This window comes from Nannocystis exedens (assembly GCF_002343915.1).
GTDB lineage: Bacteria > Myxococcota_A > Polyangia > Nannocystales > Nannocystaceae > Nannocystis > Nannocystis exedens.
This window is the reverse complement of sequence record NZ_NETK01000001.1, coordinates 8,894,439-9,009,781: the sequence shown is the minus strand read 5'-3', so window position 1 is coordinate 9,009,781 and position 115,343 is coordinate 8,894,439. Positions and strand designations below refer to the sequence as shown.

The following is a 115,343-nucleotide window of genomic DNA, read 5'->3' as shown; positions in this document are numbered from 1 at the left end:
GCGCCGCTGGTGCTCGACGGCGAGAACCTGGCCCACGTGTCGGTCGCGCTCGACGGCCGCGAGCTGTCCGCCGGCGAGTACTTTGTCACCCCGACGAGCCTGACGATCCCCGCGCCGGGCGCCGGCTTCACGCTCGCGACCGTCGTCGAGATCAAGCCCCAGGACAACCTCGAGCTGTCGGGTCTCTACCGCTCGAGCGGCAACTTCTGCACCCAGTGCGAGGCCGAGGGCTTCCGCCGGATCACCTGGTTCCTCGACCGCCCCGACGTCATGGCCCGCTACAGCGTCGTCGTCGAGGCCGACAAGGCCAAGTACCCGGTCCTGCTCGCCAACGGCAACCGCGTCGCCACCGGCGACCTCGACGGCGGCCGCCACTTCGCCCGCTGGGACGACCCGTTCCCCAAGCCGAGCTATCTGTTCGCGCTGGTGGCCGGCGACCTGCGCTGCTTCCCCGGCGAATTCCTGACCCGCTCCGGCCGCACCGTCCGCCTCGAGATCTGGGTCGAGCCCGACAACATCGACCGCTGCGCCCACGCCCTGCGCTCGTTGCAGGCGGCGATGCGCTGGGACGAGGAGAAGTTCGGCCGCGAGTACGACCTCGACATCTACATGATCGTCGCGGTGAGCGACTTCAACATGGGGGCCATGGAGAACAAGGGCCTCAACCTGTTCAACGCCAAGTACGTGCTGGCGCGGCCCGACACCGCCACCGACGACGACTACGACGGCATCGAGTCGGTCATCGCCCACGAGTACTTCCACAACTGGACCGGCAACCGCGTCACCTGCCGCGACTGGTTCCAGCTCACGCTCAAGGAGGGCCTCACCGTCTTCCGCGACCGCCTGTTCAGCGCCGACATGGGCTCGCCCGCGGTCGCGCGGATCGGCGACGTCCTGGCGCTGCGCACCAATCAGTTCGCCGAGGACAGCGGCCCGATGGCCCACCCGATCCGGCCCGAGTCGTACATCGAGATGAACAACTTCTACACCACGACGGTGTACGAGAAGGGCGCCGAGGTCATCGGCATGATGCGGACCCTGCTCGGCGAGGCCGGCTTCCGCCGCGGCATGGACCTCTACTTCGAGCGCCACGACGGCCAAGCCGTCACCTGCGACGACTTCCGCGCCGCCCTCGCCGACGCCAACGGCGTCGACCTCGAGCAGTTCGGGCGCTGGTACAGCCAGGTCGGCACGCCGGTCGTGCGCGCCCGCGGCGAGTACGACGCCGACGCGCGCAGCTACACCCTCACGCTCGAGCAGGCCCCGCCGCGCGGCCGCACGAGCGCCGAGCTGCTGCACATCCCGGTCGCCGTCGGCCTCGTCGGCCCCGACGGCCCGCTCTCGTTCAAGCTGTCCGGGGAGACAGCCGCGAGCGCCGACACCCGCGTGCTCGAGCTGCGCGAGCGCAGCCAGAGCTTCCGCTTCGACGACGTCGCGGCCGCGCCGGTGGTCTCGCTGCTGCGCGGCTTCTCGGCCCCGGTCGAGCTCGAGGTCGAGCGCAGCGACGCCGACCTCGCCCGCCTCATGGCCGCCGACCCCGACAGCTTCTCGCGCTGGGACGCCGGCCAGGAGCTCGGCCGGCGCGTGCTGCTGCGGCTCGCCGCCGACGTCGAGGCCCGCCGCCCGCTCGCGCTCGACCCCGCCTTCGTGGCCGCGTGCGCCGAGATCGTCGCCGACCCCGGCCTCGACGGCTCGCTCAAGGCCCTCGCGCTGACCCTGCCGAACGAGCGGCTGCTCGGCCAGCACCAGCCGGTCGTCGCCGTCGACGCGCTGCACGAGGCCCGCGAGTTCGCGTTCAAGGCCCTCGCCGCGGCCCTGCGCGAGCCCCTGCTCGCCATCTATCAGAGCACCGCGCCGCAGGGCCAGTACCGCATCGAGCGCGCCGAGGTCGACCGCCGCAAGCTCCGCAACCTCGCCCTCGCCTACCTGGTCGCCCTCGGCGAGCCCGAGCTGGTCGCCCTCGCGATGTCGCAATTCCACCTCGCCGACAACATGACCGACAGCGAGGCCGCGCTCGCCTGCCTCATCGAGCACGGCGGCCCCGAGCGCGACGCGGCCCTGGCCGAGTTCCACCGCCGCTGGCACAAGGACCCGCTGGTGCTCGACAAGTGGTTCGCCCTGCAGGCCGCGTCGGGCCACCCCGACACGCTCGAGCGCGTCACCGCCCTCGCCGACCACCCCGACTTCAACCTGCTCAACCCCAACCGCGCCCGCTCGCTCGTCGGCGTGTTCGGCATGCGCAACCAGCACCAGTTCCACCGCAAGGACGGCCGCGGCCACGCGCTCGTCGCCGACAAGGTGCTCGCCATCGACGCCCACAACTCCCAGCTCGCCGCCCGCCTGGTCGCGGCCTTCAACCCGTGGCGCCGCTTCGACGCCACCCGCCAGCAGAGCATGCGCACCCAGCTCGAGCGGATCGCGGGTCATTCGGGCCTGTCGAAGGCGGTCCGCGAGATCGTCGACCGCGCCCTCGCGCCGGCGTGAACACGGCTCGTCGCGGGCCGCAGTGGTTCTACGTCGACGGTTCTGACCCCTGGCAAAACGCCCCGCCTCGCCCCGGGTCCCCGATCGCCCCGATTCGGGGGCTTACGGGTCAGAGAGCCCAGGACACGCCCGAGGGGCCCCGGTCCCGCGCAGGTCGCCGCGGAACCGGCTCGGCGAGCGGGAGCTTCCGCAAAACTTCGGTTCGGCCGTCTCCGGCGGTCGTCGCGAGGTGCTCGCGTGCGCTACAGTCGCGCCGGTGCGCACCATCGAGATGCACTCGATCCAGCCCTCGGGGCCCGCCGGGATGAGACCCGCCGGTGCGGCGCGGCCGACGGAGGCGTCCGTGCCGTCGCCGGACGGCCGCACGCTGATCGTGCTCGCGGACGGCCGATGCCTCGACGCGCAAGGAGACGAGCGCCAGGGCGTCCTGTACGTCCGGGCCGCCGACACGCTCGAGACCCAGCGCGCGTCCCCCAACGTCGCGCCGCCGATCGCGGTGCACCCCTCGCGGCCGCTCGTGCTCACGGGCCGCGAGTCGGGATGGAGCCTGCCCGAGAAGGGTTCGCCGCAGACCTGGCGCGGCTCCGAGGTGCAGGTGATCGACCACGACAGCGGGCGACAGCTCGAGCGCTTCCCGTTGCAGCCACCCTTCGTATGGCTCGACGACGAGCGCTTCCTCTCGCGCTCGATGGGCTTCTACCATGGCCGGCGAGCGCTCGATCCGAGCTTCGCCGAACACCACCTCCCGATCTCGAGCCTGTTCAATGATGACGAGGCCGACGGCGTCGCGGAAGTACACGCCTTCACGGGCCGCGCCGAGCTCCGCGTGCGGTGTGGCGTCTACGGGCGCTGGAGTCGCTTGGAGCACCTCGCGGTGCGCGGCGACGTGGCAGTGTACGGCGGGTTCCTCGAGGTCGGCGCCGCGCGGTTGCCCACCTGGGAAGTTCTCTGGTCGCACCAGATGGGTACGGGCGGCCTCGGCTACCAGATGCGCGCGCTCGCCGTGAGCCCCGACGGCGGTCACGTCGCGGTGGGCGCCGGCGGCAAGGACGGTCTGCGCGATCTAACCGTGTTCGAGGTGGACGGCGGCCGCGAGGTACTCTGCCTCCCGCTCGGGCGCATGCTCGGAGGCGCTGGGCTGCTGACGACCAAGACCACCGAGGTCACCTGCCTCGCCTGGCACCCGCGAGGCTGGCTCGCGGTGGGGACGCGCGCCGGGCTGGTCGTGCACATGCACCTGTCCGGCGCGATCCAGGTCTATCGAGGCGCGGCCCGGGCGATCGAAGCGCTCGCGTTCACCCGCGACGGCGCCAGCCTGCTCGTCGCCAGCAAGGCCGCGATCGCCCGCTTCCCGCTGCTCGACGCCGAGCGCTGACGTCCCGTCGGCGTCGACACGGATGGACTGCCGAGACGATACGCCAGGCGTCCGCCGCCGATCCTCCGCCGTGAGCTCAAAGGTGCCGCTCCGGATTCCGCTGCGGGCGATGGCTCGCCACATACGGTGCCCCACGTGAAGCGGCTGACGCTGACGCCGAGAAGATAGCGAGCGCCGCGAGCAGGCAGAGATGACCCACGGTTCTCGGCGACGAGAGCGGCGTGTACATCGCCGGCTCCCGGAACTCCTCGCTCGGCAGGAAATTGAGCCGCTGGGGCGGCCCGCTCGACCTCCGCCGTGCGCCAGCACTGGACGAGGCTGTTGAAGAGAGAGACCGCGTCCTCGTGCTCGCGGGTCGCGAGGTACTCGGTATGGAATGTCATTCGGGTCTGCTCGGGCTGCTCGGTCCACTCGCCCGACGTGCCGGCACCGATTCGTGCGCCCGCGGCAGCCCGGGTGCGCGCCGAGTTCCGCGGTTGCAGGCGGGCGCGGGCCGGGCCCCGACCGCCTCGGAGGGAGCCGCGGTGTCCGGAATTGGGATCGGGCGCATCGCCTCCGAACACTCGGGGGCGCTCGCGCCGCCGTAAAGCCGCGGAATCACATGTGGCACGCTCTTCGCTGGGCAGGGGGCGTGGACATTCCCATTCAGCGGAGCCGGCTCGCCAGGTACCGCGGCTGGATCGTCGCCGCGGCGCTCGTCGGCGTGTCGCTGGCGCTGACGACGGTCGCTCTCGGCAGCCTGAGCGTCGAGCCGCCCGCCGTCGCGCAGGCGGGGCTGTGGATCGGCGCGGTCGAGCGCGGCGAGATGCTGCTCGCGGTGCAGGGCAACGGGCGGCTGGTGCCGGAGCACATCCAGTGGATCACGGCGCTGTCGGCCGCGCGGGTGGAGAAGATCCACGTGCGTCCGGGCGCGGCGGTCGAGGCCGACACGGTGGTGCTCGAGCTCGGCAACCCCGACCTCGAGCTTCAGGCGCTCGAGGGGGAGCGGCAGGTGGTCGCGGCCCGGGCGGCGCTCGCGGAGCTGCGGGCGACGCTGCGCAACGAACGGCTGACGCAGAAGTCGACGGTGGCGACGCTGAAGATCGACCACGCGAGCGCGCGCCGGCGGGCGGACGCCAACGCGCAGCTGGGCGGCGGCGGCTACCTCTCGGACGACGACCAGCGGACCGCGCGGGCGCAGCTCGAGGCGCTCGAGGTGCGGGTCGGCATCGAGGGCGAGCGGCTGGCGGCGCTGGAAGAGAACCTGCAGCGCAGGTTGTCGGCGCAGGAGGCCCAGATCGCGAGCCTCGAGACGATCGCGCGCACGCGGCGGGCCCAGGTCGAGGCGCTCAAGGTCCGCGCCGGCGTCGCCGGCGTGCTGCAGGAGCTGCCGCTCGAGCCCGGGCAGTGGGTCAACCCGGGCGGGCTGCTCGCCAAGGTCGCGCGGCCCGACCGGCTCAAGGCGCGGCTGCAGATCCCCGAGACCCTCGCCAAGGACGTCGCGCTCGGCCAGCCCGCGCGGATCGACACCCGCAACGGCGTGGTCGACGGCGTGGTCGAGCGGATCGACCCGGCCGCGTCGGGCGGCACGGTCACCGTCGACGTCGCGCTGACCGGCGCGCTGCCGAAGGGGGCCCGGCCCGACCTGCACGTCGTCGGCACCGTCGAGCTCGACCGGCTGCCCGACGTCCTGCACGTGCGCCGGCCGGCGTACGCGCAGCCCGACGCGACGCTCGGGGTGTTCCGCGTCGACGCCGACGAGCGCTACGCGACGCGCGTCAACGTCGAGTTCGGGCGCGCGTCGGCGACGACGATCGAGGTGCTCGCCGGGCTCGCCGAGGGCGACAGGGTCGTCCTTTCGGACATGTCGACGCACGACGCCAGGGACCGCCTCAAACTCGAATAGCCGCGTGAAGGGACGAGCCATGGCCGAACCACTGATCTGCTTGAAAGCGCTGACCCGAGTCTTCCACACCGACGAGGTCGAGACGCACGCGATCGCCGACATCCACTTCGGCGTCCCGCGCGGGGAGTACGTGTGCATCGCGGGGCCGTCCGGCTCGGGCAAGACGACGCTCCTGTCGATCATCGGTCTGCTCGACACCCCGACGTCGGGGACCTACCTGCTCGACAACCAGCCGGTCTCGGGCCTGTCGGGCCCCGAGCGCGCGCGCGTCCGCAACGAGCGGATCGGCTTCGTGTTCCAGAGCTTCAACCTGATCGGCGACCTCACCGTCGCGGAGAACGTCGAGCTGCCGCTGACCTACCGCCCGATGTCGTCCGCCGAGCGGCAGCGACGGGTCGCCGCCGCGCTCGAGCGGGTCGGCATGGCCCACCGCGGCCGCCACCTGCCCTCGCAGCTGTCGGGCGGCCAGCAGCAGCGCGTCGCGCTCGCGCGGGCGGTCGCAGGCGAGCCGCTGCTCCTGCTCGCCGACGAGCCGACCGGCAACCTCGACTCGAAGAACGGCGACGCCGTGATGGCGCTGCTGCGCGACCTGCACCGCGCGGGCACGACGATCCTGATGGTGACGCACAACCCCGAGTACGCGCGCCAGGCCCAGCGCACGATCCACCTGTTCGACGGCCGCGTCGTCGAGGAGACCGTCCATGAGCGCGTTGCTTAGAGACCTGCGGTTCGCCGCGCGCGTGCTCGCCAAGAGCCCGAGCTACACGTTCGTCGCCGTCTTCACGCTCGCGCTCGGCATCGGCGCGAACACGGCGATCTTCTCGACGGTCAACGCGGTGCTGCTGCGCCCGCTGCCGTACGCGCAGCCCGAGCGGCTGGTCGTGCTGACCGAGACGCAGCCGAAGTTCGAGGAGATGTCGGTCGCGTACCTCAACTACGTCGATTACCGGCAGCAGAACTCGACCTTCGTCGACATGGGGGCGTTCAACGACGCGAGCGTCAACATCACCGGCAAGGGCGAGCCGGAGCGGCTCAAGGCGCAGCAGTTCTCGCAGAGCGTGCTGCCGGTGCTCGGGGTGGAGCCGCTGCTGGGGCGCAACTTCCTCGCCGAGGAGGACCGGCCGCGCGGACCCAAGGCGGTGATCTTGACGCACGGGTTCTGGCAGCGCCGCTTCGCCGGCGACCCGGACATCGTCGGCAAGCCGATCACCCTCGACGGCGCCCCCTGGGACGTGGTGGGCGTGATGCCGCCGGACTTCCGGTTCTTCGGCACCTCCGACGTCATCATCCCGATCGGCCTGCGCGCCGACGAGCCGAACTACCAGTCGCGCGGCAGCCACCCGGGGATCACCGTCGTCGGCCGCCTCAAGCCGGACGTCACGATCGAGCAGGCGACCGCCGACCTGCGGGCGGTCGGCGACGGGCTGGCGAAGATCCACGAGCAGGTCCAGGACACCCGCGCGCGCCTGCAGGACATGCACGAGGACCTCGTCGAGGACCTCCGCGAGGGGATCCTGCTGCTGTACGGCGCGGTGATGTTCGTGCTGCTGATCACCGCGGCCAACGTCGCCAACCTGATGCTCGCGCGGGCGATGACGCGGCAGAAGGAGATGCGGATCCGCGCCGCGCTCGGGGCCGGGCGCTGGCGGCTGGTCCGCCAGCTGCTGGTCGAGAGCTCGCTGCTCGGGCTCGTCGGCGGCGCGATGGGGCTCCTGGTCGCGCTGTGGGGCGTCGACCTGCTGGCGGCCGCGCGCCCGCAGGCGATCGAGGTGCTCGGGCCGATCGAGGTCGACGCGCCGGTGCTCGCGTACACCCTCGCGGTCGCGCTCGGCACCGGCCTCTTGTTCGGGCTGGTGCCGGCGATCTACGCGTCGCGGCAGGACCTCGCCCAGGCGCTCAAGGAAGCCGACCACCGCGCGACCGCCGTCGGCGGCCACCTCCGGGTCCGCAACCTGCTGGTCGTCGTCGAGGTCGCGCTGGCGCTGGTGCTGCTGGTCGGCGCCGGCCTGTCGCTCCGCGGCTTCGCCAAGCTCGCCGACGTCGACCCGGGGTTTTCGCCCGGGGACGTGCTGACGATGGAGCTCTCGCTGCCGACGACCCGCTACAAGACCGCCGCCGAGGTGCGCCGGTTCTGGACCGAGCTCGAGCGTCGCGTCGCCGAGATCCCCGGCGTCGTGTCGGTGTCGGCGTCGTCGGGCCTGCCGTTCGCCGGCGCCTCGGAGAGCTCGTTCCTGATGGCCGGCGAGCCGCGCGTCATCGCCAACACCAAGATGGCGGTCGCGTACTTCGTCGACGCCGGCCACTTCGAGACGCTGAAGATCCCGCTGCACGCCGGGCGCACGTTCACGGCGCACGACACGGAAGAGACCCCGCTGGGGCTGGTGATCGACCAGGCGCTCGCGGACAAGTTCTTCCCCGGACAGAACCCGGTCGGCCAGCAGCTGCAAGAGGGCATGTCCGACAAGGGCATCGCCGAGATCGTCGGCGTCGTCGGCCACGTCGCCCACTACGGGCTCGACGGGCCGCAGCGGACGCAGTACCAGATGTACTACGCGTACCGGCAGCTGCCCGCGCCGATCCAGGCGAGGATCGCGTCGGGCATGACGCTGAGCGTGCGCACGCAGGGCGAACCGCTCGGGTACGCGACCCAGGTGCGGGCGGCGGTCGCGGCGGTCGACCCGGAGCAGCCGGTGTTCGCGGTGCAGACGCTCGAGCAGTACATCGCCGACTCGGTCGCCCCGCGCCGCTTCACGAGCGCGCTGCTGTCGGTGTTCGCGGCGCTGGCGCTGGTGCTGGCGGCCGTCGGTCTGTACGCGACGATGGCCCACTCGGTGGCCCAGCGGACGCACGAACTCGGGGTCCGCATGGCGCTGGGGGCCCAGCCTCGCCACGTGGTGTGGCTGGTGGTGCGACAGGGCCTGGTGCTGGTCGCCGCCGGCGCCGCGCTCGGGCTCGCCGGAGCGCTGGCGCTGACGCGGCTGATGACGTCGCTGCTGACGCAGCAGGTCAGCCCGGCCGACCCGGCGACGTACGTCGGCGTGACGCTGCTGCTCGTGGCGATCGGGCTGCTGGCGACGTATATTCCCGCGCAGCGAGCCACCCGCATCGATCCGATGGTGGCGCTCCGACAGGAATGACCCGCTCGACGCCAGACTCCGCGCCTCCCTCGCCCGCGCGGGTGCTGATCGCCGACGATCAACCCGACGTGCTCGAGGCGCTGCGCCTGCTGCTCAAGGTGCAGGGCTTCCAGCTGCAGCTCGCGCGCTCGCCCGCGGAGATCCTCGCGGCGATCGAGGGGCACGAGTTCGACGCGGTGCTGATCGACCTCAACTACACGCGCGACACGACCTCGGGCCACGAGGGGCTCGACCTGCTCGGCAAGATCGCCGCGCTCGACGCGACGCTGCCGGTGCTGGTGATGACCGCGTGGGGCAGCGTCGAGGGGGCGGTCGACGCGGTCCGCCGGGGCGCCCGCGACTACATCCAAAAGCCGTGGGACAACGCGCGGCTGCTGACGACGCTGCGCACCCAGATCGACCTCGCGCGGGCGCAGCGGCGGACCGGCAAGCTCGAGGGCGAGAACGAGCGGCTGCGCGGGCGCGCCGAGCTGCCGGAGCTGGTCGCCGGCTCGAAGGCGATGGCGCCGATCCTGCGGGTCCTCGAGCGCATCGCCCCGTCCGACGCGGCGGTGCTGATCACCGGCGAGCACGGCACCGGCAAGGAGGTCGTCGCCCGCTGGCTGCACGCGGCCTCGCGTCGCGCGGCGCGGCCGTTCGTCGCCGTCAACGCCGGGGCGCTCGGCGAGGGCGTGTTCGAGAGCGAGCTGTTCGGCCACGTCAAGGGCGCGTTCACCGACGCCAAGACCGACCGGATCGGCTGCTTCGAGCTGGCCGACGGCGGCACGCTGTTCCTCGACGAGATCGCCAACATGCCGGCGGCGCAGCAGGCCAAATTGCTGCGCGTGCTGCAGACCGGCGAGCTGCACCGCGTCGGCTCGTCGAAGCTGCGCAAGGTCGACGTCCGGGTGCTGGCCGCCACCAACGCGCCGCTCGAGCAGCTCACCGCGGGCGGCGCGTTCCGCGAAGACCTGCTGTACCGCCTCAACACCGTCGAGGTCCACCTGCCGCCGCTGCGCGAGCGCAAGGAGGACATCCTGCGGCTCGCGGAGCACTTCCTGCGGGCGAAGAGCCCGCGGTACGGCGGCAAGGTGGTCGACCTCGACGCGTCGGCCCGGCAGGCGCTGCTCGAGCACCGCTGGCCCGGCAACGTCCGCGAGCTCGAGCACGTGATCGAGCGCGCGCTGCTGCTGACCGGCGGGTCGGCGATCGGCGTCGAGGACCTCGCGCTGCGCGGCGGGTCCGCGCGAGGACCTGTCTTCGAGGACATGACCCTCGAGCAAGCCGAGCGGCACCTCATCGCGCAGGCGCTGGCGCGCTGCAACAACAACGTCAGCGAGGCGGCGCAGCGCCTCGGCCTGTCGCGCAGCGCGTTCTACCGCCGCATGGCGCGCTACGGGCTCGAGCCGTGAGGGGCCGGCGCCGGCGCGCGCTGGCCCACGAGACGCGGGTGCTGCTGCTCGCGTTCGCGGGCGGGGCCCCGGCGCTGGTCCTCGCGCTGGCGCTGCTGTTCGTCGACGATCACAGCGCCAAGGTGCGGTGGACGTGCGCGGCGCTGGTGGTCGGCGCGTGGCTGGGGGGGACGCTGGCGCTGCACGCCCGGGTGGTGCGCTCGCTGCGGGTGGTCTCGGGGCTGCTCGCGGCGCTGCGCGAGGAGGACTTCTCGATGCGCGGGCGCGTCGAGGGCGGGCGCGGCGACGACGCCCTGTCCGAGGTGATGCGCGAGATCAACGGGCTCGGGGACACGCTGCGCGAGCAGCGGCTCGGCGCGTTCGAGGCCGGGGCGCTGCTGCGGACGGTGATGGAGGAGATCGACGTCGCGGTGCTCGCCTTCGACGACGCCGGCCACCTGCGGCTGGCCAACCGCGCGGCGGAGCGGCTGCTCGGCGGCGGCGCGGGGCTGCTCGGGCGCGACGCGGCGTCGCTGGGGCTCGCCGCGTGCCTCGCGGGCGAGGCGCCGCGGACGCTGCTCACCGTGTTCCCCGGCGGCGCGGGCCCGTGGGAGCTGCGCCGCAGCCGATTCCGCCAGCGCGGCCTGCCGCACACGCTGCTGGTGTTGACCGACGTGCGCCGCGCCCTGCGGGAGGAGGAGCGGCAGGCGTGGCAGCGATTGGTGCGGGTGCTCGGGCACGAGATCAACAACTCGCTGGCGCCGATCCGCTCGATCGCCGACAACCTGCGCCAGCAACTGACGGCGGCCGCGGCGGAGCGACCGGACGACTTCGACGACGACCTCGCGCGCGGGCTCGACGTGATCACGCGGCGCTCGGAGGGGCTCGCGCGGTTCCTCGCGGCGTACGCCCGGCTGGCACGATTGCCGCGGCCCCGGCTCGGCGAGGTCGACGTCGCCGCGTGGGTCGCCCGCGTGGTCGCGCTCGAGCGGCGCGTGGCGGTGACGGTGCGGCCGGGGCCGGACGCGGTCGTCCGGGCCGACGGGGATCAGCTCGATCAGCTGCTGATCAACCTGCTGCGCAACGCCGCCGACGCGGCGCAGTCGACCGGCGCGGGCGCGGGCGTCGAGGTGTCGTGGAGCGTCGACGGCGGGGCGCTGGCGCTGTCGATCGTCGACGAAGGCCCGGGCCTCGCCGAGACCGCCAACCTGTTCGTCCCCTTCTTCACCACCAAGCCGGACGGCAGCGGGATCGGGCTGGTGCTGTCGCGCCAGATCGCCGAGGCGCACGGCGGCTCGCTGTCGCTGCTGGACCGCGGCGACGGTCGCCCCGGCTGCGAGGCGCGGGTCCGCCTCGCCGACGCCCGCACGGCGAACCGGGCCAGAGCCGGCTAGAAGCCCCCGCCGCGCTCGCGGATTCACCTCGACCGCGACGAGGACTTCGCGCCGGCCGCGTTCGTCGATGTCGCCGAGCTCGCCGTCGGCCGCGGCCGACGGCGCGGGACGCCGCGTCGTCACGAACATGACCGTTCGTACATTCCTAAAAAGACATGTCCGAAGAGTCATTCGAGACACGACACGAGCCGGTAGCCTGAGCTCGCTCCCTCGACCGGAGCGCCTGACCCGTGACACCAGCAACACGCGCGGCCAGCGCCCACTCGGTGATGCTCCAGTGAGCTTGACCCCGCCGCCGATCCGCTTGCACCTCCCTCGCGGCGACCTACCTTGCCGCGCCGTGCCCATCCATTATGTCGCCCTCGGGGACTCCGCAGGCGCGGGCTTCGGCGTGCCTGCCGGCGCGGGCTACGTCGATCGCGTGTTCACGCGGCTGCAGCGACGAGATCCGGCCGCGCAGCTGCGAAACCTCGCCCGCAACGGCGCGACCACCGAGACGCTGCTCGCCGACCAGGTCGCCGCCGCCCTCGCCGCGCGACCGACCGTCTGCTCGCTGTTCATCGGCGGCAACGACCTGTGGCGCGGCGTGACCCCCTCGCACTACGGCCGCAACCTCGAGGCGATCGCCGATCGCCTCGACCGCGCCCGCTGCCCCGTCGTGGTCGGCACGCTGCCCAACCTGGCCCATGCGCCCGCCGCGGCGCTCGCCGAGCGCTTCCTCGGGATCGCCCGCGCGCAGATCGAGGAGCGAATCGTCGCCTACAACGAGCGCGTCCGCCGGCTCGCGGTCGACCACAGCTACGCGCTGGTCGACCTGTTCGGCACGGCCCGCCTCGACGAGCACGCCGAGTACTTCGCCGCCGACGGCTTCCACCCCTCCGCCGCCGGCCATGCCGCGTGGTTCGAGACGATCTGGCCGGCCTTCGCCGCGTTGGATCCGGGGTGATCGCCAGATTCGGTTCCCCCCAGCGCCGAAAAAGTCCTGAGCGTCCACGCAGCGATTCGCGTGCCGGGTCGGCGCGTGCGTCGCGGTCGTTCGAGCGGCCCGGGCAGGGTAGCAACCCCCCTTGTCGCGTGCGGCAGAGCCCGCCGCGCCTGTTCGTGCTGCGGAGAGCAGCACGGCATGTCATCCTGTCCTGCTCTCATGTCCGCCGCCGACGATCCCGACGCAATTTGCCTCGCCCGGCAGATCCCGCTGTTCGGACACGAGGTGCCCCAATTCGACGCGTCGTTTTCGACGCTCGAGCGGATCGATCTGGCCGACGACGCGTGGGTCGACGTGGCGCGCGGATGGCTTTCGGGACATGCTCGATTGTTCGAGCTGCTTCTGCACGGCACACGCTGGCGCGCGGACGACCGGGTGATGTACGAGCGGCAGGTCGAGGTGCCGCGGCTGCACGGACGGCCGGCGGCGCGCGGGCCGGCGGCGGAGACGTTGCGGGCGGTCCGGTCGGCGCTCGACGCCCGCTACGCGACCGACTTTGAGCGGGTGACGCTCGCGCTGTACCGCGACGGCCGCGACAGCGTCGCGTTCCACGGCGACTACGTCGCACGGCGGATGCAGGAGGCCCTCGTCGCCACGGTCTCGGTCGGCGCGCCGCGGCGCTTCCTGCTGCGTCCGACCCGCGGCGGCGCATCGCTCGGGCTGACGCTCGGCTGGGGCGACTTGCTGGTGATGGGCGGCAGTTGCCAGCGCACGTATCAGCACGCGGTGCCGAAGGCCGCTCGCGCCGCCCCGCGAATCGCGATCATGTTCCGGCCGGTATGGCCCGACGACGGCAGCGACATGGCGCCTCGCGCGGACCGCTGAGCCGGGAGAAGGCGGCCGAGATCCGCCGGGCTCGCAGGCCGGCCCGACACCTCGTGCCCGGCCTTGTTCCCGGGGCTGCGCCCGTGCTACGTCCCGATGAGGACCGCCCGATGTCGCCCAAGCTCGTGGAATGTCAGGGCCAGGTGGTAAACGCGTTCATGGACAGCCTCGCCCCGGGGCTGTCCTGGCGGAAGGCGTTCATCCACGCTGAGTTCGGCGCCGAGGATGCGCTCGCCCAGAGCTTGACCGAGGCGTTCCTCGTCCTCGCGCGGCCCGATCCCGCGAGGCCCCACTCACTGCCGCTCGAGTCGGCCGTCATGCAGGCGCTCGAGCACCTGCATCGCGACTACCGCGCCGCCGGGCACGGGTTCCACCAGCTCGACCTGATCCTCGACGCCCCCGACGGCAGGTACCGCTTCGAGTTCAGCCACACCCCGTCCTTGCGCCTGTCCGGCCAGCGAGATCCCGACGCCCGTCCGCGCCTCGCTCGCCGCTACGCCGCGCTGCTCGCCGAGCTGGGCCTGCCGGCGCGGTGAAAGGCGCCGATTCGCAGGCCGAGCGGCTCGAGCGGGTTCGACGAGCCCGTCGCTGGCGTGCAGACGATCACGGGCGTTCCCACCTCGACCGCGGCAGAGCTCGCCACGATAACCTCGAGCCTGCCGGCGACGGTTCGCGCGCGCAGCGAGTCTCGTTGTGCCGCTGATCGCAGCTATCGCCCCACGTACGAGCGCTCGTGGCGATCGTCGAGGGTGAATTCGTCGCCCTCGCGCGAGTCGGCTCGCGCTCGCGGGCCGCTGCGCCCTCGACCTCCGATCGGGGACCCCGCGCTCGGGTCCTGGCCCGCTCTCGCTCGGTCGCGCTGATCCCCGCATGCATGGGTGCGGCGAGGCGACCGCTCTGCTGCGAACGTCGTTAAGCGGCCTCGATGTGTCGATTCGGCTCGTCCAGCGACGAGACCTATTTTTTAACCCATGTTTAAAATTGAGACAATCGAGGGGTTCTTTGGGTTCCAAAGGCCACATCTCAGGAAAAATTTTTAATTCGTTGTAAAAAATTCTTTTGCCTTCTACCGTGCAGCGATGGTCCGGTGACGCGTCGATCGATGAGGTCGTGCGCTGCTCCGTTCGCCCGCGACCCATGACCCGCACCCCGAGGAGGCCCTCGATGCTTCGATCGCAACGCACCGCATCACGCTGTTCCATCGCCCTCGCCACGCTCCTGCTCCCGGCGCTCGCGTGCGGCGACACCCCGCCCGCCGAGACCACCGGCACCGGCGAGGGCGCCACCACGGGCGACACCACCGGGGGCGTCGTCACCACGGACGAGGCCGTGCCGACCACCGGCGAGCCCACGAGCGGCGGCAGCAGCGGCGACGACAGCAGCAGCGACGGCGGCAGCAGCAGCGGCGGCGAGCCGGCGGGCTGCGACCCGTCGAGCCCCTATTACGTCGAGCCCTACTTCGACCCCACGCCGCCGGCGCCCGACGAGCTGCTGTGGAGCAGCCACGGCGGCTGGGCGCTGTGGGACTTCTGTCAGTGCAAGCCTGACGACACCGTGCTGCCCGAGGACCCGCGCGCCATGGTGCAGCCGGGCGTCAGCGACGGCCGGGCGGTCGCCTTCAACGCGTTCTGGAAGGACTGCCACGTCGATCCGGAGCTCGTGCAGGAGGTCGGCGCGGCCAGGACCTGCGGCGAGCTGCGCGAGCGCGCCAAGCGGGGCAGCGCCCTGCTCACGCCGAGCGCGATCGGCTCGGGGGCGCTGTTCTCGGGCACCGAGCCGCAGGACATCTCGGCCGGCTTCGGCATCGCCACCTTTCCGGCGACCCAGTACAACAAGCTCTGGCAGATCTGGGGCTTCCCGTCGCGGCCCGACAACTTCGACGAGTTGGTCTCGCAGCGCTACGGTGCGCCCTTCGGACCGACGCCGAACCCCTATCCCTTGCCCGGCGAGGATCCGAACCTCACGAACGGCGGCTCGGGCCGGCTCCCGCAGTTCTTCACCCACCTGCGCGAGCCCGACGGCACCTGGACCGGCAAGATCGGCATCACTTGCCAGGGCTGCCACTCCGGCAGCATCGGCACCCCGGAGGACGGCCCCGGGCTCGGGCTCATGCTCGGCAGCGGCAGCCCGCTCGCCGACCACAACCTCTTCCTCCGCGACATGCTCCCGCTCGGCTACCTCGCTTCGGCGGCGACGATCGCCAACCTCAACCGCACCCGCGGGGTGAACAACGCGAGCGACGTGAACCTCGCGTTCTTGTTCCCGGACGAGGAGTGGTACGACTTCCAGACCCTGTGGGGCGTGCTCACCTCCGGCTCGACCGCGGGCATGAACACGCCGTCGTGGTGGAACATGGGCCACCGGGCGCTGAAGTTCGTCGACGGGACGTTCCCGATGGACGCGCCGCGCGTCGACATGGTGTTCTACACCCCGTTCTTCGGCCTCTTCGGCGGCATCCTCGGCCAGCTCAGCGAGTCCGGTCAGGACTGGATGCGCCAGCACGGCCCCGACGCGAACGACTGGATCGTCACCCTCAAGGCGCCGAGGTACCCGTTTGCGATCGACGAGGGGCTGGCGGGCATCGGCGCCGTCTACTTCCACACGCTCGACCTGTGGGCGCCGGAGCGCGAAAACCCGATCAAAAACCCCAAGGCCGGCAACGGCTCGTGCTCGAGCTGCCACGGGGCCTACGCGCCGCGGTACTTCAACGACCCGGCGTGGCTCGCCCGGCCGGAGCTCGAGGGCGTGGCCAGCTACATCACGCCGCTCGCCGTCATCGGCACCGACCCCGTGCGGATGGAGACCAACAACGAGGCCGTGCAGGTGGCCGGCGCGAAGAATTTCTTCGGCTACCCCGAGACCGCGGGCACCGACCAGGACTGCGGCCCGCAGAACCGCGAGGACCTGCGCGGCGATCGCGAGCTCGGCTACCTCGCCCCGCCGCTCCACGGCGTGTGGGCCACCGCGCCGTACCTCCACAACGGCTCGGTGCCCAACGTCTGGGAGATCTTGAAGCCCTCGGAGCGCAAGAACATCTGGCTGCGCCTGTCGACGCCGCCGCGGCCCGACCAGGCCGGCGACGTGGTGATGGGCTACGACACCAGCCTCACCGCCTACGACGCGGAGAAGGTCGGCTGGTACTACCAGGAGATTCCGTGCCAGTCGAAGGGCCTGAACCAGCCCGACGTGTCGCCGTACATCGATTGCGTCCCCGGCAGCGACGACGACCCGCTGCTCCAATTGCTCCTCGGCACGCTGTACTCGAACTTCATCGGCGTGTGGAACATCCTCTACCCGCCGATCCTCACCGAGGAGCAGATGGAAGAGCGGAAGATCTACAACACGCACATGCACGGCCAGGGCAACGAGGGCCACGAGTTCACGTCGGTGCTGACCGACGACGAGCGGCGGGCGATCCTCGAGTACCTCAAGACGCTGTGAAGCCGCCCTCCTGCCCTCGTCCGCCAGGCCGGCCGCTGCGCTGCCGATCGCTCCCGGAGCGCCGCGTACTCGCCGATGCTCGATCGCTCGCGCATCGATCTCGGCCCGACCGCGGCGCCGCTCGTCGCCGGCGACCTCGGCCACTGCGCCCTGGCGCCCGCCGAATTGCGCGCTGGGCTCGCCGGCGCGGCGGTGCCCGAGGACTACCTGCAAGTCGCGCTCGCCCCGGACACGATCGGCGGATCGGGTTCCGGATCGGCGATCGGGCCTTCGCGCTCGGTCTCGACGATCGCCGGGTCGTCGCCCTCGCCGCCGACGACGTCGCGACCTACGTGCTCGCGCCCGACACGGTGCTCGCGCCCGATCGCCGCGCGCTGCTCGTCCGGCGCAGCGACGGATTCGCGGTCCTGGGCGCCGAAAACCGCGTCCTCGTCGAACGCGACGGCGAGTCCGACGCCGCGTGGAAGCTCCCGCGAGCTGCGTGGTCCCCCGACAGCCGCCACTCTCCGTCTGGCGTCACGACGTTCGGGCCGTGCACAAGGTATCGATGCGAGCTCCTCATCATGCCCGGCGCCGGACACAACCCCGAGCCCCGGCGCTATTATGATGACGACGTCCGGCGATACTTCGCCGACAAGCTCGGACCGCCGGGGTCGGCCGACGGCGCGGTCCCGCTGCTTGCCGAAGCCGACAGGAATCTACAGATCCGTGGGCGCGCCGGCCCCGTCGGCCCCCGCCATCAGCCCGTCTCCGGCAGGAAGCTGGGCATGCTGACCCCGCTCTCGTCGGGGTATTCGCCCCAGACCTCCTTCAAATGGGTCTCGACATTGCGCGCGCCCCAGGCATAGAGCTGCTCGACCATGCGGCGCTTGTCCATCGGCACCACGAGCAGCGCCGAGGTGCCGCGGAAACGATTCAGCTCGCGGCGGACGAGCGCGAGCGCGACCGCCTCGCTGCGCGCGACGCAAGGACCCAGCATCTGCAGCGCGGGGTGCTTCACCGAGATCATGAAGCCGTCGATGCCGCGCCGGTCGTTCTCGTAGACGCTCGCGTGGAGCGCGTCGCGCGGATCGAGGCACGCGTAGCGGTAATCGATCTCGCGGCGGATGCCGCTGAGCTCCATCTCGATCTCCCCCATGGCGGCGACGTCCTCCAGCCGGGCGTCGCGCACGTGTTCCTCGCCCGGCACGCCCGCGAGCGCTCCCTGGGCCGGCACGGCGACCACCATGTCGTGGTAGACGGCGCGGGGGATGAAGCCGGCTCGGTTGTAGAGCGAGAGGGAGTCCATGTTGATCGCGCTGCTCACGAGCCGGCACGAGCGGTAGCCCCTCTCCCTGGTGAAATCGAGGATGTGGCTGACGAGGCGGCGCCCGACGCCCTGGCCGCCGTAGTTGGGGTGCACGCTCATGATGCCGAGCGAGACATGGTGTTCGCGGGGGTGGTAGAAGCAGGCGCCCATCATCCGGCCGGTGCGGCCGTCGAAGGCCGCGACGCTGCAGCCCGGCGTGAGGTCGTTGTAGATGTCGTAGAAGACGCCGGCCTCCTGCGGGTGGCAGCCGAAATAGTCCCGACCCCAGCCGTGTCGCCAGTACCAGTGGTTGAAGGCCGAGTAGACCAGGTCGGCGTATTCGGCCCGGTCGGCGTCCTGCAAGGGGCGCAGGTGGATCTCCGTCGTCATGCTTCGTTCCTCGTCACGATGCGCGGGAAATGCCGCCGAGCACCGCCGCGGCGCTGTCGCAGCGGGCAATATGCCTCGAGGCCGCTACCCGAAGGAAGGTCGGAGAGGCCCTTGAACACACCTCGGAGGCGCGCATTTCGAGCCCGCATCGAGGCGCACGTCTCCGTTTGCAGAGGGGAATATGTAGAAACGAGAAAAGGAGAGGCTCTGTCCCTCTCCACTACCAGGTTATACCAGACACGGGGGCTTGCGACAAGCCCCGCGTCATGCCGCAGAGTCCTCGGCCATGACGAAGACGAAGCATGAGGTGATCGCTGGAGGAAGACCGACCTATGTGCTGGGTCTGCAGGAGGTCGATCGAACGCAGGCCGAGGTGGTCGGAGGAAAGGGCGCGAACCTGGGGGAGCTGTCCAGGCTCGCGGGGATTCGCGTGCCCGCCGGCTTTTGCGTGACGACCGAAGCGTTCCGGCGAATCATGGCAGAAGCGCCGTCGAGCGGCGGGTTGCTCGATCGGCTGTCGTCGCTCGCGGCGGAGGACCGGGACGGGCTCCGGGCGCTCAGCGGCGAGCTGCGCCGAATCATCGAAGCGACGGCGCTCCCTGAAGACCTGCAAGCGGCGCTCACCCGGGTTCTTTCCCGGCTCGGGGCGGACGATGCCTATGCCGTACGGTCCAGCGCGACGGCGGAGGATCTGCCGGGGGCATCCTTCGCCGGCCAGCAGGATACGTATCTGAACGTCCGCGGGACGCAGGCGATCCTGAGCCACGTCCGCCGCTGCTGGGCCTCGCTCTACACCGAGCGGGCGGTGGCCTACCGGATCGAGCACGGCTTCGATCACCGCAAGGTCCACATGGCGGTGGTGGTGCAGAAGATGGTCTTCCCGCAGGCGGCGGGGATCCTCTTCACGGCCGATCCGGTGACGTCGAATCGGAAGGTGACGTCGATCGAGGCCGTCTTCGGCCTGGGGGAGGCGCTGGTCGCCGGCCTGGCGCGCGCCGATCACTACCGGGTGCGGGACGGCCGGGTCATCGAAAGCGCGATCGCCACCAAGGCGCTGGCCACGTGCGCCCTGGCCCAGGGCGGTACCGAAGAACGGGCGATCGAGCCCGAACGGCAGCGCGGGCAGGTGTTGACGGACGCGCAGATCCTGCAGCTCGAGCGCCTGGGCCGGCAGATCGAGGCGCATTTCGGCCACCCCCAGGACATCGAATGGTGCCTGGTCGAGGACGAGTTCCACGTCGTCCAGAGCCGGCCGATCACGACCCTTTACCCCGTCCCCGAAGCGAGTGATCGAGGCAATCACGTCTACGTCTCCGTCGGTCATCAACAGATGATGACCGACCCGATGAAGCCCCTGGGGCTGTCCTTGTTTCGGTTGACCTCCGGCGGACACATGCACGCAGCGGGCGGCAGGTTGTTCGTCGATCCGACGAAGCAGCTCGCCTCGCCGGCCAGCCGCGACGCCCTCCTGGATGGCCTGGGCCGCTCCGATCCGCTGATCAAGGACGCCCTCGTCACCATCCTCGAGCGGGGAGACTTCATCCAGCCGTTGCCCGCGGAGCCGACGGCCTCGCGTCCCGGTCCAGGCACGCGAGGCATGGCGGGCCTCGACGCGCAGGTCGAGGACGATCCGGCGATCGTCGCGGAGCTGATCGAGCGCAGCCAGGCCGCGCTCGCGGAGCTGAAGCGCGACATCGTCACCAAGTCCGGGACGGCCTTGTTCGACTTCATCCTGGAGGACATCCAGCGATTGAGGGAGTCCGTGTTCGATCCACGGAACATGGGCGTGGTCGTCGCGGGCATGAACGCTTCAGCGTGGATCAACGAGAAGATGCTGGCGTGGCTGGGCGAGAAGAACGTCGCGGATACGCTCTCTCAATCCGTGCCGAACAACATCACGTCGGAGATGGGCCTGGAGCTGTTGCATGTCGCCGACGTGATCCGCCCCTATCCGCAGGTGGTCGCCTACTTGCAGCGGGTGAACCATGACGGCTTCCTGGATGCGCTGGTCGAGCTCGACGGCGGGCAGGAGGCGCGGGACGCCATTTTCGCCTACCTCGACAAATACGGCATGCGATGCCCCGGGGAGATCGACATCACGAGAGCCCGCTGGAGCGAGAAGCCGGCCGCCCTGGTCCCCTTGATCCTGGCCAACATCAAGAACTTCGAACCTCACGCCGGCGCGCGGAAGTTCGAGCAGGGGCGGCAGGAGGCCTCGCAACGAGCGCAAGCGTTGTTGGACCGGTTGAGGCGGCTGCCGGATGGGGAGCAGAAGGCCGGCGAGGCCCGGCGGATGATCGACCGGCTGCGCAACTTCATCGGTTATCGCGAGTATCCGAAGTACAGCATCGTCAACCGCTACTTCGTCTACAAGCAGGCCTTGCTGCGAGAAGCCGAGCGGCTCGTGCAGGCCGGCGTGATCCACGACGCCGAAGACATCTACTACCTCACCTTCGACGAGCTGCGCGAGGTCGTGCGCACGCATCGGCTGGACGACCAGCTCGTCCGCACACGGAAGGTCGAGCACGAGCGCGACAAGAAGCTGACGCCGCCGCGCGTCATCACGTCCGACGGGGAGATCGTGACGGGTGCGTACAAACGCGCCGATCTCCCCGCCGGGGCCATCGTCGGCCTGCCGGTCTCCTCCGGCGTCGTCGAGGGCCGAGCCCGCGTCGTCCTGGACATGGCCGAGGCCGATCTCGAGCCGGGGGACATCCTGGTCACCGCCTTCACCGACCCGAGCTGGACGCCCCTGTTCGTGTCCATCAAGGGCCTGGTGACCGAGGTGGGCGGCCTGATGACCCATGGCGCGGTGATCGCCCGGGAGTACGGCTTGCCGGCCGTCGTCGGCGTGGAACATGCGACCAGGCGGATCCGGGATGGGCAACGCATCCGCCTGCACGGGACGGACGGGTATGTCGAAATCCTGACATGAGGTTCACGGCGGCGCGCTCGAGCGTCGGGACTTCGCCGCCGACCTCTCGCGCGGCCAAACCGCGGAGGTCGGCGTCGACCCCGGCCGTTGCTGCGCGCCGCGAGGACCCCTCACCCGTGGACCTTCAGCCGCCTCGCGCGCGCGATGCACTCTGGAGCGCCCCCATCCGAGGAGAGACCCATGCGTGAATTCAACTCACTCGTATATGCCCTCGCGCTCGCTGCGTGCGGTGGCGGCAGCGACGACGACGACGACAGCAACAACGGTCAGGTCAGCGACGAGCTCGCGGGCTACTGCCTCGCCACCTTCACGGCGGACCACGAGCTCCTCAACCCTCTCGGCGACGTCGCGCTCCGCGTCGAGACGGGGCAGCGCTACCTGCTCACCGGTCTCCCGGACTCGCCGGCCATCGTGTACCAGCACAGGGACGGCGCGTTCGACCTCGAACTCGACGTGGGCACCGCGCCCATCGACGCGCCGTGCCTCGCCGACGGCGCGGCGCTGACCTCGGAGTACGTGGCCTTCGCCCAGCTCGACGTGTACTCGGACCAGGCCCTGCAGAACCGGGTATGCACGATCGAGAAGTTCATGGCCGGCGGCCCGGTCGGCTACGGCTACGTCGCAAACAACGTCTACGAGGTCCTCCTGGACGGCGGGTTCTGCGACGGCCTCGAGACGGGCTTCGTGCCGGCGACGACGGTCATGGTCGGCGACATGGGCCACGTCGGCGTGCCCATCCTGCAGCTCTTCCAGCTCCAGGAGTGAGCCCGGGCTCGCCAGATGGAGGTCGTGCTCGACGACGAGACCGTCGTGCCGATCGCCCGCATGACCGCGCCCACGAAGGTCGAGTGACCGCCGACGAACGTCCACGAACGCAGTCGTCGATGCGGCGCGCGATAACGATGGTGCCGGCGCCGAACGGCCGCGTCGGTGTCTGCACGCGAGCGTGACGGGATCCGCGGCCCGCCGCACTACCGCCGCATGTCGACGATTGGGACCACGGAGCCGTGGCCGGAGAACCTCGACGCCTGGCTGAAGGCGACCACGCAGTCGATCGCGCGCTCGCGCGCGACCCTGACGCTCGCGTGTGTCGTCGGCATCCTCGTCATCATCGCCACCTTCAACCTCTATTTCACCTGGCTGCGGGACATCCTCGACCGCTCGTTCGATCTCCACGACCCCCGTCAGCGGGCGATGTTCGACAACGCGATGCGGGTGCGCTTCTTTGACACCGCGGTGATGAACGTCCCCTTCCTCGGCGTTCGGGTCTTCAGCGGCGACATCAACCTCGTCGGCGCCATCGCGGTCAACGTGATGATCGCGTGGATGGCGAACGCCTTCCGCAAGTCCAATCATTCGCTGGGGCGCTTGCTCCAACGCGCCGGGTTCCACTACCAGGACGGCAGGCCGAAGATCGGGGCCGGCCGCGACCTCTCGGCCCCGTCGACGTACTTGTTTCACGTCCTCTCGTCCGAGTACCTCTTCATCAACGCGCAGACGGACGACGTCGCCAGCCGCCTGATGAGCTCGAGCGCGTCGTCCCGCCGGTCGGGGTTTCAGGTCGAGAAGCTCCTGATCTGGATCCCCGCCTTCTCGCTCATGTTCGCGTTCGCGGCCGACCTGATCTCGATGTTCTTCAAGAGCGTGCTCGTCCCCACCACCACACAGTCCGTCCGCGACGCCACCAGCGACCAGCTCTGGCTGGTCCGCATCGTCGCCATCCCGCTCCTGGGCCTGATCTACGCGACCATCAAGACGTCGCAGACCGCCGCCTATCAGCGGGACAGCCAGGAACTGTTCGATCACCTGAGCGAGGCCGTCGAGCCGCACTGGCAAGCCGAGGTGCGCAGGGCGAGCTGCGCATCCGACCCTCCGCCGGGGCCGCCGGCCCACGCAGCCTGAAGTTCCACGGGCCGCCGGGCGCTCGCCAGCGAACTCCCGCGCCGCGGCGGCCATCTCGCCGGCGGCGAGATCCAGGGCGGCGAGGTCCTCACCTCGCCGTCGATGGGGTTTCGGATCGAACCCTCGGCGATGCACGGCTCCGCGGACGCCAGCGCGGCGCCTCGGACGGGCCGCGCGCGCAGGCGTCGCTCGGGCTTCGCCGAGGGACGCACCCGAGGTCAGTGGGTCGAGGAGTAGTTCGTGCGGTAGTGAATCAGGCGGAGCTCGCTCGCCGAGGCCGTCGGGACCAGGGCGACGACGTCGTCTTCGCTGGAGCGGCCGTCGATGGCGGTCGCGGCGACGCCGCCCTCGTCGCGGGTGCCGACGCGACGGAGTGCGCCGGCCGGATCGACGTGGAACGAGATCATCGTAAGGGCGCCGGTGGAGAGGCGCGCGGCGACGACCGCGTCCTTCAGATCGACGCGCGCGGACGACAGCCCTGCGAGGTAGGTGCCGTCGACGCTGGCGACGCTGTCGACCTGCTCGACCCGCCCGATCTGGCCGGTGCTGCTGATCTCCCACGATTGCACGCGCAGGGTCCCGCCGGTGGTCACCGACGAGACGACGATGAAGTCGCGCCCGCCGCTGCCGGTGACGGTGACGTCGACGTCCTGGACGGTGAAGGCGGTGTCGAACTCGCGCTCGAGCACGAGCTCCGTGTCGACCAGATCGACCGGGGTCCCGGTCGACCCGATCTGCCAGCTGCGCAGCCGCACGAGGTCGTCGTTGCCGCGCTCGACCGTCACCACGCCCTTGAAGACGGTCGGCTCGCCGGACAGGCGCCCGCTGGTGATGGCGGCGACGTCGAGATCCTTGATGACATCGGGCGACTCGTCGCTGTTCGGCTGGCGGGTCAGGCTGATCGTCTCGCCGACCACGCTCGTCGCGTAATTGATCACCGAGATCTTGCCCTGGCTGTTCTTGATCGCGGCGACGACCCCGTCGTGGACCGGCGAGCGGGTCAGCTTGACGAGCGACATCCCGGGGGTGGTCTCGGTGCGCGTGGTGCCCCGCACGACGTCGCCGTCGGTCTGGACGAAGTACGGGACGAGGGTCAGCCGGGTGTCCTGGTCGCGGATCGCCGCGACCGCGTGCCGGCCGCTGCCGATCCGCGCGAGGTCCAGCTCGGTGGCGGAGAACGATTCGTCGCCGACGCCGAGGTCGAAGGCGTCGTTGGTGTCGATGTTGAAGCCGACGACCTCGAGCTTGCCCGCCGCGTTGCGGAACGCCGCGACGCCGCCGCCCGGGGTCAGGGCGAGCGCCGGCCGGGTGCCCTCCTCGATGTCGAGGCTGTCCATGCGCGGGCCCTGCGGATCGCCCCACATCAAATACTTGGTGCCGTCGAACAGCGGCGACGCGGCGTCGAGCGGGTCCCAGCCGGCGGCGCTGGAGGACACCGTGCCGGTGTAATCCTGCGACCAGGCCTCCGCGAATTCATAGACGACGTCCTTGCTGCACATCGCGCCCTGGCCGTCCTCCTGGTACTCGCTGATGCTGAAGTGCACGTGCGGCTCGTCGGTGCCGCCGCTGTTGCCGAAGCGGCCGATGAGGTCGCCGGCGAGCACCGTCGGGAACGGGATACCCTTCAGGTCGAGGCGCAGATCGAGGCGAACGCCGGCCCAGAGGTCGTCCGGATCGGGGATCGCACACGCCCGGAACGAAGCGGGCACCGTGACCGGAGGGAGCGGGTCGGTGGCGGGAAGCGGGCAGAGGTGCTCCGGGATGGTGTCCGCGCCGAGGTGCGCGATGTAGAAGAGGTGATCGTCGAAGGTGCGGATGATGAGAAAGTTGCCGCCGCTGGCACAATCCCCGCCGGGGAGGCCGACACACTCGGGCGGGGCGGTGCCGTCGAGGCTCTCCTCGGGGATCCGCCGCTCGCAGGCGATGACCTCGCCGTCGACCGGCGAGTAGAACGGCATCCGCCAGCCGACGTAATCGTCGTACTCGCCGAGCGGATCGATCTCCGGCAGGGTCTTCGAGCGCGTCCACTTGCCGGCGGTCGCGTCGTAGCGGATCGGGTGCATGTCGACGGCGCACTCGTCGCCCGGACAATTGTAACCGACGTGCCCCCCGGTCCGCAGAAACGCGCCCTGCGGGAGCGAGTCGCCGCGCCACGGAGCCTTCAATACGTAGGCGTCGGCGGAGAACGGTGCGCCGGCGACCAGCGCGAGCGCGAGGGCCCCGAAGGCTCGCGGGGACGCGCGATGCGGGGCGACGATGCATGGATGGAGGAGAGCCGCAGGACGCGGCGAGCGAATCGCAGTCATGGCCCCGGTAGTGACGGGGCGGTCCGCGAGGTTCACGGCGAAATCGAGGGACCCGGGGGCCCGCGGGTCGGCGTTCGCCGGCTACGAGGCGCCGCGACTCCGCCGCCGGCGCTCGCGCAGCCGCATGCCCGCGGCGGCGACGATCACCAGCGCGAGGGCGATCGGCGGCTCCGGGACGGGCACGCTCGCCGAGTACCAGCCGGTCCCGCGGTGAACGGCCGCATCGCTCGGCGCCACGTCCGCCGTGACGAGCAGGTTGATGAGCGCGAGGCGCACCATGGCGACGAGCCTACTACGCCGCGCCTCGGCCCGCGAGGCCGCCGGCCTGGCGTGCGCCCGACGCCGTGCGCGACGGACGGCGCGAGGGCGACCCGTCGCGGCGCCCTGCGGCGGCCCGGTCGACCGTGGCTCCCCGGCCGTGCCGGGGCCGCGCGCGTCGAGGGACGCCCGTGGACTCAGGCGAGCGGCGCGCCCGCGGCGATCTGGTAGAGTCCGCCGATGACCGATCCTTATCGTTTGTTCTTGAGCACGATCCTCCTCGCGCTCGGCTCCGCCTGCGCCGTGGAGGGCGAGGCCTGCATGGCAGTCGACCCGTCCGTCGAGGTGTGCCCGGCCCCCGAGGACGTCGACCGCGACAAGCTGCGGGGCGGCTGCGGCTCGAAGGTCCGGCGGATCCTCGGCGAGGGCGAGCGCGTCGAAAACATCTCCGAGGTGGCCGAGGAGGAGAAGGATTGGGTCCCGGGCTGCTGCTATCCGGTCAAGGAGACCAAGCCCGACTGCGTCTACGGGCGCCCGGTGCGGGTCGAGGGCGAGCCGGTGCTGGCGGCCACGGCGGCGGACGATCGCTGGGCCGCGGCGCTGGCGGTGACGGGGTCGGCGCTGCCGCCCGCGGTGCGCGAGGAGCTGGTGGTGCGGTGGACACGGGCCGCGCTCGACGAGCACGCCTCGGTCGCGGCGTTCAGCCGGGTCGCGCTCGACCTGATGCGCCACGGCGCGCCGCCCGAGCTGATCGAGCAGGCCCACGCCGCGGCGCTCGACGAGGTGAGGCACGCGCGCCACGGCTTCGCCATCGCTTCGGCGATCGGCGGGCGACCGATCGGCCCCGGCGCCTTCCCGCTCGGGCCGAGCGTGCCGCTGGCCCCGGACCTCGCGGCGGTCGCGGTCGAGGCGGCGCTCGACGGTTGCATCGGCGAGACGGTGGCGTCGCTGCTGGCGTGGGAGGCGGCGGCGGTGTGCGAGGAGCCGGCGATCCGCGAGGTCCTGCGCGGGATCGCGGAGGACGAGCAGCGCCACGCGCTCCTCGGCTGGCGCACCGTCGCCTGGGCGATCCGGCACGGGGGGCTGCCGTGCGCACGGCCGTGGCCGAGGTGTTCGCGGCGGCCGCTCGCGAGGGCGTGGCGGTGCCGCTGCCGGGTACGCTCGACGACGCGACGGTGCTCGCGCGGGTGGGGCTGCTCGACCGCGCGACGTCGCAGCGGCACGCGGCCCGCACGCTCCATCAGGTGATCCTGCCGGCGGCGCGAGACCTGCTCGCTTACGGCGCCGCGCAGCCCCGCGCCGACCAGGCGGACGCGGCGGCGCTGCACTCGGCGTAGGTGTTTCAAGGGACATGTCGCCCAGGACATGTCCTCGGAGGCGAGCCTGGCGGGCTCGCTCGCCCGCGGGACGGCGCGGCCCCGCCGCGCGGCTTGCTCCTCGCATATGTTTTCATGGACATGTCGGATAGGACATGTCCTCTCTCCCATCGTCACTGGGCCGCCGGCCCTGCGACGAACGGGTCGCCCGCCCCTGCTCTCCTTCGAGCTGCGGCGCGGTCGTCACGTACCGCGGCCGCTCGGTCGCCGCGCGCGAGGTCCTCGAACCTGGCTCGGGGCGCGCAGCGCCGTCGGTCCATGGGTCAATGACCCATCGGGCATGTCTTTTTCGACATGGTTTCAAAGTCATGTCCTTCAAAACATGCGTCCCTCTCCCGCGCGCCCGTCACGGCGCGACCGCTCCCACGGCTACGAAGGTCGCCGCCGCGGTCTCCTGCAGCGCCGCCGCCCGCTCGGGGTCCGGCGGCGTGCGAGCCAGCAGCGCCCGCGCGAGCAGCGCCTGCGCCTCGGCGAGCCACAGCGGCGCCAGCAGGTCGGGCCGATCGCCGGCGCCCGCGAGCCCGGAGACGGCGCGCCCGAGCGCCTCCGCGGCCTCGTCGGGGCGGTTCAGCAGCAGCAGCGCCCGGCCGCGGAGCAGCTCGAGCTCGGCCACGGCGCGGGCGATCCACGCCGCCTCGCGCAGGCCGTCGGTCCACGTCCGCGCCCGCGCCACCTCGACCAGCGCGGCCTCGGGGCGGCCGGTGTGGACCGCGACGAATGCCCGCGCCCTGGCCTGCTGATGCGCCTCCTGCCCGGCCGCGTCGGCCTCCGGCGCGCACGCCGGCACTCGCTCGGCGCTGGCGAGCGCCGCGGCCCGGTCGCCGCGGTACATCTGCAGATAAGCCAGGTGCTGGAAGCAGGTCCCGCAGGTCGTCGACGCGCCGCCGGCCACCGCCAGGAACTCCGGGCACGCCTCGGTCAGCGTGGCGACGGCCTGGCCCAGCTCCGGCTCGAAGCGGGCGTACATCGCCCGCTGGTCGAGCGCGACCGGGTGGCGCGGCCCGAGGCGGGCGGCCAGCAGCTCGTTGGCGCGGGTCAGGGCGGCGTGGCGCTCCTCGCCCCCGGCGGTCACCATCACGACGTTGAACATCGCGTTGGTCAGCTCGATAAAGTCGGCGTGCGGCGCCGCCAGCAGCTCCTCGACCGCGCGCCGTATCGACGCCGCCGCGCCCTCGCGGTCGCGCGCCAGCAGTTGCACCACGCCGATGTTGTTGCTCGCCAGCCCCCGGGCGGCGTGCGGCTCGGGGGCGCGCGCGGCCATGGCGAGGGCCAGCGGCGCCAGGCGCAGCGCCTCCGCGGTGCGGCCGCTCTGGACCCCGTCGACGTAGAGCAGGCGGGCGATCGCCTCGGCGGCCAGGTCGTCGCGCCGCGCCTCGACCGCCCGCGTCAGCGCCTCGACCAGCGCCGGCCGGGCCGCGTCCCAGCGCGAACGGGCGAACAGGACCCGGACCTGGGCCAGCAGCGCCTCGGCGAGCAGCGGCTCGAAGCCCACGGCGCGAGCCCGCCGGACAGCCTGGTCGGCCCGGGTCAGCGCCCCGTCGAGGTCGCCCGCGTCGAGGCGCACGCGAGCCTCGATGAGCTCCGCGCCGAGCGCCGCGACCGGGCCCGCCAGGGAGGGGTCGTCGGGCACCTGCGCCTCGCCGAGCACCACCGCCGGCTGAGCGCAGGCGGGGATCGGCGGCAGGCGGGCCACGAGCTGGGCGGCGTCGATCCCGGGCTCGCCCGTCAACAGGCGCGCCGCCGCGGCCAGCGTCTCGCGCCGGCGGTCGAGGCAGCCCATGCGCGCGTCGAGCAGCGCGCTCGACTGCTCGCCGCGGCGATGATCGAGGCAGGCCTCGCGGTGCCCGTCCAGCCACGCGCCGGCGTAGGCGTCGAGGCCCGCGAGCACCCGCGTCGAGACGTCGGACCCCGCCCCGGCCAGCGCGGCGCCGACGGCCGCGCGGCGCTCCGGGTTCCACGTCCCCGCCAGCGCCTCGGGGCCGCCGCTGCACGGCTCGGGGCCGCTCGTCAGCGCCGCGACGAGGCCCGCCAGCAAACCGGCCCCGCCCAGCCCAGCCAGCCAGCGCCGCCGCCGTTGCCCGCGGTCGACCGCCAGCGCGGCGAGCAGCGCCTGCATGTTCGGGTAGCGGCGCTCGGGGTCGTGGGCCAGCCCGCGCGCGAGGATCCGCGTCAGCTCGCCGGGCACGCCGGCGCCGCGAGCCGGCCGCAACTGCCCCGCCTGCATCGCCGCAGTGATCGCCGCCGGGCTGTCGCCCGCGAACGGGCGCTGGCCGTGCAGCGCCTCCCACAGCGCCACGCAAAAGCTGAATTGATCGCTGCGCGCGTCGGCCGTGCCGCCGCGGTGCTGCTCGGGCGACATGTACGCCGGCGTCCCGAGCAGCGCCCCGGTCATGGTCAGCGATCGTGACAGCGTCCCGCGATCGGGCTCGCTCGCGGCCGGACCCTCCGGCTCGTCGTGCTGGCGCACCAGGCCGAAGTCGGCCACCCGCGCCCGCCCGTCGGCGCCGACCAGCACGTTGTCGGGCTTGAAGTCGCGGTGCACGAAGCCGGCCTCGTGCGCCGCCGCCAGCCCGCGCCCGGCGTCGAGGAACACCCGCAGCACCTCCGCCGGGCTCCGCGGCTGCGCCAGCCAGGTCCGCAGGTCGACGCCGCGGACCAGCTCCATGGCGATGAAGATCCGACCGTCGATCGCCCCGGTGTCGTGGATCTGCACCACGTTGGGGTGCGACAGCCGGGCCAGCGCGTGAGCCTCGCGCAGCAGGCGGCCGGGGCTGGCGGCGTGGCCTTCGGCGCGCAGCAGCTTGAGCGCGACCTTGCGATCGAGATCGGGATCGTAGGCCGTGTACACCACCCCCATGCCGCCGGCGCCGAGCTGCCCCAGCACGTGATAGCGGCCGAGCCGCGCCGGCAGCGAGCCCGCGGCGGCGCTGCGCCCGGGCGCCGGGTCGGCCGTCACCTCGTCGCTGTTCGACGCCGGCGAGCCGGTCGCCGAAACGACGCTGTCGTCGCCGCTCATGCGCGCATCACAAAGGCTTCCACGTCACCCACTCGTGCGCCATGTTCGCCCAGTCGACGTTGCTGCAGAGGGGGATGCCGGGGCACTCGGCCTCGACATCTGCAAGATTCCCCTTGCGCGGCGTCGTGAGGCAGATCGCGCCGTCCTGGTTCCACACCGCCTCGATACCTTCGATCTCGTTAGGGTCATTCGGGTCCGTCTTGGGCAGGACGGTCCCGGCGGTGTTCGCCCAGAGGACGCTCGTGTTCTGCTCCGTGAAGCTGAAGCCGCCGCCGCAGTAATCGGCGGTGATCATCTTCAGCGTCGCGTCCTGCTGGTCCTGCGTGGCCGGGGCGCCGGTCTGGGCGAAGTTCACGTTCTGCTCGTAGCCGAGGGCCTTGGCCTTGAAGGCCGCTTGGTCTTTGCAGGCGAAGGTCACCCAGTCGGAATCGAACTGGACGCGCTTGAGGACCCGGTCGTAGGTCGCGCCGGCGATGATCGTCAGAACCGGATTCGTCGGTTCGTCCCAGTACGTCGGGCACACGTTCTTGGTGGTGACGATGCCGCTGTTGTCGACGAACGCGATCGCGTAGGTGTTGAAGGGCCGACCGCTGTTGTCCAACGCCGGTTCGGCGGCGTTGTACGCGACGATCTGGCCGAAAACCGGATCGCCGTCCTTCTCGAGCACGAGAAACCAGTCGATGAGATCGGCGCCGTGGTAGAGGATGGCATCGTTCTCGTCGAGGACGACCAGCTCGTCGCGACCGGCGATCACCAGCGGGTGGAGGACCTGGGTAACCGGGTCGCGCAGGCCGACCAGGCTCACCCCGGCGGAGTTCGGTTGGCCGGACAGCGACAGCTCCGGGAACGGCGCGTCGTCGATCTGCGGCGAGTTGGAGCCGCACGTCTCGCAGGTGGTGCGGAACTCCAGCTCGTCGCCCTCGGGCTCGGGCGCGCAGGCGGGGGTCACGGCGGACAGGGCGGCGAAGAGGGGCAGGAAGCGGGCGACAGGAGATGTCATGACCGTGGTAACTCCAAGCAGGTTAAGCGGCGGTCAGTGTGCCCGACCGCGGGGCTGTGTGAGCGCTCCCTCAGCAACGGGCGTGCCGTGAATTTTCCCAACAATCGCGGGGCCTGGGCGCGAAATCACAAAGATTTTCTCGGCTTGCCCCGGTGCCGCCGCATGGGACACCATCGACCCGCCCCATGGGCCCGCGCAAGTTCGAAAAGACGCCGTTCGAGCAGCGCTCCGCCGAGGAGACCGCGTCCACCGAACGCTCCGCGCGGATCTGCGCGGCTCCGCGGACCGCCCGGCTCGTCCTCGTCCACCCGCGCGGCCTCGGCGAGCCGCAGGCGCTCGGTGAGGCCCCCGTGGTGCTCGGCCGCCAGCGCGACGCCGGCCAGCTCGTCGCGGCCCACAAGACCGTGTCGCGCCGGCACGCCACGTTCTGCTGGGACCCCGCGGCCGGCTGCCACACCGTCGCCGACCTCGGCAGCCGCAACGGCACCTGGGTCGACGGCCGCTCCGTCCACGCCCTCCCGGTCTACCTCGAGGACCAGGCCGTGCTGCGCTTCGGCGACGTGCTGGCGGTGTACGAGCGGCGCGACACCGACCTGCGCGACGCCCCCCAGGTCTCGACCGACGCCGTCCCGGGCGACTCGCTGGCGGCCCGCAAGCTGCGGCTGGCGATCGGCCGCGCCGGGCCCGACCTCGCGCCCGCGCTGATCCTCGGCGAGACTGGCGTCGGCAAGGAGCGGATCGCCGGCGAGCTGCACCGCCTCAGCGGCCGCCGCGGTCCGCTGGTCGCCGTCAACTGCGCCGCCCTCAGCCCGCAGCTCGTCGAGAGCCAGCTGTTCGGCCACACCCGCGGCGCCTTTACCGGCGCGACCACCGAGCAACCCGGCATGTTCCGCGCCGCCGCCGGCGGCACCCTCTTCCTCGACGAGCTCGGCGAGCTGCCCCTCGACCTCCAGCCCAAGCTGCTCCGCGCCGTCGAGCTCGGCGAGGTCGTGGCCGTCGGCAGCACCCAGAGCCACCGCGTCGACGTGCGCCTGATCGCCGCCACCAACCGCTCGCTGGTCGACGACGTCGAGCAGGGCAAGTTCCGCCGCGACCTGTACGCCCGCCTCGCGCTGTGGGAGATCCACGCGCCGCCGCTGCGGGCCCGCCGGGCCGACCTGCTCGCGTGGGTCGATCGCCTGCACCGCGCCTGGCACGCCCCGCGCAGCCGCGGCGAGCCGCCGCCGATCGAGCTCCCGGTCGCCCTCGCCGAGGCCCTGCTGCTGCAGCCGTGGCCCGACAACCTGCGCGGCCTGCAGCGGTTCGTGCACGCCTACGGCGCCGCCGACGGCGACGTCGACCCCGAGGCCTGGCCCGCGCGTCTCCTGTCCTTCGGGGCAGGTCCCCCGGCCGCCGCCCCGCGCCCGCCGCGGTCGCGCCCGCCGCTCCGGCCGGCGACACCCCGCCGGCCCGCACCGTCCCGCGAGCCCCGCGTCCGCGCCCGAGCCGCGAGGCGCTGCTCGCCACCCTCGAGGCCAACGGCTGGAGCATCCGCGCGACCGCGAAGCACTACGAGTGCGAGCGCAAGCAGATCACCCGCTGGCTCGGGATGTACGCGATCGCCGTGCCCGGACGCGACGCCGAGGAGTAGGCCGAACGGCCGCGGGGACCGCCTGACCGATGGGACAGGCCCTCCGCGGCTGGGGCGATATCGGCGCCCTCAATCATGGCAATCGTCGGACGCCGCGATCGCGTCGACCAGGCGTTCGGCGGCCGAGAATTGCAGCACATGCACCGTATCGGGCCCGAGCACCGGCACGAAGCACCGTGACGAGTCGTCGCCCGTCAGGTGGCGATACAGCGTCTCGCTCTCGCCGAGCTGCACGTAGATGTCTTCCTCGTAGGCGATCGCGCGCAGGCGGGTGCCCTTCTCGAACAGACCGGCGGCCGCCGACGGGCGCGCGGTGAACGGCCCGGTCCCGTTGAGCTGGTGGATCGCGCGCAGCGGCTCGCCCAGCGCGTTGAAGCCGCCCGCTTCGATCTGCGCCGGCGTCAGCGCGCCGGGGACGACGTTGTCGTTGCGATCCGTGAAATAAAACGCCGGCCACAGCGCGACCGGGATCTCGAACAGCTCGCCGAGGCCGGGCTCGTCGACGGCGAACGCCTCGATCAGCCCCGAGAGGTCGCCGCTGTCGCCGAGCAGCCACGGCACCTCCGCCGGCAGGTCGGACGCGACGAGGATCGCGTCGCGGATCCCGTAGCGCTCGCGCAGGCTCGTGCAGTCGTCCACGAGCCGCTGTTGCAGCATTTGTACGAGCGTACCGCCCATGCTGTGGCCGAGGATCGTCCGCGGACGGATCCCGCGCGCGTTCAGGCGGTCGAGCACTCGCTCGAGCGCGGTGACGTAGTCGAACAGATCGAGCTCGCCGAACAGCGCCCCCTCCGGGGTCCCGCTGTTGCCGCGCACCGGCATGTCGGCCGCCAGCACGCAGGCCCCCTCGCCGAGCGCCTCGGCGTACGGGCGCCACGACGCCGCCGCGAACACGCCGCCGTGGACGGCGAACTGGCACGACTTCGACGCGCTCGCCGCGTCGAGCTCGCCGTACAGATTGACGAACAGGTCGACCGTCACGCCCGGTCGCAGCTCGATGTCCGTGAGCATGAAGCCGGGCGTACCGTCCTCGCCGACGTCGAGCACGAGCCCCGAATGGCCCTTGCGCGCCTCGACGTCGGGCTCTTCGAGCGCCTCCGAGCAACCGTTGTGCGCGATCAGCAGCGCTGCGAAGCACCAACTGGATTTGACGAGCCTCATCGTCTGCCATGATACCCGAGCGCGGCGCCGTCGCGCTGCGTCGGCGCCCCGCGCAATCTACGCGGGATCCTGCATGCGATCGCCCCCGATTCTCCGGGGACCCGACGAACGCGTCGGCCCGGGGCCCCCGGGCTTCGTCACGCGCTCGCGTTCGGCGGACGATCGCCCCGAGTCACCGCTTCCGCGGCAATGCATGCATCCGCGCCCTTCGACTGCAGCCACCCATGCACGCCGCACGAAACCCCGACGTGCGCCGCCGCGACCGCCGGCGACGCGGGCGACCGCGGCGAGAACCCGATCGAGCGGTCGAGCGGTCTGCGCAATCACACGACCACGACCTCTCCTCGACGCCCCGCGCGAGCAGGACTCGAGGTCCGACGATTGCGACGACTCCCCCGTGAAGCCCCGCCGGCGCCGCCGCGCAGCCGGTCGCCTGCGCCCACGGCCCCGTCCGCCCCACCGTCGCGCTCGGTGCGACCCGTCAGATCGGCCAGCCGCCGTGCTACCTGGGGTGCATGAGCGAAAAACCGACGACCCCGCACCCCGGTGTCCCCTCGCAGCTGTTCGTGGAGGCCTATCAGGGCACCCCGCCGTGGGACGTGGGCGCGCCTCAGGCCGCCTTCGTCGCCCTGGCCGACGCCGGGCTCATCCGCGGCGACGTGCTCGACGTCGGCTGCGGGCCCGGCGACAACGCCCTGTTCTGCGCCGAGCGCGGGCACGCCGTCTGGGGCGTCGACCTCGTGCCCGAGGCCATCGCGCGCGCCCAGGCCAAGGCGCAGGCGCGCGGGCTCGACGTCCGCTTCCTCGTCCACGACGCGCTGAACCTCGCCGCGCTGGGCCGGCGATTCGACACCCTGCTCGACTCGGGCCTGTTCCACGTGTTCGGCGACCGCGACCGCGTGCTCTACGTGCGCTCGCTGGCCGACGCGATCCACCCCGGCGGCCGCTTGCACATCCTCTGCTTCAGCGACGAGGAGACCGGCGACCAGGGCCCGCGGCGGATCACCCAGGCCGAGCTGCGCGAGGCCTTCCGGGACGGCTGGACCGTCCGGGAGATCCGGCCGGCCCGCTTCGCCAGCCACATCCATCCCGGCGGCGCGCGGGCCTGGTGCGCCACGATCGAGCGCACCGGCGCGTGACGGCGCGAATGCGGCGCGCGGGCGGTCGCAGTGGGGTCGCGCGGACACAGGCCATTGTCCGCCCGTCGATCGCGGCCCGGCGCCCTCGCGCTCGGCGGCGCCGACGCGGGAATGCGGGCCGTCGACCCGGCGCGAACTCGGTTTCATGCGCGGACGCGGCGACCGGCCCCGACGGCCGCCTGGGGGATTCTCGTGGCCGAACGCGTGCCCGGCCCGCGAGTCGCGGAAAACCGCACGCTGCCCGCAATGCGGCTGCGGTGATTCACGCTGGTCGTCCGCGCCGCGGGGTGTATGGTCCCGTCGCATGCAAGCCCGCTCGCTCGCCGTCACGCTCTGTACCCTCGCGCTCGGCCTCGCCTCGACCACCGCGCAGGCCTCCAACTACCCGCCGGACTACGACGTCTGCGGCCTCACCGAGACCCTCTACGCGGGGCCCTTCAAGGTGATCCGCGACTTCGTCGACCCGTGGGACGAGCACTACAAGCTCACCATCGTCTACGACGGCTACCTGCGCGACGAGTACGCCGACGACCAGATCAACTTCTATGTCTCGCTCAACGGCAACGACGAGCTCCTCGAGGCCCTGCCGGGCGCCTACGACGACGCCTACGTGCTGCTCGACTCCGGCCCGCGCGCCTGTCACTGGTGCGGCAACGGCTGGAACCCGCCCGGCTCCTGCGAGGGCGTCACCTTCGACCCCTACCAGAGCGGCAAGTGGGTGTGCAGCCAGCCGAGCGCCGTCGAGGAGCACCTGTTCTTCTGGGCCTTCGACGACTTCGGCAACCTCAACGCCTGGGACATCGAGCTCGCGGCCGAGGCCGGCGGCGAGTGGGACAGCGACTACGGCAACAACTACGCCGTGCGCTTCGAGCCGCGCGGGTGCTGGTGATCGGGCGGCTCGCGCGGCGCGGCGGCAATGACGTGACGCGCCGGTCGCCCCGACTGTGGTGATTGCCGCGAGCGAGAGGGCAACGACGCTCGCCAGTCCGACCGCTCGCCCGGCCCCTCATCGGGGACCGGTGGCAGACTCCCGCCCGCAGGCGGCGCCGACGCGCGTGACTGGCGGCGTCGACGCCGGCTCGCCGACGTCTGCAGGCCGATCTCGCCGGGCTCCTGCGCCGGTGCTCTCTTCGCCTGTCCCCAAGGCCATGTACTTCGCGAGGCGGGCGCAGCGCCGGCGTGCGCGGATGATCTCTCCCGAAGCTCCGATCGCGTCGAGCAGGCGCCGGCGGCCGCCCCGTGCCGATTACACCTGAAGGGCGTCGGTACGACAGGGTGCGACGCTCCGAGGAGAGACACCGCGATGATTCGCACCATCGGGCGAATCGTGGGAGTTCTCGCCCCGCGTCTCACCCCCACAAGGTCGGGTAGCCCCGTCGACCGCGCCTCTGTCATCCTCCGCCTGCCGATGACAGCCACCACGGACGCCGATCTGCTCCTCTTCAACGGACGAATCACGACCATGGACCCGCGGGCGCCGGAGGCCTCGGCGGCGGCGATCCGCGACGGGCGATTCGTCGCCGTCGGCGACGACGCCGACGTCCTGGCGCGCGCCGGCGCGAGCGCGCGGAAGATCGACCTGCGCGGCCGGCGGGCGATCCCCGGCCTCATCGATTCGCACCTGCACCTGATCCGCGGCGGCCTGACCTACAACAGCGAATTGCGGTGGGACGGCGTCGCCTCGCTGGCCGAGGCGCTGCGGCGGCTGCGGGCGCAGGCCCAGATCACTCCGCCGCCGCAGTGGGTCCGCGTCGTCGGTGGTTGGTCGGAGTTCCAGTTCGCCGAGCGGCGCATGCCGACCCTCGACGAGCTCAACGCCGCCGCGCCCGACACCCCGGTGTTCGTGCTCCACCTCTATTCGCAGGCGCTGCTCAACCGCGCCGCGCTGCGGGCCGTCGGCTACACGCGCGACACGCCGGATCCGCCCGGCGGCGTCATCCAGCGCGACCGCCACGGCGAGCCCACCGGCCTTCTGGTCGCCAAGCCGAACGCCTGGATCCTCTACGCCACCCTCGCCAAGGGCCCGCGGCTCTCGCCCGACGAGCAGCGCAACAGCACCCGTCACTTCATGCGCGAGCTCAACCGGCTCGGCATCACCGGGGCGATCGACGCCGGCGGCGGCTTCCAGCAGTACCCCGAGCATTACCAGATCATCGAGGAGCTCGCGGCCGCCAAACAGTTGACCGTGCGGCTGGCCTACAACCTGTTCACCCAGCGCCCCGGCCAGGAGCTCGACGACTTCCGCCAGTGGTCGCAGACCGTCAGCCCCGGCCGCGGCGACGAGTTCTACCGCCTCAACGGCGCCGGCGAGATGCTCGTCTACTCGGCCGCCGACTTCGAGGACTTCCTCGAGCCGCGGCCCGACCTGCCGCCGCAGATGGAGGCGCAGCTCGAGGCCGTCGTCGAGCACCTGGTCGCGCACCGCTGGCCGTTCCGCCTGCACGCCACCTACGACGAGTCGATCACCCGCATGCTCGACGTGTTCGAGGCCGTGAACAGGAGGGTCCCGTTCGCCGGCCTGCGGTGGTTCTTCGACCACGCCGAGACCGTCTCGGCGCGCAACATCGACCGGATCGCCGGGCTCGGCGGCGGCATCGCCATCCAGCACCGCATGGCCTACCAGGGCGAGCACTTCCTCCACCGCTACGGCCCCGAGGCCGCCGGCGACGCCCCGCCCGTGCGACGCATGCTGGCCGCCGGGATCCCCGTCGGCGGCGGCACCGATGCCACCCGCGTCGCCAGCTACAACCCGTGGGTCGGCCTCGGCTGGCTCGTCTCCGGCCGCAGCGTCGGCGGCACCGAGCTGCTCGGCCCCGGCGCCCGCCTGTCGCGCGAGCAGGCGCTGCGCCTCTACACCGCCGGCAACGGGTGGTTCTCCGGCGAGGACGGCCAGCGCGGCCTCGTCGCCGAGGGCCGCCTCGGCGACCTCGCGGTGCTGTCGGACGACTACTTCGCGGTGCCGGAGGCGGAGATCCGCGACCTCACCTCGGTGCTCACGGTGGTCGGCGGCGACGTCGTCCACGCCAGCGGCGACTTCGGCGGCCTCGCCCCGCCTCCGCTCCCGTTCAGCCCCGAATGGGCCCCGCCCGCGCGGTACGGCGGCTACGACCCCGGCGTAGTCGCCCGCGCCCTGCGCCACCGCGCCCACCACCCTCACCACCACGTCGGCCTCGCCTGCCCCTGCGCGGTGTTCTAGCGCCATGCACCTGTCCTCCCGGACATGCCAGGCGCCGCGCCGCGCCTGGCCCGGCCGGCGCGCGCCCACGGCCCCGGCCGCCGCCCTCGCCGTCGCCCTCGGCGGCCCCGGCCTCGCGCGCGCCGAGCCGGCCCCGGCCGGCGGTCCGGACGGACATGTCCCCGGGGACATGAATACAAGCGCAGCTCGGGCGCGACATGTCTCCAAGGACAGCGGCTCCGCTGCGCCGGCGGGCGGCGCGCCTCGACCTGTCCCCCAGGCCAGCCCGCAGTCACATGCCCCCAAGGCCATGTCCCTCAAGCCAGCATCCCCGGCCCAGGCGGCCGGCGCCAGCGAGGCCGCCGCGCTGGCCGGGCGCGGCGCGGGTCCGCCGGCGGCCCCGCCGCCGTACCGCCTGCTGCGCGCCGACGAGGACTACCGTTACCTCCGCGACCCTTCCCGCCGGGTCGACTTCCTGGATGTCCTCAAGTACATCCCGCTCGGCCCGCGCAAGCGGGTCGCGCTCGGCTTCGGCGGCGAGACCCGCCAGCGCCTCGACGGCTTCCGCCACCTCGACTGGGGGGCCGGCCCGCCGCGCTCGCTGTCGTGGCTGCAGCGCTACATGCTGCACGCCGAGCTGCGCGCCCCGTACTTCCGCGCCTTCGCGCAGATCAAGAGCGCCCTCGAGACCGGCCGCCCCGGCGGCCCGCGGGACATCGACCGCGACGACCTCGACTTCCACCAGGCCTTCGCCGACCTCGACGTCGAGCGCCCGGGCCTGCGCGTCATCCTCCGCGCCGGCCGCCACGAGCTCGCGTTCGGCTCCGGCCGCCTGGTCTCGCCGCGCGAGGGCCCCAACGTCCGCCGCAGCTTCGACGGCGTCGCGCTGATCGTCGCCGCCCGCCGCGTCCGCGCCCACCTGTTCGTCACCCGCCCGGTCGCGACCCGCCCCGGCGTGTTCGACGACGGCTGGGAGCGCGGCCGGTGGTTCGCCGGCGCCCACGCCACCGTGCCCTCGCCGCTGCCCGGCGGCCAGGTCGACGTCTACGCGCTCTACCTCGACCGCCCCGACGCCGAGTACCAGCGCGGGCGGGCGCACGAGCGCCGCCTGTCTCTGGGGACACGTTGGTTCGGCGCCGCCGGCCGGCTCGACTACAACGTCGAGGCCGTGCTGCAGGCCGGCAAGTTCGGCGCCGCCCCGCTGCTGGCGTGGACCGTCGCCAGCGACACCGGCGTCGCCCTGCCGCTGCCGTGGGACCCGCGGCTCGGCGTGCGGCTCGACGTCGCCTCCGGCGATCGCGGCGGCCAGCGGCCGATGGGCACCTTTTCGGCGCTGTTCCCCAAGGGCTCCTACTTCGGCGAGGACGCGCTGATCGGCCCCGCCAACTTCTACGACGTCCACCCGATGCTGACGCTCGCCCCGACAGGGCGCCTGAGCCTCACCCTCGACTGGGTGTGCCTGTGGCGCTACAGCCGGGCCGACGGCATCTACAACGTCCCCGGCGAGCCGCTGCTCGAGACCCTCGGCGCCGCGCGCTTCATCGGCCACCGCGCCGGCGTCACCCTCGAGGCCGAGCTCGGGCGTCACATCGGCTTCGTCGTCACCGCCGGCCGGTTCTTCCGCGGCCCCGTCCTCGCCCAGGCCGGGCGCACGCGCGGCGTCGACTTCATCGCCACCTGGCTGACCCTCAAGTTCTGATCCGTCCCTGCGCACTCTCTTCATTTCAATCCAACCACCCAAGGACTCGACAGACCCATGCCCACCGCCACCGCCACCCCCGCCAAGTCGCTGCTCACCCCCGGCGATCACACCCTGATCCTCATCGACCACCAGTCGCAGATGGCGTTCGCCACCCGCTCGATCGACGCCATCCTCCTGCGCAACAACGCCGCCATGGCGGCCCGCGCGGCCCGGATCTTCAACGTCGCCACGATCCTCACCACCGTGGCCGAGAAGACCTTCTCCGGCCCGATCTTCGCCGAGATCCGCGCCGCCCAGCCGGAGCTCGACCTCATCGATCGCACGACGATGAACTGCTGGGAGGACCAGAACGTCATCGACCGCGTCAACAAGCTCGGCAAGTCGCGCCTCGTCATCGCCGGCCTGTGGACCTCGGTGTGCATCGTCGGCCCGGTGCTGTCGGCCATCGAGCAGGGCTTCGAGGTCTACGTGATCACCGACGCCTGCGGCGACGTGTCCGACGAGGCCCACGAGCGCGCCGTCACCCGCATGGTCCAGGCCGGCGCCCGCCCGCTGACCACCCTGCAGTACCTGCTCGAGCTGCAGCGCGACTGGGCCCGCGGCGAGACCTACGGCGCCACCACCGGCCTCGCCTCCGAGCTCGGCGGCGCCTACGGCCTCGGGATCATCTACGCCAAGACCATGTTCAACGCCTCCGAGGGCGGCCACTAGGAGCCCATGAAGCTCTACCTGCTCTCGCTCGGCGTCGGCGTCCTGGTCGGCGTCCTCTACAGCGTGCTGAACGTGCGCTCCCCGGCGCCGCCGATCGTGGCGCTGCTCGGGCTGTTCGGCATGCTCCTCGGCGAGCAGGTCGGGCCGGTCGCGCGGCGGCTCCTCGCCGGGGAGCCGCTCAGCGCGGCATGGTTCTCCCGCGAGTGCGCGCCCAAGATCACCGGCGTGCCCGCGCCCGAGGCCGACCATGGCGACCCCGCCCCCCGCTGATCCACCCCCGGCGTCCCCCGCCGCTCCCGCTTCGGCCTGGGCGCCGCTGCGCCACCGCGTGTTCCGCTCGCTGTGGCTCGGCGCGCTCGGCTCGAACATCGCTCTTTGGGTGCAGAACGCCGTCGGCAGCTGGGACATGACGTCCCTCGCCACCGCGCCGGTCTACGTCGCCCTGCTGCAGACCATGTCCGGCGCGCCGGTGCTGCTCGTCGGCCTGCCGGCGGCCGCCTTCGCCGATCTGTTCGATCGCCGGCGGCTGCTCGTCGGCTTCGCCGCGTGGATGGCCGCGGTCTCGCTCGCGCTCGCGGTCCTGTCGTTCACCGGCGCGCTCGGCCCCGTCGCCCTGCTCGCCCTCACCTTCGCCCTCGGCCTCGGCGCCGCGCTGTCGGCCCCGCTGTGGCAGTCGGTGCTGCCGTCGCAGGTCGCGGCCGGCGAGCTCGCCTCCGCGGTCACGCTCGGGGGCGTCGCCGTCAACATCGCCCGCGCCGTCGGCCCGGCGATCGGCGGCGTCGGCGTGGCCCTCGCCGGCAGCGGCGCGGTCTATGCATTCAACGCCTGCGTCTTCGTCCTCGTCGTCGTCCAGGTGGTGCGCTGGCGACCGGCGCGACGGCCTCCGCCGCAGACCCCCGAGCGGGTCGTCGGGGCGATCGTCGCCGGCCTTCGCTTCGCCGTCCACGCGCCGGTGCTGCGGGCCGTCATCGCCCGCGCCGCCGCGTTCATCGTCTGCGGCAGCGCGCTGTGGGCCCTGCTGCCGGTGATCGCCCGCCGCGAGCTGCACATGGGCCCCCTGCGCTTCGGCGCCCTGCTCGGCTGCGTCGGCGCCGGCGCCCTGCTCGGCGCCGCCGTGATGCCGTGGCTGCGCGCCCGCTGGGGCCCCGATCGGCTGACCGTGGCCGCGACCCTCGTCTACGCCGCCACCATGCTGGTGCTCGGCCACGTGCGCAGCGAGGCGCTGCTCTACCTCGCCATGCTCGCCACCGGCGTCGCCTGGATCAGCATCATGTCGAGCCTCAACGTCGCCGCCGCCTCGGCCGCCCCCGGGTGGGTCCACGCGCGCGCGCTCGGCTTCTATTTATTGGTGTTCCAGGGCGGCCTGGCGCTCGGCAGCCTCGCCTGGGGCACGCTCGCCGGCCCGCTCGGCTCGGCCCACACCCTGACCGTCGCGGCCGCGGGCGTCGCTCTCGGCGCGCTCGGGGCCGTGCGCTGGCACCTCGGCGACGCGCGCCGCGAGGCCGTCGCGCCGTGGGCTGCCTGGCCCGAGCCCATGGTCCTCGGCACCGACCTCGATCACCGCGCCGGCCCGGTCCTGATCGTCCGCCGCCACCGCGTCGCCGCGCCCCACCGCGCCGAGTTTCTGCAGCTCTGCCGCGAGCTCGAGAACCTGCGCCGGCGCGACGGCGCCAGCGACTGGTCGATCTACGAGGACCTCGCCGCTCGCGACGTCTTCGTCGAGACCTTCGCGCTCGGCTCGTGGTCCGAACACCTGCGCCAGCACGCCCGCGCCGTGGTCGCCGACCAGGCCCTGCTGACCCGGCTCGCCGCCCTGAGCGAGGACGCCGGCGTGGTCCACCTCGTCGACGCGCGCGCCCTCGCGGCCGCCCGGGCCCGCGGCGCCCACCTCGAACCGCCTCACCTCGAGCCCGGCGTGACGTCCTCGCATTCGCCGTGACTCCCGCCGAACCACGCCCGAGCCTCCTCATCACCGCGTCGCTCTCCTCCCTCGCCATCGCCCTCACCGCCCCCTCGCGCGGGGTCCCATCATTCATCCCCTCGTTCCATTCCCTGCCCGCATTCGACGCCTCGGGCGATTCCCTCGCCCTCGCGTCGGCCTCGCCCCTGTGGAGCTCCCGTGACCGCCGACGAATCGACCGCACCGATGGCAGCGCGCGCCCGCGACCTCGGCCTCCTGGCGCTCCGCCTCGGCGCTGCTGCCCTGATCTGGACCTTTCACATGCGGCCCAAGCTGCTGCACTTCGACGACGAGCTGCGCGAGTTCCCCGACCCGCTCGGGATCGGCTCGGCGCCCAGCTTCGTCCTCGCGCTCGCGGCCGAGGGGCTGTGCAGCTCGCTCGTCGCGCTCGGCCTGCTGACCCGCCTCGCCGCCGTGCCGATCGTCTTCACCATGCTCATGGTCCTGATGATGGCCGCGCGCGGCTTCGCCGGCGCCGACGTCCAGTCCGCCCTCCTCTACGCATTGCCGTACACCGCGCTCGCCCTCACCGGCGCCGGCCGCTATTCGCTCGACCACCGGCTCCGCCGCCGCTACCGCCGGCTGCTCGCCCGCCTCGTCACGCCCTGACCCGCGCTTCGCCGCGCAGGCACGAGGCTCTCGCCGGTTCACTGTCATGATGCGGGGGGCCCGCCCGATCGGAGTCGGGCGGATTTCGCACCGCAAAATCAGCGCTCCTTGCGCGCCCTCCAGCGCTTTCTCCGCCGAGCTCACTTCCCAGCGGCGCGCCTTGCGCCGCGCGCGAACAAAGTGCTTCGAGCGCGCGGAGTCCCGGTCCCCGCTTGCGCCCGATCCCGGCTGTGCTGGGCCCGGCGGCCGACCGTGGCGCGGATCCCGGAAACGTCGATCGGGTGATCGCAAGTCGCGCACGCCCGCTTCGGCGGGGAGCAGGAGGATGTCATGCTGCCATGCCGATGGGCGCCCGTGCACTCGGGGTGGCTCGTCTGCGCCGCCGCCTGATTCGATTCATGAACGCGATTGCGAGAATTGGCGCTACCAGCACGATCGATGCGGCCGGCCCCGGAATGTGAACCGTGAGGTCTTCACCCCGTTTTCACCGCCACGCTCTGGCTGAGCACGCTGCGACGCAGCGAGGGTCTGCGGTGGATCGTGATGAGAGCCGCCGGCACCGCCTCGCGGCCGCCGTTCGACGCCGTCCTCGATCGAGTTCCAGCCGCTGCACGAACGCGTCGTCGAGGCGTTCCGCGGCGGCTGAGCGTCGGCCGGTCGCCTGCGACCCGCGGGCCCGGGCGCTCGCCTCTTCTTATTGCCACCTGTCGCCGGGGACAGGCGCTGCGGCCGTCCCCACGGCTCAGCCCGCCAGCAGCTCGGCGACCAGCATCACCGCGAAGCCGGCCAGGAAGATGTAGAACAGCACCTGCGCCAGATGGACCGCGACCACCGTGATGCCGCCGAAGCCGATCAGCGCGGCCACCAGCGAGATGAACAGGAAGATGAGCGCCCAGCGAAGCATGTCCGGATCCTCGTGAGCCCCTTATTTACGGATCTCCGACCCGCGCAACCGCGCCCTCGCGGCCCGCGGCGGACGCCCGTACTTCCGCGTCCAGGACTTGTTTGAAGGGCTCCTGGAGGCTATTTCCGCGGATCCGTGCGGCCATGTCCGCGCACGGCGCGCGACGCCCCTTCTGACATTGCCCCGCCGACGGCGGGCCCCTCGTCGCCGGCGGGACGGGCCCCTGCGATCGCCGTGGAAGGAGTGTCCAGGGTTCGTCCGACGTCGGCGCGAGCTCCTTGCCGGGCGTAGCTCTCGCTGGGCGCTTCGGACCCCAAACCCTCCGGGAAAAAAGTTTCGCCGGCTGCATTGACATCCGTCCGGGCCCCGATCACGTCTCCCTCGAGACGACCGAGCGCCCGGGAAACAAGGTTCTCCCCGGGGCGAAGGCAAGATCCGCGGCACGGCCTCGATGCGCCGGCGAGCCGCTCGGACCACGCGTACGGCGGCGAATACCGCCCGGATATGGAAGGAGCTGACACCATGCTGCGAGAAATCGATACCCGTGACTCGAACGGCGCTCTGGTGAATGATTCATCGCACCGGCCACTCACCACTTACTTCCGCGACCTCGCGGACGCCGAGGTGATGACGCGCGAGGAGGAGACCGCCGCGGCGATCAAGCTCGTGCACCTGCGTCGCGGCATGTGGACCGCGATCCTCGACTATCCGCCGTACGCCGAGCCGATCGGCGCCTTCCTGCGCGAGCGGCTGTCCGACGAGGTCTGCCCGCACGCCGCGCTCACCGCCTACGAGAAGGCCGCGCGGACCCTCCGCGACCGCGACCTGCGCAAGCACCACGACGCCTTCCACGCCGCCCGCGACCGCGTCGCCGCCGTCCTGCTCGAGGCCGACGTCGACACCGAGCTGGCCGACCTGATCGCCGCCGACCTCGTCGCGCTCGAGGGCAACCGCCGCGCGCCGACCTGCCTCGCCGTCCATCCCCCGCGCCGCGGCAGCGTCCCGTTCGCCCGCTACGTCGCCGCCGTGCGCAGCAAGCAGGCCGCCTTCGTCGCCGCCCGCAACGCCTTCGTGCGCGCCAACCTGCGCCTCGTCGTCGCCCTCGCGCGCCGGTTCTACCGCGGCAGCGTGCCCTTGCCCGACCTGATCCAGGAGGGCAACCTCGGCCTGCTCAAGGCCGTGGCCCGCTTCGACCCCGCCCGCGGCTGCCGCTTCTCGACCTACGCCGCCTGGTGGATCCGCCACGCCATCACCCGCTCGATCGCCGACAAGTCGCGCTGCGTCCGCCTGCCCGTCCACATGATCGAGGCCTGCCAGAAGGTCGCCCGCGCCCGCCGCGACTTCGAGCTCGCCGAGGGCCGCGAGCCCACCGACGAGGAGCTGGCCGCCGTCAGCGGCGTCAGCCGCGAGCGGATCGCCCGCATGGGCTGGTCGCTGATGGAGACCCCGCTGAGCCTCGCCTCGCCGGCCTCGCGCGACAGCGAGGGCACCCTCGCCGACACCGTGGCCGACCCCGACTTCGTCCCGCCGTCCGACCTCCTCGACCGCGAGCTGCTGCAGTCGCAGCTCGCCGAGGTGTTCGCCCAGCTCACCCCGCTCGAGGCCGACATCCTGCGCAAGCGCGTCGGCCTCGACGGCGAGGCCGAGATGACCCTCAAGGACATCGGCGCCGGCTACTCGCTGTCGCGCGAGCGGATCCGTCAGCTCCAGGAGGGCGCGCTCGCCAAGCTGCGCGCCGAGTTCTCGCGTCGCAGGCTCATGTGACGCGCGCGGTCGGTGGCGCCGCGGCCCCTTCTTTCGCTCGCCCGCCGCGACGCGGGCCGAGCCCCCCGCTCGCCCGCGAAACGATACCCCGTCGCCCGTCACCGACCGATCTGTCTTCCACCCCCAAGCCGCTCCGCGCGGCGGACCTGTCCCGCAGGGCATGTCCGCCGCGCGGCCTCCTTTCTCGCGCCGGCTCGCCGACGCCGCCCTCGCGGCGCCCGCGCGCAGCAGGTCACCGATCGCCTCCAGCGCGCCGGACCGACGGACCGGTCGACCACGACCCACCGGCGCGCCGCGACGAGTCGTGATCGCCCCGGATGTCCGTCCTGCCCGGGGACAGGTCGACCACAGCCGGCTGCGTGCCGCGACGAGCAGCGATCGCGCCATCCTCCGACATGCCCGATGGGACAGGTCGACCGCAGCCCGCCGCGACAGGTCACGACCCTGTCGTGCAGCCAGCATGCCCCATGGGACAGGTCGTCTGGAGCGTTGGAGCGACGAGCCGTGCTCGCCGCGCGCTCCCGGCATGCCCCATGGGACAGGTCGACTGCAGCCGAGCGATGGAGCGACGAGCCGTGCTCGCCGCGCGCTCCCGGCATGCCCCATGGGACAGGTCGACTGCAGCCGAGCGATGGAGCGACGAGCCGTGCTCGCCGTACGACATGCCCCATGGGACAGGTCGGCGACATGCCCGATGGAACAGGTCGCTGGCGTCACGCCGCCTGGCGGATGTGCTCCGGCCACAGCTCGCGCAGCTCCTGCGGGAGCGTGCGGAGGAGCGAAAAAGTCTCCCCGAAGTCGATGTTGCGGCTCATCACCGCCAGCACCGCCCGCACGCCCTCCTCGAGATCGTGGAGCGGTCGCACCTGGTAGCGCGCGGCCACCAGCCGCAGGAACTCCTGCCTGTCGCGGATCCGCAGCGGCACGTCGGTCGGGCGCCAGCCGTCGTAGAACAGGCCGCGGATCAGCACCGGCAGCTGCGCGGCGAGCTGGACCGCGTCCTCGACCGGGAGCCGGTCGCGCAGCGACCGCAGCGTGGCGCACAGCAGGTGGTACGCCTGTTGCGCGTCGATGGCCGGGATCGCGGCCATGATCTCGCGGATCCACGTGCGCGTGGTTTGCAGGGTCTCTTGGAACAGATCATCGATTGCCGAGCTCATACGACCTCGATCGCCGCGATGCGGCCCGACGATCGTAGTGCGCGTCCCCGGGGGTGCACCGCCGACAAGCCGCTTCGGCGAACCCAGCAAGCCCCGCCCCCGCGGAGGACGGCCCCCGTCCGCGAGCCCCTCGACCGACGCCAGCCGCACACCGGCGAGCGCCGCGGGCGGCGCCTGGATCCCCGCCGCGTCCCTGCCTGCGAGCGCCTCCGCGGCGCCGTCGAGCCGCGCGCGCTGCACCCGCGACGCGCTCGCGGGGGCCCGCCCGGGGCGCCTCGGCGAGGGCTGCCGCGTCCGCTACACTGCGCCGCCCATGCGCTTCCCCTTCCACGTCAGCGCCCTCGACCCGGGCTCACGGGCTCGCCGCGGCGCGCTCGACACCCCGCACGGCCGGATCGAGACCCCGGTGTTCATGGCCGTCGGCACGCGGGCGTCGGTCACGGGTCTGACGCCCGCGGAGCTGCACGAGGTCGGCGCGGAGGTCGTCCTCGGCAACACCTATCATTTGATGCTGCGCCCGGGCCCCGACCTGTTCCGCAGGGTCGGCGGGATCCACCGATTCATGGGCTGGAACGGGCCGATGCTGACGGACTCGGGCGGCTACCAGATCTTCTCGCTGTCCGCCGATCGCGTGATCAGCGAGCGCGGCGCGAGGTTCCGCAGCTACACCAATCAGCAGTTTCACATGCTCTCGCCCGAGGCGTCGATCGCCATGCAGGAGGCGATCGGCGCCGACATCATGATGGTGCTCGACGTCTGCGTCGACGCCCGCTCCGACGAGGCGACCACCCGCGCCGCCATGCAGCGGACCCACCGCTGGGCCCTGCGCAGCCTGGCCGCCCGCACGGGCACCCCGCAGGCGCTGTTCGCCATCATGCAGGGCGGCATCTTCCCCGGCCTGCGGCGCGAGTCGGCGGCTTTCCTCACCGACCACCCGTTCGACGGCTTCGCCATCGGCGGGCTCGCGGTCGGCGACACCCGGGCCGAGCGCGAGGACATCACGCACATGGCCGCCGACCTGCTGCCCGCCGATCGCCCGCGCTATCTCATGGGCGTCGGCACCCCGCCCGATCTGCTGCACGCCATCCTCGCCGGCGTCGACATGTTCGACTGCATCCTGCCGACCAGCCTCGCCTGGCAAGGCACCGCGTTCACCTCGACCGGGCGGGTCAAGCTGATGCGGGCGAGCACCAGGGACGACGACCGCCCGCTCGACGCCGCCTGCGCCTGCAGCACTTGCAAGCTCTACACGCGGGCCTACCTGCACCACCTGTTCCGCTGCGGCGAGCCGCTCGGCCCGCGCCTGGTGTCCCTGCACAACCTCCATCACTATCACGCGCTGATGGCCGAGGCCCGCGCCGCCATCGCGGCCGGCCGCTTCGCGACCTACGCGCGCGACAAGCTCGAGGCGATCGATCGCTACGAGCACAGCGATCGCCGGATCGGGGCGACCGCGTGAGCGAAGCGTGCGACCGGCTCGCGGCGCTCGATCGCTGCGCGCACGGCGAGCGCCGGATCGGGGCGACCGCGTGAGCGACGTCTGCGAGGTGGTCACGACGACCGGCGGCGCCCCGGCGATCCTCGACCGGCGCGTCGGCGAGGTCATGCACCCCGGGGTCGGGCCCGCCGTCGAGGCCGCGCGGCTCTACTGTGAACCGGCGCGGCTGGCCGCGCGGCTGCAGCGGAGCGAGCCGCTGGTCCTGCTCGACGTCGGCCTCGGCGCCGGCTCCAACGCGATCGCGGCGTGGCGGCTGTCCGAGGCGCGGACCGCAGGGCCGCGGCTGACGATCGTCAGCTTCGAGCGCAGCCTCGACGCCCTCGCGCTCGCGCTGCAGCCCGAGCACGCCGCCGGCTTCGGGCTCGACGGCGCCGCCGGAGCCGCCGCCCACGCGCTGCGGACCGCGGGGATCCACGAGGCCGCGCGGACGACCTGGCGCCTGATCCTGGGCGAGCTGCCGGGCTCGCTCGCGGACGGGCCTGCGGCCGACGTCGTGTTCTGGGATCCGTTCTCGCCGCGGGCCAACCCCGAGCTGTGGTCGGTCGCCGCGTTCACGGCCCTGCGCCGCCGCTGTCGCGCCCGGGCCACGGTGCACACTTACAGCGGCGCGACCGCGGTCCGCTCGGCGCTGCTGCTGGCCGGGTTCTTCGTCGGCGTCGGCGAGCCGACCGGCGCGCACAAGACTGCCACCTGCGCGGCGGTCGATCCGGCGGACCTCGAGCGACCGCTCGATCGCCGCTGGCTCGCGCGGCTCGGTCGCTCGACCGCGGGCTTCGCCGCCGACGCCCCGGCCGACGCATATACCTGCGTCGCCGGTCACCCCCAATTCGCGTAGCCCGCGGCTGCGGCGCTTGCAGCCGCGCGCGCGTGCGCGGAGCCGCTCGCGCGCTCTCCGTGCGACATGAGCCGCGGGCGCGGGTCCTCCGGGCAGGAGAGCCATGCCCCGCGAGCCATCGAACCCGCGCCACGCGCGATTCGCCTCCGGAGGCGGCCACGCCGCCGCTCCGCCGCGACCCGCGGTGTGTCTGCTCGTTCGGACATGCCTGAATCGACATGCTCCTGTGGACATGCTCGGGAGAACATGTCCAAAGCTTCCCTCACCCCGACCGCCGCCGCCCGGGCCCGCCCGGCGCCTCGCCGGGCTCGCGCAGCAGCGTCGGCAGCGTGATGTCGAGCCGGCTGTCGATCAGCCGCATGATGCTGTCGAGCTCGGCCGCGGCCACGTGCAGCCGGCGGCCCAGCGCGCGGCGGGTCTGCTCGAGCACCGCGCGGCGGGCCCCTTCGACCCACCGCGCCGTCGTCGAGCGGTGCACCTTGTAGAAATCGGCCAGGCGGTCGATGCTGAGCCCGTCGAGCGCGTGCTGGCGCAGGAGCACGCGCTCGCGGTCGGTCAGCGCCGCCACGGCCTCGCGGAACGCCAGCTTGAACGCCTCGCGGTAGCGCTGCTTGAGGTGTTCGACCTCGGGGCCGGCGTCGGCGGGCATGAGCGCCGCGATCGCCTCGTCGTCGCCGGGCACCTCGCGCTGCGGGCGGCCGAGCAGGCGCAGCGTCTCGCGCGTGGCGACCACGCGGATCCACGCGCGCAGGCTGCCGCGACCCGAGTACTCGGCGATCCGCGCGTGCGACTCCTCGGGCGCCGACGGCCGCGGCATCAGCAGGCGCTCGCGCACGATCTGCTGCAGCTCCGTCTGCTGCGACGTCGTCGCTCCGCGGCGGCCGGCCGCGCGCTCGACGATCGGCACGAGCAGGCGGTCGAACTGGGCCAGCGCCCGCGGGTCGCCGTCGACGCAGGCGCACGCGAGGTACAGGTCGCCCGTGCACAGCTCGGCGAGCGCCGCCTCGACGGGCCTGTCCGCGGCCAGGCGGGGCGCCAGCGCGGCGACGAACCGCACCGCGGGCAGCGACACCCCCGGCCACGCCCGCGCGGCCGCGGCGACCGCGTCGGCCAGCGCGCGGCCGAGGCCCGGCGTGACCGCCAGCTCGGGCCTCGCGGCGGCGAACGCCTTCGTCAGCGCGGCAGCCACCGCGTCGCGCTCGCGCGCATCGGTGTCCTCGCGCCCGGTGACCATCTCGCCGGTGATATCGTGCCCCGGTCGGGCGAGCAACGATGCCGTCTTCACCGCTGAGCGCATGCCTGGGCACGGAGACGCTGCTCGAGCTCGTCGAGGGCCGCGCCGACGCGGCCACGCACGCGCGCGTGGAGGCTCACGCCTCGCGCTGCGAGGCCTGCCGCCGGCTGCTCTCGGAGCTCGCCAGCGACGCCACCGAGGCGCCGACGCCCGACGCCGGCGCGCCGACGCGCACGCCCGGGCCCGACGACGAGGACCCCGCGAGCGAGCTCGACCTGCCGCTGCAGCCGGGGGCTCGCCTCGGCCGCTACGTCGTCATGTCGCAGCTCGGCGCCGGCGGCATGGGGGTCGTGTACGCCGCCCACGACCCCGAGCTGGGCCGGCCGGTCGCGCTCAAGCTGCTGCGCCCGCGCCCGACCGGCCCGCGCCGCGAGCTCGAGGATCGCCTGCGCCGCGAGGCCCAGGCGATGGCCCGCCTGTCGCACCCCAACGTCGCCGCGATCCACGACGTCGGCCGGATCGGCGACCGGATCTTCATCGCCATGGAGCTGATCCGCGGCCAGACCCTGGCGGCCTGGCTGCGCGCCGCGCCGCGGTCGCGACGGGACATCCTCGCGCGCTTCTCGCTCGCCGGGCGCGGCCTCGCGGCCGCCCACGCGGCCGGGCTGGTGCACCGCGACTTCAAGCCCGAGAACGTGCTCGTCAGCGACGACGGCCAGGTCCGCGTGGTCGACTTCGGCCTCGCGCGCGCCAGCGGCGACGAGCGGCTCGCGACCACCGCCCCGTCGACCGACGGCGGCGAGCGCCTCGCCGATCTCACCGCGACCGGGGTCGTGCTCGGCACGCCGATCTACATGGCCCCCGAGCAGCACGAGGGTCGCCCAGCCGAGGCCCGCTCGGATCAGTTCAGCTTCTGCGTCGCCCTCTACACCGCGCTCTACGGCGAGCGCCCGTTCGCCGGCGACACCGTCGAGTCGCTGGCGACCGCGGTGCGCGACGGCCGGCTGGCGCAGCCGCCCCGCGGGGCTCGCGTGCCGCGGCACCTGCGGCGGGCCCTGCTGCGCGGCCTCTCGGTCGCGCCCGCCGATCGCTTCCCGAGCATGGACGCGCTGCTGGCCGCCCTCGCGCGCGAGCCCGGGCGTCGGCTCGGCGCGGCGGCGCTGCTCGTGGGCGCCGGCGCGCTGGCGGCCGGCCTCGCCTACGCCGCCGCGGCCGAGCCCGCGCTGTGCCGCGGCGCCGCGCGGCACCTCGAGGGCGTGTGGGACGGCGAGCGCCGCGAGCAGGTGACGCACGCGCTGACCCGGGCGGGGGCCCCGCCGGCCGCGATCGCCGAGCTCGTGGGCGACCTCGACGGCTACGCCGCCCGCTGGGTGGCGATGCGCACCGAGACCTGCGCGGCGACCTGGCTGCACGGCGAGCAGACCGAGGAGCTGCTCGGCCTGCGCACCTCGTGCCTCGACGCCCGCCTGCGCGAGCTGCAGGCGCTCGGCGATCGCCTGCTCGCCGCCGATCGCCAGGCCGCCGAGCAGGCCGTGCGCGCCGCCCATCGCCTCTCGGACCTCGAGGGCTGCGCCGACGTCGAGGCCCTCACCGCCCCGGTGCGCCCGCCCGCCGACCCGCAGACGCGCCGGCAGGTCGAGGCGCTGCGGGCCCGCCTGGCCGAGCTCAAGGCGCTCTGGGACGCCGGCCAGTACCGCGACGGCCTGACGCGCGCCCGCGCCCTGACCCCGGAGGCGCGCGCGCTCGGCTACCGCCCGCTCCTGGCCGAGGCGCTGCACCTCGAGGGCATCCTCGCCGACGAGGTCGGCGAGTTCGACGCCGCGGCGCGCTCGCTCACCGCCGCGATCTGGGCCGCCGAGGCCAGCCGCCACGACGTCGTCACGGCCAACGCGCTGACCGACCTGATGTGGATCCGCGCGATCGAGCAGGCGGAGTACGACGAGCTGCCCGCGCTCGAGGGCCGGCTGACCGCCGCGCTCGAGCGGCTCGGCCGCCCGCGCGCGCGCGAGGCCACCTTCCTGTCGATGCGCGGCCGCGTCGCGCTCGAGCGCGGCGACCTCGACGCGGCCGACGCCGACCTGCAGCAGGCCCTGGCGATCCGCGAGCGCCGCTTCGGCCCCGACGACCTGCGCACCCTCGAGATCGTGTTCTTCCTCGCCGGCGTCGCCCTCCAGCGCAGCGACGGCGAGGCCGCCCTGCCCCTGCTCGAGCGCGTCCTGGCCGGGCAGCGGCGGGTCTACGGCGACGATCACCCCGAGGTCGCCTTCACCGTCGAGACCCTCGGCGCGGCGCTCTACGCCCTGCACCGCTACGACGAGGCCGAAGCGGCCTACGAGCGGGCCCTCGCGACCTACCAGCGCGCGCTCGGCCCGGACCACCACCGGATCGCCACCGTGCTGCACAACCTCGGCCAGGTCCACGCCTGGCAGGGCCGCGAGCAGGACGAGATCGATCGCATGCGCCAGGCCGCGAGCCTCAGCGAGCGCGAGCTCGGGCCCCACCACCCGCACACCGGCGACGTCCTGGCCGGCCTGGCGTCGGCGCTGTCGCGGGCCGGCCGGCACGGCGAGGCCGAGGCGACCTACCGCCGGGCGCTCGCGGCCCTGCGCGCCAGCGTCGGCCCCGATCACTACTGGATCGGCGACGCCCTGTTCGGCCTCGGCGAGCTCGAGGTCGAGCTCGGCCGCTACGAGGACGCCCGGCGATCGATCACGCAGAGCCTGGCGATCTCCCGCAAGGCCCGCGGCGACGACTACGGCGGCGCCGACGAGCTGCGCGTGCTCGGCGACATCGAGTACCGCCTCGGCCGGCCCGAGCGCTCGGCGGAGCTGCTCGAGCAGGCGGTGGCGGTGCAGGACCCGGGCGCCGACCCGGGCCTCGTCGCCTGGACCCGCGGGCTCTTGGCCCGCGCCCTCTACGACGCCGGCCGCGACCGCCCCCGCGCCCGCGCCCTCCTCGACGAGGCCTGGCGCCACATCCGCGCCGACGATCGGATGGAGGAAGAGCGCGCGACCCTCGATGCGTGGATGAAGGCTCGCGGCCTCCGCCCGCCGCCGTGACGGCCCGGCCCGCCTCCGCCCCTTCCGACATGTTCGTAAGGACATGGCCTCGAAGGCATTCGCCAGAGGACGACCTCCTTTGTAGGCTGCCCGCGCGCCCGGCGCATCACGCATGATATTCGGTCGCACCGCTCGCATTCGGCGGACTTTCCGGAAGCGCCCTCGCTGCGGCGACCCCGCTCCGCACCGCGATCGACAAATTCCGCTTCGATTCGGCGATCGCGCGTCGCCGCGGCCCGCGAATCGCTCATTCATCACACCGAGACCGGGGGTTTGCGGACGCCCTCGCCCGCCGCGCACGCGTCGCCGCAGGTCGCCGCTGCGGAGGCTCTGCCGATGTGATTTGCCTGCAGTCGCGAATCATGCAATCACAGGAGCGCGCCCGGCCCCCGCGGCGCGCGCGACGCCACTGCGGTGGCGGCATCGCTGACAAATGCTCACACCATCGCGGCCCTGCGCTTTCGTCATGCCCACGTTCGCGAGCGAAGCGCGCGCGACGCCACGGACGATTCACGGCCCGGTACACCGATGATTCGCGTAGGATGCCGCGCGGAGAAGCGTAGCGATGAATCGACGAGTGTGGAGCCGATTGGGGCTGGTGGCCGCGGCATTGGCCGTGGCGTGCGGGGACAGCAGCGCGACCTCGAGCGCGACGAACGCGTCGACCACCGAGGCGACGACGGAGGCGGGGACGACCACGGGGGCGCCGGCGACGACCGAGGCCGCGACGACGACCACGGGGACGCCGACGACCGGCGCGTCGGCGACGGGCACGACGACCGACGCGACGACCGACGCGGCGACGTCCGAGCCGACCACCGGGGCGGTCGCCGAGTGCGGCGACGGCAAGGTCGACCCCGGCGAGGAGTGCGACGACGGGCGCGGCAACGGCATCGACCAGGCCTGCACCGACGAGTGCAAGCAGGCGACCTGCGGCGACGGCCTCGTCGGCCCGGGCGAGGAGTGCGACAACGGGGCCGACAACGCCGCCATGAACGCCTGCAAGGCCGACTGCACGGCCAACGTGTGCGGCGACGGGGCCGTCGGCCCGGGCGAGGGCTGCGACGACGGCAACCAGACCGACGACGACGAGTGCACCAACGCGTGCAAGCTGGCGAGCTGCGGCGACGGGATCGTCGCGCCGACCGAGCAGTGTGACGACGGCAACCAGGACGACAGCGACGGCTGCACCAACAACTGCACCAACGCCGGCTGCGGCGACGGCTTCGTCCAGGCGGTCGCCGGCGAGGAGTGCGACGCCGGCGCGGCCAACGGCGTCAACGCCGACTGCACCGACGAGTGCAAGAACGCCGCCTGCGGCGACGGCAAGGTCCACGACACCGGCTCCGGCACCGAGCAGTGCGACGAGGGCGCCAACAACCTGCCCAACAGCACCTGCAACCCGAGCTGCCAGCTCAACGTCTGCGGCGACGGCGACAAGGGCCCGATGGAGGGCTGCGACGACGGCAACGCGATGGGCGGCGACGGCTGCAGCGCGAGCTGCCAGACCGAGGGCTGCGGCAACGCGGTCGTCGACGAGGGCGAGGTCTGCGACGACGGCCAGAACGGCGACCAGGACGACGGGTGCACCGACCTGTGCGCCCTGCCGGCCTGCGGCGACGGCTTCGAGCAGCCGGGCGCCGGCGAGGGCTGCGACCTCGGCAACGGCAACAGCAACAACGGCGCCTGCACCCTCGCCTGCGAGGACGCGGCCTGCGGCGATGACTTCATCCACGTCGGCGTCGAGCAGTGCGACGACGGCCCGCTCAACGGCAACGACAAGGCGTGCAAGGCCGACTGCACCACCCAGGTGTGCGGCGACGGCTTCGTCGGCCCCAGCGAGACCTGCGACGACGGCAACATGAACAACAACGACGCCTGCACCAACGTGTGCAAGGCCGCGACCTGCGGCGACGGCTTCGCCCAGCCCGGCGAGCAGTGCGACGACGGGGCGAACAACAGCAACACCGGCGCCTGCACCAACGCCTGCAAGACCGCCGTCTGCGGCGACGGCTTCGTCCACGCCGGCGTCGAGCAGTGCGACGACGCCAACGCCAGCAACACCGACGCCTGCACCAGCGCGTGCAAGAACGCCGCCTGCGGCGACGGCTTCGTCCAGGCCGGCGAGCAGTGCGACGACGGCAACCTCGCCAACAACGACGGCTGCTCCGCCGCCTGCCAGAACGAGGTCCTGGCCCAGAAGTGCCAGACCGGCAACGACCCGTTCACCAACGCCCCGTGGGTCGTGTGCGAGGCCAACGCCAGCAGCGCGTGGATCTCCGCCAACAACACCGGCACCTACACCCCGCTGACGATCTGCCAGCAGCTCGGCTACTCGCAGGTCGGCCAGTACGGCGGCACCTGCGGCAACATCTGCGGCTACTGCGAGGGCGCGACGTCGTGCGGCAGCCCCGGCAAGAAGACGTTCGACATGTCCGGCAAGAGCTGCGGCGCCGACAAGCTGTGCTTCACGGTCATGTGGACGTGCCTGAAGTGACCTCGCTGGATGGCCTTCAGGACATATCCTGAAGGCCATCATTCGGGCGCGGGCGGTCGATCGTCGAGCCCGCCCGCGCGCCCGCTGCCGTCGTGCGAGCGCTCTCCTGGCTTCGGCTGCGGTGACTCCGCGGCGAGCGGTCTCGACGGCGAGACCGGCGGCACGAGCGAGCCGGAACCGCAGGTCGAGCTCGACGCCTGGGGCTGCCTCGGAGAGTGCGTCAAGGACGTCGACCCGACTACCGATCGTTTCGTCGAGATCGATCGCGCTGTACGTCGCCTTCGACAAGGCCAGCCTCCTCGATCCGGAGGTCCGTGCCTTCGACGGGATCGAGATGCGCAAGGTCGGCGCCCTCACCCTGACCCTCGCCGACGTCGCCGGCGGCGGCCAACCCTACACCCCGCGAACCGTCGCGCGCGAGACCGTGTGGCGCCACCACGCCGGTCAGCCGGTCTACGAGCTCGTCGACGCCGACGGCGCGGTCCACGTCATGCAGTCGTACAGCGACCAAAGAGTCGACCAGGACGAGGCCGCGCTCGCCGAGCTCGGCGACGTGCTCGCGCCGCCCGACGGCTGGAGCTTCCGCGTACGCGTGCCGGCCCAGGACCTCCTCATGGAGGCGGTCGACGGCCTCGCCGTCGTCGTCCAGGACGAGCGCGCCAACACCTACCAGCGCGCGCAGCCGTGACCGCGGCCCAGCACGGCCCGGATCGCCGGGCCTCGGGCCTGTGGCGCCCGCGTCGTCCGACCTGGCCCTCGAGACATTCGCCGGCGCCGACGACCACTGCCACGCCGCCTGTCCATCCGGACATCCACCGGCGCGGCGCCCACGTCGCTCGACCTGTCCCTCGAGACATCCCACGACAGCCAGCCCCCTCTCCTGTCCCTGCGGACATCCGCCTTCCTCGAGACATCCGCCGGCAGCCCGCGTCCCGGGGTGCCTCTCCGGCCATCAGCCCCGCCCCCGCGCCGCACCTGTCCCCTGCGCCAGGTGCTTGCGCACGTGGGCCTCGAGCGCCGCCACCTCCGCGATCACCGGCGCCCGCTTGCGCTTGATCAAATGCACCTGCAGCCGCGGCAGGTCGACCACCGGCACCGCCACCGTCCCGGGCGGCGTCGGGATGTACGAGTTGACCACGGTGAGCCCGAGGCCGAGCGACGCGTAGTGCGTCATCAGCTCCCAGCCGTCGACCTCGACCGCCACGTGCAGGTCGCCGCCGAGCGCCGCGGCCAGGGTCGCCCGGTGCGTGCGGCCGGCGGGGGGCAGGATCAGCGGCCGCCCGGCCAGCGCCCGCGCGCGGATCTGTCGCCGCTGGGCCAGCGGGTCGTGCTCCGGCACGATCGCCACCTGCCCGACCTCGAGCACGCGCGTGCCGTCGAGCTCCGGGTCGGCCTCGAGCAGCGACGTGAGCCCGAGGTGGGCCCGCCCGCTGCGGACCGCCTCGACCGTCGCCGGCCGGTCCTCCGTCCGCAGCGACAGCGGCCCTGACCACCCGCGCAGCGCGTGGGCCAGCACGTACAGCTGCAGCGCCCGGCCCGCGCTGACGACCGGCACCGTCGCCACCTTGCCGGTCGCGCGCGCCGCGAAGCGGTCGACCGCGCCGAGCACCTCGCGCGCCAGCACCTCCACCTCCTGCCCGCGCGGCGTCAGCCGCAGCGTCCGGCCCTCGAAGCGGTAGAGCGGCCCCGCCCACCCCGCGAGCTGTTTGACCTGGGTGTGCAGCGCCGGCTGCGACAGGTGCAGGCGCGCCGCCGCGGCCGTGAAGCCGCCGGTCTCGACCACGGCGAGGAAGGCGCGGAGCCAGTCGAGGCGGACCTCCGAGGTATCCATTTCTTGAATATACCCTCCAAAACGAATCGTGTACATGGATGCTACGGCGATGCACTCTCCCGGCGTACCGAACAGGAGAGTTATAAAATTATGCATCGAATCGGCATCGACATCGGCCGCGTCATCATCGGCCCGGTCATCGGCGGGCGCGCGGACACCAGCTTCCTCGGCTGCGGCCAGGAGGAGGCCATGCGCACCCCGCCGGCCCCCGGCGCCTTCGCCGGGGTCGCCGACCTGGTCGCGCGCACCGGCGGCAACGCCTGGCTGGTATCCAAGTGCGGCCCCGGCGTGCAGGCCAAGACGCGGGCCTGGCTGGCGCACCACCGCTTCTGGGACCAGACCGGCATGGATCCGTCGCACCTGCGCTTCTGCCTCGCGCGCCCCGACAAGGCCGTCCACGCGCGCAAGCTCCGGCTCACCGTCATGATCGACGACCGCCTCGACGTGCTCGAGCACCTGCGCGGGCTCGTCGAGCACAAGCTGCTGTTCGGCGAGCAGAAGCGACCCGCCCCGCCGTGGACCACCCACGTCCTCGACTGGGCCGCCGTGCGCGAGTGGGCCGCCCGCCAGTGGGCCTCCGCGGCCTGACCCGCGAGCCCGCCCGCGCCTGTGCGGCGGCGCGCGCTCGCGGCCGCGCGACGACGAGACAGCGCGTCGCGTGGCCGCGAGCCCCGCGCGAGCCCCGAGGCGCGCCCCGAAAAAATTTTCTCCGTCGTGACGGAAGCCGTCCCGGACGGGCACGAGCCGCGTCGGAGGTAGTTCCCATGACTTACACCGCCCCCCCCGCGCTCCTCGCCCTGTCCGCGCTGACCCTGTCCGCCTGCGTCCCCTCGATCGTCGTGGGCGACAGCCCGCAGGACGAGACCACCGATTCGACCACGCCGGGCTCGACCACCGCGCCGGACCTCCCCACGGGCGACCCGACCGACGGCGGCACCGCCAGCGACGGCCTCACCGACGGCACCGGCGGCGAGCCGGCCCCCGGCGTGTGCGGCGACGGCATCGCCGACCCCGGCGAGGCCTGCGACGACGGCAACGACGAGCCCCACGACGGCTGCGACGCCGCCTGCACCCGCACCGGGGCGATCGTGTGGACCGTCGAGCGCCCCGGCGACCTCGTCGGCTTCGCCGTGGCCGCCGACGGCACGAGCTACGCCAGCGGCTACGACCCCGAGTCCTTCCTCGCCGCCTTCGCCCCCGATGGCGGCGAACTGTGGAAGATCGGCGCCCAGGGCGCCGGCCCGCTGGCCGTGGACGCCGGCGGGCGGATCTACGTCCAGTCCCAGTTCGACGGTGTCCTCGCCTTCGCCCCCGACGCCTCGGCGCTGTGGCACGTCGTTCCGGACGGCGAGCCCTTCCCGCTGGGCATCGACGCCGGCAGCGACGGGCTCTACATCGCCAACTACGAGACCGGCGCCCAGGAGCGGGCAGTCGTGCGCCGCCTCGACCTCGCCACCGGCCAGCTCGTGTGGGAGGCCCTCACGCCCGAAGGCGAGGACGTCGAGGCCCATGACCTCGCCGTCGTCGGCGACCGGATCTTCGTCCTCGGCCTGGCGACGAGCGACGACGAGGGCCTGCGGCCGGTGCTCGCCGCGTTCGACACCGCCGGCGCCCTGCTCGAGTTCGAGCTCGACGACCCGGTCGACTCGCGGCGCTGGCACGCGCTCGACGGCCTCGGCGACGGCGACCTCGTGTTCGCCGGGCAGACCAAGGACCTCCAGCCCGTGGTCCGCCGCCTGCATTCCGACCAGAGCGAAGCGTGGTTCAGCCCCGTCGTCGGCATCCACCTCATGCGACCCGAGCGGGTGATCGCCGGCCCCGGCGAGCGCATCGCCCTCGTCGGCAGCGACGACGGCCACGAGGGCCTCGGCGCCGTCAGCCTCCACGACGGCGACGGCGCCCTGCTGTGGTCGTCGAAGTTCGACGACCCGCAGGACGGCGTGAACGAACAGCCCGTCGGGGTCGGCTTCGGCCCCGGGCTGCTCGTCGCGGGCGGCAGCATCTGGACCGTGCAGGCCAACAACAACATCACCACCACCTGGTGGATCCGCGGCTTCGCCCTCGATTGAGACAGCGCCGATCGTCTCGCCGACGCCGCCCGCGAGCAGCGTCGACACCGCCGATTGTTGATATGTCCGAAGAGACAGCCCTCGCCGGCGTCACCGGCCTCGGCCCTCGCCCTCCGCCTTCGCCAGGCGCTCGTGCCCCGGATCGAGCCCGGCCTTGATGCGCTGCCACGCGCGCGTCAGCCGGGCGATCAGGGGTTCGCTCTCGTCCGCCTCCTGGGCCCGCCCCAGCACCTCCTCGATCGGGCTGCCCGGATCGACGGCGATGTCGTCGGGCAGCAGCTTGCCGAGCAGATCGCCGCGCCCCGCCCCCTCCTCCCGCGGATGACGGCGGAGGCGGCTGCGCCCGCCCGCGACCAGCGCGTCGAGGCGACGGACCAGCCCGGTGAGCGGCGCGAACAGCCGCCGCGCCTCCTCGCCCGCGAGCCCCGAGTGCTCGGCCAGCAACCCGACGCGCGCGCGGCGGATCGACGGCGACGCCGCGTCCGCTTCCCACGCCAGCCCGAGCTCGGTGTCGAGGCCCATGCTGCGATTGGTGGTGTTGGCCGAGGTCACCAGCAAGAACCTGTCGTCGACGACGAACAGCTTCGAGTGGATGTACACCTGCGCCGCCGGCGTCGAGCCGGTCGCCGGCGCCACCGAGCAATACGTGCCGAAGCGATGGCCCCCCCGGACCGCCGCCGCCGCCAGCGCGTCGAGCAGGTGGTCTTGACGGATCCCGATCGCCACCCGCTCCTTCAGCGCATGCGTCCGCTGCGGCAGCATGAACACCACGTCGAGCCGCGGCCCCCGGGCGAAGCGCCGCAGCAGCGCCAGGAACACTGCTTCGGACGACAGGTACTGGTTCTCGACGTAGATGCAGCGGCGCGCCGCCGCGATCGCGGCGAGCAGGAGGTTGCGATGCTCGTGGACCGCGTCCGTCGGGCCCTCGCTCGCGCCGGGGATCGTCCGGGCCAGGCCGACGCGGGGGACCCGGATCGGGACCGACGCGGGCAGCGCGACCCGCCGCCGCGGCGGCCGTCCCAGCGCCGGCGGCGCCCCGCAGACCCGCTGCCAGCGCGCGCAGAACCACTCGGTGAGCGCGTCGACGGCCGGGCCGTCGACGTGGGCCTGCACGTCGTGATACGGCGGATACTCGCCCGTCAACGAGTCGGCGCGGAGCTCGTTGGCGACGTCGTGCCGGCGATCGTCCCAGCGGTGACAGCAGACATCGATGCTGCCGACGAACGCGACCGTGCGATCGACGACGACGAACTTCTGATGGTGACTGGCGCCGAGCGGGTGCACGTCGTCGGCGCAGAGCTGCACCCGCGGGTGGTTGCGCAGCTTGAACAGGGCCAGCGGCTCGCGCTCGAGCGAGAACAGCAGCGAATGATCCCAGGCGAGGATGTACACCTGCAGGCCCGGCCGCGCCTCGCACAGCGCGTTGAGGAACGCCAGGAACTCGACCGGATGGCGAGCGCCCGCCGCGTCGGCCCCGCGCAGCAAGGCCACGCGCGTGTCGAACTGCCAGCCGGCGAACAGGACGTGCTCCCGGGCCCCGGCCGCGGCGTGGTACAGCGCGCGGTAGTAATCGCGGCCGTCGACCAGGAGCCCCCCGCGCGTCGCCCGGAACACCGCCGCGCAGGTGTCGTTCGGCCGGAGGATCCGGCGGCTCATCCGCCCTGCCCCTCCGCCGTCGCCGCGACCTCGACGAGCGCCTCGACCTCGGGCGCCGCGCGGTAGGCGAAGGCCGCCGCGATCGGCAGGTGATCCGACGCGCGACGGGCCAACGCGGTAGCGATCGCCCTTGCCTCGGTGACCTCGAGGTGGCCGCGATAGAGGACGTGATCGAGCTGCAGGATCGGCAGGCGCGCCGGCCAGGTGAGCACGCGGCGGGCCGCCCGGGGCAGGTGCGCCACGAGCCGCCGATAACACCCCCCGTACGGCGTGCAGTTCAGATCGCCGACGACCACGAGGTCGCGCTGGCCGAACGCCTCGACGAGCGCGCGCGCCTGCGCCGAGCGCTCCGACCCGCGGAGGGACAAATGCGTGTTGACGAGCTCCACCTCGCCTGGCCCAAAGGCCAGACGAGTCGACAGCGCCGAGCGCGGCTCGGAGCGCGGGCGGCCGTCGCCGGGCAGCAAGAGGTGGCGCGCGCCGACGATCGGCAGGCGCGACAGCGTGGCGATGCCGTAGAACTCCTCCGCCCCGTGGGTGATGCACGGGGCGAAGCGAAGCTGCGTGAGGTTCAGGCGCCGCGCCAGCGCTTCGGCCTGGTCTTCGCCGCCGCTGCGGGCGCGGCCGACGTCGACCTCCTGCAGGGCGACGACATCCGGCGCGGCCGAGGCGATGACCTCGGCGATCCGGCCGAGGTCGACCTTGCGGTCCGCGCCGCGCCCGTGGCGGATGTTGTAGGTCATCACGCGGAGCGCGGGCGAGGCGGACACGGCCTCCCATTGTGACCGATCCGCCGCCGCGGGGCGCCTCCCGTGTGTACTGTCGGCAGACGCAGCGCCTGCTCGGGGTGCGCGAGCGCGTCGCGCCGACGTCCGGGCGCGACGGCGGTGATGGCGCGCAATCACATGTCCTCCTGGACATGCTCCTCCGGACCTGTTCCTTCGTACCTCTCTCACCCGCGGCGCGAGCAGACACCGACGATCAGGCCAGCAGCGCCGCCGCCTCGTCGAGCGCGCGCACGCCGGCCGCGACCGCCGCGTCGCCGCCGACCCAGCGGAGGAACTCCGCCAAATCGTACGACTGATGCAGCCGCGGCAACAGCGGTGCGCGCGGGTCGGTCGCCGCCCGCCCGATCGCCGCCGCGAACACGGCCGCCGCCTCGGCCGCCGCCACCACCTCGCGCGCCGCCCACAGCTCGTCGAACCACAGCCCCTCGCGCAGCCCCTCCGGCGTCGTCGCGCGCTCGAGGGCCAGCCGCGCGATCGCCCGCGCCTCGCGCTCCGTCGCCCGCTGCGTCGCCAGCAGCAAGAGCATCTCGATCTGCTCGCGCCCGCTCGCCCGCTCGCGCACCCGCGAGGCCCACAGCTCCAGCGGGCCGACCGCGTGCCAGCAGTCGACCAGCACCTGCAGCGCCGCGCTGCGCAGCAGCGACTCCTGCACCGCGCACGCGCGGTCGAGGCAGCCGCGCAGCAGCGCCTCGGGCGGGGCAGCCTCCGGCGGCTCCAGCACCTGCGTCAACCCGACGATGAAGCGCAGGAACAGCGAATCATCGGACCACGTGTCGCCCGCGGGCAGCGACCACCCCTCCCCGCGCGCCACGCGGTGCCCGAAGACCTGTCCGTGCGCGTCGGCGCGGACCACCGCGTCGGCGATCGCCGGCAGCAGCCGCTCCGCCTCGTCGACGCGGCCGAGCGCGGCCAGCCGCACGAACAGACAGGCGCGGGCGTGGCTCAGCTGGTGCCGCCAATCGGCGGTGGCCATGCGCTCGCTCACCGCGATCGCGCGCCGCAGCTGCGCCTCGTCCATCCACGGCGCGAGGCGAGCGAACGGCCCGGGGTCGTTGCCCGGATCGATCGGCGCCAGCGCGATCGCGGCGAACGCCTCGATGGCCCGATCGATCACCGCGGCCCGGCCCTCCGGCGCCGACGCCTCGGCCAGCTCGGACAGCCGCCAGGCGAAGAACGGATCGCCCGGGTCGATCGACCCCGGCTCCTCGTCCGCCGGCGCCTCGTCGACCTCGATCGCATCCCCCGCGAGTCGGCGCCGCAGCTCGATCGCGTGCGCCCCCGGTCGATACGGCCGCCGCTCGCGCATCCACTGGAGCACCAGCGCCCCGCGCAGCATGCGACCCATCGCCGGCGCCGGCTCCGACCCCGCCGTCAGCAAGGCCGCGCGCGCAGCCGCCACGTCGCGGCGAAACCACTCGACGATCGCCGTCGCGAGCTCGTCGCGCTCCGGTCGCTGGCAGAGGCATCGCCACTGCTCGCGCAACGCCGCCATTTCGTCCGCGTCGCCTGTCACGCTCATCACCATCGTCGATCGCCGGCCGCGACCACGCAAGCGCCGTCGACCCGCTCCGCACGAGAACACGTTTCTCACCGGACAGGACGTTCGACCGGTCTGCGCGGACGCCCCTCGTCCTCTGCGCGAGCGAACACGTCCTCGCGTGCCGGCCTCGCCGCGTCCACCTCGACCTCGCCCCGAGAACAGGTTCTCGTCGCCGCGACCTTTCGTCCGCCGAGGCCGCACGAGAACACGTTCTCGTCGACCTGCGCGATCGCTTCCCGTCACGTCCACCGCATCGCCGGCGCACATCCTCACCGTGCCATCGCCGCGAACGATCGTCCGCCTCGACCTCGGCGCGACGCGCAATTGCGGTGAGGCCGACTCGTCCCTTCACCTCGCCGCGAACGATCGTCCGCCTCGTCCGTGGCGACGGCCCTCGTCCTCGGCGGGCAGGTCCATCACGAGCCCGCGAAGAACTCGTGCGCGTCGACGTACTTGACCCCGAGCGAACGTGCGAAGTCGCGGTCGCTGTCCATGTCGCCGACCATGATGATCCCCTCGCGCGCCAGGCCGTGGCGCTGGATCAGCGACACGCCGAGGCCGGGCAGCGGCTTGCGGCAGAAGCAGCCGGCCGGGAAGGCCGGGTGCGGGCAATACATCACCTCCGCCACCGGCAGGTCGAGCAGCGCGATCGTCCGCGCGAACGCGGCCTCGACCGCGTCCTTGCTGACCGTCCCCGACGCCACCCCGCTCTGGTTGGACACGAAGAACAGCTTGTAGCCCTCGTCGACGAAGCGGCGCAGCACCTCGCGGCGGCCCGGCAGCAGCTCGACGTCCTCGGGGTCGCGCGGGAAGATCTCGCCGCTCTTCGTCTTGCGCAGCGTGCCGTCGACGTCGAGCAGCAGCCCCTTGCCCGTGAATTGCGGGTCGACGCGGCGGACGAACGGCACCTCCTCGACCACGCCGAAGCCCTCGTCGACGTGGGGCGCCTCGAAGCTCGCGGCCCACTTCGCCATCGCCGCCGGCGGCGGCAGGTTCGGGTCGTCCTTCCCCAGCTCCTTCAATTCGTCGGGCCCGAGCAGCTTGCCGTAGCGCTCGAGGATCCGCAGCACCACGTTCGTGTAGGCCTCGTCGATCGGCGTGGCCATGAATCGGCAGCGCACCGGCACCCCGTGCGCGTGCGCCATCCGGATCACCGGGAACCGCGACACCCGGGTCGCGTACGTGTTGTCGAGCACCACCCGGCGCTGCCCCGCCGCCAGCAGCTCGCCCAGCTTCGGCACCAGCCCGTCGAGGTCGCCGCCGAGCAGGTCGCGGTTGAGCCGCGCGTAGCCGCGTTCGAGGTAGCGGGCCACCTCCGACGATTTGCCCGCCCCCTGCACCCCCATCATGATCACCACCTCCGGCTCGTCGCCGGGGCCCTCGCCGGCCGTCAGGGCGCGCAGCCCCGCGGGCACCACCGGCGGCGCCGTCGCGGCCAGCGCCTCGGGCGTCGGCGCGAACGAGATCTTGCTCTCGAGATCGGCGCGGTCGCGGGCGTCGAACGGCACCTTCAGCGCGCGCAGGCTCGACTCGACGCTCGCGCGCTTCGTCGCCCCGAACAGCGGCACCACCGGCGGCCCGAGGTCGAGCAGGGCGGCCAGCGCCGCCTCGTGCGGCGTGATGTGGTGGCGGGCCGCGATCGGCTTGACCGCCCGGTTCTTCAGCAGGTTGGCCGTCTTCGCGTGCCCGCCGAGCGGCCGGTGGGCCAGGAACGGTATGCCCATTTGCCGCGCCAGTGCCACCAATCCGTCGACCCCGCTGCCGCGGTCGATCACGCTGAGCTCGTTCTGGATCGCCTGCACCTTGAAGTGCCGCTCGGCCTGGCGCACCTCCGCGATCGACGTGTTCGACAGCCCGAGGTGCTCGATCTTCCCCTCCTTCTGCAGCTCCGCCAGCGCCGACAGGCTCTCCTCGAGCGGCGTCTTCGGGTCGTTCGCGTGCAGCAGCAGCAGGAAGATCCGCTCGACCCCGAGCGCCTTGAGGCTGCCCTCGACCATCTTGCGCAGGTGCTCGCGGCGGCCGTTCGGCACCCACTTGCCCTTCGGCCGGGCCAGGCCCGCCTTGGTGACCACGCGGACCTGCTCGCGCGGGCCGTTCCAGCCGGCAAGCGCCTTGCGCACCAGCTGCTCGCCGTAGTGCAGGTCGCTGTCGCCGAGCGCGTACGAGTCGGCGGTGTCGAGCAAGCGGATGCCCTGATCGAGCGCGAAGCGGATGACCTCGATCGCCTCCGCCTCGCCCGGCCGACCTTCCGTCGACAGCCGGAGGAGGCCGAGCCCGAGCGGGACTTCGAGGGTACCGAGGACGCCATGGAGGGGGGTCGGGGTGCTCACGGGATCTCTGGCATAGCCCCGAGGGCGGGCCGGGATCAACCGCGGCTCCGTGAATTGTGCATACAAGCGGCGGCCGCCACCGCCGCCGCCGACGCCGCGGGCCCGCATCGTGAAGCCCGCCGGACTTGCCTCACGGCGGCGCGCCGATCGTACACACCACGCGGGTCGCCGCGTCCCCCCGCCGATCGACCGCGAGGCTCCCGACGTCGCCGTCGTCGGACGCCGCGTCGCGCCCGGCCCTCGTGTCGCACGGACAGCCGCCGCGCCGGGTCCTCGTGCGCGAGTGACCGCGCCGACGAACACGGCTCGACCGTCGCCGTCGTCGGGCGCCGCATCGCGCCGGCGTTCGTCCCCTCTCCATCGATCAGCCTGTCCGCCTCGCTCTCGGTGCACCTCGCCGCGACGGCGGGCCGGGCTCGTCCCCGCCCGTGGGCGCGACTCCGACCGCCGGGCTGCGCCGGCCTGCGGCCCGAACACACATGGCTCGAAGTTCAGGTGTCTTCGCGGGCCGGCGATGCGCGATCAAATCGCGACCGGCCCCGGACTCATTTTCACCGGCGACGCGTTCAAGTCGACCCCCACGCTCGCGCCTCGCCCGGCGGTCGCGGCGTGGGTCGTTCGTATCCAACCAGTCGATCGGAGTCAAAAACAGATGGGGAACCCGAAGAACCTCGGGGCTCGTCGCGCGTACACGTGCGCGCTTGCGACGGCCCTGCACCTGCTCGCCACCGGCTGTGACGGCGGCGTGGAAGTCTCGATCAATATTACCAGCCCCTCGCCCGAACCACCTTGCGGCGACGGCGAGCTCGACCCCGGCGAGGAATGCGACGACGGGGCCGAGAACGGCGACGACGCCGCGTGCAAGCTCGATTGCACCCTCCATGTCTGCGGCGACGGCCACGTCGGCCCCGGCGAGGCCTGCGACGACGGCAACGACGTCGACGACGACGCGTGCAGCAACAGCTGCGTGGTCGGCCCGGCCTGCGGCGACGGCGTCGTCCAGCCCGGCGAGGCCTGCGACGACGGCAACGACGTCGACGACGACGCGTGCAGCAACGCCTGCGTCCTCGCCAGCTGCGGCGACGGCCTCGTGCAGATCGGCGAGGCCTGCGACGACGGCAACGCCGTCGACACCGATCTGTGCACCGCCGCCTGCCTCCCCGCCGCCTGCGGCGACGATCACCTCCAGCCCGGCGAGGCGTGCGACGACGGGGCCGCCAACGGCCCGAACGCCGCCTGTCGCCCCGATTGCACCCTGGCCGTCTGCGGCGACGGCGACATCGGCCCCGACGAGGCCTGCGACAACGGCCCGAGCAACGCCGACAACGCCGCCTGCAAGCTCGACTGCACCCTCAACTTCTGCGGCGACGGCCTCGTCGGCCCGATGGAGGGCTGCGACGACGGCAACGACGTCGACGACGACGCCTGCACCAACGCTTGCACCGTCCCGCCGTGCGGCGACGGCATCGTCCAGGCCAGCGAGGCCTGCGACGACGGCGACATCGACAACACCGACGCCTGCACCGACGCCTGCACGCTCGCGGCCTGCGGCGACGGCTTCATCCAGGCCGGCGAGGCCTGCGACGACGGCCCCGACAACAGCGACGGCGGCGACTGTACCCTCGCCTGCGCCCTCGCCACTTGCGGCGACGGCCTCGTCCACGATCAGGGCAGCGGCGCCGAGGAGTGCGACGACGGCCTCGCCAACGGCCCCGGCCACGCCTGCCTCGCCGACTGCACCCTCGGCGTCTGCGGCGACGGCGACCTCGGCCCGGGCGAGGCCTGCGACGACGGCAACCTCGCCGGCGGCGACGGCTGCGGCCCGATGTGTACCCACGAGGCGTGCGGCAACGCGATCGTCGACGCCGCCGAACAGTGCGACGACGGCCAGGACGGCGATCCGGACGACGAATGCACCGACGCGTGCATGCTGCCGACCTGCGGCGACGGCGTCGTCCAGGCCAGCAAGGGCGAGGAGTGCGACGAGGGGCCCGGCAACAGCGACGGCGGGGCCTGCACGAGCCAGTGCAAGCTCGCGACCTGCGGCGACGGCTTCGTCCAGCTCGCGGTCGAGCAGTGCGACGACGGGGCCGGCAACGCCGACACCCACGCCTGCAAGCTCGATTGCACCCAGGCCTATTGCGGCGACGGCTTCGTCGGCCCCGGCGAGGCCTGCGACGACGCCGACGCGATCGACAACGACACCTGCAACAACGCCTGCAAGCTGCAGACCTGCGGCGACGGGCTCAAGCAGAACACCGAGCCGTGCGACCTCGGGCCGCTCAACAGCAACACCGGCGAATGCACGCTCGCCTGCACCGTCGCCGCGTGCGGCGACGGCTTCGTGCACGAGGGCGTCGAGCCGTGCGACGACGGCAACGCCAGCGACACCGACGCCTGCCTCCCCGGCTGCGTGCCGGCCACCTGCGGCGACGGCATCGTCCACGCCGGCGTCGAGGCCTGCGACGACGGCAACAACGTCGACGGCGACCTTTGCAACGCCGACTGCACGCGGCCCAAGCGGGTGTTCGTCACCAGCACCCTCTACAACGGCGGCCTCGGCAACCACCTCGGCGCCAAGAGCAAGTGCCAGACGCGCGCCGCCGCGGCCGGCCTGAGCGGCACCTGGGACGCCTGGATCAGCGCGTCCGGCAGCAGCCCGGCGCTCCGCTTCGTCAAGTCGACGACGCACTACGCTCGCCTCGACGGCCAGGAGATCGCCCAGTCCTGGGCCGACCTGACCGACGGCAGCCTCGACGCGCCGATCGACCGCGATGAATTCGGCGCCCTCGTGCCGCAGGCCAGCGTGTGGACCGGCACCTCGGCCAGCGGCACCGCCCTGACCGATCATTGCAACAGTTGGTCGAGCACCTCGGTCGGCTCCAAGGGCTACGAGGGTCGCAACGACGTCACCGACTTCAACTGGACCGCCCGCTCGCTCGCCCTGAGCGCGAACTGCTCGATCTTGCAGCGGCTGTACTGCTTCGAGCAATGACCGCGCCGCGCCCTCGACATCCTCCGGAGATTTCACCGTCATGACCATGAAGATCCGACCCATTCATCCCCTGCGCGCGGGCCTCTTCGCGGCCGGGCTGCAGCTTCTGGCCCCGGGCTGCGACAGCGCCCTCGACGTCGCCGTCGACATCAACGTCTCCACCGCCGGCAGCGCCTGCGGCGACGATCATATCGACCCCGGCGAGCAATGCGACGACGGCCCGGCCAACGGCCCCGGCCAGGCGTGCCGCGCCGACTGCCAGCTCAACGTCTGCGGCGACGGCGACGTCGGCCCCGGCGAGCAATGCGACGACGGGGAAGACAACGGCCCCGACGCCCCCTGCACCGCCCAATGTCAGCCCAGCGCCTGCGGCGACGGCTTCGTCGGCCCCGGCGAGCAATGCGACGACGGCAACGCGATCGACACCGACCTGTGCACCTCCGCCTGTGTCCCCGCCGCCTGCGGCGACGGCCACCACCAGCCCGCCCTCGGCGAGCAGTGCGACGACGGCCCCGCCAACGGCCCGAACGCCGCCTGTCGCGGCAATTGCACGACCAACGTCTGCGGCGACGGCGACATCGGCCCGGGCGAGGCGTGCGACAACGGCCCGAGCAACGCCGACGACGCCGCGTGCAAGCTCGACTGCACCCTGGGCGTGTGCGGCGACGGCCACGTCGGCCCGATGGAGGGCTGCGACGACGGCAACATGATCGACCTCGACGCGTGCAGCAACACCTGCGTCGCCGCGACCTGCGGCGACGGCCTGGTCCAGGCCACCGAGGCCTGCGACGACGGCAACGCGATCGACACCGATCTTTGCACCACCGCCTGCACCGCCGCGGCCTGCGGCGACGGCCACGTCCAGCCCGGCGAGGCCTGCGACGACGGCCCGGACAACAATGACGGCAGCGACTGCACCCTCGCCTGCGCGCTCGCGACCTGCGGCGACGGCCTGCTGCACGATCAGGGCAGCGGCGGCGAGCAATGCGACGAGGGCCTCGCCAACGGCCCCGGTCAGGCCTGCCTCCTCGATTGCACCCTGAACGTCTGCGGCGACTTCGACCTCGGCCCCGGCGAGGCCTGCGACGACGGCAACCTCGCCGCCGGCGACGGCTGCAGCCCGGTGTGCGCGCTCGAGGGCTGCGGCAACGGGGTCGTCGATCCGGGCGAGCCGTGCGACGACGGGGCCGACGGCGATCCGGACGACGGCTGCACCGATCAATGCACGATCCCCACGTGCGGCGACGGCCTCGTGCAGGCCAGCCTCGGCGAGCAGTGCGACGCCGGCGCGGGCAACAGCGACGCGGGCGCCTGCACCCTCGCGTGCGAGCACGCCGTGTGCGGCGACGGCCACGTGTGGGCCGAGGTCGAGCAGTGCGACCAGGGCGCGGGCAACGGCGACGACAAGCCGTGCAAGCTCGACTGCACCGGGGCCGTCTGCGGCGACGGCGTGGTCGGCCCGGGCGAGGCCTGCGACGACGGCGACGAGGACGACGACGACGAGTGCACCAGCGCCTGCAAGGCCATGACCTGCGGCGACGGCGTCGTGCAGGTCGGCGAGCAGTGCGACGACGGCCCGGCCAACGACAACGCCGGCGCCTGCACCCTCACCTGCCTGCAAGCCAGCTGCGGCGACGGCTTCGTCCAGGCCGGCGAGGCCTGCGACGACGGCGACGACGACGACGGCGACGCCTGCCGGAACGACTGCCAGGCGGCCGCCTGCGGCGACGGCGTGGTGTGGGCCGGCCACGAGCAGTGCGACGACGCCGACGACGACGACGCCGACGCGTGCAAGTCCGACTGCACCCTGCCGAGGCGCGTGTTCGTCACCGCGGTCGCCTACAGCGGCAACCTGGGCGGGATCGCCGGCGCCAAGGCCAAGTGCCAGGCCCGCGCCGACGCGGCCGACCTCGGCGGCACCTGGGACGCGTGGATCAGCGTCTTCAACAGCACCCCGGTGACGCGCTTCGTCCACGCGCCCGGCGGCTATCGCCGCCTCGACGGCGTGGTGGTCGCCGACAACTGGGCCGACCTGATCGACGGCACCCTCGCCGCCCCGATCGGCGTCAACGAGTTCGGCGGCATCGCCGGCGCCGAGGGGGTGTGGACCGGCACCCTGCAGACCGGCGCGGCGACCGGCTCCCGTTGCAACGCCTGGACCACGAGCTCGACCACCTGGACCGGCGACGAGGGTCGGACCGACGTCGTCGGCGCCGGCTGGACCTACAACGCGACGGCGACCCTGTGCAACCAGCTGCGCCGCCTGTACTGCTTCGAACAATGACCCGCGCGACCCCGAATCACAGGAGAATCGACATGCACAACCAGCTCTCTCGTACTCATGGCATTCGCGCGGGCCTGCTCACCGGCGCGCTGCTGCTCGTCGCCGCCGGCTGCGACGCCGACGTCGGCGTCAACCTCGACGTCGAGCCCCCGAACCTCACCGGCGGCGGCGGCGGCAACCTGAGCGTGTGCGGCGACGGCCAGCTCGGCTACGGCGAGGAGTGCGACCACGGCGTGGCCAACGGCCCCGGCAACGTGTGCCGCACCAACTGCCTGCTCAACGTCTGCGGCGACTACGAGGTCGGCGCGGGCGAGGAGTGCGACCTCGGCCCCGCCAACGGCGACGACAAGGCCTGCACCTCGCACTGTCTGCTCGCGGTCTGCGGCGACGGCCTGCTCGGCCCGGGCGAGGCGTGCGACGACGGCAACGACGTCGACGGCGACGCCTGCACCAACGTCTGCACCTCCCCGACCTGCGGCGACGGCGTCGCCCAGGCGCTCGAGGCCTGCGACGACGGCAACGCCGTCGACGACGACGCCTGCAGCAACGCCTGCGTGGCGGCCGTCTGCGGCGACGACCTCCTCCAGCCCGGCGCCGGCGAGGAGTGCGACGACGGCCCCGCCAACGGCCCGAGCGCCGCCTGTCGCGCCAATTGCCTGCTCAACGTCTGCGGCGACGGCGACCTCGGCCCCGGCGAGCAGTGCGACAACGGCCCGAACAACGCCGATCACGCCGCCTGCAAGCTCGACTGCACGGTGGGCGTGTGCGGCGACGGCCACGCCGGCCCGATGGAGGGCTGCGACGACGGCAACGCCGTCGACGACGACGGGTGCACCAACGCGTGCACCGTCCCGACCTGCGGCGACGGCATCGTCCAGGCCACCGAGGCCTGCGACGACGGCAACACGTCCAACACGGACAGCTGCACCAACGCCTGCACCGTCAAGGCCTGCGGCGACGGCTTCCTGCAGGCGGGCGAGCAGTGCGACAAGGGCGCGGCGAACAGCGACGGCGGGTCCTGCACGCTCGCCTGCAAGTGGGCCTTTTGCGGCGACGGCCTGATCTACAACCAGGGCAGCGGCACCGAGCAGTGCGACAACGGCCCGAACAACGGCGCGCAGAAGGCCTGTCTTTACAATTGCAAGCTCAACGTCTGCGGCGACGGCGACCGCGGCCCCGGCGAGGCCTGCGACGACGGCAACCTCGTCGCCGGCGACGGCTGCAACCCGCTGTGTGTGCTCGAGGAGTGCGGCAACGGCGTCGTCGACCAGGGCGAGCAGTGCGACGACGGCACCGATCACGACCAGGACGACGGCTGCACCGACCTGTGCCGCTTCCCGGCCTGCGGCGACGGCTTCACCCAGCCCAGCCTCGGCGAGGAGTGCGACACCGGCAACCTCAACAGCGACAGCGGCGCCTGCACGCTGAGCTGCAAGCACGCCACCTGCGGGGACGGCCACCTGTGGCTCACGGTCGAGCAGTGCGACGGCGGCGAGGACAACGGCGAGGACCAGCCCTGCAAGCCCGACTGCACCGGCGCCATCTGCGGCGACGGTTACGTCTCGCCCGGCGAGCCCTGCGACGACGACAACCTCGTCAACGAGGACGGCTGCACCAACGCCTGCAAGCTGCCGACCTGCGGCGACGGCTTCCTCCACCCCGGCGAGCAGTGCGACGAGGGCGAGGGCAACGACAACGGCGGCACTTGCACCCTCGCGTGCATGCTGCCGACCTGCGGCGACGGCTTCGTCCAGGCCGGCGAGGCGTGCGACGACGGCGACCTCGTGCAGACCGACGAGTGCCTCAACAACTGCCAGCTCCCGGTCTGCGGCGACGGCTACACGTGGACGGGTCACGAGCAGTGCGACGACGGCAACGCCGTCGAGGGCGACGGCTGCCACGCGTGCGCGACCGCCCGGCGGGTGTTCGTCACCAGCACCACGTACACCGGCAACCTCGGCGGCCTCGCCGGCGCCGCGGCGAAGTGCCAGGAGCGCGCCGTCGCGGCCGGCCTCGGCGGCACCTGGGACGTGTGGCTCAGCACCGACGACAGCACCCCGCTGACGCGCTTCGTCCCGTCCCAGGCCGGCTACAAGCGGCGGGACAACGTCACGCTCGTCAACACCTTCGTCGACCTGACCGACGGCACGCTCGACACCACCCTCAGCGTGAACGAGTTCGCCGCCGCCGTCGCCGACTCGGGCGCGTGGACCGGCGCCCTCGCCACCGGCACGACCAGCACGATCAATTGCGCCAACTGGACGAGCACCAGCAACGCCGCCAGCGGCACGATCGGCCGCACCGCCGCGACCAACAGCACGTGGAGCGACTACAGCACCTACCCGTGCAACCTGACCCGTCGCCTCTACTGCTTCGAGATCTAGCAATCCATCCACCATCGATACGTCCGGGCAGGACGGCTCCGGCGCCCGGATCGCGCCGGAGCCGTCCTGCATCGCCGCGCTCGCCCTCGCAGGCACGCCGCCGGCCGGAGGTCGGTGGAGAGCGCTGTCGGCGCGTGGGCGCACGGATGGCCGGGCTCGCGGTGACCAGAAAGCGTGCCCCGGCCCTGTTCGGAGCCCGTGTAAGCGAGATCAAACAGCGATGTCTCGCACCGGACGAATCGGGCGACGACGCTATATTTTTTCACGCTTTCGACAGACTCCAGAGAACGAGGAACTCACGCCCATGTTCATCAAATCCTTGATCTTTCTGTCCCTCGCCGGCATCCTCGCCCTGTTCCAGTCCCCCACCGGCCCGCTCGGCATCAGCGGTGACCAATGTGTGCTCCTGGCCCCGAATGCCACTCGCCATTTCGCCGATTCCTTCCAGGAAGTCATCGTGGGCCCGGGCGTGGTGAATCTGATATGCAAGGCCACGGACATCCCGAACGACACGGGGAAGGGGGTCCACCTCGAGCCCAACGGCTTCGACATTCAGTGCGTGACGAGCCTGGGAGTCGCGGACGACTGGTTCGTTACGGTGAGCGCGTCCGGAGAAGCGACGCTGGTGTGCCGCTTCCGCCCGCAGCCGCCCGAGTGAGCCCGGTCGACGAATACGCCGCTGGCGGGGCCCGCGGATGCTTCACGCGGCGCTGCCCGGGGGCCGCAGCGGCCGGGTAACGCCCGATGGGCTCTGTTCGCTCGGCGTCCGAGCGGGACGAGAGCGACGCGCTGGCGAGCGCTGGGCAGCGAGCAGGGCCGCCGTGCACACTCGGCTCGTGCACCAGCGAACGCCACGTGCGGGGGCGATCCCGTCCTTCCTCGTGACAGCCGCGCTCGGCTTCGCCGGCTGCGCGAGGCCCAGCGCGAGACCTCCCGCGAATGAGCCCCCGCCACGCCCGCGGCCTCTCCGGCCCCGCCGGCCGCGTCGAGTCCGACCCCGCCGAGCGCCGCACCCACGGGCCCCTGCTACTGCTTCGGGTGGGTCCACCTCGATCAGAACGGCCAGTCCTGCGCCGAAACATTGGCCGAGTGCCGCACGAAGCTGGCCAGCTTCTCGCGAGAGACGACGCCGTGCACGCAGGAAGCGAGAGCGCGCTGCAACAGCTATTCGTGCAGGAGCGTGGGCGCCGAATGCTTCGCGACCGACGCCGCCGCGCGATCAGCCGACGTCCGGCGCTGCCTCGACGGCCCCCGCAGTTCGTCGCGCCGCGCCGACCACCGTGCCCATCCACCCATGGGTGAACGTCTCTCGAGCCCGTGGCCAGAGGCCCGCCCGGAGGCGCCCGGGCCTCTTGCTCGCGTGAAGCGCCCCGTCCGGCTCACTTCGAGGCTCGGGTCGGCCGCGCGGGCCTCGACAATGCGGATTCGAAGATCGCGCAAGCCGGCCCATCCCACGTGCAGAGAGGGCTCGATCCAGTCGCAGAGCATCACGGCCGAGCTCGCCGGGCTCGACGAACCGCCGCGGGCCGGACGTCGACGCGCCGCGTCGTGACGCTCGGCTGCGCGAGGGAACGACGCGTGTGGCGGCCCGAAACGGTCGAGCCGTCCGGCTCGCCACATTCCTGCGCATCGAACCGGCGTCGCGGTCCGGGCCGCGAGCGCTCCGAGTCGCCGCCGTCGAGCGCCCTCACGCCCCATGCTCGGCGAGGAAGCGCTCGACCTCGGCGCGGGCGGCCTCGCCGTCGCGGCGGCCCATGTCGAAGGCCTGCCGGACCCGCGCCGGGCTCGTGTAGTCCCACTTGTGGATCGGCACCGGCGCCGAGGGCGCGAGGTAGCGGACGTTGCCGGCCGTCGCTGCCGGCGGGTGCGGGCGATTGAGCAGCACCAGCACCGCGCCGGCCCGCGCGGACGCGCCGAGGGCCCGCACCGGCGCCGCGTCCACCAGGCAGCCGTCGAAGTACATGCGGCCCGGGGCGCGCAGGATCGGCGTCACCGGCGGGCTCGCCGACGATCGCAGCACTCGCTCGGCCAGGTCCTCGACGCTGCTCGCCTCCTGCGCCGTGTCGACCTCCGCCGCGAGCCCGCGGTGGGGGACCTCCGGGCCGTGGAGCAGGCCGCGGCGGCGTCGCGCGGCGTAGGCCCACCAGGCGCTCGCCACCGTCGGCACCACGAGCCACCCCGGCTCGACGCAGGCCTGGAGGATCCGGACGCGCGGCCCCTCGGCCAGCCGCTGCAGGCTCGCGGCGCCCAGCAGCTCGAGCAGCGTCGCCCGGTACATCGCCTCCTGCGGGAACGCCGGGCGTCCGAGGAAGAGCCGCTCGGGATACACGTTGCGCGGGTTGACGGCCGTGCGGGCGCAGAACGCCGCGACCAGCGCTTCTTCCTGGCCCAGGGCGGCCGCCAGCGCCATCGCGGCGCCCGCCGACACGCCCGCGACCTCGACCGTCGTGGCCAGCCCCGCGAGCGACGTGTACGCCCCGAGCGCCCAGAAGGTCCGGCAGCCGCCGCCGGCGAACACGACCGACATCTCGCTCATGCGGCGCAGGTAACATCGGCGGCGGATCGGGGTCAAGCGCACTCGAGGGCTCCGCGGGCGGAGCTCCGCGTCGACCCCGAACAATGCCCGGACCATGCGCGCCGGCCGAGGCAATGACGAGAGCGCGGACGGGACCGCTCCCGTCCGCGCTCTCGTCCTCGCTCGCCGCGTCACTGGCGGTAGACGGTCACGAACGGGTCCCACGAGATCTGCTCGACCTTGTCGCCGTTCTTGTAGATCCCGATGTAGAAGGTGTAGGCGACCTTGGGGCTCACGTTCTGGTCGCGATTGGCGAGCTGCGTGAGGCACTGGATGAACGGGCGATCGATGCCCTCGACGGCGATCGTCGCCGGCGTGTTGTTGGCCAGATTGCCGGTGCTCTTGTAGAAGGGCGCGTCGCCGCCGCCGTTGCTCGTCCCCCACTCGGTGAGGTAGGTACCGGCCTGGTCCCACAAATAGTACGCCTCGATGATCGTGTGATAGACGCCGGCGTCGCCGGGGGCGGTGGTCTGCAGCGGGACCGCGCGCCAGCGCAGCTCCGTGCCGACCGGGACCTTGACCGCCAGCTCGTTCGAGCCCTCGCTGCTGTCGTCGAGGATCGAGGGGTCGCAATACATCTCGATCCGCTATGACGTGGGCAGGCTGCGATCGGTGTTGACGATGATGAGAATGTCCTGGGCCATGACGGGTGGCCTCTTTGGATTGGGTGGTGGGAGCGTCCCGCCGCTCGGGCCTCGAAGCGGCCGACCAGCGCGGCTCTCACCGGGAAAGAGCGGCGACCCCGATGCCTCGATCCAAAAAGCTTCGAGAGCTTTTCCGCCGACGACCGGCGCGGCATTGCGCCCGACCGGAGGTCAGCGGTCTTCGCTCGACCCGCCCAGCTCGTGCCCGCAGCGCGCCGCCCAGTCCTCCAGGCGCGTCAGCGTGCTCTCGAGCACCTCGCGCGAGCGGGCCAGCCGATCCATCGCCGCCTGCAGCGCGTAGCGGGCCCGCTGCAAGCGGCTGCGCACCGTCGCGGCCGGCACCCCGAGCACCTCGGCGATCCGATCGGTCTTGAGATCCTCCCAGTAATGCAGCTCGAGCACCACCTGGTAATTGACCGGGATCGATCGCAGCGCCTCGAGCAGGAGCCGCTGCTCCTGCGTGCGGGCGATGACCGAGACCGCGCCCGGCTCGAGCTGCTCGACCGACACCTCGTCGAGGTCGACCTCGGGCGTGGCGCGCGAACGCCGGCCGTAGTGGCGGCACAGCGTGTGGTAGGCGATCCGCAGCAGATACGCGCGGAACCGGCTGGCGTCGGTCACTCGCTCGCGGCTGGCGACGCTGGCGACGAACGTCTCCTGCATGAGATCGGCGATGTACTGCGGGCCGACCTTGTTGCGGAAGTACCGCTTGAGCAGCCGATAGTGGCGGGCGAACAGGTGCTCGCCCGCCGCGGCGTCGCCCGCCCGCCACGCCTCGAGCAGGTCGGCGTCGGACGGCGCGTCGGCGGGCGGCGGAGGAGACGAGGTCATGGGCGCGACGGAGCCGCGATGATAGGCGAGCGCCGCCGCCGTGTCACTGCGCGCTCGGGGGGCACGTCGTCAGCGGCTTGAACTTGGGCGATTTGCTCGGGGTCTCGAGCGGCTTCGGCCACCCGTCGTCCTGTTTCGGCGGCTCGGTGAAACTGACCTGGACGGTGTACTCCTGGCCGAGGTTGTCGGTGGTGAACTCGACCCAGTCGGAGCCGTAGTTGGGGCCGGGCGGCGAGACGGACACGACGGTGACGGTGCCGCGCACGGTCCCCGACACCGGCGGGGTGAAGGTGATGCGGATCGCCGCTGCGGCGTGGACTCGCACGGGGTAGACGACGCCGGCGCTCTCGTCGAGGGTCGTGACGTCGAGGGTCTTGTTGGCGGTGATGCATTGCGGCATGAGGGCCTCGTGGGTTCGCGATCGGTGGTTGTGGTGGAGGTCGCTCGCGGACGAGCGGAGTGGTGGCGACGCGAGGTCGGGTCTCGTGGCTCGGGGGCGGGTGATTGCGGAGGAGGTCGCTGGGGACGCGGTGAGGTCGAGCCGAGGTGCCTCTCAGCGCGCGACGAGGGCTCGCTCGCTCGCGCTGGCGCCCATGCTGTCGAGCAGGACGGCGAGCATCGCCTCGCCGCCGGCGACGGCGCGCGCGTGGGCTCGCGCGCGCCCCAGGGTCGCGGCGGCCCGGCGACTGGCCGGCTCGCGCCGCACCGCCAAGAGCCCCGAGACCAGCGCGAAGGTGACGCGGTCGAGCTCGCCGGCCGGCGCCTCGGCGAACTCGGCCAGGCGCGCGGCGGCCCGGGCGTACTCGCCCGCGACCAGCTCCGCGGCCGCCAGCCCCAGCCGGGCGTCGGTGCTGTCCTCGCTGGCCGCCCCCGCCGCGCCGTCGATCGCGGCGCGGCCCGCCTCGAGCTCCGTGCGGGCCTCGGCGACCTCGCCCGCGGCCAGCAGCGCCCAGCCCAGCGCCACCCGGAACGACGCCGTATAGGGGTCGTCGGCGCCGTGGGCCGCGGCGTAGCCGGCCACCGCGCGGCGAAAACCGGCGATCGCCGGGCCCGGCCGGCCGAGGAAGTAGTGGCCCGTGGCGAGCAGCGCCGCGACCTCGGCGTGCTCGAGGCGCGCGGGTTCCAGCGCCGCGCCGAACACCGCCTCCGCGCGCTCGGCCAGCGCCACCGCGCGCTCGAACCGCCCGGCGTCGAGCTCGAGCTGCGCCAGCACGAACGCGGCCCGCCCGGCGTCGAGCGAGCTCGCCTCGGCGGTGCCGGCCCAGATCGCCACGGCGCGGCGCAGCAGCTCGCCGGCGAGCGCCTCGTGGTCCGCCCCGGCCCCCGCCGACCCGCGGAGGGCCTGGGCCAGGTTGTACGCCGCCCGGGCGACCTCGGGGTGCCGCGGCCCGAACGCCCGCTCGCGCTGCCCGAGGGCCCGCTCGAAGGCTTCGCGCGCCGCCGCGGGCTCGCCTCGCTCGAGCAGCGCCGTGCCGAGGCTCGAGGCCGCGTGCGCGGCGTACAGCAGGTCGCCCTGGTCCGTCAGCGCCGCCTCGGCGGCCCGCAGCTGCTCCACCGCGCCGTCGAACTCGCGCGCCAGCAGCGACAGGTCGCCGCGGATGGCGTCGAGGCGCGCCGCCGTGCCCGCGTCGAGCCCCACGCGGGCGCTCGCCGCGTCCGCGCGGCGCAGCCACCGGCGACCGGCCGCGAGGTCGGGCGCCTCGGTCGCGGCGACCATGGCCATGTGGCGCCAGCTGCTCGCGACCACCCGGTCGTGGTGCGCCGCCTCGGCCGCGTCCACGGCCTGCTCGAGCCGCTCCAGCCCCTCCTGGCTGCGGCCCCGGGCCACCGCGATCCGCCCCAGCACGAGCCCGACCTCGGCCACCAGCGGGCCGTGGCCGAGCGCCTGCGCCCGGGCCTCCAGCGGCACCGCGCCGGCCCACGCCGCCTCGGTCCGCCCCGTGTGCAGATCGGCCTCGGCGCGGGCCAGCTGCTCGCGCACCTGCTGCACCTCCCCGGCCAGCGCCGCCGGCGGCTCGGGCGGGCCGCCTTGCCGGGCCTCGCGCTCACACGCCTGCGGGTCGCCGAGGTGCAGCACCGCCTCGGGCGCCGCCCGCAGCACCGCCGGCTCGCCGCCGAGCAGCGCGGCGACCATCGCTTGCGCCGCGCCGCGGTGACGCTCGAGGCAGCGGCCGAGGCGGTCGAGCACCACCGGATCTCCGCCGGTCCGCGCCCGGCACAGCGCGCCGCGGGCCGCCGACCAGCGCGCGCGCCAGCGGTCGAGGCCCGCCACCACCGGCGCCTCGCTGTCGACCAGCCACGCCATGTCCTCGGCCGCGCCCGCGCGAGCGAAGCGCTCCCCGAGCTGCGCGCGCTGGTCGGCCCCCCAGGTGTCGTCGAGCTCGCGCGCCACCGCGGCGCAATCGTCGACCACCGGCGCCGCGCCCCACCACGCCACCGAGGTTCCGCTGAGCAGGCCCACCGCGAGCGCCGCCACGCCCGAGCGCGCCACCAGCCGCCGCCGCCGGCCCCTGGCCAGCCCCGCCTCGATCGCCGCCAGCAGCGCGTCGACGTCGGCCCAGCGCCGCGTGGGCTCGACCTGCAGGCCGCGGCGGAGGATCGGCCACAGCCAGCCCGCCACCGCCCCGCGCGGCGGCTCGGCGGGCACCCAGTCGACGTGGCCGTGCAGCACGTCGGCGAGCGTCCGCCGCGTGAACGGCCGGCAGCCCCACAGCCCCTCGTAGATCGACACGCACAGCGCGAACTGGTCCGCGCGCGCGTCGGCGTGGCCGCGGAATTGCTCGGGCGGCATGTAGGCCGGCGTGCCCGCGATCTCGCTGGTGCGGTCCTGCGTCGGCGCCCAGCCGGACCAGGACTCGCCGGCCCCCGCGCTCGTCGGCTCGCCGCGACCCGCGTCGCCGAGCTCGAGCGCGGCGAGCCCGAAGTCGACGACCGCCACCCGGCCGTCGGCGGCCCGCAGGATGTTGTCGGGCTTGAAGTCGCGGTGGATCACCCCGGCCCGATGGGCGGCCGCCAGTCCCCGCCCGGCGTCGAGGTACGCGGCGAGCACCTGCTCCCAGCGCGGGCCCGTCCGGAGCCAGTCGCGCAGGTTCCCGCCCTCGATCCGCTCCATCGCCAGGTACGTGCGGCCGTCGTGCTCGCCGACCTCGTACACGTGCACGACGTTGGGGTGAGCCAGCCGCGCCAGCGCCCGCGCCTCGACCCGCAGCCGCGCGGTCGAGCGGGGATCGGCGAGGTGGGCGTGGACCAGCTTGATCGCGATCGGCCGGTCGAGCTCGTCGTCGACCGCGAGGTGCACCTCGCCCATGGCCCCGGCCCCGAGGCGGTGCAGCAGGCGATAGCGGCCGATCCGGGGCGTCGCTCCGCGTGCGAACAGGCGCGACCGCAGCTCGGCGAACAGCCGCTGGTCGTCGACGCCGCTGAACGCGAGCCCCTCGGTCGGCGCCTCGGGCCGTGGACCGCCGGCGCTGAACGGCGTGGACGCGGCGTCGCTCGAGCCGATCGGCCCCGACGACGAACCGCCACGGTCGTATCGCGCGCTCTGCCGCCTCACGTCGCCCCTGCCCCCGCGCAAACCGCTCCATTCCTAGTCCGCCGCCGGCGCGATCGTCAAGCCGTGTCGAGCCATTCGGCGGGTGAGCGCTCGCGCGAGCGGGCGCCCACCATCCGCCCGCCCACGCCGCCCGGGAGCGACGCATCTATTTAATCAGAAAAGCTCGCGCTGCTGCCAATGGCCTTGAGGGCTCGTCGCCGCAGCCCGGCCGTATTCGCCCCCCACGAATGCTCGGCGCGCGGACGCGCTTGACCTGGATCGCGCAGGGAATCTCCGCGCCCCGAACCGCCCCGCAGCGGGTGGATCGCCGCTCTCTGACCGCCGGCCACCGCAAGAGCCCGCGAGGTCGCGCGAATCGTCGTAACCCGAGCTTCGAGCGCAGCACGAGCACGATCGACGACTCGACGGCGCCGCCCCGTAAATCGCCTCCGCTCATTCTCGCGACAGCCCCGCGAATGCCCATTCCCCCCGGGAAAGCTCGGGCAAGCCAGGCCGGCGCCCGTGCGCTTGTCGCCGCCGAGACGACCGTGCTCTCAGGTTCTTCTGACAGCATGTCCGTCACGTCTTGATCCTCTGCGACTGGATCAAGGCTCTGCAGGATACGGCTGAGCCAGCTTGCGCGAAAGCGCTCATGTGCTCTTGCAGAGCATGCCCACGCCGATCTCTGTCGACCTTCGGATCCGCATTGTTGAGGCCCGCGTACAGGACGGGCAGACCTACGAGCAACTCGCCGAGCGCTTCCACGTGGGACGGGCGACCGTCGATCGAGTGCTGCGCCTCCAGCGAGAGACCGGTTCGGTCGAGCCCAAGCCGCACGGGGGCGGAGTGGAGCGGCGGATCACGGCCCGGGAGCAAGATTTGATCGTGGAGCTGGTGCGGGCGCGGCCTGACGCGACGCTCGCCGAGTTGTGCTTCGCGCTGCAAGTACGGGCCGGGGTCCAGGTCAGTCGTTCCACCATGTGCCGCGAGCTTCAGGAGCTCGGCTTCACGAGGAAAAAAAATCGCTGGTTCCCCGAGAGCAGTGCACGGCCGCAGTCGTGGCGATGCGCGACGCCTTCGTCGCGCAGATGCAGTCCTGCGACCCCGAGCGCCTGATCTTCCTGGACGAGTCCGGCTCGCACATCTCGATGACCCGCGCTCGAGCGTGGGCACCGCGAGGAAAGCGTGCCCATGGCGTCGTGCCACGGAATCGCGGCCGTGTGACGACGATGCTCGGCGCGCTGTCGATCGACGGCATCGAGGCGATGATGACCGTCGAGGGCGGCACGACGGCCAAGGTCTTCCTCGAGTTCATCGACAAGCATCTGGCGCCGAAGCTCCGTCCGGGCGACATCGTGGTGATGGACAACCTCGGTGCCCATCACGCGACAGGCGTCCGTGAGCGCATCGAGGCGCGCGGCGCGACGGTCGTCTACCAGCCGCCGTACTCGCCCGACCTCAATCCCATCGAGCTCGCCTGGTCGAAGATCAAGACCGCCCTTCGCGGCCTCGGGGCCCGAACCGGCCCACTCCTCAAGGCCGCGATTTCCGCCGTTGCGGCTCTCGTCACCCCAACCGATGCGGCCGGTTGGTTCAAACACTGCGGCGTCAGCACGCCTCAAGGCGTATGAAACCTGCTGTGAGAGGGATCGTGCCGGCGCGGGCAGAGCCCGCCGGTCGAGCAGCGCGGCGGGCGGCCGAGTGCGTCCTTGCTCTGTTCGAAGGGACATGCCCCTTCGGTCAGCCGGAGCGCCGCGAAGATCTTGCTGGAGTCGTCGCCGAGATCGGCGAGCAGGCGGGTGCGGTGCAGCGGCGTGACCAGGTTGCTGACCACGAAGCGCAGGTCCGTCTCGCGGGCCTCGGCGAGCGGACAGATCTGCACGTGGACCACCGCGTCGGAGGCGAAGCGCGACGCGTTGTCGATCAGGTTGTACATCACGCGATCGAGCGCGGCGAACTCCATGCAGCACTCGGACACCGCCCCGTTGAACTCGCAGGCCAGCTCGATCCGCACCCGGCCGGAGTCCGCCGCTCCGTAGGGGATGCCCGCCCACTTCTCGACCCAAAGCGACGTGTCGTGCTCGATCGGCGCCAGGTCGGTCGCGTAGCCCGAGGGGTCGAGGTCGGGCAGCGCGTTGCGCATGAGCTTCAGGTGGTCGCGGACCAGGAAGAACACGCGCTCGACGTCCTCGACCTCGGCCTCGTCGGCCTCGCACAGGTCGAGGTGCATCAGCAGTCCGCTGAGGCTGCCGCCGCGGACGTCGTGATAGACCTTGCGCCCCGCCGTCGGCGTGTCCATGGCGACCAGCGCCGCCCCGAGGCCGCGGATCTGCTCGCACAACCCGCGACAACCCTGCCGCGCGAGCTCCGCCCGCGACAGCGCGATGCCGGCCTTTGGGTCGTCGAGGCGCCGCACGAGCGCGTGCGACGTGAGCAGGAAATCGTAGATCCGCCGCACCACCGGCGCGTCGCCGGGGGCCAGGTCGCGGACCGAGGCGACCACGGTGTCTCCGACGTAGCGGCGCGGTCGCGGACGAATATTGGCTGGCGATGCGAGTGCGAGCAGTTCGGAGCGCGTGAGCGGTGTAGCAGATTCCATGACGCGAGGCGCGTGGTGCCCTCAATGCGGTGTACTTGCAAGTCGGCCGACGAGCCGCCGTTCCGTCGCAGGCATGACCGCGCTCCCGTACGAGGTTTGTCTCCGCTCCGTCCAACGTGCGGTCGAAACCGCGCCGGCGCTGCCCACGGTCGAGTCTGCTGGTGGCGAACCACGAACTCGACCGCCGCGACGAACATTTCCGGCAGCGTCGCCGTCGTCGAGCGTTCATTCGCTGCATTCCTCATACCGCCACGCTCGCGCCCCTCTCACGAATCACCCCGAGGTCCGCGACCGCGACATCCACCGGTTCCTCGAGCTCGCAATGCATCGACTCGTGGCCGTCATTCGACGCAGGCTCGATCTCTCGCAGCGCAACGACGTCGGGGGCGACCATGGCGAATCGCGAATCACGTCAGCCGCCCGCCCCCGGGCCGCAGTATCGGCGCACGAGGCCGAGCAGCAGGTCGAAATCGATGGGCTTGCGGACGAACGCGGCGATCCCCGGGGGCGCGACCTTCGGGTGCGCGGCCGACAGGACGACCACCGGCAGCGCGAGGATGCGATCCTCGTCACGCAGGGCGTCGACGACGTCCCAATCGCCGAGGACCGGCATCATCAGGTCGACCAGGATCAGGCAAGGATCGCGGTCGGAGTGGCGCAAGAAGGTGAGGGCCTCCTCGCCGCTCCTGGCCTCCTCGACGATGTATCCCTCGCGACGCAGGAGCACGGCCGTGATTCCCCGAATTTCGCTTTGGTCTTCGATGATGAGAATCGTAGGCATTGTCGAGGGAAACCTAGCAGACGATTGGCGGTGCGCATGGCGGGCGATCATCACAGAGCGCATTCGCCGCGCCAGCTCGGTGGATCAGCGACCTCAGCAGCAGCGGGGCATCAGCCCGGGCGTACAGTCGCCCGCGCCGCTCCGGCGCCCTGCGCGAGGCCCGCCAGGGCTCCCGAGCGGCCTCGGGATGCCCCTCGCTGGCACTTCGAGCCAGCCGCGGAGGACATGCTATATCTCGGCGCGGTTGATGAGCAACATCGGGTCAGATCTTCGCTCCGACGCACGTGCCCGCCTCGCAGCGATCGTCGAGGACGCCTACGACGCGATCCTCAGCAAGTCCCTGGACGGCACGATCCTGTCGTGGAACCGCGGCGCCGAGCGGCTGTTCGGCTACCTCGCGCACGAGGTCGTCGGCCGGCCGATCACCTTGCTCGTGCCCCCGGAGCGCGTCGACGAGGAGGCCCAGGTGACGGCGCGAATCGGCGCGGGCGATCCGCTCCCGCCGTTCGACACCGAGCGCCGGCGCAAGGACGGCCTGCTCGTCGCCGTGGTCCTCGGCGTCTCGCCCCTGCGCGATGAGCACGGCCGGATCGTCGGCACCTCGATCATCGCCCGCGAGCGCAATGACGACACTCGCCGGGAATATGACAGCGCCGCCCCGTTCAACCCCCTGCGCGACGCCAACCCGACCATGGCCGCCCTCCTCGCCGCGCTCGAGGACGAGCTGCGCAACCGGCTCCACGTCGTCACCATCTCGGCGCACCTGCTGGCCCGCAGCTCCCACGGCGATCCCGCCGCCGACACCGCCCGCGAGCTCCTGGCCCGCCAGGCGAGCGAGCTCCCGCGGCTGATCGCCCTGTTCACCGACACCGCCGCCGGGCTCGACGCGCCCGCCCGGGAGCCCAAGGACGAGCGCAAGGACTCGCCCGACAAGGGCCTCTCGGACGCCGTCTCGCTGGTCTGACCCGCCCCCGGCCCCACCTGCCCCGTGGAACATGGTCGCAAGGTCAGGCCGCCTGCGCCGCCGGGCGATGGCGGGTCGCCTGGAACGAGGCCCGCTCCGCCATGACGGCCGTGAACGCGGCGAGGCGAGGACGGCCCGCGCGCCAGTCGCGATCCGGCCAGCGGAAATCAGAGTAGCCGGGCAGCAGCGCCGCGCAGAACTCCCCGAAGTCCGGCGCCCCGGCGTCGAGGGTCTCGCCCTCGAGCGAGTCGAGCGCCGCCTCGATCGCGTGGACGAAGCGGGCGTGCAGCGGCTCCGGCTCGCCCCGCCGCTCGCCCGCGAACAGCCGCCCCGCCGCGGCGCAGGCGTCCGCAGCGAGGGCTCGCAATCGCAGCGCGCGCCAGCGCCGCTCGCCCTCTGCGGGGATCAGCCGGCCGACCGGCGCACGCGTCGAGGTAGTCGCAGATCACCGCTGTCGTAGAGCGGCTCGCCGCCGTCGCGGACCAGCGTCGGCACCTTGGCGAGCGGATTTATCGCCCGCAGGCGGTCATCCGTCCACGGATCGGTCTCGATCATGGTGATTCGCTGCCACAGGCCGACCTCGTGCGCGACGATGCGGACCTTGCGAGCGAACGGAGAGGTCGACGCGAAGAAGAGCTGCACTCGCCCAGGGTGGAAGGGCGCCGCGCTCGCCGCAACCTGCCGGCAAGCCCATGACAGGCCATTGCTGCGCTCGCGCCGGGCGGCGCGCCGGCGCCGAGGGCGAACCGCGAGCGATCGACGCGACCGGGCGGACCCGGCGCGGCCGCAAGACGCCCTCGAGCAGCGCTTTTGACCGAAGCGGCCGTCCACGCTTCCAGCGCTGCGAGCGCCGTGGTACTGCACAAACATGCAGTACACGAGCATCCCCCACCCGCCTCTGCAGGCGGCCGAGGTGGCGACTCGGATCATTCACGAATGGGCGACGGCCGGCCTCCTGCCCGGTCGCGCGCGCCGAGCCGACGCGGCCCCCTCACGACATTCGCCCGCGACCGCGGCCTCTCAGCCGATCGTGCTCGACAGCTACAACCTGGAGGAGGCCGAGCGCCGGCTGTGCGAGCAGGCGCTCGCGACCGCGGGCTCCCTCGTCCACGCAGCGGCCGCGCTCGGCATCACGCGGCATTCGCTGAAGCGCCGGATCGTCAAGCTCGGCATCGTCTGGCCGCGCGATCGATCGGCGTCGTGAGCCCGGCCAGGGTCGCCTCTTTGGCCCGCGAATTCGTCGCTTCGCGCGAGCGCGCCCGTTCATGGCTGGACCGGCGCCGTGGACGACGTGCCCCACCTTCGCCGCCCGGCCCCCGGCGCGCCGCGGCGGATGCATCGAGCGGCGCGAACGCCGAGCTTCGGCCGACCGGGCTCAGGCTGCCGTTTCGGCAGGGCACGCCGCAAATGGCGGCACGCGCGACGTGCAGACGCTCCCCGAACGGAACGAGGTCCCGCGCGGCCGGGCGCCCACGGGCGCCCACGGGCGCCCGCGCGGCCGATAATTCCTCAATAGGCAGTATCGACGCCGTGCGCCCCTCCGGGGGATTCGGTTACCATGCGGCGGTATGCAAGTATCTCGGACGGTCGCCTTGCTCGACGTGCCATTTCGGATGCTGAGCCCCGTCCCACTGGCGCCGTATCGGCTCCGCGCGCGGCTGCGGGCCGCCGGCCTCGCCGCGCGGGTGATGGATCTGAAGCCCGTGCTGGTCGCCAAGATCGGGCGCGGCGCCTATCGCGAGCTGAGCGAGAACCTCGAGGTCGGCAAGTTCGGCGAGTGGCTGTTCTCGGCCCACGCGTCCGACGACCGCGTCGAGCCCGACGACGACGAGCTCCTCGACCGGTTCGCCGACGACCTCGCTCCGCTGCGGGTCGTCGGCGATCCGCGTCGCTGGCTGCGGCGGATCCGCGACGAAGTCGTCCCCGAATTTTTGCGCGACGCCTGCGCCCACGTCGAGGCCGCGGGGGTCCCCGCGGCGGTCGGGTTCGCCTGCGAATCGTTCCAGACCAACGCCGCCCTCGCGCTCGGACGCCGCCTCAAGCGCCGTCACCCGCGCCTCAAGCTGGTCCTCGGCGGCATTGGCGTCCACGACGAATGGACCGCCGACTCGTTCCAGCTCGCGCCCTGGGTCGACGCCGTCGCGCCCGCCGGCACCGACGAGCTGCTCGTCCCGCTGTTCAAGGCGCTCGTCGCCGGCTGAGCTACCGGCGGAAGGTCTTGCGAGCCCTCGCCGGATCCACCGGCGCCCTCGCAGCGGCGAATCGGCGCGTCACCCCCCGCAGTCCTTCTCGCCCTCGATGCAACTCTCCTCGTCGGGACCCGGCGCCAGCTGCAGGCAGCTGAACTGGTCGCCGGGCGCGGGCATCGCCAGGCACTCCGAGAACACCGCGGGGCTCTGCATGGTCACGAGGGTGACGCGGTCGACGACCCACTCGCACAGGTCGATCACCCCGCCGTGGGTGTAGAGGGCGGTCCCGTCGCCGAACATCTGGTAGTGCCCGTGTTCATCGATCTGCCCGTCGCCGGTCTGATAGGACCAGCGGAGGGTCCCGACCTTGCGGTCGCGCAGCGCCTCCAGCGCGCAGCGCAGGTTCGCCGCGAGCTCCCCCTCGTCCTCTTCCGGCTCGTCCGAATCGACATACACCACGGTCTCGCACAACGGGGCCGCGCACGGATCGCCCTCGCCGCATTCGCAGCGACCGACCGACGCCCCGGTCTCCGACTCGCTCGCGGTCGTCGCCGCCGATCCGGTCGTCGTCGCGTCCTCGGTCGGCTGCGTCGCCGTGGTCGCGGTCCCCGTCGTCTCGCTCCCGTCGGTCTCGCCGTCGCTCTTTTCGCTGCAGCCGGGCATGAGAGACAGGGCGCAAGCAAGACCGCAGAGGACGCGAGCAATCGGCATGCCCGGGGTCAAGCAAGCGCCGGGCCAACCCCGGCCCCTCCGGCGGCCGATGCGGCGCCTCCGACCGCGCGCACGCGCCCGAGCGACCGGGTGCCCGGCGCTCTGAAAACATGTCCTCGCAAACATGCCCCTTTCAACATGTCTTTTAAAAATGCTCGGCACGCGTCGGCTGACAGCTCGGTCGTGAGCGTGACAGCGCTGTCGCGCTTGACCGTGCCCGCGGAGGTTGGTAGCCCCTTTCCATGTCGTCTCCTGGCTTGCGCATTTCTGCCCTCCTCGTCTCCGTGCTCGGCGTCGTCCCGGCCGCGGCCGCCTCGATCCCCGTCACCACCAGCGAGACCGACTCCGACACGTTCCCGGAGACCGGCGGCGAGCCGCCGCAGAACATCGCCATCGTCGAGCCCGCCAACGGCACCGTGTTCACCGGCACCCCGGACGCCACCTTCCAGATCATCATCGAGTTCGAGAACTTCGACGGCGCCGACATCCACCTCGACAGCAGGGTCCGCGAGGGCGGCGACGGCCCGTGGACCACGGTCAAGGAGGACATGTGCGCCGCAGGGCCTTCGCCGTGCATGCTCGAGCTGACCCTGCCGCCCGACGAGTACATGCTGCTCGCCTGGGCCGAGGGGCCCGGCGGCGGCAGCGAGAGCGCCGCCGCGATCATCGAGGTCGTCGAGGGCCAGGCGACCGACACCGACACCAGCGGCGCCGTCACCGAGGGCGAGACCGGCGACACCGGCAGCACCCCGACCAGCTCGGCGACCGGCGACGGCCCCGGCACCGACTCGACCGGCAGCACGACCGGCGACGAAGCGTCCGCCTCCGGCGGCGACCCTGCCGATGGCGACAAGGGCTGCGCCTGCTCCACCGGCGCGAGCGGCCCCGACCTCCTCGGCCTCGCTCTCGGGCTCCTGCTCGTCCCCGGCCTCCGCCGCCGGCGCTGAGCGGCCGACGACAGACCTGTCCTGGAGGACAGGTGCGCAGCCGTCCTCGCCCGCGGAGCGGGTACGATGTCGGGCGGAGCCCTCGACGGCGACATCGTCGCCGCCGAGGGGCCCTGACCGATCCGCGCGCCTACTTGCGCGCCGCGTCCACGGTCGCCGCCTTGCGCAGCGTCCGCACCTTCTCGAACGTCGCCACGCTCGCGGCGAGCAGCTTCGCCGTCTTCGCCAGCGCTGTCTTCGTCGTCGACCGCTCGGCCGCGGCCGCGACGCTGGTGAGCACCTCCGTGTTCGCCAGCGACTGCTCGGCCAGCAGGAACGCGACGTCGAGGAGCATGCACTCGCGCCCCTCGGCGTCGACCGAGCCCGCGAGCAGCGGCGCCTGGGCCAGCGACGCCACCAGGTGTCCGGCCGCGCGGCTCACCGGGCTGACGTAGAGCGCCGGCAGCTTGAGCTGCGTCAGCAGCGACTCGAGCGCCCCCGTCCGCTCCGCGTGGAGCTGCGCCAGCTTCTCGTAGACCTTGCGCCGCTTGGGCCGCTCGGTCTGCTCCGCCGCCGCCAGCGCGACGCGGGCGGAGTGGCGTTCGTGCATCGCCAGCGCGCTGACGAGGTCGGCGACGAACAGGCCGTCGAGTCCGGCCTGCTTGCCGATCGCCTTCAGCTGCGCCAGCGGCACCGTCTGTGCCGGCTCGAGCACCGTCATGCCCTCGGGCCGACTGACGCCGCCCTTGTCCTTCGTGACCGTCAAGGTTGCCATGGGTCCTCCTATTCCTCCGCCTCGGTGGCGACGTCCTGGGTATCGGCGTGGGGGCGCGAGCGCAGCGCCGGGATCGGGTGCGGGCCTTCGGTGGTCAGGCGGAAGTCGTCGCCGAACTCGGCCACGTGGCGCTCGATGACCTCCTCGCTCGGCACCTTGATCCCGCCGTTGACCGCCGCCTGGTACTTGAAGTAGCGCGCGTCCGCCGGGAGCGCCGTCAGCGGGACGAAGTCGAGCCCCACCGAGGTGAGGCTGATCTCCGTCGCCAGCACCTTGCGGATGTACTGCTTGTTCTCCTCGAAGCGCGTCGGCTCGGGCAGCTCCGCCGGCAGCAGCTCCGCCGGATCGGTGCCCTCGTGGCGGCGCAGCATCTCGCCGGCCACCCGGACGTGCTCGATCTCCATCGCCAGGTGCAGCTCCCACAGCTTGCGGATCCGCGGGTCCACCTCGTCGTTCATGAACGACCAGTACATGTAGCACTCGTTGTAGTGGTGGAACAGCTCGCGCTCGAACCACGAGTCGAGCGGGTCGAGCAGCGACTCGTAGTGCGTCACGTGCTGCTCCTCGATCTCCGCGATCTCGAGGTAGAGCCCGCGGGCCAGCTTCGGCACGTAGGTCGGCCCGACGTTCATGTAGAAATTCATCGTCTGCTGCTCGGCCGCCAGGATCGTCATCGAGTGCAGCCGCGACAGCGGGTCGACGGTGTGGGTCTCGAAGTGGCGCCGCACCTCGTCGTACGGGTGGCGGTGCTCGGCGATCGTCGGCCGGCCCGGCATCACCTCGGTCAGGTTGCCGACGATCTCGTGGACGCGCCCTGGGCCCTCGATCAGGTCGATGAGGTTGGCGTAGCGGTACAGGTGATCGAAGTCCTCGAGCAAGCCGAAGTTCAGCACCTGTCGCAGGTACGGGTTCGGCTCGGTGCGGGCCAGATAGGCAGTGAGGTCGACCGCGACCTGCTCGTAGGCCAGGGTGGTCTCTAGCACGCTCTGGTCCCCGGGCAGCAGCCAGTTGACCGCCTTCTGCTGCTGTTGGTCGACCCGGCGCACCAGCGCGAGCTGGCGCTTGACCGCCCAGTTGTCGGTGTGGCGGGCGAACTGGTGGGAGTAGAGGGCGGACTCGATCTCGATGCCGTTCATCACGATCACGCGCGTTCGGGTGTACGGATGCACCTCGCGCTTGTCGAACGGCTGGACGTTGAGCTCCGACCAATTGCGGATCTGCTTCTCGAGCGGGATCCCTTTCTCGGCGAGCGGATTGAAACCCATGGAGGCTCTCCTTCATCCCCGTTGTTGATGCGCTGTTTCGCACCGCGCGTTCGTTGGGGAGCGTTCGATCCGGTAACACCGGCCTTCGGCGCCGCCACTCGTTCGCCCTCCGCCCCGCTGCGACGCGCTCCGGATCGTCGCGCCGTGCTCGCCGTACGCTGTAGTCATTTGTGCGGAGTGCCCGCTCGGCGCTATCGTGGCAGCATGCGTCTCGAAATCGAGCGTGTGCGCCGATTCGCCCCGAGCACGTGCCGCCGACTCGCGCGCCGCGGGCCGCCGACTCGCGCGCCACGGGCCGCGCGGACGGACCCGCCCGCGATCGCCGTCGAGGTCTTTCGCTGCCGCGCGCCACGGGCCGCGCGGACGGACCGGGAAGGGCCCGGGACTCGCCGCTCCGCGTCCACGACGGTCACGCGCCGGCGCCCGTCGCTCCGGACGTCCCCCCCGGCTCCACCGAACATTCGCCGTCCGGGGCGCAGCGGGCCCTGCCGGCCCGGGCGACGGCCGCGCGGCGGGGCGACCCGGCGGGCGCGAGGCTGGCGGCCGGGCGCCGCGCCCGCGCCCGCGGCCCGGGTCGCGAGGGTTCGCGGAGGTCGCGACTCGCGTCGGCGTGCCCGGCGGTCCCGGGCCGTCTCGCGCGATTGCTGGCACCCCCCATGCGTGAATCGCCGCGACCGCTGCCCCCCGTCATCGCGCGCCCCGATCCCCGGGGCCATCTTCGTGTCCGGCCCCCGATTTGCCGGCGTCCTTCGAGCGGGGGTCGGCGGACGCGTCAGACGTCGGCGGCCACGAATCGAACGACCACGTCATTCATCGATGCCGCGATCCCACCGGCGAAGCGCCGCGTAAAATGTCATGATCATCACCGGCCGTGCCGCGTCCGTGGCGCCCTGGGAACTTCCCTGGAGCTCGCTCTGCGGGACTTTTTTCTACACGGCTTCGCTTGTCAGCGAGCGAAGCTGGCCCATGCTCGGCGGGACCGAGTACCCGACCGAGCAAGAGCCCGGCGGCCGCAGCGGGCGGCCGTCCGGAGGGCACCTGCGCGAATCGTCGCAGTGCTCCGCATGACACGCACAGTGAAGTCGACGAGCGTAACGTGCCGCGTCCATCGCCGATCACCTCCGACCTCTCGCCGACGGGCCGCGGCTACCCGCGCCCGCTGCTGCGCCGCGCCGACGACAGCTGGGTCAGCCTCGACGGCACGTGGGAGTTCGCGCTCGATCGCATCGGGCAATGGCGGCACCCCGCGGAGGTCGGCTGGCAAGGCTCGATCGAGGTCCCGTTCGCCCCCGAGACCGAGCGCAGCGGCGTCGGCGAGCGCGGCTACTTCATCGCCTGCTGGTATCGGCGCCACCTGCTCCTCCCGCCCGCGTCGCCGCGCGAGCGGCTGTTCGTCCGCTTCGGCGCGGTCGACTACGCCACCACCGTGTGGATCGACGGCGCCCACGTGGCCACCCACGAGGGCGGCTACACCCCGTTCTCGGTCGAGGTCACGCACATGGGGGGCGGCGACAAGCCGATCGAGCTGGTCGTGCGCGCCGTCGACGACCCGCACGACCTCGCCAAGCCGCGCGGCAAGCAGGACTGGCAGGAGCAGCCGCACTCGATCTGGTACCACCGCACCTCCGGCATCTGGCAGAGCGTGTGGCTCGAGCGCGTCCCGCACGTCCACATCGCCCACCTGCGCTGGACCTCGAACCTCCACCGGTGGGAGATCGGCTTCTCGTCGCAGATCGCCGGCCTCGTGCCGGCGACGCTGAGCCTGCGGCTGCGGCTCTTCAGCGGCCAGCGCCTGCTCGTCGAGGATCAGTACCAATGCACCCACAGCGAGCTGCACCGCCGGATCCCGCTCTCCGATCCCGGCATCGACGACGCGCGCAACGAGCTGCTGTGGTGCCCCGGCTCGCCCAACCTGCTCGACGCCGAGATCGAGCTCGTCGACGACCACGGCGTCGTCGTCGACGCCGTGCGCAGCTACACCGCCCTGCGCACGATCTCGGTCCACCGCGACCAGATCCTGCTCAACGGCCGGCCGATCCGCCTGCGCATGGTCCTCGACCAGGGCTACTGGCCCGAGACCGGCATCACCGCCCCGGACGACGCCGCGCTGCGGCGGGACGTCGAGCTCGTCCTCGCCATGGGCTTCAACGCCGTGCGCAAGCACCAGAAGATCGAGGATCCGCGCTACCTCTACTGGGCCGACCGCCTCGGCCTTTTGGTCTGGGAGGAGATGCCGAGCGCGTATCGCTTCACCGGTCGCTCGGTGCAGGCGCTGATCCAGGAGTGGATCCAGGTGCTGGCGCGCGACGCCAGCCACCCCTGCATCGCCGCGTGGGTGCCGTTCAACGAGTCGTGGGGCGTGCCGAATTTGCCCGACAACCCGTCCGAGCGCCACTACGTCACCGCGCTGTATCACCTGACCCGGACCCTCGACCCCAACCGGCCGGTCGTCGGCAACGACGGGTGGGAGAGCGTGGCCACCGACATCATCGGCATCCACGACTACGAGGTCGACCCGGAGCGGATGCTCGTCCGCTACCAGGCGCCGAACGTGCGCAGCAACCTCTACGAGCGCGAGCGCTTCGGCGGCCGCGAGCTCGTGATCGGCAACTTCCAGACCATCGACCACCCCGTCGTCCTGTCGGAGTTCGGCGGGATCGCCTTCTCGGACGACCGCCGCAGCACCTGGGGCTACAGCCGCTCGAACGACGCCGCCGAGCTCGCGCGCCGCCTGCACGCATTGTTCGCGGTCGTGCGCGCCCAGGACATCCTCGCCGGCTATTGTTATACGCAGTTCGCCGACACCTATCAGGAGGCCAACGGCCTCCTGTACGCCGACCGCACGCCCAAGCTCCCGCTCGAGCAGATCGCCGCGCTCAACGGGCTCGGGCCGCCGACCCCGCACGACGACCACGGCCAGCACGGGCAGGAGGTGTAGCGTGTTCAAGCGCAGCCTCGTCAAGCCCGACGGTCGCATGCTCCACCTCTACGGCCGCACCTCGCCGCCGCCGGAGTGCGACGTCGACGGGCCGCGCGGCGGTCACGGCGGCTCGCACATGCGCTGGCACCCGCTGCGCTCCGAATGGGTGGTGTACGCGACCCACCGCCAGACCCGCACCTTCTTGCCGCCGCCCGAGTACAACCCTCTGCTGCCGTCGAGCGACCCGAATCAGCCGACCGAGGTGCCCGGCTGCGCCTGGGACGTCGCGGTGTTCGACAACCTGTACCCCTCGCTGTCGGCCGACGCGGGCCCGCCGCCGCGCGAGATCGTCGACACCACCGCCGGCGTCGGCGCCTGCGAGGTCGTGGTGTTCTCGCGCGACCCGCAGCAATCGCTGGGGAGGCTGCCGCTGGCGCAGATCGAGCTGATCTTCGACGTCTGGGCCGATCGCACCGCCGAGCTCGGCCAGCGCGCCGAGATCGCCTACGTGTTCCCGTTCGAGAACCGCGGCGTCGAGGTCGGCGTCACCTTGCACCACCCGCACGGCCAGATCTACGCCTACCCGTTCGTGCCGCCGATCCCGGCCCGCGAGCTCGCGCAGACCCGGCAGTACCACGCGCTCCACGGCAGGACCCTCGCGCTCGAGCTGCTCGAGGCCGAGCTCGCGGCCGACCAGCGGATCCTCTACAGCGGCCCGCGGGCGGTCGCCCTCGTGCCCGTGTGCGCCCGCTACGCCTACGAGGTGTGGGTCACGCCGCGCGTGCCGTGCCCCTCCTTCCTCGCGCTCGACGCCGAGGTCCGGGCCGACCTCGCGCGCGCGCTCAAGACGACGCTGCTCAAGTACGACGGCCTGTGGGGCCGACCCTTCCCCTACGTGATGGCCTGCTACCAGGCCCCGTGCGACGGCGACCTGCACCCGGAGACCCAGCTGCGCATCGAGTTCTACCCGCCCTATCGCATGCCCGGCCGGCTCAAGTACCTCGCCGGCACCGAGCTCGGCGGCGGGGTGTTCACCGCCGAGACCCTGCCCGAACACAAGGCCGCCGAGCTGCGAGCCGTCGAGGTGACGCTCGATGACGGATAGCGACGTCTTCGCCGCGCTGTTCGGCCACAGCAGCGACGTGTGTGCCAGCGCGCCGGGTCGCGTCAATTTGATCGGCGACCACACCGACTACAACGGCGGCTACGTCTTGCCGACCGCGCTGCCGCAGCGCACCCGCGTGCAGCTGAGGCGCCGCGCCGACCGGACCGTGCGGGCCGCCAGCGCCCAGCGGCCCGGCGTGGTCGGCTACGAGCTCGGCAGCGAGCGCAAGACCGGCGGCTGGCTCGACTACGTGCAGGGCATCACCGCCGTGCTCGCGGGCGAGGGGCGAGCGCTGGCCGGCTTCGAGCTCCACGTCGACTCGGACGTGCCGGTCGGGAGCGGCCTGTCGTCGAGCGCCGCCCTCGAGGTCGCCCTGCTGCGCGGCCTGCGGAAGCTGTTCTCGCTGGCGTTCGACGACGACGTCCTCGCCGCGCTCGCCCACCGCGCCGAGACCGAGTTCGTCGGCGCCCCGGTGGGCATCATGGATCAGCTGGTCTGCAGCCGCGGCGACGAGGGCTCGGCCCTGTTCATCGACACGCGCTCGCTGGTCGTCGAATCGATCGCCCTGCCGCAGGACCTCGGCCTCGTCGTCATCGACTCCGGCGTCGCCCACGATCACAGCACCGGCAATTACAGGACCCGGCGGGCCGAATGCGAGCAGGCCGCGGGGCTGCTCGGCGTGGCGCAGCTCCGCGACGTCGAGCCCGACGACCCGCGGATCGACGGCCTGCCCGAGCCGCTGGCGCGGCGCACCCGCCACGTCGTCCACGAGAACCAGCGGGTGCTCGCCGCCGTGCGCGCATTGACGGCCGGCGAGCTGCCCGCGCTCGGGCGGCTCTTCGACGAGTCGCACCGGTCGATGCGCGACGACTTCGAGGTCTCGCTGCCGGCGATCGACCTCCTGGTGGCCCTCGCCCGCCGTCATCCCGAGGTCCTCGGCGCGCGCCTCACCGGCGGGGGCTTCGGCGGCGCCGTCGTCATCCTCACCTGGCAGGCCCACACCGCCGCGGTCGCGCTCGACGTCGTCGCCGCCTACTCCGGGATCTTGCCGCGCGAGCCGATGGTCATCCTTCCATGGTTGCACGCACAACAAAACCAACCCATGAATCTCGAATCATGAGCGCTCTCGAGCACGACCGGACCGCGCCGCGCCGCGCCGTCGACCCTCCGCGGGCCCTGGCGGACTTCGATCTCGTGTGTCTGTCGCACCTCCGCTGGGACTTCGTCTACCAGCGCCCGCAGCACCTCCTGTCGCGCTGCGCCCGGGCGCGGCGGGTGTTCTTCGTCGAGGAGCCGGTCCGGGGCGACGCCCTGCCGCGGCTCGAGTGCAGCCGCCGCGACTGCGGCGTGACCGTCGTGGTCCCCCACCTGCCGCCCGACCTCGACGAAGACGAGACCGAGATGGTCCTGCGCTGCCTCGTCGACGACCTGATCGGCAGCCAGCGGCTCGGCAATTACGTGCTCTGGTACTACACGCCGATGGCGCTCGGCTTCACGCGCCACCTTCAGCCCGCCGCCACCGTGTACGATTGCATGGACGAGCTGTCGGGCTTCTGGGGCGCCCCCCGGGCCCTGGGCGAGCGCGAGCGCGACCTGCTGCGCAGCGCCGACCTCGTGTTCACCGGCGGCCGCAGCCTCTACGAGGCCAAGCGGGCGCTGCGGCCGAGCGCGCACCTGTTCCCCAGCAGCATCGACGCCCCGCACTTCCGCCAGGCCCGCGCCGTGCAGCCCGAGCCGTGCGACCAGGCGGAGCTCGGCCGGCCGCGGCTCGGCTACTTCGGCGTCATCGACGAGCGGCTCGACCTCGAGCTGCTGGCGGCCGCCGCCGAGCTGCGGCCGGGCTTCACGTTCGTCATGGTCGGCCCGGTGGCGAAGATCGATCGGGCCGCGCTGCCGCACCGGCCCAACATCCATTACCTCGGGCAGAAGCCCTACGCCGAGCTGCCGGCCTACATCGCCGGCTGGGACGTCGCGCTCATGCCGTTCGCCCGCAACGACTCGACGCGCTTCATCAGTCCGACCAAGACGCCGGAGTACCTGGCCTCGGGGCGGCCCGTCGTCTCGACCTCGATCCGCGACGTCGTCGAGCCCTACGGCCGCGAGGGCCTGGTCGCCATCGCCGACACGCCGGCCGAATTCGTCGCCGCCGTCGACCGCGCGCTCGAGCAGTCGCGGCGCGCGGAGTGGCTGCAGCGGGTCGACGCGTTCCTCGCCCGCGGCTCGTGGGATCACACCTGGGCGCAGATGGAGTCGCTGATCGCCGCCGCCGTGCGCGCCAACCGGGCGGGCGGCATATCGAAGGTGGGCCCATGTTCGACTACCTGATCGTCGGCGCGGGCTTCGCCGGCTGCGTGCTCGCCGAGCGGCTGGCGGCCGGCGCCGGCAAGCGGGTGCTGCTCGTCGACCGGCGCCCGCACATCGGCGGCAACGCCTACGATCATTACGACGACGCCGGCGTGCTCGTGCACAAGTACGGCCCGCACATCTTCCACACCAACTCGCGCGAGGTGTTCGACTACCTCGGTCGATTCACCGCCTGGCGGCCCTACGAGCACCGGGTGCTGGCCAGCGTCGACGGCCAGCTGTTGCCGATCCCGATCAACCTCGACACCGTCAATCGCCTGTACGGCCTCAGCCTGACCTCGCTCGAGCTCGAGCAGTTCTTCGCCGAGCGCGCCGAGCACGTCGAGGCGGTGCGCACCTCCGAGGACGTGATCGTCAGCCGGGTCGGCCGCGACCTCTACACCAAGTTCTTCCGCAACTACACGCGCAAGCAGTGGGGCCTCGACCCCGGCGAGCTCGACGCCTCGGTCACCGCGCGCGTGCCGATCCGCCTGAGCCGCGACGACCGCTACTTCGGCGACACCTACCAGGCCATGCCCCGCCACGGGTACACCCGCATGTTCGAGCGCATGCTGGCCCACCCCGGCATCAAGGTGCTGCTCAACGCCGACTACCGCGACGTCGCCGGCGAGGTCGCCTTCCGCGAGATGATCTACACCGGCCCGGTCGACGAGTTCTTCGACCACCGGTTCGGCAAGCTGCCCTACCGATCGCTGCGGTTTCACCACGAGACCCACGACAAGCCGGTGTTCCAGCCCGCCCCCGTCGTCAACTACCCCAACGAGCAGCCGTACACGCGGATCACCGAGTTCAAGTACCTCACGGGGCAAGACCACGCCAAGACCAGCGTCGTCTACGAGTACCCGTGCGACGACGGCGACCCGTACTACCCGGTCCCGCGGCCCGAGAACGCGGAGCTGTACCGCCGCTACAAGGCCCTCGCCGACGCCACCCCGGGCGTCCACTTCGCCGGCCGGCTCGGCACCTACCGCTATTACAACATGGATCAGGTAGTGGCCCAGGCGCTGACGCTCTACGCCCGGCTGCGCGAGTGACGAGGACGCCATGGACCCCACGCCCACCTCGGCCCCCCTGGAATTGTGGGGCGGCGTCGAATGCACCGTCAACCGCGTCGGCGACCGCTTCCACGACCAGCTCGTCGCCAGCGGCCACCACCGCCGCCACGCCGACATCGACGCGATCGCCGGCCTCGGCGTCCGCGTCGTCCGCTACCCCGTATTATGGGAGCGGACCGAGCGTTAACCCGGTTACCTCGATTTCACCTGGTCCGACCGCCGCCTGGCGATGCTGTCCGCGTGGGGCCTGACCCCGATCGTCGGCCTGCTCCACCACGGCAGCGGCCCGCCGCACACCCACCTGCTCGACCCCGACTTCCCCCGCCTGCTGGCCCGCTTCGCCCGCGCGGTGGCCCGCCGCTACCCGTGGGTCGAGTATTACACCCCGGTTAACGAGCCGCTGACCACCGCCCGCTTCAGCGGGCTCTACGGCCACTGGTACCCGCATCACCGCAACGACGCCTCGTTCTGCCGGGCGCTCGTGAATCAGTGCCTGGCGACTCAATGGGCGATGCGGGAGATCCGGCGCGTCAACCCGCGCGCCCGCCTGGTCCACACCGAGGACCTGGGCGCGACGCTGGCCACCCCCGCGCTGCTCTACCAGGCCGAATTCGAGAACGAGCGCCGGTTCCTCTCGCACGACCTGCTGTGCGGTCGGGTCGACCGCGGCCACCCGCTCTACACGTATCTGCGCGCGTTCGGGATCGACGACGGCGAGCTGGCGCTCCTGCGCGACCTGCCCCCGCCCGACCTGCTCGGCGCCAATCACTACATCACCAGCGTCCGCTTCCTCGACGACCGCCTCGAGCATTACCCTCACATCATCGCCGGCGGCAACGGCCGCCACCGCTACGTCGACGTCGAGGCCGTGCGCGTGTGCGACGACGGCATGCTGTGGCCGTACGAGCTGCTCCACGAGCTCGGCGCCCGCTACCGGCTCCCCATCGCCGTCACCGAGGCCCACCTCGCCTGCGACGTCGACGAGCAGATCCGCTGGTTCGACGAGCTGTGGCGGGCCGCCGAGCGCTGCCGGGCCGCCGGGATCGACGTCCGCGCGGTCACGGCGTGGTCCCTGTTCGGCGCCTACGACTGGCACTGTCTAGTGACCCGAGAGACAGGTCAATACGAGCCCGGCGCCTTCGACGTGCGCGACGGGACCCCGCGCCCCACCGAGCTCGCGCGCTACCTCGCCGGCCTCGCCGCCGGGCCCGCCGGCGACCACCCGGCCCTGGGCGCGCCCGGCTGGTGGCGCCTGCCGTCGCGTCTGCACTACCCGCCGCCGTGGGCGCGACGCCACCCCAGCGGCCCCTGCTTCCAACACCCCGGCGCGGCCGCGCCGCGAGGAGCCTGAACGATGCGTGTACTCGTCACCGGCGGCGCCGGCTACATCGGCAGCGTGGTCGTCGAGGAGCTCCTCGCCGCCAACCACGAGGTCGCCGTGATCGACAACCTGAGCAAGGGCCACGCCGACGCGGTCCCGGCCGGGGTCGAGCTGGTCCGCGCCGACCTGCGCGACACCGAGCTGCTGCGCCGCCTGCTCCGCGACGCCCGCATCGAGGCCGTGGTCCACATGGCCGCCGATTCGCTGGTCGGCGAATCGGTGCAGAGCCCGGCCAAGTACTACGACAACAACGTGGTCGCCGGGCTCGGCCTGCTCGACGCCATGGTCGCGGCCGGCGTGCACCGCCTGGTGTTCTCGTCGACCGCCGCCGTCTACGGCGAGCCCGAGACCCAGCCGATCGACGAGACCGCGCCGACGCGGCCGACGAACCCCTACGGCGAGACCAAGCTCGCGCTCGAGCGGGCGCTCGCCTGGTACGAGCGCGCCTACGGCCTGCGCTCCGCCTCGCTGCGCTACTTCAACGCCGCCGGGGCCAGCGCCCGCTGCGGCGAGAGCCACGACCCCGAGACCCACCTCATCCCCTTGGTGCTGCAGGTCGCTCTCGGCCGCTCGCCGTACGTCACCGTCTACGGCGACGATTACCCGACCCCCGACGGCACCTGCGTCCGCGACTACATCCACGTCGTCGACCTCGCCCGCGCCCACGTCCTCGCGCTCTCGGGCCTCGACCGCGGCAGCCGCATCTACAACCTCGGCTGCGGCGGCGCCGGCTACACCGTGCGCCAGGTCGTCGACACCGCCCGCCTGGTGACGGGCGCGCCGATCCCCGTGCGGCTCGGCGCCCGCCGGGCCGGCGATCCGGCGGTCCTGGTCGCCAGCTCGGCGCGGATCCAGCAAGAGCTCGGGTGGCAGCCGCGCCTCGGTACCTTGACGACGATCGTCGAATCGGCGTGGGCGTGGCTGCGCCTCCACCCGGACGGCTACGCCCATTGAATCGTCGGACTCCGGCGCCGTTCGCCGCGCGCGCGCGGTCGCAGCCGCGACTCGATCCATCGCCGCCGATCGTCGAATCGGCGCGAGCGTGGCTGCGCCTCCACCCGGACGGCCACGTTCATTGAATCGTCGGACTCCGGCGCCGTTCGCCGCGCGCCCGCGCCGGCCCGCGATCATCCGGACCGGCCCGACGAACCTCGGCGCATGAGAAAGAACTCCGCGCGTCCCCGGCGGCGCTCCAGACACGAACGGGAGCCCGCTGTCTGCGGCCTCACGAGCCCGCCCGCGCTGGTCCTGTCCGTGTTGTTGTCCTTCGAATCGCTCCTGTGCGAGCCGGAGGACCGCGCCGGCTCCTTCGCCTGCGCTCCCCCGGCCGCGCGCCGCGGCTGGCGATTTATGGACGAGGCGCGGATGGCCCCCGGCCAGGGCGTGGACCTGGTGGTGCACCTCGGCGAGCACCGGCTCGAGCGCGGCAAGCTCGCCGAGGCGACCGAGCTATACACACCCTGCAGCAGCGCGCGCCGGACGACCCGCGCGCCTGCGAATGGCAAGAGGCCGCCGTCCGCGGCGTGGCGCAGCTCGGCGACCGCGCCCGGCAGCTCGCCGAGCTCGAGCGCCTCCAGGCCCCCCTGGTCCACCCCCTGACCGCGCCCGGCCGGACGCGAAGCACCTCGCTCGCTGCACCGCGCTCACGCGCAAGCCCAGCCTCGAACTCGCGTTCGCCCTGCACCGCGAATTCTACCGCACGCGCGCGCGGACGCCCGCCGATGCGGTCGACCGCCTCTACGCCGCCTTCGTGGCCCTCTTCCCCGCCGACCCCGAGGCCCCGCAGGTCCGCCACGCGCGCGGAGGCGGCGTGGCTGCGCGCGGACCTCGAGCGGCGAGCCCCGCAGCGGTGGACGCCGCCGAGCGCTACGACGAAGCGATCGCCGGCCAGCTCACCCCGACGCTGCGCGACGACGCCGTGGCCTCGCGCGACCTCGCCCGCGAATACGCGGCCCGCCGCGGGCATTGGCCCGACTCGCCCGGCGTCGGCGACCGGCGATGCCCGCCTCCGCCGATTGCGAGCAGCGCGATCCCACGAATGTACCAGGGCGCCTCGCTACCCGAGCCCACGTTTCCAACCCGGCCTGCTGCCGGCGCGGGGCCCGACACACGTCCCAGGGTGAGGAATTGCGAGCAGTCGAGATCCCACGATTGTCGCGCCGGGCGCCTCGCGACCCGAGCCCATGTTTTCCAACCCGGCCTGGCCTGATACACGTTCCAAGGGGAGGAGTGGCAGCCCAGGGAATCTGGACAATCCTCGCGTCCGCCTCGGGCCACGAGCGGGCGTCATCTCCTCGATGCTGCCCGCTGCACCGCTTCCAGCGGCCCGCAGCGGCCCTCCTGGCCCGCGAAAGCAGCCTCCGCTGCGCCGGCGGGGGCGAGTGCCAAGATATCCGCGACGCACCGACACGCAATCTCGGCACCGAGCGGAGCGGCCGCCGGCGCGGGGCTCGCTCGAGGCTTGACCCGGGCCGAGAATTTTGAGTAGGGTCGTGACATTATTGAGAGCGCCGCGCCGCGACGGCGGCGGAGCGCGCCTCGGCGCGAGACGAGCGGGAATGTCCACATTCGGTCCATATACGATCGTCGAATCGATGCATGAGGACGCCGAGACCGCGCTGTATCGCGGGTTTCGCAGCGAAGACCGCGCCCCGGTGATCCTGCGGCTGCCGCGGCGCTCGCCGCCGACGGCGCGGGACCTCGCCCGGCTGCAGCACGAGTACTCGCTCCTCCGCGACCTCGCGGTGCCCGGCGTCGTCCCGGCGCACGCGCTCGAGCGCCACGGCGACCACCTCGCGCTCGTGCTCGCCTCGCCGCCGGGCGAGCCGCTCGACGCGGTCCTCCGGGGCGGCTGCCTGCCCTTGCGCGAGGCGCTGGCGATCGCCGCCGCGGTCGCCGACATCCTCGTCGGCGTCCACGCCAGCGGCATCATCCACAAGCACATCAAGCCGGCCAACATCGTCGTCCGGCGCGAGCCGCTGACGGTCCACCTGCTCGGCTTCGGCCTGGCCACGCGGCTGTCGGTCGAGGCGCAGCGGCCCACCAGCCTCGACGCGCTCGAGGGCACCCTCGCCTATATGTCGCCCGAGCAGACCGGGCGCATGAATCGGCCGCTCGATCTCCGCACCGACTTCTACTCGCTCGGCGCCACGCTCTACCACCTGCTCACCGGCGCCCCGCCGTTCCCCGGCGACGACCCGCTCGAGCTCGTGCACAGCCACATCGCCCGCCTGCCCGCGCCGCCGCGGCAGCTCGTCGACGTGCCCGAGGTCGTCTCGGCCCTGGTGATGCGGCTGCTGACCAAGGCGCCCGAGGAGCGCTACCAGAGCGCCAGCGGGCTGTCCGCCGACCTGCACGAGTGCCTGCGCCGGCTCGACGCCGACGGCGGCATCGCCGACTTCCCGCTCGCGCGCCACGAGGCGACCGCCGCGCTGCGCCTGCCGCAGCGGCTCTACGGCCGCGACGACGAGCTGCGGGCCCTGCTGGAGGCGTTCGCGCGGGTGCGCGGCGGCGGCACCGAGCTGCTGCTGGTCGCCGGTTACTCCGGCATCGGCAAGAGCGCGCTCGTCCACGAGCTGCACAAGACGATCGCCCGCGACGGCGGCGTCTTCGTCGCCGGCAAGTTCGACCAGCTGGCGCGCAACGCCCCCTACGCCCCGTTCGTGCAGGCCTTCCGCGACCTGCTGCGCCACGCCCTCGGCGAGGGCGGCGATCGTCTGGCCCGCGTCCGCGACGACATCCTGCGGGCCGCCGACGGCCACGCGCAGGTGCTGGTCGACCTGATCCCCGAGCTCGCGCACGTGCTCGGGCCGCAGCCGCCCGCGCCCGAGCTCGGGCCCACCGAGGCGCTCAACCGCTTCAACCGGCTGGTCGACGGGTTCGTGCAGACCTTCGCCGGCGAGGCCGGCCCGCTCGTGCTGTTCCTCGACGACCTGCAGTGGGCCGACCTCGCCTCGCTCAAGCTGCTGCAGACCTGCTTGACCTCGCCCTCGCCGCGGCGGCTGCTGGTCGTCGGGGCCTACCGCGACAACGAGGTCGGCCCCGCCCACCCGCTGACCGCCGCCGTCGACGAGCTGCGCGGCAAGGGCCTCGCCGTCCACCGCCTCGAGCTCGGCCCGCTCACCCCGCAGCACCTCGGCGAGCTGCTCGCGGACGTGCTCGGCGGCACCGTCGAGCACGCCATGCCGCTCGCGCGGGTCGTGGGGCGCAAGACCGACGGCAACCCTTTCTTCGTCGGCCTGTTCCTGCGCGGCCTCTATCAGGACGGCCTCTTGCGCCCCGGCGCCGGCGACGGCGCCTTCACCTGGGACCTCGCCGCGATCGAGGCGCGCGAGGTCACCGCCAACGTCGTCGAGTTCATGGGCCAGCGCCTGCGCCGCTGCGGCGAGGCGACCCAGCGCGCGCTGCGGCTCGCCGCCTGCATCGGCCACAAGTTCACGCTCGCCGCGCTCGCCACCATCTGCGGCGAGCCGTTGGAGGCGACCGCGGCCGCGCTGTGGGAGGCGCTCGAAGAGGGCCTCGTCCTGCCCGACAGCAACGACTACCGCTTCGTCCACCACGTCGCGCCCGCGCCGTCGGGCGCGCCGGACGGCGCGCTCGACCTGTCCTACCACTTCTCGCACGATCGCGTGCAGCAGGCCGCGTACGCGCTCGTCCCGGCGGACCAGCGGGCCGACACGCACCTGCAGATCGGCCGGCTGCTGCTGGCGCGGCTCGGCGCCGACGCGCGGCCCGACGAGCTGTTCGACGTCGTCGATCACCTCGACCGCGGCCGCGAACGCATGGTCGACCCGGCCGAGCGGCGGCGGGTCTCGGCGCTCGACCTCGCCGTCGCCCGGCACGCCAAGAAGTCGACCGCCTACGCGGCCGCGGTCCAGTACCTGCGCGCCGGCATCGCCCTGCTGGCCGACGGCGCGTGGGACCACGACTACGCCCACGCGTACGCGCTGCACTGCGAGCTCGCCGAGTGCGAGTCGCTGTCGGGCGCCTACGAGCGGGCCGGGCAGCTGTTCGACCTGATCCACGCCCGCGCGCGCGGCGACGTCGATCGCGCCAACGTCTACATCCTGCAGATGCGCCTCTACCAGGTCGCCGGCCGCTACGACGCCGGCGTCGACCTCGGCGTGCGGGGCCTCGCCCTGTTCGGCGTCGAGCTGCCCGACGGCGACGCCGCCCTGCAGGCCGCGATGAGCGACGAGGCCACCGCGATCGCCGGCAACCTCGCCGGGCGCCCGATCCCCTCGCTGCTCGACGCGCCGCTGATGACCGACCCGGTCCACCGCGCGATCCTCTCGCTGATGGTCGGCATCATGCCGTGCGCGTACATCGGCCGGCCGAAGGTGTTCCCGTACTTCGCGCTCAAGGCCGTCAACTTCTCGCTGCGCCACGGCAACGCCGAGGACTCCTGCTTCGCCTACAGCGTGTACGGCTTCATGCTCGTCGCCGTGTTCGCCGACGCCGCCGCCGGCTACGCCTTCTCGGAGATGTCGATCCAGCTCAACGAGCGCCTCGGCGACACCAAGCTGCGCGGCACCCTGCTCCACTTGCACGGCGACCACATCAACTTCTGGCGCCGCCCGCTGCGCACCGACTTCCCGATCCTCGAGCAGGCCTTCCACGCCTGCGTGTCGGCCGGCGACCTCGTGTACGCCTCCTTCCTGGCCTTCGAGACAGTCTGGCAGCACATCGAGGTCGGCACCCCGCTGAGCGAGGCCCGCCGCGCGGCCGAGCGGTTCGCCGCCTTCGCGCGCGCCAGCAACAACGAGCCCGTCTATCAGACCATCCGCCTGCAGCAGCAGTTCCTCGACAGCCTGGCCGGCCGCGTCCGCCCCGGCACCTTGCTCGACAGCGACGACTTCGACGCCCGCGAGTGCCTCGACGCCCTGACCGGCGCCAGCTTCGGCTGCGGCATCGCCTTCCATCACATCATCCGCCTGATCCTGCTGTACACCTACGGTCGCCACGACGAGGCGCTGGCCGCCGCCGCCGCCGCGCGCGAGGTCCTCGGCGCGGTGATGGCGATGCCGATCGAGGCGACCTTCCACCTCTACGAGGCGCTGGCCGTGTGCGCGCGCGCCCGCGACGTCGATCCGGCCCAGGCGCTGGGCGACCGCGACCTGCTGCGCGACAGCCTCTACAAGCTCGGGCGCTGGGCCGACGACTGCCCCGAGAACTTCGAGCACAAGTACCTGCTCGTGCGCGCCGAGGAGGCGCGCGTCGGCGGCCGGGCGCTCGAGGCCGAGGAGCTGTACGACCAGGCGATCGCCTCCGCCCGGCGGAACGGCTTCACTCAGTACGAGGCGCTGGCCAACGCCCTGTGCGGCGAGTTCTACCGCGAGCGCCAGCGCCACTTCATCGCCCCGGTGTACATGCGCGCCGCCCACGACGGGTTCGTGCAGTGGGGCGCCCCTGCCAAGGCCGCGCTGATCGCCCGCGAGTTCCCGCAGGCGGCCGCCGCGCCGCTGACTCCGCCCGTCCTCGCGTCCGAGGACGGCGCCGCGGTCGACGGCGGGGCCGCGCTCGACCTGGCGACGGTCGTGCGGCTCGGGCAGGCGCTGGTCGGCGAGATCGAGCTCGACAAGCTGCTCGACCGCCTGGTCCGCATCGTCATGCAGAACGCCGGCGGCACGCGCGTGTACCTCGTGCTCGACCGCGACGGCGCGCTCGAGCTCGCGGCCGTCGCCGCGGCCGACAGCGACGTCGTCGAGGTCGTCCCCGGCACCCCGCTGGCCGCCCGCCCCGACGTCCCGGCCACGCTCGTCCATTACGTCGCCCGCACCCGCGAGGCCGTGGTCCTCGGCGACGTCGCCCGCGACGTCCGCTTCGCCGCCGACCCGGCCCTCGCCGCGCGCCAGGTCAAGTCGGTGCTGTGCCTCGCGCTCGCGCACCGCCGGCGCACCAGCGGCATCCTCGTCGTCGAGAACGACCTGATCCGCGACGCCTTCAGCCGCGGCCGCGTCGAGCTGCTGCAGGTGCTGTGCGCCCAGGCGGTGACGGCCGTCGAGAACGCCCTGCTCTACCGCCACGTCGTCGCCGCCAACGAGCGCCTCGAGGCCGACGTCGCCCAGCGCACCGCCGACCTGCGGGCCGCCAACGAGCGGCTGTCGGCCGAGCTCGGCGAGCGCGAGCGGGCCGAGCAGGCCCGCGCCGCCATGCAGGAGGAGATGATCCGCATGCAGCAGGCGATGCTCGCCGAGCTGTCGACGCCGATGATCCCGATCACCGACGCGATCGTCGTCATGCCCCTCATCGGCACCCTCGACACCACCCGCTGCGAGCACCTCTTGCACACCGCCCTCCAGGGCGCCGAGGCCGGGCGCATGCGCGTCGTCATCTTCGACGTCACCGGCATGAAGGGCATCGACACCGGCGGCGCGATCGCGCTGCTCCAGGCTGCATCGGCGCTGCGCCTGCTCGGCGCGCGCACCGTCCTGACCGGCGTCAACCCGGCGACCGCCTCGCTGTTCGTCGACCTCGGCATCGACCTGCGCGGCATCGCCACCCACGGCACCCTGCAGGACGGCATCGCCTTCGCCATGCAGCTGCTCGCCGGTAAGCGCCGCGGTCCTGCGATTCGCTAGCGCCGCCGTGCAGCCGCAAAACCCCGCTCGGCGCGGCCGTCCCCGTCCGCACGCGGCCGCGAGATCCTGCTCGGCGCGGGCCGAATCGACCTCTCCGCCCGCGGCCGCGAATCGTACGAGCGCGTGCAACCGCCCGCGCGCGACCGGGGTCTCACTCGCATCGCCCCGCCGCGCCTCGCCCTCGCGCTGCTCGCCGTGTTCGCCTGCACCCCGCCGCCGGCGACCTGGCGGTCGGCGCCGTCGCTGCTCCACCCGCGAGCCGCCCACGCCGTCGTCGCCACCGACGACGCCATCTACGCCCTCGCCGGCACCGGCCGCGACGGCGCCCCCGTCGCGGAGGTCGAGCGCTTCGACGGCGAGCGCTGGACGGTCGACGCCGCGCTCCCCGGCCCCGGGCCTCAACGCTCCGGCGGCGGTCGCCCTCGACGGACGGATCCACCTGATCGGCGGCTTCGACACCACCACCAACATCCCGCGCGCCGACGTCGACCTCTACGACCCGCGCACCCGCACCTGGAGCGCCGGCGTGCCCTTGCCCGCCCCGCGAGGGGGTCACGCCGCCGTCGTCCTCGACGGCCGGATCCACGTCCTCGGCGGCGGCAACGCGCGCTCGACCCTCGCCGACCACGACGTCTACGACCCGGCCAGCCGCACCTGGTCCGCGCGCGCCCCCTTGCCGCGCGCCGAGGGCAGCCCGGCCGCCGTCGTCCTCGACGGCAAGCTGCTCGCCATCGGCGGCCGCAGCGGCGACCAGGACTTCGGCGCCGTCGACATCTTCGATCCGGCCGCCGACGCCTGGACCGTCGGCCCTCCCGTCGAGCCGCGCGGCACCGCCGGCGCCGCCGTCTTCTGCGGCGCGATCCACCTGTTCGGCGGCGAGTCGCAGGCGCGCCGCCAGGTCCTGGCCGACGTTTTGCGCCTCGACCCGCACGCCGGCTGGCAGCCCCTCGCGCCCCTGCCCACCGCCCGCAACTTCGCCCGCGCCGTCGTCTTCCGCGGCGCCGTCCACGTCGTCGGCGGCAGCCTCGACGCCCAGGTCAGCCACGCCCCCGCCGGCAGCGCCGTCGTCGAAGCCCTCGCTTGCCCCATTCGTGGCACATGACCTTGTGAACATGCTCCATCGAGCATGTCCATACAGCCATCCGTCCCCTCGACCATCCCTTCGACGGAGGACTCGCGTCAGCGCCGGCGCTCGAGGCGCAGCACCTCGATCACCGCCCGCAGCGCCGGCGTCACGTGCCGGCGGCTCGGCCAGTACAAAAAGCTCCCGGGGAACACCGGGCACCAGTCGGCGAGCACGGGCACCAGCGCGCCGGCGGCCACGTGCGTGGCCACGTGGCTGGCGAGCACGTAGGCCAGGCCGACCCCGGCGAGCGCCGCCTCAACCATCAGCCGCGGCTCGTTGGTGATCATCGCCGACTCCATCGCCACCACCAGCTTGCGGCCGTCCTGCTCGAGCTCCCACTTGAAGAGCGGGCCGGACGAGTGGCGGAAATTGATCGCGCGGTGCAGGCGGAGCTCCTGCGGCGTCGTCGGCGGCGGGTGCCGCGTCAGGTACGCGGGCGACGCCACGATCGCCGTGCGCTCGTCCGGACCGATCCGGACCGACACCATGTCCTTGTCGAGCAGGTCGCCGAGGCGCACGCCCGCGTCGAAGCGCTCGGCCACGATGTCGGCCCGCGCGTCGTCGGCCACGATCTCGAGCACCACCCGCGGGAACCGCCGCGCCAACTCCGGCAGGCGCGGCGCGAGCAGCCGCAGCGCCGCGTCGCGGTGGACCGTCAGGCGGACCAGCCCGGCCGGCTCGTCGCGCAGCTCGGCCAGCCCGTCGAGCGCCGCCGCCACCCCGTCCATCGCCGGCACCAGCGTCGCCAGCAGCCGCTCGCCTGCGGCCGTGGGCGCCACGCTGCGGGTCGTGCGATGCAGCAGGCGCAGGCCGAGCCGCTCCTCGAGCCCCGTCATCGCGTGGCTGATCGCCGACGTCGACAGGCCGAGCTTCGCCGCCGCCTTCGTGAAGCTGCGCGCCTCGGCGACCGCCACGAACACCGCCAGGTCCGGCCAGTCCTCGCGCCTCATTGTTGAACCTCGCTCATCGGCCCTTCCTGCCCGGCCTCTCTACTCGACCGCCGCCGCCCTGCCTAGCCTCTCGCGCCGAGGAGCCCCATGCCCGAAGTCCGAGCCTACGCCGCGCAGTCGCCGACCAGCGGCCTCGCGCCGACCACCATCGTCCGCCGCGAACCTCGCCCCGACGACGTCGTCATCGACGTCGCGTATTGCGGGATCTGCCACACCGACCTGTCCCAGTCGCGGGACGAGTGGGGCGGCGCCGAGTACCCGATGGTGCCCGGCCACGAGATCACCGGCATCGTCCGCGCCGTCGGCCGCGACGTCACCGACCTCGCCGTCGGCGACCGCGTCGGCGTCGGTTGCTTCGTCGACGGCGGCTGCTCGAAGGGCCTCTGCGACCGCGAGCACGAGCACTGGGACCTCGCCGACCTCGTCCCCACCTACAACGGCCGCGACCACGACGGCGTCCCGACCTACGGCGGCTACTCGCAGTCGATCGTCGTCCGGCGCCCCTACGTGCTCGAGCTCCCCGACGCCCTCCCGCTCGACGCCGCCGCCCCGCTGCTGTGCGCCGGCATCGCCCTCTACGGCCCGCTCGTGCACTGGCAGGCCGGGCCGGGCCGCAAGGTCGCCATCGTCGGCCTCGGCGGCCTCGGCCACCTCGGCGTCAAGCTCGCGCGCGCGTTCGGGGCCGAGGTCACCGTCTTGAGCCGCACCGGCGCCAAGCGAGCCGACGCCCTCGCGCTCGGCGCCCACGACTACCACCCCACCTCGGACCCCGACACCTTCGTCCGTCTGGCCGGCCGCTTCGACCTCGTGATCGTCACCGTCGGCGCCGCCCTCGACTGGAACGCCTACCTCCGGCTGTTGCGACCGGACCGCGCCCTCGTGCTCGTCGGCATGCCCGACGCCCCCGGCAGCGTCAGCGGCGCCGAGCTATTGGTCCAGCGCAAGTCGATCGCCGGCTCGGCCATCGGCAGCATCCCCGAGACCCGGCGCATGCTCGAGTTCTGCGCCCGCCACGGCATCGTCGCCGACATCGAGACCATCCCGATCCAGGACGTCGCCGCCGCCTACGCCCGCATCGACCGCAGCGACGTCCGCTACCGCTTCGTCATCGACATGCGCTCGCTGGACCGCGAGCCGGCGCCGTGAATCTACACTCCATACAATGTCCGAACGGACATGCCCCTGCAAGCATGTCCGTTCGGACCTCTCCTGCGAGGCGGACGCACGGCCCGCCCGCGCTCAGGGCGTGTACGCGACCTCAAGCTTGCCGGACAGGGCCACCGCCGCGTCGAGGACGCCGTCCTTGACGTCGAAGTTCTCGACCTCGAGGTCGGTCAGCTCGGTGTCCACTTGCAGGCGGCCCGCCAGCGCCGTCCCGAGCGCCTTCGCCACCGCGTCGCTGAGGGCGGCCGCCTTGGTGTCGAGCTTCCAGCGCGCCTTGTCGGCCACCAGCTGACGGAGCGACGCGTAGTGCTGCGCCGACAGCTTCTTCAGCTGCTCGTTGTCGGAGTCGACCGTGTAGTCGAAGTCCTGGATCGACAGCTCGCGCGCCCGCGAATTCCACGTCAGCTCGCCCTGCAGCTTGAGCTCGCCGCGGATCGCCCCGCCGACGCCGACCGCGACGGTCAGGCGGCGCGAGTTCCTCGCCGCCGACTCGTCGACCAGCTTCACGTAGGTCACCACGATCTCGGGCGAGCCGCGGCCGCCGAACGACAGGTTGCCGAGCCGCTTCGTCAGCTCCTCGTTGAGCTGGCCGAGCGGCAGGCGCAGGCGCGACTTCACGGCGAAGCCCGGCCCGTCGGTCACCGGCTCGAGCTTCGGCAGCGGCGTCGGCTTGACCGCCGGCTTGTCGCCGAGCTGCACCACCAGCTGCCCGGCGAGCCCGAGGTCGACGCGGAGGTCTTTGCCGTCCATGCGCGGCTGCGACACCCCGATCGATGTCGGCTTGGCCACCAGCCACGCCGGGGTCGAGCAGATCGCCCCGGCCTCGGTCGGGCAGCGGCCCTGCCCGAGCTGCTGCAGCGACTGCGGCTGCTGCAGCGCCGTCCACAGCGTCTGCGCCTGCTTCTTCAGGTTGAGCTGCTTCTCGAACTGCGCGTCGGCCTGGTCGAGGGCCTGCTGGATCTTCGGCACCAGCTGCTTCTGCAGGTTCTTGTTGACCATCGGCGCGACGGTCTCCTTGCTGATGCACACCTTCGCCAGCGCCTTGACGCACACCTGCCCGCTCGGCGCCGGCCCGAAGTCGATGTCGTCGAGCTTGGCGTCGGCGGTGACGCGGAAGTCGTCCTCGATCTTGAAGTCGGCGTGGAACTTGGCCGCGACCTTCTGCGGCTCGGCCTTCGTGCCCCACGTCTCGCCCTTCGTGATCCAGATGACCCGCTTGCCGATCTTCGTCGACGCGCGCACATCGGCCGCGTAGCGCACGCTCGCGGTCACGTCCAGCCGGCCGTCGTCGAACTTGGCCTTGATCGGGTCGCGCCAGACCGTGTAGCGGACCTCGATCTTGGTCGCCGACTTCGGGTCGCTGACCACCTGCCAGTCCTGCGTGATGGTCTTCTGGATCAGGCTGTCGACCTTCTTCACCGACTCGTCGAAGTCGACGCGCAGCGGCACGACCATCTGCGTCCCCTCGCGCACGCTCGGCGGCGGCGGCTCTTCCGGCCTCGGGGCTGGCCGCGGAGCCGGCGGCTTCGGCTGCGGCTTCGGCTTGGCCGGCTTGCCGGCGCCCGACGGCGGCTTGGCGGGCTTCGGCGTCGGCTTCTTGGTCGGGGTCTGGCTCGCCGGCTTCGGCTTCGGCTTCTTCGCGGGCTTGGGCTTGCCCGCCGCCCCCCTCGGCGGCGAACTCGGCCCTGAATACGGCACTCGAACGATGGTGCAGCTGCAGAGGAACGCGAGCAGCGTCGCGAAGGTGAGCTTGGGTGTCGGGAGCATCGCCGTCCTCAGACTCCGAAATCCCGGCGCGCTTCACCTCGCGCGCTCGCGGGCCTCGGGCCGGCCGAGCATCGCCGGCAGGGCCCCGCCAGGGAAGCCGCCCCCGCTCCCGCGCGCCATCGCCCTCGCCCGCCCCCGCGCTCGCGCGCCCGTGCGCCGGCATTGCCTCGGAAGGGCTCCTGGCGCCCGAAATTCTCGATCAGGCGCTCGCGCATCCTCCGCCGACTCTCGCCTGCCCGAGGAGGACATCCCGAGCGGCACCCGGCACGAGCGCTCGAGCCCGGCTCGGCCCGGCGACCTGAGCGTGCTCACGCCGCGCCGATCCGGCGGAGCGCGAGGTCGCGGCGACGCGATCCGCCCGCGCCACGCACGACCGCCCCGTCCTTGGCGCCCTCACCTGTCTCTTCCATCACGCCATCGCGGCGCCGGCGATCTGTCTCCGCGACCATGTCGCACCGGCAGCCTCGTCCCGCGCACCGAGCCCCGCGTCCCACGGCGCCGGCTCGAGCGCGACGTCGCCGTGGATCGCCGTCATGCCCGACGTCCACCACGCCGAGGCCGTCTGCGTCGCGCAGCATCCCACCACCGGCTGCGTGGCCCTCGTTCGCGCGCGAGCGTCGGCTCGGCGGCATTCGCAGCAAACACCGCGAATCCTTCGATCCTGTCACTCGCCCGCAATCGCAGCACTCGCGATCGCGCCGCCGTTCGGCGCCTGCGCTTCGCCGCTGCGACCGGCCATTCGCCTCGCGCTCGAGCTCGCTGCATGTGCATCGATGTCCCACGCGCGTGTTTTGCGCTCACGCGATTGTCTACACGCGCGCCTGCGCGGCAATGCGCCGACCCGCGCCCGGACTATCGCCGTTATCTCGGCCTCTCACCGCGATACGGCCGCTCGCGCCCGATCCCCGCTCGCTTTTCGCGTGGCCGATGCCCCCGGCCGGGTCAGGGAAAAAACATGCGTACCAAGCACAAAAACCTCGCCTGGATCGCGCTCACCCTTGCCTTCGGCTTCGCTTGCGATCACGATTCGCTCGACTCCCGCAAGGCGGACGCGTCCGAGCTCATCCCCTGCGCCGGCCCCGTCGGTCTGCTGTGCCCCGAAGGGCTCGTCTGCCGCGACGACGGCGCCGATGACTGCGCTCCTGATCAGGGCGACAACGATTGCCCCGGGCATTGTCAGCCGGCCGATCCGGTCGCCTGCGGCGGCCTCGCCGGCTTCGACTGCCCCGGAGACCAGCCCTGCGTCGACGACCCCAGCGACAGCTGCGACCCCGACGCCGGCGGCGCCGACTGCCTCGGCATCTGCCTGATGCCGCCGATCGCCCACTGCGGCGGGCCGAACGGCGGTGAATGTCCCATGGGACAGGTGTGTATCGACGACCCGAACGACGACTGCGATCCGACCCACAGCGGCGTCGACTGCATCGGCGTGTGCGAGGAGCTGCAGATCCTCTCCTCGCCCCCCGAAGAGGCCAGCCGCTGAGGGCGACGGCCACCCCGGATCGCGGTCGCGGCCTCGTCGGCCGTCGACCGCGATTCATGGCAGCGCCTCAGCTGCTCGAGCCCGAGCCCGAACCCGAGCTCGTGATCGCGTCGGCGACCGAGTCGGCGATCCGGTGCGGACCGATCTCCTCGAGCATCTCGTCGAACTTCACCAAGAAGTCGGCCATGTCCGGCAGGCCGTGGTTGGTGAGGACGACGATGAACAGGTCCTCGGACGGATCGATGATCAGGAACGTGCCCGCGCCGCCGGTCTTGAACACGCCGGAGAGCGCGCTGCCGCCGACCGACCAGACGCCGTCGTTCAGCTCGAAGCCGTAGGCCTTGTCGGCGGACAGCAGGTCCTCCCACCACGCC

At 72.7% G+C, this 115,343-nt stretch carries 86 protein-coding genes and 1 pseudogene (2 of these 87 cut by a window edge); 55 read left to right on the top strand and 32 right to left on the bottom strand.

Annotation, left to right across the window (positions count from 1 at the left end):
- From pepN to roxB, 11 genes are all read left to right on the top strand, one after another.
- Positions 1–2,484: the 3' portion of an aminopeptidase N gene (pepN, locus tag NAEX_RS35290; protein ID WP_096331872.1), read on the top strand. Its footprint begins 162 nt before the window's first position; the window shows 2,484 of its 2,646 coding nt (coding positions 163–2,646); its start codon lies beyond the left edge, outside the window; its stop codon occupies positions 2,482–2,484.
- A gap of 256 nt (positions 2,485–2,740) precedes the next feature.
- Positions 2,741–3,859, top strand: a complete 1,119-nt coding sequence (locus NAEX_RS35285) for a hypothetical protein (protein ID WP_096331871.1) — start codon at positions 2,741–2,743, stop codon at positions 3,857–3,859.
- A 631-nt stretch (positions 3,860–4,490) separates the two neighbouring features.
- The gene (locus tag NAEX_RS35280; RefSeq protein WP_096331870.1) at positions 4,491–5,744 is read left to right on the top strand and encodes an efflux RND transporter periplasmic adaptor subunit; all 1,254 of its coding nucleotides are present in this window, start codon (positions 4,491–4,493) and stop codon (positions 5,742–5,744) included.
- Positions 5,745–5,763: 19 nt separating this feature from the next.
- A complete protein-coding gene (locus NAEX_RS35275; protein WP_096331869.1) occupies positions 5,764–6,462 on the top strand; it encodes an ABC transporter ATP-binding protein in 699 nt (232 codons plus the stop codon).
- Entirely contained in the window at positions 6,446–8,881 is a 2,436-nt protein-coding gene (locus NAEX_RS35270) for an ABC transporter permease (protein ID WP_096331868.1), read from the top strand. The genes NAEX_RS35275 and NAEX_RS35270 overlap by 17 nt, the downstream gene beginning before the upstream one ends.
- The gene (locus tag NAEX_RS35265) at positions 8,878–10,272 is read left to right on the top strand and encodes a sigma-54-dependent transcriptional regulator (protein ID WP_096331867.1); all 1,395 of its coding nucleotides are present in this window, start codon (positions 8,878–8,880) and stop codon (positions 10,270–10,272) included. Before NAEX_RS35270 ends, NAEX_RS35265 begins: the two co-directional genes overlap by 4 nt.
- Positions 10,269–11,645, top strand: a complete 1,377-nt coding sequence (locus tag NAEX_RS35260) for a sensor histidine kinase (RefSeq protein WP_245913869.1) — start codon at positions 10,269–10,271, stop codon at positions 11,643–11,645. The genes NAEX_RS35265 and NAEX_RS35260 overlap by 4 nt, the downstream gene beginning before the upstream one ends.
- 340 nt (positions 11,646–11,985) lie before the next feature.
- Positions 11,986–12,591, top strand: coding sequence for an SGNH/GDSL hydrolase family protein (locus tag NAEX_RS35255; protein ID WP_170136268.1), 606 nt, complete (start codon positions 11,986–11,988; stop codon positions 12,589–12,591).
- Between the two features lie 198 nt (positions 12,592–12,789).
- Positions 12,790–13,455, top strand: coding sequence for an alpha-ketoglutarate-dependent dioxygenase AlkB (locus NAEX_RS35250; protein WP_096331865.1), 666 nt, complete (start codon positions 12,790–12,792; stop codon positions 13,453–13,455).
- Positions 13,456–13,565: 110 nt separating this feature from the next.
- Positions 13,566–13,991, top strand: coding sequence for a hypothetical protein (locus NAEX_RS35245; protein WP_096331864.1), 426 nt, complete (start codon positions 13,566–13,568; stop codon positions 13,989–13,991).
- A gap of 628 nt (positions 13,992–14,619) precedes the next feature.
- Positions 14,620–16,896, top strand: coding sequence for a rubber dioxygenase RoxB (gene roxB, locus NAEX_RS35240; protein ID WP_096331863.1), 2,277 nt, complete (start codon positions 14,620–14,622; stop codon positions 16,894–16,896).
- 203 nt (positions 16,897–17,099) lie between these two features.
- Here roxB and NAEX_RS35235 read toward each other — a convergent pair whose 3' ends face one another.
- Both NAEX_RS35235 and NAEX_RS35230 read right to left on the bottom strand, forming a co-directional pair.
- Complete coding sequence (locus tag NAEX_RS35235) at positions 17,100–17,477, bottom strand: hypothetical protein (protein ID WP_143141248.1); 378 nt, start codon at positions 17,475–17,477, stop codon at positions 17,100–17,102.
- A 158-nt stretch (positions 17,478–17,635) separates the two neighbouring features.
- Positions 17,636–18,574, bottom strand: a complete 939-nt coding sequence (locus tag NAEX_RS35230; protein ID WP_096331861.1) for a GNAT family N-acetyltransferase — start codon at positions 18,572–18,574, stop codon at positions 17,636–17,638.
- A 286-nt stretch (positions 18,575–18,860) separates the two neighbouring features.
- On the opposite strand from NAEX_RS35230, the gene rph reads away from it, so the two are divergent.
- The 3 genes from rph to NAEX_RS35215 all read left to right on the top strand — a co-directional run bounded on the left by rph (position 18,861) and on the right by NAEX_RS35215 (position 23,411).
- On the top strand, positions 18,861–21,509 hold the full coding sequence (gene rph, locus NAEX_RS35225; RefSeq protein ID WP_096331860.1) for a rifamycin-inactivating phosphotransferase: 2,649 nt from the start codon (positions 18,861–18,863) through the stop codon (positions 21,507–21,509).
- A 180-nt stretch (positions 21,510–21,689) separates the two neighbouring features.
- Positions 21,690–22,274 carry a hypothetical protein gene (locus NAEX_RS35220; protein ID WP_096331859.1) on the top strand — a complete coding sequence of 195 codons (585 nt, stop codon included), beginning with the start codon at positions 21,690–21,692 and terminating at the stop codon, positions 22,272–22,274.
- A 216-nt stretch (positions 22,275–22,490) separates the two neighbouring features.
- A complete protein-coding gene (locus tag NAEX_RS35215; protein WP_096331858.1) occupies positions 22,491–23,411 on the top strand; it encodes a hypothetical protein in 921 nt (306 codons plus the stop codon).
- Between the two features lie 218 nt (positions 23,412–23,629).
- Here the strand turns inward: NAEX_RS35215 and NAEX_RS35210 are convergent, their stop codons facing one another.
- Positions 23,630–25,717, bottom strand: a complete 2,088-nt coding sequence (locus tag NAEX_RS35210) for a M23 family metallopeptidase (RefSeq protein ID WP_143141249.1) — start codon at positions 25,715–25,717, stop codon at positions 23,630–23,632.
- An 81-nt stretch (positions 25,718–25,798) separates the two neighbouring features.
- Positions 25,799–25,996 carry a hypothetical protein gene (locus NAEX_RS35205; RefSeq protein WP_096331856.1) on the bottom strand — a complete coding sequence of 66 codons (198 nt, stop codon included), beginning with the start codon at positions 25,994–25,996 and terminating at the stop codon, positions 25,799–25,801.
- Between the two features lie 219 nt (positions 25,997–26,215).
- On the opposite strand from NAEX_RS35205, the gene NAEX_RS35200 reads away from it, so the two are divergent.
- Entirely contained in the window at positions 26,216–27,223 is a 1,008-nt protein-coding gene (locus NAEX_RS35200) for a ferritin-like domain-containing protein (protein ID WP_143825689.1), read from the top strand.
- Between the two features lie 474 nt (positions 27,224–27,697).
- On the opposite strand, the gene NAEX_RS35195 is transcribed toward NAEX_RS35200, so the two are convergent.
- Positions 27,698–30,367 (bottom strand): serine/threonine-protein kinase, encoded by a 2,670-nt coding sequence (locus tag NAEX_RS35195; protein ID WP_096331854.1) that lies wholly within the window; start codon positions 30,365–30,367, stop codon positions 27,698–27,700.
- Positions 30,368–30,374: 7 nt separating this feature from the next.
- Positions 30,375–31,367 carry an ADYC domain-containing protein gene (locus NAEX_RS35190; RefSeq protein ID WP_143141251.1) on the bottom strand — a complete coding sequence of 331 codons (993 nt, stop codon included), beginning with the start codon at positions 31,365–31,367 and terminating at the stop codon, positions 30,375–30,377.
- Positions 31,368–31,552: 185 nt separating this feature from the next.
- Here NAEX_RS35190 and NAEX_RS53305 point away from each other — a divergent pair.
- A pseudogene (locus NAEX_RS53305) lies at positions 31,553–32,494 on the top strand (sigma 54-interacting transcriptional regulator); the annotation flags it as partial.
- A gap of 572 nt (positions 32,495–33,066) precedes the next feature.
- Here NAEX_RS53305 and NAEX_RS53300 read toward each other — a convergent pair.
- Positions 33,067–34,158: an alpha/beta fold hydrolase gene (locus NAEX_RS53300; RefSeq protein WP_096331851.1), complete on the bottom strand. Its 1,092-nt coding sequence runs from the start codon at positions 34,156–34,158 to the stop codon at positions 33,067–33,069.
- Between the two features lie 515 nt (positions 34,159–34,673).
- Between NAEX_RS53300 and NAEX_RS35175 the strand changes: the two genes are divergently transcribed.
- From NAEX_RS35175 to NAEX_RS35140, 8 genes are all read left to right on the top strand, one after another.
- On the top strand, positions 34,674–35,297 hold the full coding sequence (locus tag NAEX_RS35175) for a class I SAM-dependent methyltransferase (RefSeq protein WP_096331850.1): 624 nt from the start codon (positions 34,674–34,676) through the stop codon (positions 35,295–35,297).
- A gap of 304 nt (positions 35,298–35,601) precedes the next feature.
- A complete protein-coding gene (locus NAEX_RS35170) occupies positions 35,602–36,186 on the top strand; it encodes a hypothetical protein (protein WP_096331849.1) in 585 nt (194 codons plus the stop codon).
- Positions 36,187–36,705: 519 nt separating this feature from the next.
- On the top strand, positions 36,706–38,493 hold the full coding sequence (locus NAEX_RS35165; protein WP_096331848.1) for an amidohydrolase: 1,788 nt from the start codon (positions 36,706–36,708) through the stop codon (positions 38,491–38,493).
- Positions 38,494–38,497: 4 nt separating this feature from the next.
- Positions 38,498–40,171 (top strand): alginate export family protein, encoded by a 1,674-nt coding sequence (locus tag NAEX_RS35160; protein WP_096331847.1) that lies wholly within the window; start codon positions 38,498–38,500, stop codon positions 40,169–40,171.
- A 57-nt stretch (positions 40,172–40,228) separates the two neighbouring features.
- The gene (locus NAEX_RS35155) at positions 40,229–40,885 is read left to right on the top strand and encodes a hydrolase (RefSeq protein WP_096331846.1); all 657 of its coding nucleotides are present in this window, start codon (positions 40,229–40,231) and stop codon (positions 40,883–40,885) included.
- Between the two features lie 6 nt (positions 40,886–40,891).
- The gene (locus NAEX_RS35150) at positions 40,892–41,155 is read left to right on the top strand and encodes a DUF1427 family protein (protein WP_096331845.1); all 264 of its coding nucleotides are present in this window, start codon (positions 40,892–40,894) and stop codon (positions 41,153–41,155) included.
- The gene (locus NAEX_RS35145; RefSeq protein ID WP_096331844.1) at positions 41,133–42,824 is read left to right on the top strand and encodes an MFS transporter; all 1,692 of its coding nucleotides are present in this window, start codon (positions 41,133–41,135) and stop codon (positions 42,822–42,824) included. The genes NAEX_RS35150 and NAEX_RS35145 overlap by 23 nt, the downstream gene beginning before the upstream one ends.
- A 207-nt stretch (positions 42,825–43,031) precedes the next feature.
- Positions 43,032–43,454: a DoxX family protein gene (locus NAEX_RS35140; RefSeq protein ID WP_143141252.1), complete on the top strand. Its 423-nt coding sequence runs from the start codon at positions 43,032–43,034 to the stop codon at positions 43,452–43,454.
- Positions 43,455–44,196: 742 nt separating this feature from the next.
- Here NAEX_RS35140 and NAEX_RS35135 read toward each other — a convergent pair.
- On the bottom strand, positions 44,197–44,358 hold the full coding sequence (locus NAEX_RS35135) for a DUF1328 domain-containing protein (protein ID WP_096331842.1): 162 nt from the start codon (positions 44,356–44,358) through the stop codon (positions 44,197–44,199).
- 522 nt (positions 44,359–44,880) lie between these two features.
- Between NAEX_RS35135 and NAEX_RS35130 the strand changes: the two genes are divergently transcribed.
- The gene (locus NAEX_RS35130) at positions 44,881–46,122 is read left to right on the top strand and encodes a sigma-70 family RNA polymerase sigma factor (protein ID WP_170136267.1); all 1,242 of its coding nucleotides are present in this window, start codon (positions 44,881–44,883) and stop codon (positions 46,120–46,122) included.
- A gap of 713 nt (positions 46,123–46,835) precedes the next feature.
- Here NAEX_RS35130 and NAEX_RS35125 read toward each other — a convergent pair.
- A complete protein-coding gene (locus NAEX_RS35125) occupies positions 46,836–47,282 on the bottom strand; it encodes a DUF2267 domain-containing protein (RefSeq protein ID WP_096331840.1) in 447 nt (148 codons plus the stop codon).
- A 313-nt stretch (positions 47,283–47,595) separates the two neighbouring features.
- Between NAEX_RS35125 and tgt the strand changes: the two genes are divergently transcribed.
- Both tgt and NAEX_RS35115 read left to right on the top strand, forming a co-directional pair.
- Positions 47,596–48,741, top strand: coding sequence for a tRNA guanosine(34) transglycosylase Tgt (tgt, locus tag NAEX_RS35120; RefSeq protein WP_096331839.1), 1,146 nt, complete (start codon positions 47,596–47,598; stop codon positions 48,739–48,741).
- A 70-nt stretch (positions 48,742–48,811) separates the two neighbouring features.
- Complete coding sequence (locus tag NAEX_RS35115; protein ID WP_096331838.1) at positions 48,812–49,615, top strand: MnmC family methyltransferase; 804 nt, start codon at positions 48,812–48,814, stop codon at positions 49,613–49,615.
- Between the two features lie 262 nt (positions 49,616–49,877).
- Here the strand turns inward: NAEX_RS35115 and NAEX_RS35110 are convergent, their stop codons facing one another.
- Entirely contained in the window at positions 49,878–50,900 is a 1,023-nt protein-coding gene (locus NAEX_RS35110; RefSeq protein ID WP_170136266.1) for a transcriptional regulator, read from the bottom strand.
- On the opposite strand from NAEX_RS35110, the gene NAEX_RS35105 reads away from it, so the two are divergent.
- From NAEX_RS35105 to NAEX_RS35095, 3 genes are all read left to right on the top strand, one after another.
- The gene (locus tag NAEX_RS35105) at positions 50,888–53,908 is read left to right on the top strand and encodes a tetratricopeptide repeat protein (protein WP_096331837.1); all 3,021 of its coding nucleotides are present in this window, start codon (positions 50,888–50,890) and stop codon (positions 53,906–53,908) included. The genes NAEX_RS35110 and NAEX_RS35105 overlap by 13 nt on opposite strands.
- A 577-nt stretch (positions 53,909–54,485) precedes the next feature.
- Positions 54,486–56,405 (top strand): DUF4215 domain-containing protein, encoded by a 1,920-nt coding sequence (locus NAEX_RS35100; protein ID WP_177326037.1) that lies wholly within the window; start codon positions 54,486–54,488, stop codon positions 56,403–56,405.
- A gap of 334 nt (positions 56,406–56,739) precedes the next feature.
- Positions 56,740–57,093, top strand: a complete 354-nt coding sequence (locus NAEX_RS35095) for a hypothetical protein (RefSeq protein ID WP_096331835.1) — start codon at positions 56,740–56,742, stop codon at positions 57,091–57,093.
- 264 nt (positions 57,094–57,357) lie between these two features.
- On the opposite strand, the gene NAEX_RS35090 is transcribed toward NAEX_RS35095, so the two are convergent.
- Positions 57,358–58,236, bottom strand: a complete 879-nt coding sequence (locus NAEX_RS35090; protein ID WP_170136265.1) for a LysR family transcriptional regulator — start codon at positions 58,234–58,236, stop codon at positions 57,358–57,360.
- A gap of 90 nt (positions 58,237–58,326) precedes the next feature.
- Here NAEX_RS35090 and NAEX_RS35085 point away from each other — a divergent pair, with 90 nt between their 5' ends.
- Together NAEX_RS35085 and NAEX_RS35080 are read left to right on the top strand one after the other, a co-directional pair.
- The gene (locus tag NAEX_RS35085; RefSeq protein ID WP_096331833.1) at positions 58,327–58,824 is read left to right on the top strand and encodes a hypothetical protein; all 498 of its coding nucleotides are present in this window, start codon (positions 58,327–58,329) and stop codon (positions 58,822–58,824) included.
- Positions 58,825–59,000: 176 nt separating this feature from the next.
- Positions 59,001–60,305, top strand: coding sequence for an outer membrane protein assembly factor BamB family protein (locus tag NAEX_RS35080; RefSeq protein ID WP_096331832.1), 1,305 nt, complete (start codon positions 59,001–59,003; stop codon positions 60,303–60,305).
- Between the two features lie 90 nt (positions 60,306–60,395).
- Here NAEX_RS35080 and NAEX_RS35075 read toward each other — a convergent pair whose 3' ends face one another.
- From NAEX_RS35075 to NAEX_RS35060, 4 genes are all read right to left on the bottom strand, one after another.
- On the bottom strand, positions 60,396–61,961 hold the full coding sequence (locus NAEX_RS35075; protein WP_096331831.1) for a phospholipase D-like domain-containing protein: 1,566 nt from the start codon (positions 61,959–61,961) through the stop codon (positions 60,396–60,398).
- Positions 61,958–62,731 (bottom strand): endonuclease/exonuclease/phosphatase family protein, encoded by a 774-nt coding sequence (locus NAEX_RS35070; protein ID WP_143141254.1) that lies wholly within the window; start codon positions 62,729–62,731, stop codon positions 61,958–61,960. Before NAEX_RS35070 ends, NAEX_RS35075 begins: the two co-directional genes overlap by 4 nt.
- Before the next feature lie 211 nt (positions 62,732–62,942).
- Positions 62,943–64,262 (bottom strand): hypothetical protein, encoded by a 1,320-nt coding sequence (locus NAEX_RS51205; RefSeq protein ID WP_170136264.1) that lies wholly within the window; start codon positions 64,260–64,262, stop codon positions 62,943–62,945.
- 443 nt (positions 64,263–64,705) lie between these two features.
- On the bottom strand, positions 64,706–66,619 hold the full coding sequence (locus NAEX_RS35060; protein WP_245913868.1) for an aldo/keto reductase: 1,914 nt from the start codon (positions 66,617–66,619) through the stop codon (positions 64,706–64,708).
- A gap of 652 nt (positions 66,620–67,271) precedes the next feature.
- Here NAEX_RS35060 and NAEX_RS35055 point away from each other — a divergent pair.
- From NAEX_RS35055 to NAEX_RS35040, 4 genes are all read left to right on the top strand, one after another.
- On the top strand, positions 67,272–69,614 hold the full coding sequence (locus tag NAEX_RS35055; protein WP_170136263.1) for a DUF4215 domain-containing protein: 2,343 nt from the start codon (positions 67,272–67,274) through the stop codon (positions 69,612–69,614).
- Positions 69,615–69,654: 40 nt separating this feature from the next.
- The gene (locus tag NAEX_RS35050) at positions 69,655–71,898 is read left to right on the top strand and encodes a DUF4215 domain-containing protein (protein WP_096331826.1); all 2,244 of its coding nucleotides are present in this window, start codon (positions 69,655–69,657) and stop codon (positions 71,896–71,898) included.
- A 32-nt stretch (positions 71,899–71,930) separates the two neighbouring features.
- A complete protein-coding gene (locus NAEX_RS35045) occupies positions 71,931–74,282 on the top strand; it encodes a DUF4215 domain-containing protein (RefSeq protein WP_100793424.1) in 2,352 nt (783 codons plus the stop codon).
- Between the two features lie 304 nt (positions 74,283–74,586).
- Entirely contained in the window at positions 74,587–74,940 is a 354-nt protein-coding gene (locus tag NAEX_RS35040) for a hypothetical protein (protein WP_096331824.1), read from the top strand.
- Positions 74,941–75,969: 1,029 nt separating this feature from the next.
- On the opposite strand, the gene NAEX_RS35035 is transcribed toward NAEX_RS35040, so the two are convergent.
- The 5 genes from NAEX_RS35035 to NAEX_RS35015 all read right to left on the bottom strand — a co-directional run bounded on the left by NAEX_RS35035 (position 75,970) and on the right by NAEX_RS35015 (position 81,906).
- A complete protein-coding gene (locus NAEX_RS35035) occupies positions 75,970–76,818 on the bottom strand; it encodes a patatin-like phospholipase family protein (RefSeq protein ID WP_170136262.1) in 849 nt (282 codons plus the stop codon).
- Positions 76,819–76,988: 170 nt separating this feature from the next.
- A complete protein-coding gene (locus NAEX_RS35030; protein WP_096331822.1) occupies positions 76,989–77,435 on the bottom strand; it encodes an AidA/PixA family protein in 447 nt (148 codons plus the stop codon).
- A gap of 237 nt (positions 77,436–77,672) precedes the next feature.
- On the bottom strand, positions 77,673–78,332 hold the full coding sequence (locus tag NAEX_RS35025) for an RNA polymerase sigma factor (protein WP_096331821.1): 660 nt from the start codon (positions 78,330–78,332) through the stop codon (positions 77,673–77,675).
- A gap of 43 nt (positions 78,333–78,375) precedes the next feature.
- On the bottom strand, positions 78,376–78,732 hold the full coding sequence (locus tag NAEX_RS35020) for a hypothetical protein (protein WP_096331820.1): 357 nt from the start codon (positions 78,730–78,732) through the stop codon (positions 78,376–78,378).
- Between the two features lie 153 nt (positions 78,733–78,885).
- Positions 78,886–81,906, bottom strand: a complete 3,021-nt coding sequence (locus NAEX_RS35015; RefSeq protein WP_143141255.1) for a protein kinase domain-containing protein — start codon at positions 81,904–81,906, stop codon at positions 78,886–78,888.
- Positions 81,907–82,533: 627 nt separating this feature from the next.
- Here NAEX_RS35015 and NAEX_RS35010 point away from each other — a divergent pair.
- A complete protein-coding gene (locus NAEX_RS35010) occupies positions 82,534–82,980 on the top strand; it encodes a helix-turn-helix domain-containing protein (protein WP_143825521.1) in 447 nt (148 codons plus the stop codon).
- A complete protein-coding gene (locus NAEX_RS35005; RefSeq protein WP_245913942.1) occupies positions 82,890–83,495 on the top strand; it encodes an IS630 family transposase in 606 nt (201 codons plus the stop codon). The genes NAEX_RS35010 and NAEX_RS35005 overlap by 91 nt, the downstream gene beginning before the upstream one ends.
- Here NAEX_RS35005 and NAEX_RS35000 read toward each other — a convergent pair.
- From NAEX_RS35000 to NAEX_RS34995, 3 genes are all read right to left on the bottom strand, one after another.
- A complete protein-coding gene (locus tag NAEX_RS35000) occupies positions 83,483–84,367 on the bottom strand; it encodes a histidine kinase (RefSeq protein ID WP_096331818.1) in 885 nt (294 codons plus the stop codon). The two genes, NAEX_RS35005 and NAEX_RS35000, sit on opposite strands and share 13 nt — an antisense overlap.
- A 337-nt stretch (positions 84,368–84,704) precedes the next feature.
- Entirely contained in the window at positions 84,705–84,857 is a 153-nt protein-coding gene (locus NAEX_RS51200) for a hypothetical protein (protein ID WP_170136261.1), read from the bottom strand.
- Between the two features lie 18 nt (positions 84,858–84,875).
- On the bottom strand, positions 84,876–85,244 hold the full coding sequence (locus NAEX_RS34995; RefSeq protein ID WP_256254109.1) for a response regulator: 369 nt from the start codon (positions 85,242–85,244) through the stop codon (positions 84,876–84,878).
- A 247-nt stretch (positions 85,245–85,491) separates the two neighbouring features.
- Here NAEX_RS34995 and NAEX_RS34990 point away from each other — a divergent pair, with 247 nt between their 5' ends.
- Positions 85,492–86,208 carry a PAS domain-containing protein gene (locus tag NAEX_RS34990; RefSeq protein WP_211302528.1) on the top strand — a complete coding sequence of 239 codons (717 nt, stop codon included), beginning with the start codon at positions 85,492–85,494 and terminating at the stop codon, positions 86,206–86,208.
- A 43-nt stretch (positions 86,209–86,251) separates the two neighbouring features.
- Here NAEX_RS34990 and NAEX_RS34985 read toward each other — a convergent pair whose 3' ends face one another.
- Positions 86,252–86,575 (bottom strand): glutathione S-transferase family protein, encoded by a 324-nt coding sequence (locus tag NAEX_RS34985; RefSeq protein ID WP_096331816.1) that lies wholly within the window; start codon positions 86,573–86,575, stop codon positions 86,252–86,254.
- A gap of 38 nt (positions 86,576–86,613) precedes the next feature.
- Positions 86,614–86,850: a glutathione S-transferase N-terminal domain-containing protein gene (locus NAEX_RS51195; RefSeq protein WP_170136258.1), complete on the bottom strand. Its 237-nt coding sequence runs from the start codon at positions 86,848–86,850 to the stop codon at positions 86,614–86,616.
- A 226-nt stretch (positions 86,851–87,076) separates the two neighbouring features.
- Between NAEX_RS51195 and NAEX_RS34975 the strand changes: the two genes are divergently transcribed.
- Entirely contained in the window at positions 87,077–87,412 is a 336-nt protein-coding gene (locus NAEX_RS34975) for a helix-turn-helix domain-containing protein (protein WP_096331814.1), read from the top strand.
- 364 nt (positions 87,413–87,776) lie between these two features.
- Entirely contained in the window at positions 87,777–88,409 is a 633-nt protein-coding gene (locus NAEX_RS34970) for a radical SAM protein (protein ID WP_143141280.1), read from the top strand.
- A gap of 69 nt (positions 88,410–88,478) precedes the next feature.
- Here NAEX_RS34970 and NAEX_RS34965 read toward each other — a convergent pair whose 3' ends face one another.
- Positions 88,479–89,060 (bottom strand): hypothetical protein, encoded by a 582-nt coding sequence (locus NAEX_RS34965; protein ID WP_096331812.1) that lies wholly within the window; start codon positions 89,058–89,060, stop codon positions 88,479–88,481.
- 290 nt (positions 89,061–89,350) lie between these two features.
- Between NAEX_RS34965 and NAEX_RS34960 the strand changes: the two genes are divergently transcribed.
- Positions 89,351–90,055, top strand: coding sequence for an MYXO-CTERM sorting domain-containing protein (locus NAEX_RS34960; protein ID WP_143141282.1), 705 nt, complete (start codon positions 89,351–89,353; stop codon positions 90,053–90,055).
- A 130-nt stretch (positions 90,056–90,185) separates the two neighbouring features.
- Here NAEX_RS34960 and NAEX_RS34955 read toward each other — a convergent pair whose 3' ends face one another.
- Positions 90,186–90,809, bottom strand: coding sequence for a hypothetical protein (locus tag NAEX_RS34955; RefSeq protein ID WP_100793438.1), 624 nt, complete (start codon positions 90,807–90,809; stop codon positions 90,186–90,188).
- An 8-nt stretch (positions 90,810–90,817) separates the two neighbouring features.
- Positions 90,818–92,074 (bottom strand): hypothetical protein, encoded by a 1,257-nt coding sequence (locus NAEX_RS34950; protein WP_096331809.1) that lies wholly within the window; start codon positions 92,072–92,074, stop codon positions 90,818–90,820.
- A gap of 1,096 nt (positions 92,075–93,170) precedes the next feature.
- Here NAEX_RS34950 and NAEX_RS34945 point away from each other — a divergent pair.
- The 11 genes from NAEX_RS34945 to NAEX_RS54045 all read left to right on the top strand — a co-directional run bounded on the left by NAEX_RS34945 (position 93,171) and on the right by NAEX_RS54045 (position 109,581).
- The gene (locus tag NAEX_RS34945) at positions 93,171–95,012 is read left to right on the top strand and encodes a glycoside hydrolase family 2 protein (protein WP_096331808.1); all 1,842 of its coding nucleotides are present in this window, start codon (positions 93,171–93,173) and stop codon (positions 95,010–95,012) included.
- Position 95,013: 1 nt separating this feature from the next.
- Positions 95,014–96,099 carry a galactose-1-phosphate uridylyltransferase gene (galT, locus tag NAEX_RS34940; protein ID WP_096331807.1) on the top strand — a complete coding sequence of 362 codons (1,086 nt, stop codon included), beginning with the start codon at positions 95,014–95,016 and terminating at the stop codon, positions 96,097–96,099.
- Entirely contained in the window at positions 96,089–97,219 is a 1,131-nt protein-coding gene (gene galK / locus NAEX_RS34935; RefSeq protein ID WP_096331806.1) for a galactokinase, read from the top strand. The genes galT and galK overlap by 11 nt, the downstream gene beginning before the upstream one ends.
- Positions 97,216–98,424, top strand: a complete 1,209-nt coding sequence (locus NAEX_RS34930) for a glycosyltransferase family 1 protein (RefSeq protein WP_096331805.1) — start codon at positions 97,216–97,218, stop codon at positions 98,422–98,424. Before galK ends, NAEX_RS34930 begins: the two co-directional genes overlap by 4 nt.
- Positions 98,409–99,497, top strand: coding sequence for a UDP-galactopyranose mutase (glf, locus tag NAEX_RS34925; protein WP_096331804.1), 1,089 nt, complete (start codon positions 98,409–98,411; stop codon positions 99,495–99,497). Before NAEX_RS34930 ends, glf begins: the two co-directional genes overlap by 16 nt.
- Before the next feature lie 10 nt (positions 99,498–99,507).
- Positions 99,508–99,705 carry a hypothetical protein gene (locus NAEX_RS52440; protein WP_177326042.1) on the top strand — a complete coding sequence of 66 codons (198 nt, stop codon included), beginning with the start codon at positions 99,508–99,510 and terminating at the stop codon, positions 99,703–99,705.
- A 42-nt stretch (positions 99,706–99,747) separates the two neighbouring features.
- Complete coding sequence (locus NAEX_RS34920; RefSeq protein ID WP_177326043.1) at positions 99,748–100,869, top strand: glycoside hydrolase family 1 protein; 1,122 nt, start codon at positions 99,748–99,750, stop codon at positions 100,867–100,869.
- 3 nt (positions 100,870–100,872) lie between these two features.
- Positions 100,873–101,853, top strand: coding sequence for a UDP-glucose 4-epimerase GalE (galE, locus tag NAEX_RS34915; protein WP_096331803.1), 981 nt, complete (start codon positions 100,873–100,875; stop codon positions 101,851–101,853).
- Between the two features lie 303 nt (positions 101,854–102,156).
- The gene (locus NAEX_RS34910; protein ID WP_143825688.1) at positions 102,157–102,498 is read left to right on the top strand and encodes a hypothetical protein; all 342 of its coding nucleotides are present in this window, start codon (positions 102,157–102,159) and stop codon (positions 102,496–102,498) included.
- Between the two features lie 995 nt (positions 102,499–103,493).
- A complete protein-coding gene (locus tag NAEX_RS34905) occupies positions 103,494–108,479 on the top strand; it encodes an AAA family ATPase (RefSeq protein WP_245913866.1) in 4,986 nt (1,661 codons plus the stop codon).
- Between the two features lie 7 nt (positions 108,480–108,486).
- Positions 108,487–109,581, top strand: coding sequence for a Kelch repeat-containing protein (locus NAEX_RS54045; RefSeq protein WP_096331800.1), 1,095 nt, complete (start codon positions 108,487–108,489; stop codon positions 109,579–109,581).
- Positions 109,582–109,658: 77 nt separating this feature from the next.
- On the opposite strand, the gene NAEX_RS34895 is transcribed toward NAEX_RS54045, so the two are convergent.
- Positions 109,659–110,555 (bottom strand): LysR family transcriptional regulator, encoded by an 897-nt coding sequence (locus tag NAEX_RS34895; RefSeq protein ID WP_096331799.1) that lies wholly within the window; start codon positions 110,553–110,555, stop codon positions 109,659–109,661.
- 87 nt (positions 110,556–110,642) lie between these two features.
- Here NAEX_RS34895 and NAEX_RS34890 point away from each other — a divergent pair, with 87 nt between their 5' ends.
- Complete coding sequence (locus NAEX_RS34890; protein ID WP_096331798.1) at positions 110,643–111,701, top strand: NAD(P)-dependent alcohol dehydrogenase; 1,059 nt, start codon at positions 110,643–110,645, stop codon at positions 111,699–111,701.
- Positions 111,702–111,794: 93 nt separating this feature from the next.
- Here NAEX_RS34890 and NAEX_RS34885 read toward each other — a convergent pair whose 3' ends face one another.
- Together NAEX_RS34885 and NAEX_RS51185 are read right to left on the bottom strand one after the other, a co-directional pair.
- Positions 111,795–113,486, bottom strand: coding sequence for a DUF4403 family protein (locus NAEX_RS34885; protein ID WP_096331797.1), 1,692 nt, complete (start codon positions 113,484–113,486; stop codon positions 111,795–111,797).
- A 308-nt stretch (positions 113,487–113,794) separates the two neighbouring features.
- Entirely contained in the window at positions 113,795–113,935 is a 141-nt protein-coding gene (locus tag NAEX_RS51185; RefSeq protein WP_170136256.1) for a hypothetical protein, read from the bottom strand.
- 506 nt (positions 113,936–114,441) lie between these two features.
- On the opposite strand from NAEX_RS51185, the gene NAEX_RS34880 reads away from it, so the two are divergent.
- Complete coding sequence (locus NAEX_RS34880; protein WP_096331796.1) at positions 114,442–114,969, top strand: hypothetical protein; 528 nt, start codon at positions 114,442–114,444, stop codon at positions 114,967–114,969.
- Between the two features lie 67 nt (positions 114,970–115,036).
- Here the strand turns inward: NAEX_RS34880 and NAEX_RS34875 are convergent, their stop codons facing one another.
- Positions 115,037–115,343, bottom strand: partial view of a serine hydrolase domain-containing protein gene (locus NAEX_RS34875; protein WP_170136255.1) — the end only. It continues 1,181 nt past the right edge of the window; only the last 307 of its 1,488 coding nucleotides appear in the window; its start codon lies off the right edge, out of view; it ends in the stop codon at positions 115,037–115,039.

Bases quoted from the DNA above. Each gene is read 5' to 3' on its own strand.
- NAEX_RS35230 (WP_096331861.1), bottom strand. From the start codon at position 18,574: ATGACGACGGAGATCCACCTGCGCCCCTTGCAGGACGCCGACCGGGCC.
- NAEX_RS35250 (WP_096331865.1), top strand. From the start codon at position 12,790: ATGTCCGCCGCCGACGATCCCGACGCAATTTGCCTCGCCCGGCAGATC.
- NAEX_RS34920 (WP_177326043.1), top strand. From the start codon at position 99,748: ATGCTGTCCGCGTGGGGCCTGACCCCGATCGTCGGCCTGCTCCACCAC.
- NAEX_RS35095 (WP_096331835.1), top strand. From the start codon at position 56,740: ATGCGCAAGGTCGGCGCCCTCACCCTGACCCTCGCCGACGTCGCCGGC.
- NAEX_RS35175 (WP_096331850.1), top strand. From the start codon at position 34,674: ATGAGCGAAAAACCGACGACCCCGCACCCCGGTGTCCCCTCGCAGCTG.
- NAEX_RS35125 (WP_096331840.1), bottom strand. From the start codon at position 47,282: ATGAGCTCGGCAATCGATGATCTGTTCCAAGAGACCCTGCAAACCACG.
- NAEX_RS34950 (WP_096331809.1), bottom strand. From the start codon at position 92,074: ATGGGTTTCAATCCGCTCGCCGAGAAAGGGATCCCGCTCGAGAAGCAG.
- NAEX_RS35245 (WP_096331864.1), top strand. From the start codon at position 13,566: ATGTCGCCCAAGCTCGTGGAATGTCAGGGCCAGGTGGTAAACGCGTTC.
- NAEX_RS34955 (WP_100793438.1), bottom strand. From the start codon at position 90,809: ATGGCAACCTTGACGGTCACGAAGGACAAGGGCGGCGTCAGTCGGCCC.
- NAEX_RS34990 (WP_211302528.1), top strand. From the start codon at position 85,492: ATGAGCAACATCGGGTCAGATCTTCGCTCCGACGCACGTGCCCGCCTC.
- NAEX_RS35135 (WP_096331842.1), bottom strand. From the start codon at position 44,358: ATGCTTCGCTGGGCGCTCATCTTCCTGTTCATCTCGCTGGTGGCCGCG.
- NAEX_RS35165 (WP_096331848.1), top strand. From the start codon at position 36,706: ATGACAGCCACCACGGACGCCGATCTGCTCCTCTTCAACGGACGAATC.
- NAEX_RS34895 (WP_096331799.1), bottom strand. From the start codon at position 110,555: ATGAGGCGCGAGGACTGGCCGGACCTGGCGGTGTTCGTGGCGGTCGCC.
- NAEX_RS53300 (WP_096331851.1), bottom strand. From the start codon at position 34,158: ATGAGGCTCGTCAAATCCAGTTGGTGCTTCGCAGCGCTGCTGATCGCG.
- NAEX_RS35145 (WP_096331844.1), top strand. From the start codon at position 41,133: ATGGCGACCCCGCCCCCCGCTGATCCACCCCCGGCGTCCCCCGCCGCT.
- NAEX_RS34965 (WP_096331812.1), bottom strand. From the start codon at position 89,060: ATGCCCGGCTGCAGCGAAAAGAGCGACGGCGAGACCGACGGGAGCGAG.
- NAEX_RS35190 (WP_143141251.1), bottom strand. From the start codon at position 31,367: ATGACATCTCCTGTCGCCCGCTTCCTGCCCCTCTTCGCCGCCCTGTCC.
- NAEX_RS35215 (WP_096331858.1), top strand. From the start codon at position 22,491: ATGTCGACGATTGGGACCACGGAGCCGTGGCCGGAGAACCTCGACGCC.
- NAEX_RS35020 (WP_096331820.1), bottom strand. From the start codon at position 78,732: ATGCCGCAATGCATCACCGCCAACAAGACCCTCGACGTCACGACCCTC.
- rph (WP_096331860.1), top strand. From the start codon at position 18,861: ATGACGAAGACGAAGCATGAGGTGATCGCTGGAGGAAGACCGACCTAT.
- NAEX_RS35090 (WP_170136265.1), bottom strand. From the start codon at position 58,236: ATGGATACCTCGGAGGTCCGCCTCGACTGGCTCCGCGCCTTCCTCGCC.
- NAEX_RS35105 (WP_096331837.1), top strand. From the start codon at position 50,888: ATGCCGTCTTCACCGCTGAGCGCATGCCTGGGCACGGAGACGCTGCTC.
- NAEX_RS35150 (WP_096331845.1), top strand. From the start codon at position 40,892: ATGAAGCTCTACCTGCTCTCGCTCGGCGTCGGCGTCCTGGTCGGCGTC.
- NAEX_RS35140 (WP_143141252.1), top strand. From the start codon at position 43,032: ATGGCAGCGCGCGCCCGCGACCTCGGCCTCCTGGCGCTCCGCCTCGGC.
- roxB (WP_096331863.1), top strand. From the start codon at position 14,620: ATGCTTCGATCGCAACGCACCGCATCACGCTGTTCCATCGCCCTCGCC.
- NAEX_RS35040 (WP_096331824.1), top strand. From the start codon at position 74,587: ATGTTCATCAAATCCTTGATCTTTCTGTCCCTCGCCGGCATCCTCGCC.
- NAEX_RS35170 (WP_096331849.1), top strand. From the start codon at position 35,602: ATGCAAGCCCGCTCGCTCGCCGTCACGCTCTGTACCCTCGCGCTCGGC.
- NAEX_RS35205 (WP_096331856.1), bottom strand. From the start codon at position 25,996: ATGGTGCGCCTCGCGCTCATCAACCTGCTCGTCACGGCGGACGTGGCG.
- NAEX_RS35030 (WP_096331822.1), bottom strand. From the start codon at position 77,435: ATGTATTGCGACCCCTCGATCCTCGACGACAGCAGCGAGGGCTCGAAC.
- NAEX_RS35050 (WP_096331826.1), top strand. From the start codon at position 69,655: ATGACCATGAAGATCCGACCCATTCATCCCCTGCGCGCGGGCCTCTTC.
- NAEX_RS35035 (WP_170136262.1), bottom strand. From the start codon at position 76,818: ATGAGCGAGATGTCGGTCGTGTTCGCCGGCGGCGGCTGCCGGACCTTC.
- NAEX_RS34905 (WP_245913866.1), top strand. From the start codon at position 103,494: ATGCATGAGGACGCCGAGACCGCGCTGTATCGCGGGTTTCGCAGCGAA.
- galK (WP_096331806.1), top strand. From the start codon at position 96,089: ATGACGGATAGCGACGTCTTCGCCGCGCTGTTCGGCCACAGCAGCGAC.
- NAEX_RS35200 (WP_143825689.1), top strand. From the start codon at position 26,216: ATGACCGATCCTTATCGTTTGTTCTTGAGCACGATCCTCCTCGCGCTC.
- NAEX_RS52440 (WP_177326042.1), top strand. From the start codon at position 99,508: ATGGACCCCACGCCCACCTCGGCCCCCCTGGAATTGTGGGGCGGCGTC.
- NAEX_RS35025 (WP_096331821.1), bottom strand. From the start codon at position 78,332: ATGACCTCGTCTCCTCCGCCGCCCGCCGACGCGCCGTCCGACGCCGAC.
- NAEX_RS35045 (WP_100793424.1), top strand. From the start codon at position 71,931: ATGCACAACCAGCTCTCTCGTACTCATGGCATTCGCGCGGGCCTGCTC.
- NAEX_RS35275 (WP_096331869.1), top strand. From the start codon at position 5,764: ATGGCCGAACCACTGATCTGCTTGAAAGCGCTGACCCGAGTCTTCCAC.
- NAEX_RS34880 (WP_096331796.1), top strand. From the start codon at position 114,442: ATGCGTACCAAGCACAAAAACCTCGCCTGGATCGCGCTCACCCTTGCC.
- NAEX_RS35130 (WP_170136267.1), top strand. From the start codon at position 44,881: ATGCTGCGAGAAATCGATACCCGTGACTCGAACGGCGCTCTGGTGAAT.
- NAEX_RS35055 (WP_170136263.1), top strand. From the start codon at position 67,272: ATGGGGAACCCGAAGAACCTCGGGGCTCGTCGCGCGTACACGTGCGCG.
- NAEX_RS35155 (WP_096331846.1), top strand. From the start codon at position 40,229: ATGCCCACCGCCACCGCCACCCCCGCCAAGTCGCTGCTCACCCCCGGC.
- NAEX_RS51200 (WP_170136261.1), bottom strand. From the start codon at position 84,857: ATGGTCGCCCCCGACGTCGTTGCGCTGCGAGAGATCGAGCCTGCGTCG.
- NAEX_RS35265 (WP_096331867.1), top strand. From the start codon at position 8,878: ATGACCCGCTCGACGCCAGACTCCGCGCCTCCCTCGCCCGCGCGGGTG.
- NAEX_RS34975 (WP_096331814.1), top strand. From the start codon at position 87,077: ATGCAGTACACGAGCATCCCCCACCCGCCTCTGCAGGCGGCCGAGGTG.
- NAEX_RS34930 (WP_096331805.1), top strand. From the start codon at position 97,216: ATGAGCGCTCTCGAGCACGACCGGACCGCGCCGCGCCGCGCCGTCGAC.
- NAEX_RS35160 (WP_096331847.1), top strand. From the start codon at position 38,498: ATGCACCTGTCCTCCCGGACATGCCAGGCGCCGCGCCGCGCCTGGCCC.
- NAEX_RS35210 (WP_143141249.1), bottom strand. From the start codon at position 25,717: ATGACTGCGATTCGCTCGCCGCGTCCTGCGGCTCTCCTCCATCCATGC.
- NAEX_RS35195 (WP_096331854.1), bottom strand. From the start codon at position 30,367: ATGAGCGGCGACGACAGCGTCGTTTCGGCGACCGGCTCGCCGGCGTCG.
- galE (WP_096331803.1), top strand. From the start codon at position 100,873: ATGCGTGTACTCGTCACCGGCGGCGCCGGCTACATCGGCAGCGTGGTC.
- NAEX_RS34970 (WP_143141280.1), top strand. From the start codon at position 87,777: ATGCAAGTATCTCGGACGGTCGCCTTGCTCGACGTGCCATTTCGGATG.
- NAEX_RS34885 (WP_096331797.1), bottom strand. From the start codon at position 113,486: ATGCTCCCGACACCCAAGCTCACCTTCGCGACGCTGCTCGCGTTCCTC.
- tgt (WP_096331839.1), top strand. From the start codon at position 47,596: ATGCGCTTCCCCTTCCACGTCAGCGCCCTCGACCCGGGCTCACGGGCT.
- NAEX_RS34960 (WP_143141282.1), top strand. From the start codon at position 89,351: ATGTCGTCTCCTGGCTTGCGCATTTCTGCCCTCCTCGTCTCCGTGCTC.
- NAEX_RS35080 (WP_096331832.1), top strand. From the start codon at position 59,001: ATGACTTACACCGCCCCCCCCGCGCTCCTCGCCCTGTCCGCGCTGACC.
- NAEX_RS35010 (WP_143825521.1), top strand. From the start codon at position 82,534: ATGCCCACGCCGATCTCTGTCGACCTTCGGATCCGCATTGTTGAGGCC.
- NAEX_RS35085 (WP_096331833.1), top strand. From the start codon at position 58,327: ATGCATCGAATCGGCATCGACATCGGCCGCGTCATCATCGGCCCGGTC.
- NAEX_RS51185 (WP_170136256.1), bottom strand. From the start codon at position 113,935: ATGGTCGCGGAGACAGATCGCCGGCGCCGCGATGGCGTGATGGAAGAG.
- NAEX_RS34995 (WP_256254109.1), bottom strand. From the start codon at position 85,244: ATGCCTACGATTCTCATCATCGAAGACCAAAGCGAAATTCGGGGAATC.
- NAEX_RS35220 (WP_096331859.1), top strand. From the start codon at position 21,690: ATGCGTGAATTCAACTCACTCGTATATGCCCTCGCGCTCGCTGCGTGC.
- glf (WP_096331804.1), top strand. From the start codon at position 98,409: ATGTTCGACTACCTGATCGTCGGCGCGGGCTTCGCCGGCTGCGTGCTC.
- NAEX_RS35270 (WP_096331868.1), top strand. From the start codon at position 6,446: ATGAGCGCGTTGCTTAGAGACCTGCGGTTCGCCGCGCGCGTGCTCGCC.
- NAEX_RS35075 (WP_096331831.1), bottom strand. From the start codon at position 61,961: ATGAGCCGCCGGATCCTCCGGCCGAACGACACCTGCGCGGCGGTGTTC.
- NAEX_RS34890 (WP_096331798.1), top strand. From the start codon at position 110,643: ATGCCCGAAGTCCGAGCCTACGCCGCGCAGTCGCCGACCAGCGGCCTC.